The sequence below is a fragment of the Acinetobacter marinus genome, assembly GCF_900096915.1.
Lineage (GTDB): Bacteria > Pseudomonadota > Gammaproteobacteria > Pseudomonadales > Moraxellaceae > Acinetobacter > Acinetobacter marinus.
This window is the reverse complement of sequence record NZ_FMYK01000004.1, coordinates 1-115343: the sequence shown is the minus strand read 5'-3', so window position 1 is coordinate 115343 and position 115343 is coordinate 1. Positions and strand designations below refer to the sequence as shown.

The window sequence follows — 115343 nt, the reverse complement described above, 5'->3', positions numbered from 1 at the left end:
AACCAACCACTAATCGGGATAAAGACCGCCACCATCAACACATAGGCAATCACCACATTGTGCATCTGCAACGGATCAACATTTAGGCTATAAGCAATACTTGGCAATGCGGTATTGACAATGGTCGCATCCAGCGCCTGCATAAAAAATCCCAGCGCAGCCAACCACAAGATCACCCGATATTCGGGCGCAACTTGGTTTTCATGGACGGAGCTTGGACTAGCGCTGGGAATCGACATAGAGGCTTCAAATCAACGTGGATCGTGTTTTCTGCGTTGAGTTTAACCTGCAACACGCACAATCTCCATGCGCTGAATGTAGCGATCGGCAAATTCAGGTTAGTTGCGTCAGATTGTCATGATTTTGTCACCAAAAAGTCATGTATCTGCAACACGGCATTTTTAGCATGGTGTGGTTTTATTTTGATCATGCTAACATGGGGAATCATATGCCATTCAATTTCAACAAAAAAATGCTCTGTATCGCAATGGGACTCAGCGTATCACTCCTATTTACTGCGTGTAATGATGACGATGATTCATCCAACAACCAAAACGATAACACCGAAGAACACGCCGAAGTCACGCCTGAAACAATCGAACTCAGTTTGCTCAGTCGTTATAACACAAGTGTCTTTGCTGAAAGTGCCGCAGAAATCACTGCCTTTGATCCAACATCAAAACGCATTTTCACGGTCAATGCCAAGAAAGGCTTGGTCGATGTGCTGGATGGTACTGATATGACCAATTTGACCCATATCGGCGAACTTTCGGCACGTGATGTGCTGGCTGATTCCGAAGTGAATAGTGTGGCAGTGTATGATGGCGTGGTTGCGCTGGCGGTACAAGCACCGACCAAAACTGATTCGGGCTTGGTCGCATTTTATAAGGCATCGGACTTGAGCTTGATCAGCTCTGTCAATGTCGGCGCATTGCCTGATATGCTCATCTTTAGCCCTGATGGCAAAAGTGTCTTGGTAGCAAACGAAGGCGAACCCAATGCGGGTTATACCGTTGATCCTGAAGGCTCGATCAGCATCATTGATGTGACAGATATTCATAATCCAACTGTCCGTACAGCAGACTTTAAATCTTTCAATGCGCAGAAAGCCCAATTGATCGATGCAGGTGTGCGTATCTATGGACCAAATGCAACAGTTGCACAAGACTTAGAACCTGAATACATCACCATCTCAAGCGACAGCAAAACCGCATGGGTGACTTTGCAAGAAAACAATGCGCTTGCCAAAGTCGACATCAGCACAGCAACCGTTAGCGATGTATTGCCACTCGGTTTTAAAGATCATGGTGTGGATGGTCAGGGACTTGATGCCAGCGATGATGGCGTGATCAATATCAAACCGTGGACAGGCTTATACGGCGTGTATATGCCAGATGCAATCTCAAGCTACAATGTCGATGGTGCAACTTATTTGGTCACTGCCAATGAAGGCGATGCACGGGAATGGATCAGCGATGAAGATGCCTACTACAATGGCGATGCCAGCAAAGGCTTTATGGATGAGCTGCGCATGAAACATCTGGTGCATAAAGATGGTTTTGCACGTCGCCTTGGCGATGATATGCCTGCACAGCTCTATGCGCTTGCCAAAGGGGCGAAACTTGACCCATCGGTATTTGCCTACTGTGGCGATGACTGTCGTGCCGATGAAAATCTCGGTCGCTTAAATATCATCTGGAACATGGGCTATTTGAAAAATAGCGATGGATCGCCAATGCTTGATGACAATGGCTACATGACCTATAACAAACTCTATAGTTTCGGTGGGCGGTCATTCAGCATTTGGGATGAACATGGCACACAAGTGTGGGATTCTGGCGATCAAATCGAACAAACCATTGCCGAGCAACTACCTGCACTATTTAACTCCGACCATGAAAGCATTGCGCTCGATGACCGCAGTGACAACAAAGGTCCTGAGCCTGAAGGCTTAACCGTTGGTAAAATCGGTGAGAAAACCTTTGTCTTCGTGGGCTTGGAACGTGTTGGTGGAGTCATGGTGTATGATGTCAGTAACCCGAAAGCACCGACATTCGTCCAATATATCAACTCTCGTGAAGTCACTGCCACAGAAGAACAACATGAACATGGTGAAGCGGGTGATCTTGGTCCAGAAGGCTTAACATTTGTATCTGCTAAAAACTCACCAACTGGCGCACCACTTCTGATCGTCGGCAATGAAGTCAGTGGCAGTACCGCTGTCTATCAAGTCAACTTAAAATAACTGAGTTTAGCTGGCTGATGTTTTGGATAACTGATGTTTTAGATAAAAAATCTTGATGAAGTGACAAAAAACATTTTCATGTCAATCACTTAATCCACAACTCAGCAGCAAAAACGTGCATAGCAACCTTCGGGTTGCTATTTTTTTGCATAAAAGTAGAACATTTAGATGCTATTGTCATGAAACTTTCATAAAATAGCCATATTTTTGCAACACTTTCTATTTGCGATTTTTGCTTATGCTACGCCTACTGTCCTACAAGGGAATGTATTATGTCGATTGAAGTATTGATGGTCGTTGGATTTTGCCTCGCAGCATACTCTATCGTCGGTAATGATGTTCCGCAAACCCTAGGCACATTCATCTCCTCTAATGCGCATCGTCCGTGGTGGGTGCTGTGGATTTTCGCAAGCACCATTCTTGCCGTCGTGCTGTTATACGGCTGGTGGGCGTCGGGTATTGGTGATGCTGCCTATGGACGCTTGGAAACCATCCCCTTTCCTAAAGATGGCATGTCGTGGCTGTATATCGTGCCACCGATACTGCTGATTATTCTGACCAAATACGGCATTCCTGTCAGCACCACCTTTTTGGTACTCACCATTTTCTCACCGAGTAGCTTGAGTAGCATGCTGACCAAATCCGTGATGGGTTATGCGGTTGCCTTTGTGGTGGCGATCTTGGTGTATCGTTTTGTGATTCGTAAAGTGACGATTTACTTCGCTGAAACTAAACATGAGTCACCGACCAAGTTTTGGATTGTACTGCAATGGGGCGCTACCGCATTCCTCTGGAGTCAATGGCTGATTCAGGATTTGGCGAATATCTTCGTTTACGTGCCACGCCAAGTGCCACTTGAGTTTATGCTGTTTGCAGTGACGACATTTGTGGTGCTGATGGGAATTATTTTCTATCAACGTGGCGGTGCGATCCAAAACATTATTAACACCAAAACTGGTGTGGAAGACATTCGTGCAGCGACTATCATCGACTTTATGTATGCGTTGATTTTGCTGGTATTCAAGGAATGGAGCAATATTCCGATGAGCACCACATGGGTATTCCTCGGTCTACTTGCTGGGCGTGAATTTGCCATCTCGATGCATATGGTCTCCGTCGATAGCCGCTATACCGCACGCAATATCAGTAAAGATGCGATGAAGCTGTTGCTTGGTTTAGCGGTGAGTATTTTGTTGGCGGCGGGTTTACCTTGGCTCTACCAACACATCAATGCTTGGTTTGCTTAGATAGTTGGCTTAAATCGCACATTCTAGCGTCTTAAAATCTTGTGATTAAAAAAATGCCACCATCGTGATGGCATTTTTACTTATAATCCAAACAATTAGATCGCAAACTCACTCGGTGTATTTAAATTTTCCAACACCTCTAAAATCTGCTGAATATCATCACAGACCAAAATCTTGGCACGATGATGCAGTGGTAAGAAGCCTTCCTCTACCGCATGATCAAGCTGTGCAATTAAGGGATTGTAGAAGCCATTGACATTAAAAATCATCATTGGTTTTTGATGTTGATTAAGCTGTCCCCAAGTTGCGATTTCAAGAATTTCTTCAAAAGTCCCCAAGCCGCCTGGCAAGGCAATAAATGCACTGGCACGCTCTGCCATCATCGCTTTACGGGTGTGCATGGTATCGACCACGTGTAGCTCGGTGAGTTTTTGATTGGCGATCTCATAATCCAGCATAAACTCTGGAATCACACCAACCACATCAGCGCCATGCTCAATCACCGTATCGGCAATTTGTCCCATCAGCCCGATGCTTGCACCGCCATAGACTGCGCCAAAATCATTTTCTGCAAGGGTTTTGGCGAGGGCGATGGCAGATTGTTGGTAGATCGGCTTATTGCCCGCACGAGAGCCACAATACAGTGCGATTAAGGTTTGATTGGTCTGTTTACGGATATAGCTTTGATTATGCGGTGTGGATGTTGCAAATGTATTGCTAGATTTCGAATTGCTTTGGCTTTGATTAGCATTCACTGGGCTAGAATTCACTGGACTGGGCTTGATTGAATTAGATTGGATTGGATTAGATTGAATTGTATCTTGCATATGACTACTCATTTTCGTGTTCTCTTCACTCACTCGTCTGCTACTACTCAAGGCTTTTCTTTTCTAGTATAGCGAGCAACTCATCATGCTTATAGACGCTTTATGCAATTTTTATGACAACATATTACCCGAGCATGACTTTGCACAAAAAATCAACAATATTTCGCAACAAAAACCTCAATTTTTACTTTAATTTTTAATGAAATTGATCACAGACTTGCATATACTGAGCATTCCTTTGACCACTTAAATACCCCCTATGAAACCTCGATGTTGTCACGTACTTGGTGATAATGCTTTTATTTTGATCAAAAATAATATTTTAAATTTATGGGATGCATCAATGCACGCTCCTAATTCAAAGGAGAGTGCAGATGTTATTTGAATGGATGTCTGATCCATCCGCTTGGGTGGGACTCGCCACATTAGTCGTACTTGAAATCGTTTTGGGTATCGACAACCTTGTCTTTATTGCCATTTTGGCAGAAAAATTACCACCAGAACAACGTAACAAAGCCCGTCTAGTCGGTTTAGGCTTGGCGCTGATCATGCGTTTGATCTTGCTCGCCTCGATTTCATGGGTCATGACCTTGACCGATGATTTATTTACCGTATTTGGCTTTGGTTTTTCAGGACGTGACCTGATCTTGATTGTCGGTGGTTTATTCTTGCTGTTTAAAGCCACCATGGAAATCCATGAGCGTATCGCAGGGAAAGACGAAGCCAAAGAAGAACAAGTGGTACATGCCGCCTTCTGGATGGTCATCGCCCAAATCGTGGTGCTCGATGCGGTGTTCTCCTTAGACAGTGTGATTACCGCTGTCGGTATGGTGCCACATCTGACCGTTATGATGACGGCTGTGGTGATCGCTATGGCGGTGATGATCATTGCCTCTAAGCCATTGATGAACTTTGTCAATAAGCATCCAACCGTGGTGATTCTGTGTTTGGCATTCTTATTTATGATCGGTTTCTCTTTGGTGATCGAAGGCTTTGGCTTCCACATTCCAAAAGGTTACCTCTACGCGGCAATTGGCTTCTCGGTGATGATCGAAGCGATCAACCAAGCCACCAAACGTAGTCGTGAGAAGATGATCACCACCACTGATCTGCGCTCTCGTACCGCATCTGCTGTACTGCGCTTATTGGGTGGTCGTCATGTGGAACATCATGACAGTGAACATCTTTCAGAAACAGCGGATATTTTGGCGACACATTCCTCTGTGAACGATGTCTTTTCGGATGAAGAAAAAGGCATGATTCACGGCGTACTCACCCTGGCTGAACGTCCTGTGAAGTCGATCATGACACCTCGTCCTGATCTTGAGTGGCTTGATCTGGATGATCCCGACCTAAAAGAGAAGTTGCTCGCGATTGGACATTCACGCATTTTGATTGCACGAGATAATCTGGACAATCTTGCAGGTGTCGCCCTGACTCACAAAGTCATGAATGACTTGCTAGAAACAGGTGAAATCCGTATCGAAGACAATCTTCGTCAACCGCTGGTGGTGCATGAAAACTTAAAAGTGCTGACCTTGATGGAACAACTTCGTAATGCGCCAATGCAGATTGCGATTGTCCTCAATGAATATGGCTCAATCGAAGGAATTGCCACGCCGATCGACATCTTAGAAGCCATCGCAGGTGAATTCCCAGATGATGAAGATGAGATTTTACCTGATGCAGAAGTGCTCGAAGACGGCGTGTGGATGCTGGATGGATCGAGTGATATTCGTCATGTCTCGATTTTGATTGATAAAGACTTGGTCGATGACAATGAAGAATACTCTACCCTGTCAGGTTACTTGCTGTGGCACTTCGGTCGAGTACCGAGTGATGGTGAAAGCATCAAAGCCGATGGCTTCCTCTTCGATATTTTGACTATGGATGGACATAAGATCGATCGAGTGCGCATCAGCAAACTTGATCCTTATCAGTCGACTGCGGATTAATTTGTAACGATGATAAAAAAACTGCCTTCGTGGCAGTTTTTTTATGCGTCACAGATTCTCAATGATGGTTTATACAACGCTTGAAATCACAGCCGAAATCAACGTTTCACAGGCACTTTTTGCTTTTGCTGTTGGCGTACATATTTTTCGACTTTGTCACGAGCACGTTGACGTTTGAGTGGCGATAAATAGTCCACAAACAGTTTGCCATTTAAGTGATCCATCTCATGCTGGATGCACACCGCAAGCAATTCATCCGCTTCGATCTCAATTTTTTCACCGTCTAAGTTCAAAGCCTCGATTTTTACACGTGACGGACGCTCAACTTTATCGTATATTTGAGGGACTGAAAGACAGCCTTCTTCATAAGGTGCTGTTTGCTCAGTCAGCGGTGTGATTTTTGGGTTGATGAACACCATAGGCTGATCTTTATTTTCAGACAGATCCATCACGATCAACTGAATATGGCGATCAACTTGTGTCGCAGCCAAACCAATGCCAGGTGCGGCATACATGGTTTCAAACATATCTGCTGCGAGCTGACGAATCTCATCATTGACGTCTTCTACAGGCTTGGCAATGGTGCGTAAGCGTTGATCGGGGAAACTTAAAATAGGTAGCAGTGCCATATGGTCCTCACAGTTGCCATTGGTAAAGCAAATGCCTAAAATTAAACTATTTACTTCACTAGGGGGCGTTTGTATCGGCTGACATTATAGCTGAATTACAAACACAATATTAGGGATTATGATAATGACAAAAGTTTTGCATAACCAAGCAAACATCAAGACTATATTCAAACGGGGCGCTTTGGCAGTCGCATTGTGTATGGGCTTAGGTCTGGGGGTTGCGGTCGAAACGCAAGCGAAAAATCCAACACCACCGTCACTACGTGCAGATGCACCCAATGTCTATATTGTCAAAAAAGGCGATACATTGTGGGATATTTCTGGACGCTTCTTGGACAAACCGTGGCGCTGGCCTGAAATTTGGGCAAGTAACAAACATGTCCGCAACCCGCATTTGATCTACCCAGGCGATCGCTTATTGCTCTGTACAGTGGATGGTCGTCCACTTATCGGTCGTGATGAGGGTGATGGTTGTGAAGGTATTATCCGCCGTGCAGGTGGCAATACACAAGCACAGATCCGTGTTGAATCCTTACATAATGCCATTCCTGTGATTCCGCTCGATGAAATTCGTCACTGGCTTGAACGCAGTATCGTCATTTCTCCAAATACTTTAGAGAATGTCCCGTATGTCCTTGGTATGACTGAACAACATGTATTGGCGGCAGAAGGCGATCGTATTTATATCCGTGGTAATGGGGTGCAACTTGGTCAAGCCTATGCCATCTATCGTCAAGGCGACCCGTACAAATTCAAAGATGCTGAAGGCAAAGAATATGTCGCTGCACTGGAGTTAAGCCAAGTCGCTACAGGTATGGTGACACAAGTCGACAATGACATCAGCACCTATGAAATCAAGCAGACTTACAAAGGCGAAGTACGCAAAGGCGATTTGTTATTGCCGATCTATGATCCGATGCTACCGACCTTATTCTACCCTGTTCCTGTCGATCAAGTCAGCGATGGTGGTCAAGTGATTCGTGTACTTGGCTCGATTGGTACGGCAGGTAAGCACAGTGTGGTGGCGATTAATCGTGGTCTACAAGATGGTGCAACCGTTGGACAAGTCTTTGCGCTGGATCAACTTGGCGAAACTACTGTCGATCCGAAAACCAAAGAAAATGTCAAATTGCCAAATCAGCGCGTTGGTCATGCCTTGGTATTCCGTACCTTTGATCAGGTCAGCTATGCCTATATCTTAGATAGTAGCATGCCGATTAAAACAGGTGCGATCTTGGCAGCGCCTCTTTCAGAAGAATAAATCATCATCCATCGTAGATGGCATTTCCTTGTCGGCGCAGATATTTTGATCCATGCGTCGACAGGTGAAATTTAAAGATAAAGGAGTTTGCCATGAAGATGCAAACACTATCCCCGCCTGAGTTGGCAAAACTCAAACTGTGGTACGTGTTGCGTCATTCCGTGGCAAGCTACTTCAAGTTAATTGACTACTTTCAAGTCGCAGAACACGCCCTAGAACTCAAACACCTCAACACGTGGCAACAACTGCATCTGCATGCCAACCATCTGAAACGATTAGAAGAATTTCATAGCGACGCTGGACAACAGCAGTTTCAACAATGTATCGAACGTATTGATCAACATTGTGACTACCTTTTATTTGAAGGCATTGGTGATTATCCCAAACAACTGATGCCCTATGACGATCGCCCGCCAATCCTATTTGTCCGTGGTGATAAAAGCGTGTTACAACACACACAAATTGCCCTCGTCGGCAGTCGTAAACCGAGTCCACACGGTGCTCAAGTATCCTATGACTTTGCCGCCTATTTTGCCAGTCGCCACTATCCGATTTGTAGTGGTCTGGCTGTGGGCATCGATGCAGCAGCACATCAAGGGGCGATTGGACAAGGACAAACCGTAGCGGTGATTGGGACTGGGCTCGATCAATGCTATCCCGCTGAGCATCAGCAACTCTGCCAGCAAATTATCGATACAGGCGGTGCCATTGTCAGCGAATTTTTACCCAATACCCCACCTGCGAAACAAAATTTTCCACGACGTAACCGCATCATTAGCGGACTGAGTGAGGCGACCTTAGTGGTTGAAGCGGGTTTAAAAAGTGGCTCATTGATTACCGCCAAAACAGCGGCTGAGCAAGGTAAATCGGTTTTTGCTATTCCAGGACACATTTATAGCCAATATCATCAAGGTTGCCATCAGCTGATCCGTGAAGGCGCAACATTGATTGATCACCCTGAGCAGTTATTAGAAGACCTCAATGCCTTTCGACCGCACATCAATGTCCATCAAGCTGATGCAGATATTTCCATCGAAAAGCCACTGATCGAAAAAGCTCGGATAAAACCATCCAGTGAAAAGTCTCGAACACCAAAAACGACAAATCCTACTGCGGTGATCCCTGCACAAGTCGATATTCCCATGCATCTTTCACAGCTCTACGCAGAATTGGATTGGGTGGGTTTATCCCTAGATGAGCTAGCATCACGTGTACAGACTTCGACCAGCGAACTGAATGTGGCTTTGGTAGAATTAGAATTACTCGGTGTCTGTCGTCAGCATGCTGGACGTTATTTACGCTGTTAATTGCGATTTGTGCAGTTAATTCATTGTGCAATGTGAATGAGCACCTCGTCTGTTTCTCCAACCGAAAAGCAACTTGAATTCGAATCTCTTGAGTACCTTCATGAACCATGTCAATCTAGAACATGCCATTGCCACCTTACAACACGGTGAAGTGCTGGCTTATCCCACTGAAGCGGTTTGGGGCTTGGGCTGTGATCTACGTCAAGCAGCTGCATTTCAAAAAATTCTCAAACTCAAACAGCGCCCGATTGAAAAAGGGGTGATTTTACTCAGTGAAAGTATCGAACGGGTTGAGCCTTTGCTTGCTGATCTTGATCAAACCATACGGCAGCAAGTGATTGATTCATGGCTTAATGCCAAAAATAATCAACGGGCGCAAACATGGTTATTACCGATACATGCCGATATTCCGCAGTGGATTTATGGTGATCACGATCGGGTGGCGATTCGGGTCACGTCACATCCGCTGTGCCAACAGCTTTGCCGTGGGTTTGATAATTTTGTGGTATCAACCAGTGCTAATCCTGCGGGACTTGCCCCTGCTCGTACTGCTGAACAAGTGGTCGATTATTTTCATGATCAGGTTGCTATTTTATCAGGAGAATTAGGCGATAGTCCTGAACCGAGTCGCATCAATGATGCGGTGACTGGACAAATCATTCGTGCCTAGCTGACCCATCCTAGCACGCCATCACAGCGTGCCACCGCATTTTTTCAACATCCTGTTATTTTTTCTGTACCAACAAAATCCCAGCCAACACCATCGCACCGCCAATAGTGTGATACATCGTCCATTGTTCTTGCAAAAATACATAGGCAATAATCGCAGTGAAGATCGGCGCCAGATTGAGAAAGACACTGCTTCGATTTGCACCTAAAGACTGGATCGACATCATCCACACCATCGGCGCAATGATTGATGGAAAAATTGCTGCATAGACCACTGGCGAAATATTACTCATATTTAAATCATCCAGCCCAAAGTACATCAGTAATGGCACATGGAAAATTACGGCAAAACAGATTTGCACATACAACATCACCAGCAAAGGAAGCTGTAAACGCCAGCGCTGTAACAACACGCCATAGCCTGCATAGAGCACCACCGCAACGATCATCATTAGATCGCCGACGATATGTTGACCTTGTAATACCCGCTGAATATCGCCTTGTGCCACCACATATGCCAAACCAAAAATCGACAACATGGTGCCTAGAAGTGCGCTCAAACTAGGGCGAATCTGCAACACGATTGCGCTGAGCACGATCGAAAACACAGGGATAAAGGCATTGATAATGCCCATATTAGTCGCAGTGGTATATTGCGCTGCGGTATATGCCAAGCCTTGATAGCAGACCATGCCAAAGAAACCCAATACGGCTAATTTGAATAAATTTGCTCGAACTGCTGTCCAGTGCTGAATCACTTTTGCTAGCACAAATGGCGTCAACAATACTAAGGCAATCAGCCAGCGATAGAAACTGATACTAATCGGTGAAATCACATCCACTGCATAACGTGTCACCACAATATTGATCGCCCAAATCAAGACCGCACAAAGTGGCAATAAAAACACCCATCGTGCTATGGTCGTCGCAGATTGATCACTTGATGACATGGCAAATACCCCAAATTTTGAACTGAAATTATCAAGAGCATCGTCACTAAAGTAAATACAAAATTAACGTATTCACAGCAAAACGATGCAAATAATATTAGTGCTCTCGTTCTATCTTCATATATAGTAAGCCACGTAAATCACGTTTTGTATTTTCGACATCAATTCGCCGAGAAGTACAATACACTCATAGATCATGAACAAAATCGTTTGGAAAATATCATGAAAAAATTAGCATTAATCACTTTAATTGCCTCAGTGGCTGCGCTCACTGCGTGTTCAAAACCGACCACGGAAGTGAAACAAGGGGAAAGCACAGCAACTACAGCCCAAGCAGAAGCACCTAAACCAGTAGCGCTGAGCACAGATAATGTTGCAGATATTCAATCAGATATCGACAAACTACAAAGCTATGGCGCAGCGCAAGAGCAAAAATCACAAGAGCTTGGACAAAAAATGCAAGCCGCTGTCGAGAAAAAAGATAAAGCTGAAGTGGATAAACTCTTTAAAGACTTAAAAGCATTCGTTGAGAAAAGTAACAGCGAACTCAAAGCCTTTGATCTAAAAAGTAGCGAAGTCAATGAACTGCGTGAAAAAATGATCGAAAATAGCCTGATCAGCATTGAAATGAGCGAAATGGTGATCCAAGGTGATCCTGAAAAAATCGACGTGGAAAAAGTCAAACCACTTCAAGAAAAAGCCATGAAAGCACAGCAAGAGCTGATTGCACTGAGTGAACAAATCCATCAAAAACTCAATGCGGGTGCACAACCTGCGGATGCAGCAGCTGCAACGACAGCACCTGCTGAGCAAGCTGCCCCTGCTGCAAATGACACTGCGCCTGCCGCTGCTGCACAATAATTTTTTGCAGTGATGTCATCAGCTGATGCTCAAACACATGCTGGTGACATCGTTCATCAAAATGCAATAAAGGATTTAGGCAATGCACGAAATTCAAGAGATTGGTTTTAAGAAAATCGACGGTGCAACTGCGACACTTGCGGACTATCAAGGCAAAGTCGCATTGATAGTCAATGTGGCATCAAAATGTGGACTCACCCCACAATATGAAGCGTTGGAAAAACTCTATCGTTTAAAAAAAGCGGAAGGTTTAGAAATTTTAGGCTTTCCAGCCAATAACTTTCTAGAACAAGAACCTGGTAGTGATGCAGAGATTCAAGATTTCTGTTCCGTCACTTATGATGTGACTTTTCCAATCTTCTCGAAGATTTCTGTCGCTGGTGATGATAAACATCCGTTGTATCAAGAACTTATTAAAGCTCAACCTGAGCGCATCGGCGAAGGACCGTGGTGGGATGATCTGGTGGAATATGGTTTAACACCAAATCCAAAACCTGAAGTGCTGTGGAATTTTGAAAAATTCCTTGTCAATCGTCGTGGTGAAGTCATCGCACGTTTTGCACCTGACATCACCGCTGAAGACCCACGTCTGTTAGAAGCGATTGAAATTGCTTTGGCTGAATAATCTTAGCCTGTTATCCGACGAGTAGAAGTCATTTGATACATGGAAATGTCAGTCGCATTGTTCGAGGACAGGACATTATTGGTAAAGTGACGTTCTGCAAGGTGTCGGATTAATTTTTGGTATATGCCCGAGTTTGCGACTGACAAAATGGCTTTGCCTACTTTCCCCGAAAGGAAAGTAGGTCGAACCGAAGGTTAATCCCGACTTATGCTTATAAACAGCAAGAACTTGCTTAAAAGATTCTGCTTTTTTATCTGACACCTAGATTAACTTAAACTTCCAATCAAAAAAATCCGCATCACTTGATGCGGACTTTTTTCACTATTTAACCACTGATTTTCTTGTACTTGGCACGTGTTGGACGTGCTTCATCACCGAGTTTTTTCTTACGGTAGGCTTCATACTCCGTATAGTTACCATCGTAGAATTCTGGCTCATCATTTTCAAAAGACAGGATGTGTGTCGCAATACGATCAAGGAACCAGCGGTCATGCGAAACCACCATCACTGTACCTGGGAAGACTAAAATCGCATCTTCGAGTGCACGTAAAGTTTCCACGTCCAAGTCATTCGACGGCTCATCGAGTAAGATGACATTGGCACCTTGCTGTAGAATCTTCGCCAATTGCAAACGGTTACGCTCACCACCTGATAGCTCGCCAACACGTTTTTGCTGATCTTGACCTTTGAAGTTAAAGCGACCGATATAAGCACGTGACGCAATCTCATAATCGCCGACTTTCAGGATATCCAAACCGCCAGAAACTTCTTCCCACACGGTTTTGTTATTATCCAAGGTGTCACGAATCTGACCGACATACGCCACTTTAACGGATTCACCGAGCGTCACAGTCCCTGTATCAGGTTGTTGCTCTTCAGTCATCATACGGAATAGTGTGGTTTTACCCGCACCATTTGGACCGACGATACCAACGATCGCAGCAGGAGGTACGGTAAAACTCAAGTTTTCATACAACAAACGCCCATCAAAGGATTTGCTGATGTTATTCACTTCCACCACTTTGTTGCCTAGACGAGGACCCGGTGGAATGTAAATTTCAGAGGTTTCATTACGCTCTTGGAATTCTTTCGAGTTGAGTTCCTCAAAACGCTCCATACGCGCTTTATTCTTCTTCTGCTGACCTTTGGCATTCTGACGCACCCACTCCAATTCCTTTTTCAAGGCTTTGGCAAATGATTCTTCTTGCTTCTGTTCTTGCTCTAGGCGTGCATTTTTCTGCTCAAGCCAAGCGGTATAGTTGCCTTGATATGGAATACCATGCCCACGGTCAAGCTCAAGAATCCACTCTGCAACATTATCCAAGAAATAACGGTCATGGGTAATCGCCACGATGGTACCTTGGAAATCTTTCAAGAAGCGTTCAAGCCATGCAACAGATTCTGCGTCCAAATGGTTAGTTGGTTCGTCAAGAAGTAGCATATCAGGCTTCGACAAGAGCAGACGACAAAGTGCCACACGACGACGCTCACCACCCGATAGCAAACTCACATCCGCATCCCACGCAGGTAGGCGTAGCGCATCAGCGGCTTGTTCAAGTTGGTTATTCAGGTTATGTGCATCCCATGCTTGGATAATGCCTTCGAGCTTCTCTTGCTCTTTGGCAAGCGCATCAAAGTCTGCATCTTCTGCCGCATATTCAGCGAATACTTCATCCAAACGTGCCAACGCATCCAGTGGTTCACGCAAACCATCTTCGACATTGCCACGCACATCTTTGCTTGGGTCTAGCGGTGGCTCTTGCTCAAGATAGCCAATTTTAATGCCAGTTTGCGCACGTGCTTCACCAGAGAAATCTTTATCAACACCTGCCATGATACGAAGCAAAGTTGATTTACCCGCACCGTTGAGACCGAGTACACCGATCTTGGCACCTGGGAAAAATGACAGGGAAATATTTTTGAGGATTTCACGCTTTGGTGGAACCATCTTGGACACACGATTCATCGTGTAAATATATTGGGCCACGTAGGACTCCTAAAGTTGTTCAACTCATGCCGTATCGATGATTGATGTTTTATCTAAATGTGAAAAATTCCACCAATAAAACGGCGACACATAAATGCCGACCATTATAGGAGAAATCGCCGTGAAGTGAAAACAAAGTTCGTCATTGGGCGTAGATAATCCCGCAACAACATATTTCCGAAATGGATTTTTATAAGCGCTTTCTTAGTATGAACAAAATTCATAACAGCAATGTGAATTGAATCATTTTATTCATCATCATTTCAGGTTTATAGTGAATAAATCAGGACGATCAAAAGAGCGCAGCCATGCCACAGGAAGTGATACAACTTAATTTCCCCATCATCGACCCGCATATTCACCAATGGGATCCATACCATACACCTCATGCCGCACAGCATTTGGTCAAATACTTTGGCAACTATCCACGTGTCATGGATAAGATGATGCGATTGGTCAAACCCAAAGCGCTGATCGACACCTTAGGGCTCACCGATCATGCACTTGCGCCCTATCTGCCTCAAGACTATAAACAGGATCTCGGTCATTTTAATGTCGAAAGCATCGTTCATATCGAAGCCAATTGGCACGATCACAAAGGCACTGGTGTGGTCGGTGAGACTCGTTGGATTAATCAATTGCCTTTTAATAAACAAAACATCCAATTAGGTGCCATCGTTGCCACAGCCGACCCGAGGAAACGTGATTTTAAGAAAATATTACAACTGCACCGTGAAGCCAGTCCGCAGTTTCGTGGTATCCGAAAAATGGCGTCTTTTCATGAAGATAAAGGGATTTATCGGTGGTGTGATCAAGCAGGACTGTACCGTGATAAAAAATTCCTCAAAGGCTTTGAGCAGATCGTCCGTCAAAATTTCACCTTTGACGCATGGTGCTACTCGACGCAGCTGGATGACGTGACTGCCCTCGCCAAACGCTTTCCTGAAGCCAAAATCATGCTCGATCATCTTGGCACACCCGCTGGACTATTTGGTGCCATCGGCAAATCTACAGGACAAACTGTACAAGCACGTCAAACAATCTTCGAAGATTGGCAAACCAAACTGGCGACACTCGCCGAATGTCAAAACGTGCATGCCAAAATTTCAGGTTTACTGATGCCTGTACTTGGACATGATTTTCATATCAAAGGACAAAAAGCCACGAAAATGCAGATCATCGAACGGCTACAGCCGATGATTGAGCATGCTATACAGGTATTTGGAACAGATCGCATTGTCTTTGCTTCAAACTTTCCGATGGATAAACCTAGCGCAGATTTAACCGAAATTATTGCCGCATATCTCGAAATGATTCAGCCTTATGGCGAGGATGCGATGTTTAAAATCTTCCATCAAAATGCCAAGAATTTTTATCAAATTGCCTAAAGGACATTGAGCAGGCTTTGTCCAAAGATTTTTTACAAACAATTTTACAAATTTTGCATGCGCTTTGTTCAATTATGGAAAGAGATTAATTGACATTCACTCAAGGATTTAGCTAAATATTAGAGTAAGCACTCTAGCCAATTTAGAGTAATCGCTCTATATAAATTATTATTTTTCATACATTTAGAGTAGATCACCTAGAATAATTTGGCTATTATATCTACAAGAAATAAGTGATCATGCCCAATCAGGAGTCTGGTGCATGACCACACCGTAAAAATTGAACCATATTCACTGTAGGACGCATTATGAACACCAAGCTGCAAAAACAACTGATTAAAAAAGTCGAAGGTAAAAATATCGTCATCACTGGCGCATCCAGTGGTATTGGCTTGACTGCCGCCAAACAGCTTGCCAATGCTGGAGCGCACGTAATCCTGTTGGCACGTACCAAAGAAAAACTTGATGAAGTCAAAGCGGAAATCGAAGCGGAAGGAGGCAAAGCCTCTGTGTTCCCATGCGATTTGAATGACATGGACGAAATCGATCGTGTCTCTAAAGAGATTCAAGCCTCTGTCGATCATGTAGATATTTTGGTGAATAATGCGGGGCGCTCGATTCGCCGTGCGGTGCATGAGTCAGTCGATCGTTTCCATGACTTTGAACGTACCATGCAGCTCAACTACTTTGGTGCGGTGCGTTTGGTGCTAAATCTACTGCCAGATATGATGAACCGCAAACAAGGGCAAATTATCAATATCAGCTCAATCGGTGTATTGGCGAATGCAACTCGCTTCTCTGCTTATGTTGCCTCAAAAGCGGCACTGGATGCGTTTAGTCGTTGTTTGTCTGCCGAAGCCTTGGCGCACAAAATCGCACTGACGTCGATCTATATGCCACTTGTGCGCACGCCGATGATTGCACCAACCAAAATCTACAACTACGTGCCAACACTTTCTCCTGAGCAAGCGGCTGACTTGATTGCGTATGCGATCGTGAAACGTCCGAAGAAAATTGCCACGAACCTTGGACGTTTGGCGTCGATTACTTATGCCATCGCACCAGATATTAACAATGTCTTGATGTCGATCGGTTATAACTTATTCCCAAGCTCTACCGCATCTGTCGGCAAACAAGAAAAGTTAAACATCATGCAAAAAGCCTATGCTCGCTTATTCCCAGGTGAACATTGGTAATCTGATCGATTTTCATGACCAATTGATCTGCTCAAGCCATCTTCGGATGGCTTTTTTGTTGGCAATTCATTTTTTTCGATTGAATCACCTCTACACAGATTGATTGCGATGAATCATCAACCGCAGAAAGTCATATATTAAAACCCTCTACTAAAACCCTCTAGTAAAATCATGCTAAAAATGCCACATTTCAGATCAAAATTCGTTATGCTATGCGCAAATTTGAGGATAAGCGCATGGCATTAAAAGCGACCATTTATAAAGCAGATTTAAACATTGCTGATATGGACAACCACATCTATAGTGATTTTCAGCTGACTTTGGCACTGCATCCCTCTGAAACCATTGAGCGTTTGATGGTGCGAATTTTGGCATTTGCACGTTTTGCCGATGAAGCATTGGAATTTACCAAAGATTTATTTGAAACCAATGAGCCTGCGCTATGGCAAAAAGACCTGACAGGTCAATTGCAGAAATGGATTGAAGTCGGTAGCCCTGATGAAGATAAGGTAAAAAAAGCCAGTGCTCGCTGTGATCAAGTCGCAGTGATTACTTATGGCAGTGCTGTCGCAGAATGGTATAAACGCAGTGCAAAGCTGAAAACTTTGAAAAATGTCGAAGTGTGGCAACTCTCCGAAAACACTACAGCCGAAATTCAAAAACTCTGTGAACGCACCATGCAACTGCAACTCAACATCATGGATGGTGAATGGACATTAATGGGCGGTGATCATCAAGTTGTAGTTGAGTGGACACAGTTACAATGATCAGTTGAATAACTGCTCATAATTAACTGCTGATTTTGAAGTGACACGCTTTGCTTTATAATGTTTATTTGCAACGCCTTTCGGTTTTTCAGACCATATAAACTCGTCGTTAAACTTTAATCGCCAACCATCAAGGAAATCGCTATGAAATCTGAATTTCATCAAGGTCGCATCAAACAATACAATGCCGATCGTGGTTTTGGCTTTATTGATGGGCTTGAGCAGGATATTTTCTTTCATATTTCTGACTTTCCACTGGCAGATGGCGAGCCGAAGCGTAATGAACGGGTGAAATTTATCGTGATCGAAAATGAAGATAAATTGCGTGCGATCCGCATCGAAAGAGTACAAGATCAATCGGCAAAAGCCAAAAAAACCAGAGTGGTGAAAAATAATACCTCGATTACTTCGGCGTTGTTGTCGAATTTTAAGAAGTAGAGGATGCGATGAGTAAAAACACCTTAGAAAAAGTAGAGTTAATGATTGAAACCATTAATAAAATTCATGCTGACTTTTCTCAAGATTACTTTGATACTGGACGTATTGAAAAGGTCAATTTGTCCAAAACTATTGCTCGTGTTCCTTATCCACACATCACCAAATACCGTTTAAATTTGCATGAAAGTATCAACGACTATTTGATCAAGAATAAAACAGGTTTTTTACTGCAATATTATTATCGGGTTAAAACGCTGGAAAGCATTGACGATAAAATTTCTCGATTTTCAGAAAATACAGACCAATATCCAGTGAATAATTGGCTCAACGATATTTTTGGTGCGAGAATCATCGTCAACACTGCCGAAGTCGATGCCATCAGCGAGCAGTTAGATGAATGGCAAGAAAAGTATGGATTAAAGAATTGGTATTACCGTGATAAAGATGGCTATCGAGGACTACATATTTACTTTAAGAACAAATCAAATTTTTACTTCCCATGGGAGTTGCAAGTGTGGGATGAGAAGGATGAGCTCAGTAATATTGAAACCCATGAAAAATATAAGCGGACGTTTGTGTAATATCTCATTCTCGATTTGCAATGATTTTGGTTTGAATTTAAACAAAAAATCACAGTGACTTAAACAATGCAACCGTATAAAAAAACATTAAAGCAGGCTTCACGTGATTTACGCAAAAATATGACCGATGCAGAATCGTTGCTTTGGTCAAGATTGCGTCGAAAGCAAATTTTAGGTGTACATTTTATCGACAAAAACCGCTTTTGAATTTCATTGTAGATTTCTACTGCCCGATAGCCAATTTAGTCATCGAATGTGACGGTGGTCAGCACTACACAACTGAGGGGTTGGATGCGGATCAAAATCGAGATCATGCCTTAAATGAACTCGGGCTTATAATTCTTCGATTTAGCAATAGACAGATTTTGGCTGAAACGGATGCAGTAGTGCATGAAATTTACCGAATTGTTCAGCAGAGATTAGAATCCCACCCAACCTCCCTTTGAAAAAGGGAGGAGTTCTCCCAACTCATTTAATCACATGACAGCCCCCTCCTTTTATAAAGGAGGGTTGGGGAGGATTCTAAGAGTTAAAAAATCAAGAAACCGAATCATCCAAATTCGGACCTAACCACCGCTTCGCTTCATCCAACGTCCAACCTTTACGCTCGGCATAATCCTCTAGCTGATCTTGCGAAATTTTACCGACATTAAAGTATTCACTCTGCTTATGTGAGTAATAGAATCCACTCACACTCGACGGCGGAATCATGGCGAAGTGTTCGGTCAGTTGCGTGCCGATCTGATTCGTCGAATCTAACCAATCAAATAGCACCGCTTTTTCCGAATGTTCAGGGCATGCAGGATAGCCAGGCGCAGGACGAATGCCAACGTATTTTTCTTTGATCAAGGCCTCATTATCAAGATTTTCATCTGCTTGATAGCCCCAATACTCTTTACGAATCAATTCATGCAGATGCTCAGCAAAGGCTTCAGCAAAACGATCACCCAAAGACTGCGCTAGAATCGCCGAATAATCATCACCTTTGGCTTTGTATTCATTTGCCATCTCTTCCACACCGAAGACCGACACGGTAAAGCCACCCAAATGATCGGTTTGCTGATCAGAGGTGCTAATAAAATCCGCCAAAGACAAGTTCGGTTTACCAGTTACCTTATCCGACTGCTGACGCAGATGTTCAAAGCGGTGCGTAACATTGCCCGCTTCATCATAGACCGATACGGTATCTTTGCCAGTGCGTTTTGCAGGGTGAATGCCAAATACCGCACGTGCATCAAAGCGTTTATTCTCAATGATGTCTTTGAGCATGCTTTGCGCTTGATTGTACAAGTCAGTTGCTGCTTCACCAACCACTTCATCTTGTAGAATTTTCGGGAATTTCCCTGCAAGACTCCATGAAATAAAGAACGGTGTCCAATCGAAATACGGTACCAATTTTTCTAATGGATAATTAGTAATGATCTGCTGTCCAACGAAGTTTGGCTTCGGCGGTACATATGCATCCCATTCAACCTTCAAGCCATTGTCTACCGATTCTGCATAAGACAGTTTGGCAGCTTTCGGTTGTTTGTTGGCAAGGCGTTCACGGATTTTTGCATATTCTTGGCGTTGTTCCTCGATATATGCACCGCGCATTTCTTTAGAAAGTAATGTCGTTGCCACACCAACGGCACGAGAAGCATCCGCCACGTAAATCACTGCATCATTTTGATATTGTGGTTCAATCTTCACTGCGGTATGTGCTTTAGACGTGGTTGCACCACCGATCAATAATGGCAAATGAAAGTCTTTGCGTTGCATTTCTTTGGCAACGAAAACCATTTCATCCAAACTTGGCGTGATCAAGCCTGACAAGCCGATGATGTCACATTTCTCATCAATCGCCGTTTGTAGGATTTTCTCCGCAGGCACCATCACACCGAGGTCAACAATGTCATAGCCATTACAACCCAAGACCACGCCAACGATATTTTTACCAATATCGTGCACGTCACCTTTGACTGTCGCCATCAGCACTTTCCCTTTGGACTGCCCTTCTTCTTTTTCTGCTTCGATGTACGGATTCAGCCATGCCACTGCTTGTTTCATGACACGTGCCGATTTCACCACTTGCGGGAGGAACATTTTGCCCGAGCCGAAAAGATCGCCGACCACATTCATGCCGTCCATGAGTGGTCCTTCGATCACATCAAGTGGACGTTTAGATTTCAGGCGTGCCTCTTCGGTATCTTCATCAATAAAGCTGGTAATGCCTTTGACCAGTGCATATTCAAGGCGCTTTTCGACAGGTTGATTACGCCATTCCAGATTTTCTGCTTCTTTGGCGGCACCGCCCTGTCCACGATATTTTTCCGCCACTTCAAGCAGTTTTTCAGTCGCAGCTTGTCCCTGATTTTCATGTGAAGAGCCGCCCTGATTTTGGTTGAGAATGACATCTTCAACTGCATCTTTAAGCTCAGGGGAAATTTCATCATAGATTGCCATTTGACCAGCATTCACAATGCCCATGGTCATGCCTTGCTTGATGGCATAGTACAAGAACACCGAGTGAATCGCCTCACGCACAGGCTCATTACCACGGAATGAGAACGATACGTTCGACACACCGCCTGAGATCATCGCATTCGGTAGGTTTTGTTTAATCCAACCTGTGGCCTCGATAAAGTCCACGGCGTAATTATTGTGTTCTTCAATCCCTGTTGCGACTGCAAACACGTTCGGGTCAAAAATAATATCTTCCGATGGGAAGCCCACATCATTGACCAAGACCTCATAAGAACGCTGACAAATTTCTTTTTTACGCTGTGCCGTGTCTGCCTGACCATCTTCATCAAATGCCATGACAATGATTGCCGCACCATACTGACGGCATAGACGTGCCTTTTCCACAAACTCGTCATAGCCTTCTTTTAACGAGATCGAGTTGACGACGGCCTTGCCTTGTACGCACTTCAAACCTGCTTCGATGATTTCCCACTTCGAGGAGTCAATCATGATCGGTACACGTGAAATTTCAGGTTCTGAAGCAACCAAATTGAGAAAATGCACCATGGCATTTTCTGAATCGAGCATCCCCTCATCCATGTTGATGTCGATGATCTGTGCACCCGATTCGACTTGTTGCTGTGCCACTTCGAGTGCTTCAGCAAAGTTTTCCTCACGGATTAAACGTAAAAATTTCTTCGAGCCTGTAACGTTGGTTCGCTCACCGACATTGACGAATAATGAATCATCATAAATATTAAATGGCTCTAAACCACTCAAGCGACATGCAGGTTTGATGTCTGGGATTTTGCGAGGCGCAATGCCTTCAACCGCATTGGCAATCGCACGGATATGGTCAGGTGTCGTCCCGCAGCAACCGCCTGTGATATTGATCAAACCACTTTCGGCAAATTCTTTTAAGAATGCGGCGGTCTGCTCTGGCGTTTCATCATACTCACCAAAGGCATTCGGCAAGCCTGCATTCGGGTGCGCGGAGACAAACGTATCCGCCACATCTGCAATGGTCTTGATGTGTGGACGCATTGCATCTGCACCGAGCGCACAGTTAAAACCGATGGATAATAAGTTGCCATGACGCACCGAGTTCCAAAAGGCTTCCGCCGTTTGACCTGTCAAAGTACGTCCAGATGCATCGGTAATTGTCCCCGAAATCATCATCGGGAGCTCACGACCAATTTGCTTAAACACCTCTTTGACCGCAAAGATCGCCGCTTTACAGTTCAAGGTATCGAACACAGTTTCGATCAGGATAATATCCGCACCGCCTTCGATTAAAGCATGGGTCGCTTCGATATAGTTTTCTTTTAACTCATCAAAGGTGATATTACGAAATGCAGGATCATTGACGTTCGGCGAAATCGAACAGGTACGTGATGTCGGTCCAAGTACCCCAGCGACGAAACGAGGCTTATCAGGTGTGGAATATTTTTCACAGGCAGCTTTAGCAAGACGAGCCGCTTCACGGTTAATCTCAGGGACGAGGTCTTCCATGTGATAATCCGACATGGAAACTCGTGTACCGTTAAAGCTATTGGTTTCGATAATGTCTGCACCTGCATCGAGGTACGCTTCATGAATGCCCTGGATAATCTGCGGTTGGGTCAGGACTAATAAATCATTATTGCCTTTGAGGTCAGATGCCCAGTCTGCAAAACGCTCACCACGATAGTCTTCTTCTTCGAGCTTATGGCGCTGAATCATCGTCCCCATCGCACCGTCAATAATGAGAATACGCTTGGCAAGAAGTTCTTTTAAAATCGCAGTTTGAGGTGAAGCCTGTAGTGCAGGATTAGACATGCAAATCGCTCGCTAAAATTAACTGTAACAAACCGTTAAGTTTAACAGAAAATCACCCGCTTGCGCAGACTTGCAATTGACGGAACAGTCCTAAGTGCATCGTAAAATTGATGCAAACCATGATTTAAAAAATGGATAGTAATTTGAAAAAACAACTATAAAGACAACTTTTGGGAATCGCTTTTAAAAAAGTTTTTTGAATATAAAAGGAAATAAAGAAATGGTGCCGGCACACGGATTCGAACTGTGGACCTACTGATTACAAGTCAGTTGCTCTACCAACTGAGCTATGCCGGCATCGTGAACGATATGTTTAATATTTAAAACATATTCATTATTGTGCGGTGCATTTTAGCGATTTTGTGATTTCGGTCAAGTCGATTTTTAGAAAAATGAGCCAGACCAAAGCGCATCACTGAAACATACCAATCAATAGAAAACGCTGTGATCTATGCGACATATTTGATTCAGGTTGTGCATCATATCCGCTTCAGATTACACTGCATACAAAGCAAAATTGAAATGGAATCATCCCTATGAGTGCCGAAGCACACGCCTTTAGTTTAGTTTCACCCGTTGTGTTGCTGGCGGCTGCGGTGATCGCCGTACCGATCTTTAAGAAAATTGGGCTTGGCTCTGTATTGGGCTATTTGATTGCGGGGCTGATCATTGGTCCTTTTGGATTTGCATTTTTCTCTGACCCCGAAGCCATTATCCATGTCGCTGAGCTGGGTGTGGTGATGTATTTATTTATCATCGGCCTAGAAATGCAACCCTCACACCTGTGGAATTTACGCCGTGAGATTTTTGGCTTAGGCTCCTTGCAAATCTGTCTGGCGGCGTTCGGTTTGACAGGGGTCGGCTTGATGTTTGGCTTTAGTTGGCAAGTGTCTTTCATTGGCGGTGCGGGCTTTGTGCTGACCTCAACGGCGATTGTGATGCAATTGCTTGGCGACCGTGGTGACATTAGTCAACCTCGAGGGCAAAAAATCGTTGCGATTTTACTATTCGAAGACTTATTGATTGTGCCCTTGCTGGCACTCGTGGCCTTTATGTCACCGATCCAAGTCGTTGAAACAACAGCAGATCGCTTCAAAGACATTGGCACTGCGCTGGTCGCTGTGGCAGGTTTAATTGCTGCGGGCTATTGGTTACTTAATCCATTGTTTCGTTTGCTTGCGGCAGCCAAAGCCCGTGAGGTGATGACTGCAGCAGCGTTATTGGTGGTGCTTGGTGCGGCACTACTGATGCAAGTTAGCGGTTTGTCCATGGCAATGGGCGCTTTCTTGGCTGGGGTTTTATTGTCGGAGTCAACCTTCCGTCATCAGATCGAAGCGGATATTGAACCATTTCGTGGCATTTTGCTCGGTTTATTTTTCTTGGGCGTTGGTATGTCGCTCAACTTAGCCGTGGTACAACAAAACTGGCAACTGATCGTCAGTGGTGTAGTTGCGCTGATGTTGATGAAATCTTTAATGATTTATATCGTCGCGAGACTGACCAAATCTAACCATTATGATGCGCTGGATCGTGCCTTGATCATGGCGCAAGGCGGTGAGTTTGCTTTCGTACTGTTTGCTGCAGCTGCCAGCGCCAAAGTGATTGACGCCACTGTACAATCCAATATGACTGCCATCGTGGTCTTGTCGATGGTACTCACCCCGATCCTCAGCATTGCATTCAAGCGCTTTACCGTGAATAAAGATGAGCAATCTTTAGATGGGGTGACTGTTGCGGACGGATTATCGGGTAGTGTGTTGGTGATCGGCTTTGGGCGATTCGGTCAGGTCACCAGTCAACTGCTCTTGGCTCGTGGCGTGGATGTGACCATTATCGATACCGACATTAACATGATCCAAAGCGCAGAAAAATTTGGCTTTAAAATTTACTATGGTGATGGCACTCGGCTGGATATTTTGCATGCCTCAGGTGCAGAGACGGCTGAAGCGATTGTGGTCTGTGTTGATGATAAAGACGCCACCAATAAAATTGTCGATCTTGTCCAACATGAATTTCCATTGTCAAAATTACTGGTCCGCGCCTATGACCGTGAACATGGCTTACATCTGGTCAAGCAAAATGTCGATTTCATCATGCGGGAAACCTTTGAATCTGCAATGCGCTTTGGCGAAGCGGTACTCACGGAGCTTGGTGTCGATGAACGAGATGTCGCCGAAATTAGTGACAACATCCGTGAGCGTGATCGAGTCCGTTTTGAAACAGAAGTGGCTGCCGATGATGTCTATGCTGGGGTCGGCATGCAATATACCCAGCGCAAACCTCGCCCCACTGCGCCATTGGTACAACCGCAACAAGATGCCAAAATCCTCAATGACACATCAACGACAACGCAAAATGATTAGGGAACTTGGCAAGGGAGTGCCGATGAAATTATCTCACTTCGCCCTATTCACTGCCTTAGTCGCCCCCTTGCTGATCGGGCATGCCAACGCTGCTGAAACCGAATCTCAAAAAGAGCGCTTATTCAAACAGACGGTTTCACAGTTTATTCAACTAGCATCACAAGGCGATATTGCCGCAATCAATCGGCAAATGATTTATCCGCCGTATGGCATTATTGATGTATATCGCATCGGTGTACCCAACACCTTCACGATCGTGCCTCAGATCTCAGAAGAAAAACTGAAAGAGTGGTCAATTACGCAAACTATTCTGAGTGTTCAAGCCACGACACGCCCCTTACAAGAAGGTTATGTAGAGTACGACTGTGACAACATCGCTTGGTCTGATCATGGATTATTTATGAGCAAACAACTGCATTATCCATTGCCCTCAGACATTCAGGATTTCTACATGCATAATGAAGGTGCATCTTATCCCCCTGAGTCTCAATCACAAATCAATAATATCGAAGCCAATAGTATCCGCCTTGTACAAACGCAATCTGATTTTATTGGTTATTTTACTTGGATCAATCAGCGCTGGTATCTCACCCTAGTTGATCGAGTCACCACAGATTGTAGCGCTTAAGTACTTCTTAGCACTACCATAGAAAATTGCCATAGAAAGAGAGCACCTATGACATCTCACCAAAAACATCCGATCCCGTTCAAACTGAGTCTACTCTGCTTGAGTACGGCACTGCTTGGCAGTGCGTGCCAAAGCACGATACATGAGACAGCCAACATCAAGACCTCATCGCCACAGTCCAGCCAACAATCATCAAAAAGCACCGATGTGCTACGTTTTGACTCAAGCAAATATACCACTCAAACGCTTGAAGTTGATGGGAAAAATATCCAAGTGCGTGCCTATGAAAATATTTCCTATGTGCGCAAGCCTGTCGAACCTGATTATCAAGTCATGAATATCTATATTCCTAAAGCCTATTTCCAAGGGCAAAGTATCAATGGCTTTAATGCTCAAACAGCACCAATATTTTTCCCCAATCAAGTCGGCGGTTATATGCCTGCTAAGCCAGCAACCGCAAAACCGAGTGAGCAAGGTCCTGATGCAGGCAAAGCCTCAACCGTCGCACAAGCCTTGGCACATGGTTTTATCGTCGCCTCTGCGGGCGCACGTGGTCGCACTCTACAAAGCAACGGTCAATACACAGGCAAAGCCCCTGCTGCGATTGTCGACTTAAAAGCCGCAGTACGTTATTTACGTTTTAATGATGATGTGATGCTTGGTAATGGTTGGCAAGTGATCTCCAATGGTACCAGTGCAGGTGGCGCACTGTCCGCATTACTTGGCGCCAGTGGCGATAGCAAAGATTATGCACCTTATCTGGAAGCACTTGGCGCAGCGAAAGGCAGTGACCGTATTTTTGCTGTCTCCGCCTACTGTCCGATTACCATTTTGGAACATGCCGATGCGGCGTATGAATGGCAGTTTAATGGTATCAATGCCTATAAAAAGATGTCGATCAACATGCTCGATTACAAGGTAGAGCGCAAACTCACCCCAGGCACTCTAAGCACTGCTGAACAACAGGTTTCCAATGACCTCAAAGCACAGTTTCCTGACTATTTAAATCAGCTCAAATTACATACCACATTTAAGCAACCGTTGATCCTTGGGCAAGATGGTCAAGGCACATTTTTAAAACTAGTACAGTCTTATGTGCAACAATCCGCACAAAAGGCATATCAGCAAGGCGCCAACATCACCACCGATATGGGCTTTGAAAAAAGTGGCTCAACGGTCGTGCTCAAGGATTACCAAAAATATCTAAGCAACTATATGGGACGGCAAAAAACGCCACCTGCCTTTGATGCCCTCGATTTATCCAGCGGTGAAAATCAACTCTTTGGCACAGCTTCGATTGATCAACGTCACTTTACCGTCTACGCAATGCAACATAATCAAAAAAGTGATGCACAGATGGCAGATGCACAAACCATTCAGCTCATGAATCCAATGGCGTATATCGACCAGCCTGATGCACAGACTGCTGTGCACTGGCGCATTCGACAAGGCGCAAAAGATGCCGATACCTCGCTGGCGATCCCTGTGATTTTGGCAACGAAACTAGAGAACTCAGGAAAATCGGTGGATTTTGAAGTGCCGTGGGCGCAAGGTCATGGTGGCGATTATGATTTAGAGGAGCTTTTTGCTTGGATGAAACGTGTCAGCACAATCACAGCGCATCATCAGCAATAAATTCAGCCCAACCGCCTCATCGTCATGACCTAAATCAAACGAAAATGCGACCAAGACGGTCGCATTTTCATATAGTCAAACTCATTACAGGATGGATGACCGATTAAAATCATCCTTTAAAATTCATTTAAAAATCATTTTTCAGCACCACACGATAGCGTGCCTTGCCCTCACGTACATGCTGAATCGCCGCATTAATGTCTGACATGGCAAATTCCTCAACAATCGGTGAAATCTCTTTTCGGGCAGCAAACTCCATCATGGTACGAAGCTGTACAGGCGAGCCAGTCGGTGAACCTGATACACCCTTTTCCCCAGAAATCAACGCAAAGGCTTGAATATCCAAAGGTTTGAGCACCGCACCGACCACATGCAATTTGCCTTGTGGCTTGAGTAAGCCCAGATAAGCATTCCAATCCAATGGCACATTCACGGTAGACACGATCAAATCCAAACTGCTTTTTGCATTTTTAAAGGCTTTGGGATCGGTTGAGTCCAAAATCTGATGCGCACCCATCTCTTTAATCGCCTCATATTTATCAGGATTTGAGCTAAATGCCGTCACTTCACAGCCCCACGCATTAAAAAAACTGAGTGCCATATGCCCCAAACCACCGACACCAATTACCCCGACTTTATGTGATGCATTGATACCATGTTGCAGTAGCGGTTGAAATACGGTAATCCCGCCACACAGTAATGGGCCTGCTTTGGCTAGATCCACACCTTCAGGCATCGGGATCACCCATTGCCACTGCGCACGGACTTTGTCAGCAAATCCGCCCATATGCCCTGCAATGGTTGCTTTGGCTTGTTCGCAGACATTGGCATGACCGCCGATACATGGATTGCAGTGTTGACACGATTCTGCTGTCCAGCCCACTCCGACCATTTGACCGATACTCAAACCCTTACAATCTTCACCAAGCGCAACGATTTCACCGATGATCTCATGTCCTGCAACCACAGGATATTTACTAAAACCCCACTCATTATCAATGACGGACAAATCCGAATGGCAGATGCCACAGTAATGAACTTTGACTTCAACCTCATCATTTTTTAATGCACCCGCATCAAAATCATAGCGTTCAAGTGCTTCGCCCGCCTGTTGTGCCGCATAGGCACGGATGGTATTTGACATTGAGAAACTCCTTTGCAATTTATAAGCAATTTTTTTAAGCATTTTTAATTGATGCTTCTGAATACATCATCCATATTAACAATGCTTTAGAAAAAGTTGCGATGAAATTGTTGTGATCATGAAAAATATTTGACAATCAACCGCTGAACTAAAATCATGATCCATCATGATTTACAACGATCTGCCACAAAAAAAGCCACCATCAGGTGACTTTTTGAGTAATACATTTTAAACAGTATTTTAAAAACAGTCTTCTCTACACATTTATGCCAATGCCGATACGACTGCTTCGCCCATAGCTTTGGTGCCGATTTTTTGCATACCGTCTGACATGATGTCTGCAGTACGCAAGCCTTGATCGAGCACTTTGCCCACTGCATCTTCAATGGCTTTTGCAGCCGTTTCTTCACGGAAGGTATAACGGAGCATCATCGCCACAGACAGGATTGTTGCCAATGGATTTGCCAGATTTTGACCCGCAATATCAGGTGCAGAACCGTGACATGGCTCGTACATACCCTTACCATTTTCATCGAGTGACGCAGATGGCAACATACCGATTGAACCCGTCAGCATCGCCGCTTCATCAGACAGAATGTCGCCGAATAAGTTGCCCGTAACCATTACATCAAACTGTTTTGGCGCTTTGACCAATTGCATCGCCGCATTATCAACATACATGTGTGATAGTTGAATATTTGGATAATCTGCTTGTTGCATATCGGTCACGGTTTGCTTCCACAGCTCTGTGACTTCAAGCACATTGGCTTTATCGACTGAACAGACTTTACCACCACGCAGTCCAGCCATTTCAAAGGCAACTTTGGCAATGCGTTTGATTTCTGACTCTGCGTAAACATCCGTGTTGTAGCCTTGTTTTTCGCCATTTTCCAGTTCACGAATGCCACGAGGCTGACCAAAATAAATGCCACCAGTCAACTCACGCACAATGAGTATATCCAAGCCAGCAACGATTTCAGGCTTAAGACTTGAAGCATCAGCAAGTTGTGGATACAAAATCGCAGGACGCAAATTGGCGAATAAATTCAATTCGCTACGGATTTTGAGTAAGCCACGTTCAGGACGAATCGAACGCTCAATGCTATCCCACTTTGGACCACCGACCGCACCGAGTAGAATCGCATCCGCTTTTTTCGCTTGTTCGCTAGTGACTGCTGGGTAGGGTTCGCCATGTGCATCAATCGCAGCACCGCCAAGCAAACCATGCTCCCAAGTCAGCCCGAGATTGAATTTTTGATTGACAGCAGTTAACACCTGCTCTGCTGACGCAACGATCTCTGGACCGATACCATCACCAGCCAAAATTAATATATGTTTAGACATGTCTTCGTCCACAATGGTGAAATATATAAAATTAAATACTAAAAGAATGAATTAGATGGATTGCTCAACAAAATCATTCAAGCCCTTACCAATCTCCGAGCTTCGGCAAAAACGGCGCAATGGAATATCATCCTGCAATAAATCAATACACAGTTTACTCGGCGCGGCAACGGCAAGTAAAGATTGATCTTGCTGATCACGCTGACGATACATATGCAATTGATATTGATGGTTTGGCTCAAACTTGTGAATCAAATGAAAGCGCTCCGCACGCTCCACAGACACAGGATAAAACCGTACAGCAATCTCGTGATCCCCTACTGGCAAAGACACCGCATATTCGTGTTGCCAAGAAAAAACCGAGCCTTCGATCCGCACCAAGCCTTGTTCAATGGCTTCATTGCTCGGCCGCTTGGTTTTTTCATCAATGACCAATACATTATCGATGCGTTCAAAATCACAACCTTGCTTGGCTTGGCATGCCAAATACACCGTGGCAGTGTCAGGCATACTGTTTTGCAGAATCTTGTAACCATCCATAACTTGGTGCGTCGTTTGCTGGCACCCGACTAAACCGAGCCCCATCACTGCAAACGCTGCAAACCGAAACGCACCTGTCATTGTAAATTACCCATCTATAACTTGAACAAAGTGATCATATTTGTCACATACTAACAAGTTGTGACAAATATAGCTACGTTGTTTCAAGATCGCTTTGTAACGCCTACCAAGTCACGTTAATACTTTACAGTTCTTTAAAGATCCACGGGCGTGTTTGCTTGATCTGATTTTCAAAGGCATGAATGTCATCTGAGGCTTGCAAGGTCAAACCGATGTCATCCAAACCATTGAGCAAACAATGTTTACGGAATGAATCGACTTCAAATTTAAATGCCTGACCCGATGGTGTACGCACTTCTTGCGCATCTAAGTCCACCGTCAACTGATAACCTTCATTGGCTTCGCATTCTTTAAACAATTGATCAACTTCTTGCTCTGTCAAAATCACAGGCAACATGCCATTTTTAAAACTATTGTTAAAGAAAATATCGGCAAAACTTGGCGCAATCACGGTACGAAAACCATATTCGCTGAGTGCCCACGGCGCATGCTCACGACTCGAACCACAACCAAAATTGGTACGTGCCAATAGAATGGTTGAGCCTTGATAACGTGGCTGATTCAAGACAAAATCAGGATTTTTCGGGCGCTTGCTAATGTCTTGCCCGAGATAACCTTCGTCCATATAACGCAATTCATCAAATAAATTATCACCAAAACCAGTACGTTTGATCGACTTCAAAAATTGCTTTGGAATAATCAAATCGGTATCGACATTGGCACGATCTAAAGGTGTTACGACACCTTGTTCAACTGTATATTTTTGCATGGCTTAACCCTAAAGAATTTATTCACTTTAAATCTCCCCTAGCCCCTCTTTATTAAAGAGGGGAACTTCCCCCTTTTACAAAGGTGAGCAGTGCTGCTGCGCAAGAGGGGGATTTTAGAAAGTTCTCACATCAACGAAATGACCTGCAATCGCCGCCGCCGCCGCCATCGCTGGGCTGACGAGATGCGTACGCCCACCATTGCCTTGACGACCTTCGAAGTTACGGTTTGACGTTGATGCACAATGCTCACCCGATTGCAATTTGTCGGCATTCATCGCCAAGCACATTGAGCAACCTGGTTCACGCCATTCAAAGCCTGCTTCAACAAAGATTTTATCCAAACCTTCTGCTTCTGCTTGCTTTTTCACGATACCTGAACCTGGCACGATCATCGCTTGCTTCAAAGTTGGCGAGACTTTACGCCCTTTGATCACTTCAGCCGCTTCACGCATGTCTTCAATACGAGAGTTGGTACATGAGCCGATAAAAACACGATCTAACTGAATATCCGCAAGCGCCTGACCTTCGGTTAATCCCATATATTGATAAGCACGTGTCCAGTCTTTGCGCTGTACATCATCTTTGGCTTGTTGCAACGTCGGCACATTTTGCGTCACAGGAATCACCATCTCTGGCGAGGTTCCCCAAGACACTTGTGGCTCAATATCTTCACCTTGCAATTCGATCACGGTATCGAATACCGCATCATCATCAGAGTGCAAATTGCCCCAATATTCAACCGCCTGATCCCACTGCTCGCCTTGCGGTGCATATGGACGATCTTGGACATAATCAATGGTTTCTTGATCGACAGCGACCAATCCGACACGTGCGCCCGCTTCGATCGCCATATTGCAGACCGTCATACGCCCTTCGATCGTCATATCACGGAATACTTGACCGCCAAACTCCATGGCATGACCTGTACCACCAGCAGTACCGATCTTGGCAATAATCGCTAACACCACATCTTTTGGCGTGACGCCTTTACCCAACTTACCATCCACACGGATCAGCATGTTTTTCATTTTCTTCTGCACTAAGCATTGTGTCGCAAGCACATGCTCAACTTCAGAAGTCCCAATACCATGCGCCAAACAGCCCAATGCACCATGCGTTGCTGTATGCGAGTCACCACACACCACCGTCATCCCTGGTAACACCAAACCTTGCTCAGGACCGATCACATGCACGATACCTTGACGTTCATCATTGATTTTAAATTCAACAATATTAAAGGTCGCACAGTTATCATCCAAAGTCTGTACTTGGATCCGTGAGGTATCATCTTTGATCCCTGCAATCCCTTCGGCACGTTCTTTTTGCGAGGTCGGGACATTGTGATCAGGGGTGGCAATATTGGCACTTAATCGCCACGGCTTGCGACCCGCAAGTTGTAAGCCTTCGAATGCCTGCGGTGAAGTCACTTCATGCAAAAGATGACGATCGATATAGATCAAACTTGAGCCGTCATCACGTTGTTTAACCAAGTGATCATCCCACAATTTGTCATACAAGGTTTTACCTTGTGCTTGATTGTTTGGGGTTTTGCCTGCCATTTTGAAGCCTCCAACTGCGCCACGATTTGGTCTGGGTAGAATGAAAAGAAATAAATCTATGATTGAATTATACTGCGAAATTAAACATAAAACTAATTTATGATTTTTATTAATTTAAAAACTTTTTGGAATGTGTTTTTTAAGTATTAAGTGAATTCGCCTTGATGACAACTCACTCCTCAAGTGGATTCATGTCCAGATGCTTTAATTCTGCAAAGTTTGTCGTATTTGACGGGAAAGTATAGGCTTGATGAATATACAAATTTATCAACTTGTCTCGTGATCCGATTGAACGCTGATAGTAACTTGAATTGAGCAGTAAACATGCGCCAAAAGTCAGTGACCATACATAAGACGTATAATCCCGAATTGAAATTTCATAATTCATGGATTTAAGATACTTTTCGATCATGTCTCGAATCGCCATAATGCGTTCTTGACGAATCTGATAAAGCTCATCAAAGGTCGCATTGGAATGCAGCACTGACATGGTCAGTTGCTCTTCGATCTGATGCAAAATGATGGCTTTCTTGGGGTCACGCAGATGATAGAGCATATAACGAGGAATATGCTCGTAGATATCGTGATTATATTTTTTTGAAATCTCGAGCACGTTATTTTCGTTCTCGATGATCAGATGCATCAACAGTTCATTTTTACTGGCAAAATGCTTATACAACGTGCCTTTGGCAAGATCAAGCTCTTTGGCGATTTCATCAAGTGTAAAATTTTGATTTTCCAACAACAAACTTTCCGCAACACGTAATATCTGCTGCTCACGCTCTTTGTACATGGCTTGACGCTGTAACTTCATCACAATCCAAAACTTGCTCTACACCCGATCTAATATACCTTTTTTTGCGTCTGAGTTGTAGCGCAAATCGACCGATTGTCCAGCGATCAATGGTGCACTTTCGTCCTATTGCATCTCATATATCGCAACCTTGCGCGCTTAGCCCTTACACTGAAATCCCTTTGCCTAGCCCCCACACTAAATCCTTGCGCTTAACCCTCACGCTGAATCAATAAGCGCTTCGGTTTTAAGCGCCCAACCGCACTCACCTCAGCAAGCCCCAAACATTGCCCATTGGAAAAGACCAACACATCATCTGTCTCAGGGAAATCTACGCTACTTTCTTGACCGTTGTTAAAATACTTTACCCGCTCGATTGGCAATTCAAGCTTTGGCAAACCTTCAACCGCTGCATAGCTCGGTAATAATAATTGCTCACGCCCCACTTCATCCAAACTTTCCAAATAATCAATGGTCAGACTTTCATCCAGTTGAAAATGTCCTGTTTGAATGCGATGCAACTTGGTCAGATGACCGACTGTGCCCATCGCCTTGGCAATGTCTTCACCAAGCACCCGAATATAAGTGCCTTTTGAACAAGTCACATCAAGAGAAATACTCTGTTCGGTAAAATCCAACAGCTCCATCTTTGAAATGATAATTGGGCGTGCAGGACGTTCGATGTTGATACCCTGCCTCGCAAGCTCATACAGCGGACGACCGTCTTTTTTTAGCGCCGAATACATTGGTGGAATTTGATCACTCTTTCCTTCAAACTGTTTTAATATTTTCGAAATCGAATCTACAGTCAATAACGGAATCTCGGCTGAAGCAATCACCTCTCCCTCCACATCGCCTGTCGACGTCGCCTGTCCGAGTTGAATCGTAGTCTGATAACGCTTGTCCGCATCGAGCAGATAATGTGAAAATTTCGTCGCTTCACCCAAACAAATTGGCAGTAATCCCGTCGCCAAAGGATCGAGCGCCCCTGTATGCCCAGCCTTATGCGCACGATAGAGCCAGCGTACCTTTTGCAAGGCAGCATTCGAACTGATATTTAAAGGTTTATTCAACAAAAATACACCATCAATATGACGGCGCTGAATTTTGCTCATGGCATGATCGCAGGCTGTAAAATTGTGCCTAGTGTAGCAAAATTAATACCGCCTATCGGCTTTTCATGTTGAAAAAAGACAGCCGTATATTTTTATGCTAATTTTTATGTTCGAAACCGCACGACAAGGATTAGGTGTGCTCAATGAGTTTTCGCAAGGATTCGCTTTTTATAATTTTACCTATTATTTTCGTATTGCTCATCGGAGGCACGCTGTTTTGGCTCAAGTCTGGTGATCCCCAAAGTCAAGCCACAGCGCATAGCACATCAGATCAATCAGAAAATACGTTGTCATCGACTGATACCACTTCAGCGCATGCACCTAACCTACAAAATGCAAAATATAGTAGCCAAAGCCAGCAAGATATCGACATTGACTGTAAGATGAACTTGGATGCTGGTCAGCGCCTTATCGTCAATGAACAAACCAAAAATTGTTTTGAATATTTCATCACCCAATACGGCGAAAAAAGCATCGATCAAATCAAGACGGATTTTGAAAAGTATATCCGAGCTAATTATCAAGAACCTGCATTGTCGCAAATCCTTGATCTATGGACGCGTTACATGGATTACCGTGAGCAACTTGGTAAATTACAACCACCTACCAGCAATTCAAATACAGCGAAATATTACCGAGAAATTTACGAGAAACAGCAAAATTTGCGCAAAACCTACTTTTCTCGTGAAGAAATTCAAGGCTTATTTGGCGAGGAAAATCTGTACCACGAATACACCCTGCAACGCTTGGAAATCCTAGAAGATAAGTCGCTCAGTGAAGCCGAAAAAGGCAAGCGCCTAAAAGAACTGTTTGAGCAACTCCCCGCAGACTGGAAAGAAAATCTCGAGCAAATGAACAAACTCGAAGATTTACGCACCCTGACGGCTGATCTCAAAGCACGCAATGCCAGTGCTCAAGAGATTCGTCAGATGCGTTTAAATCTCGTCGGTGCTGAAGCGACTGGTCGACTAGAAACGCTTGATACCCAGCGCAGTCAGTGGCAACAGCAAGTCAATAGCTACCTTGCACAGCGAGATTCGATCTTACAAAGTGGTATGAGCGAAAGCGCCAAAACCGCAGCCATTAATGATTTAAAACAACAACAATTTAACTCGGCGCAAGATCGTATGCGTCTGAATACCTTTGAAACAGTACACGATCAAGGAGGAAAATTACCGTTTAGTTAACCCTAACAAATAAATCGACCATATTCACTTTGGCTTTGAACTGATTGCTCGACTCAATCAGCAAAGTAGCTCCTTTGATGAATGGAGTGTAATACGACAATTCGCTAGCGCTTGATGACAATGATGCCATCTCAGCGAGTTGGAAAAGGATTCGTAAGAAATTTTCAAGGACACATATTTAAGGACTAAATATGAAAAAGTTAAATGCAAAAATGCTCAATGTAAAACAGATTGCAAGTATCGCCACACTCTCTTTAGGCATTGCGATGTCGAGTACAGGTCACAGTGCGGTCAGCTCACCCAATGTCACTATTAAGGGGACATATGCCAAAACCCAATATCCGATTTTATTTGTACATGGCATGTTTGGTTTTGATACCTTAGGTACAGATACTTTTGGTATGGACTATTTTTATCAAGTCTTGCCTGATCTCGCCCGTAATGGCGCAACCACTTATGCCGCACAAGTCTCACCGCTTGAGTCAACGGAAGTACGTGGCGAACAACTACTCACTCAAGTGGAAGAAGTCATGGCAATCACAGGGGCGACGAAACTCAACCTAATTGGACACTCGCATGGTGGGCCAACTATTCGCTATATCGAAGCAGTTAAACCTCAATATGTTGCGTCTCTTACAGGGGTAGGTGGAACATTCCGTGGTTCCAAAGTTGCCGATCTGGTACTTAGCAACAATGCCAGCACCGCACTGGTCTCTGCGATCAGCGACTATCTCTTAGGACCAGTAATTACGTTAGCTTCTAGCAATCCATCACTACCGATTAGCACCGAACGCTCATTGCAATCGATTAGCGTTGCAGGTTCAAGCACATTCAACACTACCTACCCAACTCCAGCACTGGCATCTTCATGTACTGCAAACGGTGCAACTTCGAATAATGGCGTGTACTACTACTCTTGGACTGGCACATCACAGTTGACCAATGTCTTTGATTTACTTGATGTTGGCGTGTCTACCCTTGCACCACTGGCATATGGCAGCTTAGATAATGATGGCTTGGTGCCACGCTGTAGCGCCCGCTTCGGCAAAGTGATTCGTGACAATTACAGCCTCACCCACCTCGATGAAGTCAACTTGGTACTCGGCATGCGTGGTTTATTTGCACCCGATCCAGTTACCCTCTATCGCCAACATGCGAATCGCTTAAAACTGCAAGGCTTATAAATAACGCTCACCCACAAATCATCAAGTGCCACTGCGAAATGGAACGCTTGGCACTTGATGCACATCTCAACTCGCCCCTTGGGCAAAAGCATAATATACAAAATGCGAATAAATTTTCAATTTAGCGCTCAATAGGCAAAAAATACCAGACAAGTTTGAATTATAGATATTTAAAAATACACATAATATACTGTTAACATTAACTATTTAAATTAAAAATCACCCACATTATGTCACTCATCCAATTTAAATAATGCGAATTGATTAGCAAAAAATGACATGCTACATTGTCAAGATAAAATAATAATCAATCACAATTCCTAAGGTCTGCCGTTTCGTTGCGAAATGCGTCGGTAGACCCTAAGTATTGTTTTAGGGAAAGTCAAAATAATAGAGGATTTTTAACAATGAAATATGGACTGTTATGTGCAGGGATTATCTCTGCGATGGCAACTTCGATGACAGGGGCATCCAGCACCCATCCTATGCAGATCACCGCTGATAAAGTCAAATCAAGCTATGCACAAACCAAATACCCTATGGTCTTTGCACACGGTTGGCTTGGTTGGCAGCGTATTGGTAATGATAGTTTTAATGTCGATTATTGGTATCAAATCTTACCTGATCTGGCACGTAATGGCGGTACGGTATTTGCCGCACAAATGTCGCCAGCCAATACCACTGCATTTCGAGGTGAACAATTAATTTCACAAGTTGAAGAAGTGATGGCGATCACTGGATCGGATAAAGTGAATTTGATTGGTCACTCACACGGCGGACCAACTGTGCAATATGTCGCTGCCGTCAAACCTGATTATATTGCTTCTGTGACTGGTGTGGCTGGTACCTATCGTGGTTCACGAGTTGCAGATAAAATACAAAGCAATGACATCTCTCGCACTGCCTTTAACATTCTCGGTGACTACATCGTTGCCCCTCTACTCACTTGGGCACAAGGCAATCCAGACATTCCTGTCGATTTTGATGCATCAATGAAATCTTTAACTGAAGTTGAATCCGCTCGCTTCAATCAACAATATCCAACCACCGCACTCGCTTCGAGCTGTAACGAAAGTGGCGCTAAAGTCGATCGTGGCATTTATTATTATTCTTGGACAGGTGTTGCCCAAACCACCAATATTTTTGATATTGATACCATTCTGATGCAACTTGGGCCGATGGCATATGGCAATAAAGACAATGACGGCATGGTCGCACGTTGCAGCACGCATCTTGGGTATGTGATTCGTGACAACTACAAACTCAATCATACCGATCTTGCCAATCTCATGTTTGGCTTGACGGGTTTATTTGCGCCAGATCCAGTCGGCTTATATCGTCAACACGCCAACCGTTTAAAACTACAAGGTTTGTAATCCATCCAATTTTTTCAGACATAAAAAATGCGCCAATCATGGCGCATTTTTTAATTTTAAAGCAATTCGCTCTAAAACAGCGATTATGCTTCTGTTTTACGAGCTGGTAATTTTTCACGAATACGTGCAGCTTTACCAGTAAGACCACGTAGGTAGTAAAGTTTCGCACGACGAACGTCACCACGACGTTTCACTTCGATTTTTGCAACGATTGGTGAATGTGTTTGGAAAACACGTTCAACACCAACACCGCTAGAAATCTTACGCACTGTGAAAGCAGAGTTCAGACCACGATTTTTCTTCGCAATCACCACACCTTCATATGCCTGAAGACGTTCACGGTTACCCTCTTTTACTTTTACAGAGACAACAACTGTATCACCTGGTGCAAACGCAGGGATATCAGATTTCAATTGCGCATTTTCAACTGCTTGAACTAAAGGATGTTTGCCACTCATTGTGGGAATCTCCAATATGCGAACGCAATATTTTCATGTTTAAAATAAATATTGTTTCGCTGGGGACAGAGGCTAGACGCGTATCAACCCGTTTATCTAAACTTCAAAGTCTGGCTTTAATGTTAACCAAAACTCAAAGCGCACATTTATGATTCCGAGGAATTCAAATTTCTAAGCCATTTTTCCTGCTGCTTCGTCAGTTTCGCTTGTTCGACCAATTCTGGACGACGCTCAAGTGTACGCTGATAACGCTGCAAAAACCGCCATTTCTCAATATTGCCATGATGACCAGACTTGAGTACCGCTGGCACATCTAAGCCTTCGAAATGATCAGGCTTGGTATATTGTGGGCAATCGAGTAGACCATCCACAAAAGAATCTTGCAAAGCTGATTGTTCATCCGACATCACATTCGGTAATCGCCGAATTACACTGTCGAGTAATACCATCGCAGGAAGCTCACCACCTGATAAGACATAATCTCCAATCGACCATTCTTGATCGACATAACGCTGGATCAAACGCTCATCCACCCCTTCATAGCGTCCGCAAAGCACAATCAAACCATCATAATTGACGAATTGCTGCACTGCGACCTCATTCAGAGTCTGTCCTTGCGGTGACATATACACCACGGGGACATTGGCACATCCTGCTTGCTGCGCAAGCTGTTTGGCATGATTAATCGCTTTTGCCAAAGGCTCAGCCATCATCACCATACCAGGACCACCACCAAATGGACGTTCATCCACTCGCTTATAGTTGCCCTCTGCAAAATCTCGTGGGTTAATACAAGTGACTTGTACTTGCTCACGTTTTGCTGCACGCCCGCTAATACCAAAGGCGGTGATCGCTTCAAACATCTCGGGAAATAATGTAATCACTGCAAACCACATCAGAGATTCCTCATTTCCAGTTTAAAATTAATATTTTTAAAATATTAATAATCTACGCCCCAATTGACGTAAATTCGACCTGCTTCAATATCAACCCGTTGAACCACATCTTTGTGCCACGGAATCATCCGTTCCTCAGCGTCAATGCTATCAGGTGTTGCGTGAACCACCATGACATCATTTGCGCCAGTTTCAAACAGCTCATGAATCTTGCCTAGATTGACTTCATTTTCAGAATCATCTAAGCCAAGCACTGTCAGACCCTTGAGGTCATTCCAGTAATATTCATCCATACCTGCTTGAGGCAATTGTGATTTGGACACCCAAATCTCGGCACCGATTATCTGCTCCGCTGCTGTGCGATCACTCACACCTTTGAGCGCAACCACTAAACCTTTGCCCTGTGTTTTCCAACGTTTTACATTGACTGTCTGCCAACCCGTCTTGGTTTGAATATACCAAGGAAGATAGTCAAACATATTGCTTATTGGATCAGTCTTGGAAAAGACCCAAAGCCAACCATTCAATCCATACGGGGTGCGTAACTGTCCAATCTGGATACGATCTTCAGGCACGTCCTGCACGGTAGTTTGACTCATCAATTAAGCAGTCGCTTGCGCTTGTTTTGCAATCGAAGCAACACGCTCAGAAGGTTGTGCACCTTGAGCGACCCAGTGTGCATAACGGTCTGCATCCAAACGGATTTTTTCTGCTTGACCTTGTGCAGTTGGGTTAAAGAAGCCAATACGCTCGATAAAACGACCATCACGTGCATTGCGACTATCAGTCACAATTACTTGATAGAACGGGCGTTTTTTAGCGCCACCACGGGCTAAACGAATTACGACCATGTCATACTCTCTACTAAAAAGTGTTCTTAAAAAAGAAGCCTTTTGATACACGAGGCATCAAAAGGCGGATATTTTAAGCGATAACGCAAATTTTATAAAGGGTTTTTGTCAGATTTTCTCTTTCTATCTGATTTTACCCAAATCGATTAACGACCGTCCCAGTTTGTCGTCGCACTTGGTACGCAGGCAGTCCCGCTATTATCTGTCCCCTCTGTCCAACAACGCCAACCTCGATGATTGAGCACGATATGCCCATCACCCTTCTGACGTGCTGAAGCTATCGGCGTCGCAGTAAGCGTCCATGTCCCTGCTTGAACATTCGTGAGTTGTAAATTATACAGCGCAGTCCCTGTGGTCGGAAATACGGTTGGTGTATTAATCGTTGCCAAAGTGATTGGTGTACCATTCGGCGTAAAGGTAAAATTGGCAATTCGATATTTTTGCAACTGCTGTGCGATCGCCATCATCCCAGCTTGCGCATCCGTACGATTGGTTCGGATCACATAGCGATCATAAGATGGCAATGCAATCGCAGCCAAAATACCAATGATCAACACAACGATCATCATCTCGACCAAAGTAAAACCCATTTGATTCGATCGCATTACCAATTCTCCGCACCATTTGCTTGCGTACCACAGCCCGTAAAGGTCACACTATTGGTCAATTTATTCCTACAGCGTATTCCTGTACTGGTCATGAGGAATGTAAAATTTCGACCACTGGTATTCACTGCGCGAATCGCCCAACTCCGCCCATCAACGCCTGTAGTGGTCAACACGCTTGCTGTATTGGCACCATCACGCACTTGAAAAGTATAATCCTGTACCGTATTTGGTGTGATATTAAAACCACCATAATTAAAATTACGTGTCTTCCAGCGCTCTAGCTCCGTTGATAAGCGTTGAACCTCTTGCTGCGCCTGAGCCGCTTGGGCTCGGCGCACATACTCTTGATAGAGCGGGATGGCGAATGCGGCGAATATCGCAATAATTACCACCACCACCATCAGCTCGATCAAAGTAAAGCCACGTTGAGGTGCTTTCATGGTATGCATAACACCTCCTAGCTCGTTGTCCGACTGAGTTTTTCAAACCAACGTAATGGAATCAAACATGATCGGGTATCATCGCCACCGTTAAGAGGCCCTGTTAATGCCGTCGGCACACGAGTCCCAGTATCGATACAATAATTCTCTGCGCTGGTTTTAGGTTTTTCATCTTCGTCATCATCCTCAATAATAGGACAAGTACCATCATCGCTACAATTACTGGTAATCACAGGCTCTTGAATACCAATTCCTATTGGCACATCCTCTGGAGGATCTCTGATTATGATATTGCCATCATCATCCAGAACTTTTTCACACTGTCCGTATGGCATACAGAAGGATGCAGCGAAGCTCTCACCTTTTACCCCTGCTCCGCAATCTCCAGAAATCCCTGGCTTACTACTATCAAAGGTTGGTACATACATGCGGTAGTTGGTCACGATTGGCGTACCGTAGACTTTTTCACTTTGCACCTTATAGTCGCTACATTTGGTATCACCATTAATCCCTGTTTTACAGGTCTTAAATTGATAATACCAGCCACCAGTAGTCGCAAATGGTGCCACCAAGCTGGTATCGTCACCACGGTTATTATTCGTAATCAAGCCCAAATTCGACAAGGTCATGTCTTTGGTATTATAAGTTGAGGTTGAGTACAGGTCGGTACGTGCTACATCCTTATCGTAAATCGTATAAACAGCATCATAATCTACACCACTAGTACCTGCAGTATAGCTGAGTAGCGGTGTACTACGGTTACCACTACCTATCGAGATCGCAGCAAATGTTGTGCCGTTACTTCGATACAGCGAGAAAGCGGGCTTATCATAGAAGCGTGGCTGTGTGCCTTTACTTGCATTCGCAGTCAGATTTAATAAACGCACAGTCGCTTTGGCAAAGGAGCCAATAGCCGTTGCTTTATTATTTAAATCGACACGGAATACTTGACCACCAAGGTCACCAAAGTAAAGGTGATCGACGAGATCATCACCATTTCGATCTTCGGCACGAATTTCACTGACCACACTATATTTCATGTCACTGTTACCAGTACCAATAGTGCCAGAGGTGGTACCTGCTGAACTGGTACTCGCATTGGCACTTGCCCACCAGAGCAGATCACCCGCATCCGAGCCATCGGCACTAAACATATACACGCCAGCGCCTTTTTTGTTGGTTTGCACATAGTTAGATTTTTCGTATTCTGGATCATATCCACCACCAACGAACATCACCAACTTCTTCTTACCACCCCAGTTGACGTAAGCCAAGGTCGGCTTAGACCAACTCTGCCCCATATGGCTAAGTGGTCCAGAAGTCACACCATCTGGATTGATATGGAACTTCAAACTTGGGGAATCAATGTCTGCAAGATCGAGCGCATAATAGCTCCGTCCGCCCATACGCAAACCACCATAAGCAATTTGCTTCCCTTTTTGATTTGTGCCTTTTCCTGAGCCCACCACCAAGTTGCCTGACGAGTCGAGCACATATTCAGTATGAAGCACCCATGGGCCATCGATACCGTAGAACATACTCTCCACACCACCAGAGGTCTTGGTATAGTCAACAAAGGCTTCTTTTTGCTTTTCAACCATTTCATTTGGTACAAAAGCAAATTTCTCAGCACCTGTTTTCGCATCAACTACATGCAACAAACCTTGAGTCGTACCAAATAGGATGTAGTCCTCACGGTTGGTCGACGTCACAACTTTGGTCGTCTTGTTATAAGCTACTTTACCTTTATTGGTCACCAAAATCGGTAGAGAATGCATCACTGCGCCGAATTGACGCAACTCACCATTACTCGCTAAAGTCGTTGCGGTAATATCTTCTGGCTTCGATGCATCATCAACAGCATAGCCGAGTAGGCTCACCAAATAACCTCGATTTGCATCGTATTTATAGGTTGAATCAGTCAAGTCATCCAAGGTAAATCGGCGTAAAGATGAGCCATTACCAAAGGTTGCATTCGATCCCGAACCTGTAGCTTTACGGTTGGTAAGTAATTTACGCTGAACATTACCTGCATCATTGAGACGCAACTTTAACTGTGACCATGCACCACCTTTAGCAGCAAACTTTCTACTACCAATGACATCAATATCACTATCTGCAACCGCACTGTTAACATCAGCTGACCAATAATCATATACTGCTGTAAGCAAACGTCCCGTTGAATCATCATAGGTCGGTTCAATCAAAGTGCCATCATCATCGATCACATCTTCGTTATTTTCGCCTTTTAATATCCCCGAAGAATCCAATTTATACTTTTTCAGGTTACCCACCCAAAGCTGATAGGACTTCTCAGGTGTCGGCTGGAATTGTTGATAATAAGCATCATTTAACAATGTGGTTGGATTTAATGCATCTGTCGGCACAGTCGGAGAGCCCGTAGTTACCGCAGGAATATCCGTACCCAAACTATCAATAAATGCATTCACACTATCCACAACGTCTTGCGAGCTACTGCCAGAGTACCAGCCGCCCTCACCGATAATCCCCCAATAGGCTGCACGCTTCACATTGGTATCGATTGTGCCAAGTGCCTCAATATTCTGTTCTTGAGTCTTAGTGCGGTCATAGGAGGTCACGCCATTAAAATCAGAACCGAAACCCACCACTGCGGTTTTTACTTTTAAGCCGATTGGGTTACTTGCTGGCGTTAATAGTGTCGTTGCCATCTTATGAATGCAATCCCAACTACCACTATCATCACAAGTAAAACTCATTCCTTTCAATCCAAGTGCACCCTGCATCAATGGTAAAGAGCCTGAATCTTGTGTCGGCTCCCCATCAGTTAAAACATAGACACCTTGACCACTACACTGTTTAATATCATCTGTCTGAGATAGGGACGATGGCATTTCATAAACTTCATTCGCTGGAGCCAGCTTCGTGGTATCTAATGAGTAAGAAAACCCGCTATTACTATTGGCTGCTTGGATGACACCTGTGTAGTAATAGCAAATATTGTTGCTATAGTTACTAAAATTACATCGATATCCAGCATAAGCATCCCCAGTCGGTACAGATATAGAAGTAGAGGCATTACTCCATCTTGAACATGAAGAAAAACCTGAATTCCATGATGTACATTGCTGCACATAGGTATCGCCATAATACACAAAGCTTCGATAGTAAGGCATATCTGTGACATTATAATAACGAGATGCTGTGGTTTGTCCCATGATATAAGCAATGGTTTCTGCATAAGAACGTGCAGTTGGTGTATTTGTAGATGCACTCAAATCTTTCACATAACTTAATAAAATATCACGTTGAGTTTGCCCACCATAGGTCGCATTCAGTTTACGTGCAGGCACTAAAACTCGACCTGTATTATGATATGAGTTACCAGTATAAACACCTAATGTCGATAAACCGATGATTTTATCACCATCAAGCTTGGTAATTCCCTTAGCGGTATTTCCAGCAAGCAAATCGAATACACCATCCTTCAATCTGGAAATTCGATCATAACAACGATACGTTGAGCCCACCAAAGTACAGCCAGTCTTGGTATTTTTCACTTTGGTACTTGTTGTATTTGATGCAACAGCACAATAACTTCTTGAATACCCTCCAGGCGCTGTATCAGTCGTAAAGTTACAGTTTGAGGAAGTTCCATAGTCATTCCGAATAGAACGTGTATCCATACTTCCCGAGATATCCAGCATCAACATCAAAGTAATATCACCAGATTTCGCTTCTTGATAGATTTCGATATCACTTGCCTGTGTGACTCCTGTCGCCACCACCAAGGTAAATAATGCGGTGACAAATGAAGTCAATAGCTTGGAAGCCAAGCCATTAAAAAATTCTATTACTCTGTTCATCATCATACTCCGCATTAGTCTTTAAAGTCTTGCGAGACTAGGTAATGTTGTTCAAATGAGGTAAAAGGAATGTTGCGACTAGTTAAGCAATCGGTGACATTCTGTCGACTCACTGCATTAGCTGGCACAGTTGTCCCATCAGGAATGGTGACTTCATTCATTCTTGAATTCAGACATTCATCAATATTGGCATTGGTATCACTGGATAGCGTTGGCATCAGTGATACCGCATAGACACTCATTGGCTTGCTGGTTTCCAGTTTCGACTCATCCTCATCAGTCCCCGTGATCTTGCCAAAAAAAGGATCATTTTCTGAGGTACTGGTAAACTTCACCGCAATCTGTGTCATCACCGCACGGCGACCACTGGTAAAAAAGTTTCCTGAGGTTGCACTTGTTGAGCAATATCCATCTGTGCCTAGGGTATTGTTAGTTGGTGCAGTCTTACCCTCTTCCCAAACCATTAGACTCGCCAGTGTGCTGTCATAAAAATTTTCTTCACTACCTCGAAAGCAAAACACCAACTCTTTATCTTTATCTAAGGCACCACTGATATATTTAAACATACCGCTTTGCATCAAACCTTGCGCAATATTGTCACCGCTCTCGATATTAAAAAAAGCCGCATCAGAGTTTTGCATCATGAGCTGTTGTGCTTGGCTATTGGTTGCCACGCCCAAGGTAACCATGCTTTGGCGTACCGCCAGAGTCCCGATAATGGTAATCGCCACCAACATGATCAACACCACGATAAGCGTTGCACCTTTTTGTTTAAACTGAATATTCATGAGTCACCTCGATTACCAAATCCATTGCGTACGGCCACTGTTTGACTGACGACTTGACGCACATAACGTGGTGCATTGGCAGGCGCAGATTTTAAAGAAACCACTTGATCCAAAACTCGATAGGTTTGATCATCATTAATCACGCCATCTGGGCTAACTTGTTGCATCGAACGAGATAAAAGCCCTAACTGAAATGACATGATACGTGGCTTCGGATTGGCAAGTGCCATGTAGTCAGCAATCGAAATATAACGCAACTGACTTGATGCATTTTCAACACCAAGCAAAACATGGAAATGATCGATACGACTCATCACGATTTGCCCCGCACTCGCACCAAAAGTACTGGTATTCAGAGCCTCTGAAGGCGCACCACCTTGTATTCGAGTTCGAGCTAGCGACGGCATCGTTGTGAGATCGACGGAGTAATAACCCGCTTCACATGCCAAAGCTAAGGCAGCATTCGGTTCGTTAGTTGCAGCATTTGCATCCGCACGCAAAAAGTAGCGTTGCACTACAACTTGCCGACCAAATGGCATACTGCTACCGGGATTTTCAACACGAAAGTTCAGCGCATTGCCTTCACAGTCAAAGCCACCCACCCAGACATCATCTGCCGTAGTGGCTGTCCCTTGATCATTTAAAACATATTGTGGAATATATTGGATGGTGAGCTGATCACTGAGAATATCGGTTTGAGTAGAATTCCCATCAGCATCTGTACCCACTAACTGCACATTAGATGCGCCAGTCCATGCTGGTGCTGTCCCTGCCGTTTGACCTTGGCTTCTCGACAACAGGTTGACACCAACACCTGTCGTTAAGGTGTGAAAGATATTGCTTTGTGGGATACCACTTGCATCTTTGGTAGCATTAACAGAAGAGGTCAGCACCAAGCCTGTACCTGACGACATGTCTGTCATCGCTGCACCAGACGCATTCAAGTTTAAAAGGCGAACATCTTTAACGATATAATTTAGACCAAAATTGGCATTATCTTGTAATTCTGACAAACCTTTTTGAAATGCAACACTTCTTTGTGCTGTTAAAAATAGCATGATCGCCGCAGCAGAAATAACTAAGCCCAGCGCCAATGCGATCATGAGTTCGATTAATGTGAAGCCCGTTTGTTGTTTGAACATTAGTAGACCTCCATGATAATACAGGTCGAATTAGGGTCATAGGCAGTCGCCGTTGTACAGTTCCCTTCACCATCAACCGTTCCATTCGTCGCAGCTGTATCCCCCCAAGCAATATAGACGCACTCTCGCCCATTATTAGTGCCCTGACATGGCATCAAATTGAAGGTCATCCCTGCATCGCTAATTTTTTCTCGCATCTGCGCAACATCGTAATCTGCGAATTGAGCTATCGTACAAAACTGTGATGCGCAATTCTGTGCAGAAGTTGCTTGATTTGCTGCAGTACTTATTTGTGTGCGATAGGTTGGGTAGGCATAACGATTGACTCGAATTCGCTCCGCCAGATCACGAGCAAAGTTAATTGCTTGAACACGGTTGGCACTTTCTGCCGTAGCCTCGACTGCACGATACTGCAACGCCACAAAGCCCAATACACCGATTGCAAGTATTAACAATGCAACCAGAACTTCAACCATCCCGACACCAGCTTGATTCGTCATCGACTTCATTAGCATGTCCCCTCAATGACCCGCTGAACAACACCCATTCTAGACACTGTAAACTCCCTAGAATTTCCACCTGCAATCGCACATACCTCAAAAGTTGTATCTGCTGCGACACCACCGTTTAATAAAAAAGCAATCGTGGTTGCTGATGTTCCTGATAGCACCGCCGTTCCTTGAGGCATCCAATTCAGTTGCGTCGGTGTATCCGCAGCGGCTGAGTTAAGTGCCACTGTAACTGTGGTACGCTCCATCACTGCTTTCATTCGTGCTTCTTGTATTTTACCAATCAGCTCCGAAGTACTTCGATTTAGGTTTTGGGCACGTGTTAAATTAGCAAAGGCAGGCACTGCCATCGACGCAATAATCGCTAGCACTGCGATCGTCACCAGCATCTCAATTAACGTAAAACCTCGATTGCGTCTCATTTTCATATCTTTTTAGCCATTACCCCAATACAAAGATAATACAATAACGCCGTCAAGAAATACATTTCTTGATTAACGATTGCATTTTAAAGATAAGTGGTAACACAGAGAAAGTTTGATTGCTTTTCTTACAATCCAAGAATGATTTAAAGGGAGCACATGCTCCCTTAGTTATTATTCAGAACGCACTTAACGTGCAAAATATTATTCTGTAACTTCGGTGGTTTGGATGCGTAATTCTTTAGGCAAACTAAAAGTAATATGTTCTTCCTGACCAGCCAACTCTTCAGGATAGCTTGCGCCCCATGCTTGCAGACGTTCAAGCACTTGTTTAATTAAAATTTCAGGTGCTGATGCGCCAGCCGTCACGCCAATTTTACTTTGAGAACCAAACCAGTCTTGATGCATTTCATCTGCATTATCAATGAGAAAGGCTTTTTTCCCCATACGCTCTGCAAGCTCACGTAAACGGTTTGAGTTCGATGAATTTGGCGAACCGACCACCAGCACCACATCGCAACGCTCTGCCAAATCACGCACGGCATCTTGCCGATTTTGTGTGGCGTAGCAAATATCATCTTTACGAGGCCCTTGAATTTTAGGGAATTTTTCACGCAAGGCTTCGATCACTTTGGATGTATCATCGATAGACAATGTGGTTTGAGTGACAAATGCCAATCGATCTGGGTGACTCACTTGTAAGTCAGCCACATCTTGCTCATCTTCCACCAAATAGATTTGACCACCATATTTGGTATCATATTGCCCCATCGTCCCTTCGACTTCAGGATGTCCATGATGACCAATCAAAATCGCATCCGTCCCCTCTCGAGAATATTTCGTCACTTCGAAATGCACTTTAGTCACCAGCGGACAAGTTGCATCAAAGACTTTGAGTTGGCGTTGTTCAGCCTCTTGCTGTACAGCTTTGGACACACCATGCGCACTAAAGATCACAATCGCATCATCAGGCACTTGATCGAGCTCATCGACAAAGATCGCACCACGTTGCTTGAGATCATCGACCACAAACTTATTATGCACCACTTCATGACGCACATAGATCGGCGCACCAAAACATTCTAGCGCACGATTCACAATGGCGATGGCACGGTCTACGCCTGCACAAAAGCCTCGAGGATTCGCCAAAAGTATTTGCATGATTCACCTAGTCGTTTTGCAATGGTTTGATCAAATGATCGGTGTTTTGGGTTTTGTTTTGAAAGACATTCTACTACAATCTACAACAAATACGATGATACAGGAAATTTACACATGTCAGGTCTACTTTTTGTGGTGGCTGCCGCATCTGGTACAGGCAAAACCTCGTTGGTCAAAGCCTTATTGGATCGCTCCAGCAATCTGCATGTGTCCGTTTCACACACGACTCGCCCGAAGCGCAATGGTGAGTTGGATGGCATTCATTATCACTTTACCGACAAAGAGAGCTTTACAAGCCAAATTGAGCAAGGTGGTTTCATTGAATATGCCGAAGTTTTTGGCAACTATTATGGGACGTCGCAGCGCACAGTCGAAGAACAACTGAAACAAGGGCATGACGTTTTATTAGAGATCGACTGGCAAGGCGCAGCGCAAGTACGTCGTTTATTCCCAAAATCCATTCAAATATTCATCCTACCACCAAGCCAATTTGATCTGCGTCAGCGCCTGTCGAATCGTGGCACAGACAGCGTCGAAGTCATCGAACATCGCCTAAGCTGTGCTGTCTCTGATATGCAACAATATGTCAATTTTGACTATATCATCATCAATGACTTTTTTGATCGTGCATTGCATGAGCTTGAGTCAGTGATTATCGCCAATCGCCTCACCCTTGCTCAGCAAGCCAACCGTCACGGTGATTTGATTCAGAATCTACTTAGCCCCAAAGGCAAATAATTACTGATTCTTGATTAAAATTTTCAGCTTGAGTCAGATCAGCAATTTGGCTATAATTTGCGACTATTTTAATTTCAGAGAATACAGGGCAGATCATGGCACGCGTAACTGTTGAAGATTGCTTGGAAAATGTAGACAACCGTTTTGAGTTGGTACTGGTTGCGAGCAAACGTGCCCGTCAAATCGCACGTCAAGGCGTAGAACCAACTGTAGAATGGGACAATGACAAACCCTCTGTAGTGGCACTGCGTGAAATTGCTGAAGGTCATGTGAATAAAGACATCTTAAAGCAACGTGATCAAGATCTTGATCACAATCAGTTTGATCTTGCTTTATCAAGCGATGCAATCAATCTCGATAACTTTAGTTTCTAATTTAAAGCGCTTGAATTGCTCGCTGTGGCGTTTCATCTTTTTCAAAAATGATGCTTTAAATCAAAAAACACCAATGTATTTCGCATTGGTGTTTTTTATTTTTTGCTTCCCTGTTTGAATAAATACATCTTGGCTCACCTGCTAAGCCAAACTCTCATCAAACGATTTCAATATTTGTTGTACATTTCGCTTAAATCTTAGGCGTTTCTATAGAAAACATTTGACAAAAAGGTCAATTTGTTTTTCATTATAAGATTCATTTTATTTTTGCGACATTCAGTTTTTAGGATCCATCTTCTATGCCAGGTGATGCCGTCAGCCATGCCAAGCAACAACTCCAATCCATCATTACGCCTTACTTAGCACCTGAAAAAGTAAAGCTGGTGATGGAGGCTAGCGACTTCGCCGATGAAGCGCATGCAGGAGTGACGCGTAAAAGTGGCGAACCCTATATTCTCCATCCAATTGCGGTGGCGTGCTTACTTGCGCACATGCGAATGGATGCAGACACTTTGGCAGCAGCATTACTGCATGACGTGATTGAAGATACTGAGGTCAGCAAAGAGCAAATCACCGAGCGCTTTAATGCCACAGTTGCGCATTTGGTTGATGGCGTGACTAAGCTCACCAGCTCCAGTGACAAGCAATACAACAAAGCGGCGTCGTTCCGTAAATTTTTGCAGGCGACTTTACAAGATCCACGTGTCATTATTATTAAACTCTCCGACCGCTATCATAATATGACCACGCTCGATGCGCTTCGCCCCGATAAGCGTGAACGCATTGCCCGTGAAACCTTTGAAATTTATGTTCCAATGGCACGACTGGTCGGTATGAATGAGATGGGAGATTGGCTAGAAGATCTGTGTTATCAAAATCTTGACATCGATATGTATGCCAGTATTCAGCAAGCACTCTCAGAAACAAAGCTGAAGCGTGAAGAATATCAGAATATTTGGGATCAGCGACTGCACCAAATCCTCACTGAAAACAATATCGAAGGTCGCATTAAAAAGAAAAATAACAATACCAACTTACTCCGCCATTTTATTAAAAACAAACTTGATCTCAATCAACTCACCAACAGCCATGCCTTTGATATTATTTTACAGCGGGTACAAGACTGTGACGATTTGTTCAAACACCTCACCGAACAATTCACCACGATCAGCTACACCGATCATATTCGCAAGCCGATGCCTGGCGGTAATCAAGCCTTATTATTAGAGTTACAAGGCGATAAGACCTTTTTAACGCTGAACATTCAAACCGAGCTGATGCGCAAAACCGCGCGTTTTGGCATGGTACTCGGCGATGCTGCCCCGCAAGCCTGTCGCTCTGCGATCCAAGCCTCCTTACAGAGTCTCAATGATCTGATTGACGAAAGCTGTGCCAAGACCACTTTTAACGACTTACTCGATTATCTGCATCAAGAAAAAATCATCGCCTACACACCACAAGGGCATATCCATGAGTTGCCTCGTGGCGCAACTGCGGTCGATTTTGCTTATGCTGCCAGTTTATTTTTAGGCAATCATGCAGTTGGGTGTAAAATCAACGGTGTGCAAAAACCACTTTCCACGCCAATTCTGAATGGTCAAGTGGTGGAAATTATTACTGATGTGCTCGCCACGCCAAATCCAGATTGGCTCAGCTTTATCAACACACAAAAAGCACGTCGTGCCATCCAAAATATTTTACGTGAGCAAGATGTGGATGAGCAGATCTTGATTGGTCAGCAAGCCTTAAATCGTGCCTTAAAAATGTTTAATGATTCGATTGATCAGCTTTCCGATAAAGATTGGCAGTGTTTATTAGAATGGCGACATGTGGAAACAAAAGATGCGTTATTTGAGCAAATTGCCGTAGGTGACCTCTTACCACAGTTGGTGGCAAATAGACTACATCATCAGCAATCCACACAAACTGACAATACGCTGGTGCTGATCCAAGGCACTGAAGGTGTCGAAGTCAAATATGGACATTGCTGTAATCCTGTCTTTGGTGATCCGATCATGGGACACCTCACGCGTCGTGGACTGATCGTACATCGCACCCAATGCAATAACTTACAGCAAGAGCAACATAAGCATCCCGAAAACATCATGCCGCTTTCATGGTATGATCAAAACCCTGAAGGTGCTCGCTTCCATGCCTATCTTGCCATTGATGAACTGCTCGATGATGAACAAACCTCTGAGGCGATTTACCATGCACGTAAAGCCAATGCAGGGGTCGAAGCGGTTCAACATGAAAATGAAACCACCTATTTTAATATTGTGGTCAATGATCGACGTCATCTTGCAAGTATCATTCGAGAATTACGCATGACCCTGCATTTTCCAAAAATTACACGACTCTTTATGCCTTTTGCAAACCATCAATCTGCAAAAGTAAGCTAAACAACACATTCATCGATAAACACAACAGGAGAAACTCTCCCATGACACGTCAAGTGATCCACACAGAACATGCACCCGCTGCGATTGGCACATATTCACAAGCGATTTTGGTAGACAACACCTTATATCTTTCAGGTCAGATTGGTCTTGACCCATATAGCATGGAGCTTGTCGATGGGATTGAGGCACAAATTCGACGTGTATTCGACAATATCAAAGCAGTCTGTGCTGCCGCAGATGCTAGTCTCGCTGATTTTGCAAAACTCAATATCTTCCTAACCGACCTCTCTCATTTTCAATTGGTCAACCAAATCATGGGCGAATATTTTGCCCAACCCTACCCCGCTCGCGCAGCACTTGGCGTTTCAAGCCTCCCAAAAGGGGCTTTGGTCGAGATGGATGGAATAGTGTGTATCAATAATTAAATTTTTCAATATAAACAGTATCTTAAATATAGTCCTTAAAAACAAGGTCACAAGTTATCGATCAAAATTTAACTTGTGATCTTTTTTTCCAATCGTGATTAACATAAAAAACAATGAAATTGATTGACAAACGATAACAATTATCAATAATATTACTTATCCAATTCACACTCAGGTCTAATCTGATGTACATTTGTTTATGCCGTGGAATTACCGATCAAGACATCAAAGATGCCATGCAAAATGGCGCACAGAGCTATCGTGAAGTGCGTGAAATGCTGGATCTTGGTACCTGTTGTGGTAAATGTGCACCTGAAGCAAAAGCGCTCATTTCAGATGAACTGGCGCAAATTGCAGCACGAATTTCTGTTGCAGCATAAGTGAATCATTCAAACTACAACAATAAACAAAGATAAGCGCAAACTACTCCTCCCCCACCTCGACTCAAGATGGGTTTATTTTTATTATTTTCAGTGTTTTAAGTGAAGTTTAATTGATCCATATTTTTTAGAATTCAATCCCATCATAGACCTCTGCAACTGACAGCTTTAAGCCGACCGACTGTAGAATCAATTCATCGCCCATTTCATAATATTGCGCTTGCCAATCATCTAAGCGACTACGCAACTCAACCCACTGACGCTCTTGATCGACCATCAGATATTCTTGAAGCGTTGGAATGCGCTGATACTCTTGTAATTTAAATGTTTTATCATAGCTTTTGGTTGATGCAGACAGCACCTCAACGATCAAAATTGGCGTTTCGACAAAATACATATTGGGCGACAATTTTGAACAATCCACCATGACATCAGGATAATAAAAATTGTCGGCAATACGCACCTTCATATCATTCATAAATGGACGACATGGCTTGCCTTTTAAGTGAAGATTCAATGTGGTAAATATATTTCCTGAAATCACATTATGGATTGCACTAGCACCGACCATGGCAAAAACCTCACCATTGATGAATTCATGTTTGATGGTGCTATTTAATTCACCTTGGATATATTGTTGTGCATCGATCCGATGTTTGTTCGCAAAGCTCATATCCCACCTGCGTGGCATTGTTCATTGATCAATCACTATAGCATAGCCGCCTCAAAGGATATATTTCAGATACACGATAATTTTTTGTTCACAGCCATATTCATTTTTATTCTCATTTGCCGTTCTAAAAAGTCCTCGCACATCCACCATGAAACGCTTAGACTATTTATAAATTAAGTGATTTGAATTTTTTTATATTTTTGGAGTGCGATCATGCAAGGTAGTAAACAAGTCATTCAACAGCTCAATCAAGTGCTTTTTCATGAGTTGACGGCGATCAATCAGTATTTTTTGCACTCTCGCATGTTTAACGACTGGGGCATCGAAGGTCTTGGCGAAGCGGAATATAAAGAATCGATCCGTCAGATGAAACATGCGGATAAAGTCATTGAGCGTATTCTATTTTTAGAAGGTCTGCCAAACCTACAACATCTAGGCAAGCTGTATATTGGTCAGCATACCGAAGAAGTGCTGAAATGTGATGTACGCAAGGTCAAAGAAAATATCGAAGCGTTACAATCTGCGATCGTGATGGCTGAACAAGAGATGGACTATGTGACGCGCGACTTGCTTCGTAGCATCTTAGAGAAAGATGAAGATTATCTCGACTGGGCGGATACACAGCTTGATCTGATCGGTAAAGTCGGTATTGAAAACTTTATTCAGAAGAATATGGAAGAGGAATAATCTTTTCTTTTTCTTAAAAAATCCCGCTGTGTGCGGGATTTTTTCTGTGCTAATTTCAATGTTATTTCCACGGTCGAAGATCGACGATTTTAACCACTTCGCCTTTTTCTTTATTAATAAGTACAGTCATATCTATTGCATTGGCTTTCAATGGCACGAATGCCGTTGCAGAAGGGTTTTTCTCAATAACCTTCCATACAAGCTCTGGATCATTATACTTGTTAAGTAAACTTAATTCCTGTGCTTTTTCATTTATCATCTTTGAGACTTGCGTAAATGGCACATATCTAGCTGGCTTTTGTGCAATTGAAATGCCATTAAAAATTTCATCGAACATATCATCTGACTTTATCTTCTGATCTGTAGAAAATTGAACACCTACATATTTAGGTTTAAACCATGTCGCTTGAAATAATGTTGTTCCTTTTTCTTTTGAATTAATCACCAATTCATTATTACGAATCAACTCAAATTGATCAACATTATAAGCAATCCAAACTGGTCGACCTGCAGCGATAAAGTTCATTCCATAAATCAACGCAATCAATTGAAGAAAGATAATTGCCCCTAAGTCAAACTTTAATGATTTTTTAGATTCATTGTAGACCACAAAGCACAGTAATGGTCCCATGATAATATCCACAAATATCAATATTAAAAATATATGTGTTACCCCTGTAGCTTTAGCTAAAGGATAAGGATACCAAATAAAAAATACAATTAAGATTACAACAAGCGCAAATAAAAACGAAATGAATAAATGACTCGCTAAAAATCTCACACGATTAGACTTCACTCGACACCAGGCACCAACATAAAATGTAAGTCTATGATACTCAATACAGTTTGTACATCAAATTAATACTTGTCATTTTGTTGCGATATTTGTCAGTTGTCGGCATTTTGCTCCATGCTATTTTAACAGCGCAAACCCAATACATTGTTTATAAAACTTTTTTTATTGGCACTATTATTGCAAAATATTTTATAAAATAGGGGTATTTCAAAATGCAAAGAGGTTTTACCTTAATAGAGCTCATGATCGTGGTAGCAATTATTGGTATTTTAGCTGCGATTGCCATTCCAGCATATCAAGACTATATTGCTCGATCTCAGGTTTCGGAAGCACTCATGTTTGCAAGTGGCTATAAAAATCAAGTCAGTGATATTTATTGGCAAACAGCAAGCTGCCCTACTTTAACCGAGCTTGGACTTTCCAGTAATACAATTTCTAGTCGGTATATTTCAACTATTGATTTAACCACGTTGACAGGTTATCAATGTTCAGTTTCATTGACTTTTAAAAATTCAGACGTATCAAAAGGTCTTCAAGCGAAGACGCTGAGCTTCTCAATGCTCACTGATACAGCCAACCCAGCAACAAGTATTTGGAAGTGTACATCTACAGATATTCCTCAGAAATATCTACCTAAATCGTGTACTGGTATCTGATAATTTTCTGCTTGACTCCTTTAATATATATCGAGGTCGTTGCTTTACCTCGGTATATACGCGTCCCAAATATTCACCTAATACGCCAATACCGATTAATTGCACACCACCCAAGAATAAAATAGAAACTAACAAGGAAGGATACCCCTTAACAGGATTCCCCCAAATTAGCGTTTGCAATATCATCCAAGCACCGTATAGAAATGCAAATAATGCAATAAAAAAACCAATATATGACCAAACACGTAGTGGCAAAGTTGAGAAATTCGTCACACCTTCGATCGCCAAATTCCATAATTTCCATCCATTGAACTTTGTATGACCTGCGACGCGTGCTGTTCGAACATATTCTAATACCACCGTCTTACCACCTACCCATGAAAATATTCCTTTCATAAACAAATTGCGTTCCGCAAGCAGCAAAATTTGCTGGACAACTGTGCGATCAAGTAATCTAAAATCACCAACATTCTCTACAAGTGCTGGAGAGCTTATTTTGTTATGTAGTTTATAAAACCAATATGCTGTAGACCTTTTTAACAGTGAGTCACTGTCTCTGTTGATGCGTTTTGCAAGGACAATTTCTGCACCATTATTCCAAGCCTCGATCATCTGAGGGATTAGCTCCACAGGATCTTGAAGGTCAACATCTATCGGAATCACCACATCACCTGTTGCATATTCCAATCCAGCCATCAGTGCAGGCTCTTTACCGAAATTGCGCACAAAATGAAGGGGTACAATAAGTTCATCCGTACTCGCAAGCGTATGAATAATTTGCTCGGTAAAATCTGTACTACCGTCATTGACAAAAACAATTTCAACTTCGTATGATAAAAAGTAACGATTAGATCGAATAGTTGAATAAAAAATATCAATGGTTTCTTGTTCGTTAAATACAGGTACAACGAGTGAGATTTTCATTCATTCTCCAAATACCATTTTTTTTGATAGAAAAAAACCAAAAAAGAAGCTAATAGCTGATGTTATAACCAATGTCAGAAGTGGCGTCAACTCCACTCGATCAGCAAAAAAACCGACCAAAAGGCTTATTGTCCCTAGCATAAAATAAAAGATGATAAATTTTTTAAACCTCATCTTGGCTTTAAAATTGAATATTGAATTCAAGACATATGAAAAAAAACAAGCAACACTAAATCCCATAAAATTACAAAATGCTTGACTTGACATAAAGCAATAAAAAGCAAAAAAAACAAGCCAATGTATCAATGTATTTAAAACCCCAATTAGAAAATATCTTATAAAAAATATCATCAACCTACTCTTTCTCTAAAGGCTTAAAATATATCAACAAGTTATTATTTGAATCTGATGCTATATAATAAAATAACCGATCATCCACAATTTCAAATTTTTTATTTTTTTCCAAATAGTATTCAAATTTCTCCTTATCGCCACGAAATTTAATATATTTAAGCTGATATGGGAAAAAATTTTGAATTTTATAAGTGTAATAAGACCCATTAGCAATAATATTTTTTATCACAGGATATTTATAGACTATTTGTTGCACAGTGTAAGGCGTAGATTCTCCATAAAAAATTATTGTAGTATTCTTATTTATTGATTTATTATTATGAATAGTTTCAAGAAGATCAAAAATCACCATATCATCAAAATTTTCTTTATATTTTTGTGCATTAGATACATTAAGTGAAATTGATAAAAAATAAAAGTTCACAAAGAAAAGTAGAAAACAATTACACTTATAAAGCCTGTAATACAAAATAATTTTGTAAGCAGATAGCAATAAAAAACTGGTATAAAATCCATAAAAAATAAATGTCCGATATTCAAATCGAGGAACATCTAAAAATAAATTTACTCCAGCAGCAGTACAAACAAAAGAAAAATGAACTATTAAGAAAGCAATTAACCCTAGATAAGAAAATAGCTTAAAAAAATAAATTACATTTAACAGTAATAGGTATATAAAAATTACCAAATAAATATATCCACTATCACCTTGAAATAATATAGATATTTCTCTTATGGCTACAGTTAAATTTGGCACAGCATTTGCGATAGACATTTGTGAGTGTGTCGTTGAATACCAATTAAAATCTGTTGTAAACTTCATAATAGTGAAATAATACAAAACAAGTGAAACTGCAAAAATCACAAAATATAACAATGACTGTCTAAACCATAGCTGAAATGATTTATAGGAATTATTAGAATTTAACTTGTAAATAACAAATAGTGCCGTACAGACATACGCCACTATCGCTGGCTGATAAAGACCTAATGTAAAATACAATAAACAAGTTGCAAATATATACCTCTTTTGATTAACAAAATGTATTGCTAGCACAGAGAATAGTACAGCAAGCATCATAAAAAGTGAGTCGTATCTAAAGTATAAATTTGATAGTAAGAATGGGCTTAAAAAAATCGGTGAAAATACCAACCATCCTTCAAAATTTTTCCAAGTATCAAAAAAGTTATTCACATAGTGGGAAACTATCAAATATAAAAATAATAAAGATATGATTTGAGGTAATGGCGTTAAATCAGTAAAGCGCCTACCTAATCCGAGCAAATAATACAACCAATCTGCAAAAGGTCGAAAATCCCCACCCCAATTATAATAGCCGCCTGCTGCACGATAATTATCGTCAAAATAATAAATGCTTGGGCTTAGAAGTGCCCAAATCCACAAAAGATTAAATCCTATAAAAATAGGATACTTATATTTTTTAATAATCGATAAATCAAACATTCCCATACTCATAAATAAAATAAGCCCTCTAAATTAGAGAGCTTATTAATGAAATCAATAACGAATTAAGAACCAGTACATGATTTTGGAAGATATTTTTGTAATGCATTAGATGTACATGCCCAGGTTACAGAACCAGTAGCATCAGTAGGAGTAAGTGTCAAAGTTGAGCCCTGAATTCCTTTAGATACACCAGAAGATTCCATTGTTGCAGTAATTACACCATCATCTACAGCTACATTATCTACATATGAACCTTTGATGTCTGCAGAAGCAGGAATACCATTTGAACCAGAGTCAATACCTGTGAATGTACCGATTTGACCATAAGTTTCTGTTACATTAGTTTTTAGACCACTAGATAGTGACATTGCTTCTGTCATTTGTGAACGAGCGATATAATCTTGATATGCAGGAATCGCAATTGCTGCCAAGATACCGATGATCGCTACAACGATCATGAGTTCGATGAGTGTAAAACCTTTTTGAGCGTTCATAGAGTTCTCCCTAGAGAATAAGTTGTTTGTTCGCTTTATTAGCGACTATTTCGCTATGTTGTATTTATTGCATAAGTTGTGCCAACTTTATGCAGGTTTGATTTTATATTATAAAACAGCAGGTTACGCAACATATTTTTTAAAAATATTTTTTAGTGTGATTTTTATCACATTTTTAGCGTTAGCTACTGACGTTTTTTGTCAGTATTTACCCTTTTCAAAAAACAATCATTTATCTTCACAAGTGCTTTTTATCTTTCTACAACAATTTCGGCATATCAGACAATTCATTCCCCTGCGGATCAGGCTGTTGTGCCAAATCCTTACTTTCATGTTGCTGATAAAACTGATTCAGTGTTTCACCCAACTGTGCGACAGCATGACAGATACCATCCGCAAATTGTTTTTCTTTGAAGAACGGTAACATCGACTGACAAACAGTTTGCCAATATTCAGCCGTGACCGCTTGGTGAATGCCACGGTCTGCGACAATCTCCACATCATGCTCACACAGATTGAGATAAATCAACACCCCACTATTATATTCGGTGTCCCAGACTCGGTATTCGGCAAAGAGTTGTTCGGCACGTTGCTGGCAGTTGTGTTCAAAGGCGACTGCATTCGGCAGACTGCCCTCGATGATCACTTGGATTTCACCACGATGACCCTGCTCAGCATCACGGATAGCATCGGCAATTTGCTGTGCTTGGCTAGGATTAATGACGCTTTTACTGGATTTAAAATAAAACAGATGTTTGAACCAGCGTTTTAAACTGGGTTGTGTTTGGTCGTGATGGCGTTTTGTCGCAATTACCGTTTCACCATCGGTCTGATGCGTTGCTTGATCTACCATGAGCCTGATGCACCTCCACCGCCAAAGCTACCGCCACCACCACTGTAGCCTCCGCCACCGCCGAAGCCTCCACCACCACTACTTCCGCCACCACCTCGACCTGAACCGCCACCGCTGAGAAATGCTTGGAATAAAATCTGCGCCAGTGAGCTAATGACCAAGAAAAACATGCCAAAACCGAGCGCAAGACTCATGACTAAACCAATCCCATTAAACATACCAAGTGCCGTACCTGCGATACCCGCACCCAACGCTGTCAGTTTACGACCGAAAAATGCCGATGCAAGCACCGAAAATATCAAGATAAATAATGATAATCCGAGTGTACTTTCTTGCGCTTGCTGTTGTTGATGGGCTTGGGCTTGACGTTGCTTCAACTCTTCAGCCGCTTGTTGTGCAACTTCGGGGTCTTGGCTCAAGACACGATCAATTTCCGTCAGTGCATCATTTAAACCTTGTGCATATTGCTGTTGTTTAAATTGCGGTTTGATTTGGTTTTCTATGATTTGATGGTTGATAATATCAGGTAGCACACCTTCCAAGCCATAACCTGTCAGGATTTGGATACGGCGGTCATTCAGCGCCACCACGATGAGCAGACCATTATCACGCTCTGCCGAACCCAATTTCCATTCTTCGGCAACACGCATGCCATACTGAAAAATATCTTCTTGCCCTGTGCTTGGCACGATGACAATACCAATCTGCGCCTTACCCTCTTGGTAAATCTTTTGAATTTTTTGGCTTAGTTCAGCATTTTGCGCCGCACTCAGCACATTGGCTTGATCAATAATTGGCGCATTGAGCTGTGCGGGCAATTCACGCTGTACAATACTTTCATCTGGCGATGCACTATCTGTAGCAGTTGCTGTGGTTGACGTGCTTGTTGATTGATTCTGGTTGTTTGTTTGCTGATTTGAACTCTGGGTTGATGTTGCGTTTTGATTCGTTTGCTGACTATTAATCTGTGGAATTGCTTGATGATCTTGTAAGACTTTTCCAGCGACGATGATGTCTTCTACATCGTTATCGACCGCAACGGCTTGTTCGGCGTAGCTCGCTGTGCTCAGAAAAAGACTGACACACAGTGCAAGCCACACAAAAATAATTCGTATGGCTTGATTCATCGGCTGAACTCGCTTGATTTCACTCATCATCGCTCTGAAAAGCATTCCATCAATTATTCAAAGCTGACTTTTGGCGCTGTCGCTGCACCCGCTTCAGCTTTGAAGTTAGGCTTGGTATCCATGCCGATCACTTTTGCCGTCATCACTTGCGGGAACTGGCGAGCATAGCTGTTGAAGTCTTGCACCGTGCTGATATAGCGATTACGTGCGACTGCGATACGGTTTTCTGTGCCTTCGAGTTGGACTTGTAAGGCTTGGAATTGCTCATTGGCTTTGAGGTCTGGATAGTTTTCTGATACAGCGATCAAACGTGACAACGCCCCTGTGAGCTGCGCTTGTGCCTGTTGATATTTCTCAAAAAGTGCAGGATCGTTCAGCACTTCCGCATCAACTTTGAGCCCTGCAACATTGGAGCGAGCTTGCGTCACTTCGGTGAGGACTTGCTCTTCATGTGCCGCATAGCCTTTCACCACATTGACCAAATTTGGCACCAGATCGGCACGACGTTGATATTGGTTCTCCACCTCTGACCACGATGCGGTCACGGCTTCGTCTTTGACTTGGAGCGTATTATAGCCACACCCCGTTAAGCTCAAACTCGCCACCAAAGCAGTTGCTGTCATCATTTTTTTTAATGCATTCATTCGATCACCCATGCGTTGTTCACGCTTACTTAATTTTCTTGAGTTATCTCATTGTATCAATTCAAAATGATCTTTCTATTTCAATTTGTATATCACTTCACAAAATGCGATGCACCGCATCAAATCCTTGCATGGCATATTCTTTAGCCAGTTTTTCTTTCCAAAATGTCAACTCTTGATCGTAATTGATCTGCTCAGGATTAAAATCATCTCGATAATAAGACAAATACTCAGGTAATAATTGAATCAACATTTTTGCGATCAGATACACGCCAAAGACATTACCGCCAATTTTCGGCAGACTTTTCCATTTATCCTGCCAAAACAATCGACTGGCAGAATAAAAAGTCAAACTCGCAAAGCCCGAGGTTACTGTACGCATCACTTTGCGACGCATGGCATGATCAGCATAAATCGCTTGATAGGTGTTATATGCCACCGCGCGATGCTCTACTTCTTCGATCGCATGCCAAATCCATAGCTTGACCGCATCCTCATCGAGGCTACTCAAAATCTCAGGATGACGTAAAATGAATCCGCCAAGCAATGCTGTAAAATGCTCAAATGCACAGGTAATGGCAAGCTGTGTTTTCTTGGGTAATGCTTTGACTTTATCATCTTGTCTTGCAAGCCAATTTTGAAAATGATCCAACTGATAGTCATCTCGGCGCCAAGCATCATTAAACTCAGTATGTGCTTTAGAATGCATCGCCTCTTGCCCAATAAACGCAGAAATTTCGGCTTGAAGTGTCTGATCTTGGACACGATCACGCACATTGCGTACACTATGCACAAAGAATTGCTCACCAATCGGAAAGGTTGAAGATAGCGCAGTCAATAAATGTGACATGATAGGTGAGTTGGCAAAATAATGCCTCGAAATCGCATTGGCATTAAACTGCGGGCGACGTACAGAAATGCCTTTGGCTTGTGGACGTTGTCGATAGTTTTTTGTTGTCGTTTCTAACATTGTTGTCATTGCATTGCCTCTCGCAAATCAATTTAGACAATGATTATTGTCGAGTTAATAAGTTGTGGCTATGGCGATAATCGACTGTAAATTGGCAAGAGTGTTCAACACTGGATGATTTTCTAGATTATTTTTTCAGGATCAATGGTAAATTTCCAAGCATAAAAAAGCCCACGATGGTGAGCTTTCTTAGAAAAGATTTAAAATCAGCGGTTAAACGTCTAAATAATCCAAGATACCTTCTGCAGCTTGACGCCCTTCCCAGATCGCAGTCACTACAAGGTCTGAACCACGCACCATATCGCCACCAGCAAAGATTTTAGGATTCGAGGTTTGGAATTTGAACTCTTGCTCTTCCGCTGCAAGTACACGTCCAGAACCATCTAAGTCGATTTTCTGATCTGCAAACCAATCCGCAGGACTAGGACGGAAACCAAATGCAAGCAGTACCGCATCCGCAGGTAAGATTTCCTCTGAATTTGGCACAGGCTCAGGACTACGACGACCACGGCTATCAGGTTCGCCAAGTTGCGTGGTGACCACTTTCACGCCAGTGACTTTGCCATTTTCACCCACGATTTCGATCGGTTGGCGGTTAAATAAGAAGTTCACACCCTCTTCACGGGCATTTTTTACTTCACGTACCGAACCTGGCATATTGGCTTCATCACGACGGTATGCACAGCTTACAGATGCGGCATTTTGACGGATTGAAGTACGGTTACAGTCCATCGCAGTATCACCACCGCCAAGTACGATGACCTTTTTGCCTTCGACACTGACATATTCGCTTGGATCAGTTTCCCAGCCTTGGCAACGATTGACATTGGCAATCAAGAAATCGAGTGCATCATACACGCCATTCAAGTCTTCGCCTGGGAATCCACCTTTCATATAGGTATATGTGCCCATGCCCATGAATACCGCATCGTATTCTGCGAGCAACTGCTCAATGGTCACATCTTTACCGATTTCAGTATTCAAACGGAATTCCATGCCCATGCCAGTGAAAATCTCACGGCGACGCTTCATCACGTCTTTTTCCATCTTGAATTCTGGAATACCAAAAGTCAGTAGACCACCGATTTCAGGACGTTTATCAAATAATACTGGCTTCACACCATTGCGCACCAAAATATCCGCACAGCCCAGACCCGCAGGACCTGCACCGATAATGGCAACTTTTTTATCTGTCCATTTCACTTGTGACATATCTGGACGCCAGCCAAGTGCAAATGCGGTGTCATTGATGTATTTTTCCGCATTACCAATTGTCACTGCACCAAAGCCGTCATTCAAAGTACACGCACCTTCACACAGACGATCTTGTGGACAAACCCGACCACAAACCTCAGGCAAGGTATTGGTTTGATGACACAACTCTGCCGCTTGGAAAATACGACCTTCAGCAATCAGCTTCAACCAGTTTGGAATGTAGTTGTGTACTGGACATTTCCATTCGCAATATGGGTTACCACATTCCAAACAACGATGCGTCTGATTGGCAGCAACATCCGCCGTGTATGGTTTATAAATTTCCACAAACTCTGCTTTGCGGACAGTAATATCCTTTTTATCTGGATCTTGACGAGGAACATCCAAAAATTGAAAGCTATTATTTAGGCGCTCTGCCATGTTTCTCTCCGTGGGTAGATGCGAACGTCAGTCGTATATTGGGTTCGAGTGACGTCGTATCTGCCTATTCAATGCAGGGTTATTGTGGATCAGCTTGTGTGGTTTTCAGCAAGGTCAACAAGTTGGCGGCTTTCGGTTTAACCAGCCAGAATTTACGGCTGTAATAGTCAAACTCGTTGCGAATCTTGTATGCCCACGCACTACCTGTTTCTTGGATATGCTCATCAAGAATCTTCATCAAGAACTGTTGATGTTCTTCCATCGACTCTGTTGAGATACGGGTTAAATCGATCAACTCATGGTTGTAGTAATCGACAAAATCATTATCCAAGTCAAGCACATAAGCAAAACCACCTGTCATCCCTGCACCGAAGTTGTGACCCACTTTACCGAGTACAGTGACGATACCACCTGTCATATATTCACAGCAATGGTCGCCTGCACCTTCGATCACCGCAAATGCACCTGAGTTACGCACGCCGAAACGCTCACCTGCAGTCCCTGCGGCAAAAATCTTACCACCTGTGGCACCGTACAAGCAGGTGTTACCAATGATTGCGGTATTTTGGCTTTGGAAAGGTGAACCTTTTGGTGGAGAAATCGAAATTCGACCACCCGCCATACCTTTACCGACATAGTCATTGGCATCGCCTTCGAGTTTGATATGCAGACCGCCTGCATTCCACACACCCAAAGACTGTCCTGCTGTTCCTTGCAACTTCAAGGTCACAGGTGCATTACTCATACCCAAATTGCCGTGACGTTTGGCAATTTCACCTGACAAACGGGCACCGATCGAACGGTCACAGTTACACACGGTATAGTAGAACTCGCCACCTTGACATTTTTCAATTGCAGGCAACATGTCTTTGACCATTTCTTCAGCCAACAAGCCTTTGTCATGCGGCGCATTGCCTTGTACTTCACAGTACTGCGCTTTACCGTCGGCACTTGGATGTGACTCAAGCAATGGTTTTAAGTTCAAATGTTGCTGACGATCTGTTTCACCTGGCAAGATTTCCAAGAGATCAACTCGACCAATCAAATCTTTCAATGAACGCACACCAAGCGCTGCAAGCAATTCACGGGTTTCTTCAGCGATAAAGCGGAAGAAGTTAATCAACATCTCAGGTTCACCAATATAGTGCTCCTGACGCAAGTGATCTTGCTGTGTTGCAACACCCGTTGCGCAGTTATTTAAGTGGCAAATACGCAAGTATTTACAACCGAGTGCAATCATTGGTGTAGAACCAAAACCAAAACTTTCCGCACCGAGAATTGCCGCTTTAATTACGTCAACACCCGTTTTCAAACCACCATCAGTCTGTACACGGACTTTGCCACGCAAATCATTGACACGTAATGCTTGATGCGCCTCAGAAAGACCCAATTCCCACGGCGAACCCGCATGGTGAATTGATGAAATCGGTGATGCTGCTGTACCGCCGTCATAACCAGAAATAGTAATGAAATCGGCATAGGCTTTCGCTACACCTGCGGCAATCGTTCCCACACCTGGTTCAGAAACCAATTTCACAGAAACCATCGCACTTGGGTTGACTTGTTTTAAGTCAAAAATCAACTGTGATAAATCTTCGATCGAATAAATATCATGATGCGGTGGCGGTGAAATCAAAGTCACACCCGGTACAGAATAACGCAAACGGGCAATCAAGCCATTCACTTTACCACCTGGGAGCTGACCGCCTTCACCTGGTTTTGCACCTTGTGCCACTTTGATCTGCAATACTTCAGCAGAGGTTAAGTAGGCAGGTGTCACACCGAAACGACCCGATGCAATTTGCTTAATTTTCGAGTTACGAATCGTGCCATAACGTGCAGGATCTTCACCGCCCTCACCTGAGTTTGAACGACCACCAATGGTGTTCATGGCAATGGCAATCGCTTCATGCGCTTCAGGGGACAATGCACCCAAAGACATGCCTGCAGAGTCAAAGCGTGGCAAGATCTCTTCTACCGCCTCAACTTCATCAATCGAAATTGAATTGTCGGTTTTCAGTTTAAATAAATCACGAATCGTTGCCACTGGACGAGTATTGACCAAATTGGCATATTCTTTAAAGTCTTCGTATTTGCCCGAACGCACTGATTTATGCAATGCATTGATCACGTCTGGGTTAAAGGCATGATATTCCTTACCAAATACGAACTTGAGTAAACCGCCTTGATCGATTGGCTTACGTGCTTTCCACGCCAACTCTGCCAATTTTTTCTGATCATTTTCAAGGTCGCCAAAGGTTGCGCCTTCGATACGACTTGGCACACCGATAAAGCAGGTGTCCACCACTTCTTTAGACAAACCAACTGCTTCAAACAGTTGACCGCCACGATATGATGCAACGGTTGAAATACCCATTTTTGACAGGACTTTCATCAAGCCTTTATCGATACCTTTACGGAAATTCGCTTGGGCTTGGATTGGATCACCGAGTAGCTCACCTTTGGCAATCAAATCATTGATCACATCATGTGCAAGATATGGATAGACCGCAGTCGCACCAAAACCGAGTAGCACCGCAAACTGATGCGGACCACGTGCCACACCTGTTTCGACCACAATGTTTGAATCGGTACGCAAACCTTGCTGAATCAAATGGTGATGCACCGCACCTGTTACCAATACCGCATTGGCTGGTAAATAGCCCTCACGAATATTTTTATCCGACAAAATCAAGATCGACTTGCCATCACGGATCGCTTGCGCAGATTCTTCACAGATACGTTTGACTGCCGCACCCAATCCTTCTGACTCTGGATAGTTCAAATCAATTTCAATCTGACCATAACCCTCACGCTCAAGGGTACGAATCAAGTGCATTTTTGAATTTGACAGCACTGGACTTGAAATAATCAAGCGATCAGCATGATCAGGACCTTGTTCAAAGACGTTCTGTTCACGACCAAGACAAGTCTCAAGTGACATCACGATCGACTCACGCAGTGGATCGATTGGCGGGTTGGTCACCTGTGCAAACTGTTGACGGAAATAGTCAGACACATGGCGCACTTGACGTGACAATACCGCCATTGGCGTATCATCACCCATTGAGCCAACCGCTTCTTGACCACTTTCTGCGATCGGGCGAAGCAATTGATCACGCTCTTCAAAAGTGACCATAAACATTTTTTGTGCGGCTTTGAGGGCATCACCTGTCAAACCTTGATCAACTAACTTTTCTTCGAGCTGTACGTCACCTTGCAACTTCATTGAACGATCACGCAACCACTCACGGTACGGACGCATTTTTTTCAAGTGGTTGCTGACTTCTTGGGTATCGAGAATGTTGCCCGTTTTGGTATCAATCGCCAAAATCTGACCTGGACCAACACGACCTTTAGAAATCACGTCTTCAGGCGCATAATCCCAAACACCGATTTCTGAAGCCAATGTGATGTAGCCGTTTTTGGTGATGACCCAACGTGCAGGACGCAAACCGTTACGATCGAGCATACAGATCGCATGACGACCATCTTGAATCACCAGACCCGCAGGACCATCCCATGCTTCCATATGTTTTGAGTTGAACTCATAGAAAGCACGCAGATCGGCATCCAAAGTTTCCACGTTTTGCCATGCTGGTGGCACGAGCATACGCAGCGCACGGAACAAGTCCATACCGCCACCGACCAAAATCTCGAGCATATTATCAAGGCTCGATGAATCCGAACCAGTACGGTTGACCAATGGGGTCAACTCAAGCAAGCCTGGTAAAAGTGGATTTTCAAATTTCGGGGTACGTGCAAATGCCCAGTTACGGTTGGCAGTAATGGTATTAATCTCACCATTGTGCGCCAAATAACGGAACGGCTGTGCCAATGGCCAGCGTGGCAAAGTATTGGTCGAGAAGCGCTGATGGAATACGCAGATATGCGACTCCAGACGAGCATCCGCCAAATCGGTATAAAAATCCGCAATCGCCTCAGGCATCATCAAGCCTTTATAGCTGATCACGGTCGACGCCAAGGTCGTAATATAAAATAATGAATCGTTTTCTAATTTTTTCTCAGCACGGCGACGAGCCAAAAACAGCTTACGGTTAAACTCATCTTCCGCCAAACCTTGCGGATTATTCACCAAGATTTGCTCAAATGCAGGTAAAGAGCGTAGTGCAATTTCACCCAAAACATCTAAGTTAATTGGGACTTTACGCCAAGTCGCCACAGTCAAACCTGCTGCTTCAATTTCCGCATTGACGATTTTTTTTGCATGCTCAGCAAGCGCAGGATCAAGGTTTAAAAAGACCGTACCTGCCGCAAAAATTTCTGTTAACTCTGAACCGAGTTTCTGCGCTTCTTCACGAAAGAATTGTTTTGGCATCGCAAGCAACAAACCACAACCGTCACCCGTCTTACCATCCGCTGCAATCCCGCCACGGTGGGTCATACAGCTCAAACTATGAATGGCCGTTTCCACCAAGTGATGGCTTTGTTTGCCTTGCATATGTGCAATCAAACCAAAACCACAGTTGTCTTTAAATTCATGCGGCTGATACAAACCTTTGGCTTGATCAGTGGGAGCTACAGTATTGAGCGATGGCATGTGCATAGCGTACCCTTCTTAATGAAGATGACTCAGCAACTGAGTCAAGAAACCGAAAAAACCAAAGCATTATCGTTACTAATGTTTGATCGCAACCCTAAGCGACTAAACACCTTAGACAAGACTGGCAACAAAACGAAAATCAGAGGAAACCGTACTGTTAGAAAGCATGCTGTGAAATGTTTAGCGACGTATTTTCTCATTGAACAACCAACCAATGCAAATCCCGATTTGCAAGCTGATGTGTTTGATGAACAGGAGTGTAACTATAGAATAAAAGTATTCTGCAACAATCGATTTTATGTCGATTTAAGGAATTAATAAAGCAATAAATATGCCATATAAATTAAATAAATACTATTTCACAAACAATGAGTTACAAAAGCACAATAAATCACTTGCTCCAAATTTGCGCACAAACAAGCACCAATATACAGCACAAATGCTTTTTCTTTGTTGCTAGCTCACTTTTGCTTTATTTTGGTGCATTAAAATGGATCAATAATTTGCGTTGGTGCTTGCTGAGCAGGTGTTGTTGATGGTTGTGTTGATTCTGATGGTGCATTTGTTGAATTATTTCGAGGTTTGACCTGAGAATGCTCCGTATTTGTGCTTTGCACCGTTCCCGCATCGTCTTTGCGCTGTATCGTGGTGGTAGTTCCACCCGTATTACTGGTCGATGATGATGCAGAAGTTGACGGTGTGACTTGTGGTACAACAGGCACTCGTGGTAATGCTGTGCGAGTTAATAGTACCGAACGCAATTCTGTCGATGATTTATTTTCATCACTGCCAAGATCATTGACTAGACTGGCATAGCTATTGAGTTTCTCAGGCAACACCTTCACAGTTTTCGGTAAGCCAAAATTCAGTTTTTGCGCTTGATCAATCGCCGCTTTGGTATTTTTAAACAAACCATAGGTCAACACATATTCCACTTTATTTTTCTTTTGGTCATCTAAACGGAAATAATAAAATTGACTGCGATCTTCTCGACCATTCAAGTAAGAGCGGATGACATCTTCTTCGGCAACTTTTAACAGTTGCAAAGTCCATGCATTTTTGTTTTCAGCGATAAAACTCGAACCACGAAATTCTGGTTCATGGTCGCCCGCCAAAGCATTCCGTTTTAGTAGATCAATTGGTGGCACTTCATCTTGGAAAGTGCCTATTTTCTTTTCCATTAACACAGACTGCTGCTGAATCGCACTGTTTTCTGCGACATCTTGCACTTCGACGGGTACAACCTCTTTGGTCTTATTAGATTTTGCTTGCATCGCCCAAAAGATCAATACAATCACTAAGCAAGTGATCGCCAAGCTGAGCCACAGTGCTTGTTTGACGTTTTGCCACAATTTTGCCGTATTGACCATCTGAATTACCTACTCTGCAAGCAAATTGTCTTGAATGGATTGAATGAGTTGTGATTGCTCAAAGTCTTTGCTCATCACCGCTTGACCCAATCCTTTGAGAAGAACCAAACGCAGCTGACCATTCAGCACTTTTTTATCGTGCGCCATATACGCCAAAAATTCATCTACAGGAATCCGTGGGCTTGCAATTGGCAAATTGGCTTGGCTCAAAATTTCCTTAACACGCACCACATCTTTACTATCAATCCAACCGAGCTGTGCAGACAAACTCGCCGCCATGACCATTCCCGCAGCAACCGCCTCACCATGTAGCCATGTGCCATAGCCCATATACGACTCAATCGCATGCCCGTAAGTATGCCCAAGATTCAATAAGGCACGATCACCTTTTTCCATCTCATCGGCAGCCACGATGTGAGCTTTATGCGCACAGCAACGATAGACCGCTTCCGCCAAGGCTTCACGATCACGATCGAGCAATTTTGCCATATTCAGCTCAAGCCAAGTCAGAAACTCCAAGTCGCCAAGCAACGCATATTTAATGACTTCAGCCAAGCCTGCAGACAGCTCACGATCAGGCAAAGTATCCAGCACCGCCATATCCGCGAGCACCGCTTCGGGTTGCTTAAATGCGCCGATCATATTTTTGCCAAGCGGATGATTAATGCCCGTTTTGCCACCAACACTCGAATCCACTTGCGACAACAATGTGGTTGGAATCTGTACAAACTTCACGCCACGCTGAAAAGATGCTGCCGCATAGCCTGCCATATCACCAATAACGCCACCACCCAAGGCAATCACCGTACAATCCCGATTAAAACCCGCCTCAAGCAAGGCATCAAAAATCAAATGCAAATGCTGAAAATCTTTATATTTTTCACCATCAGGCAAAATACACGTGGCGATAGTTTTACCCATCGCTTGGAATTGCTGTAGATAATGATCCAAATATAAATCGGCAACCGTGGTATTGCTGACAATCATCACCTGTTGTGATGAGATATATTGATTTAATAGTTTTGAACCGTCGAGCTGATGCCCAATGAAGATTGGATAGCGACGTTCGCCTAATTCGACAAATAAAGTTTGCATGGAAAATACATTAAAATGAAAAGATTTAAACGATGGCTTATGTTAACGGATTTTCAACAATTAATTGTAAAATCTTTTGCGCCAAATCACGTGCAGAACCTTGATGCGTCTCTACCACAAAATGCGCCACCTCACGATACAACGGATCACGCTCCTCCAGTAGACTTTGCAAGCGCTGTTCAGGATGCTCGACTTGTAGTAATGGACGGTTTTTGTCTCGATAAGTACGCATCAGTTGAATATCAACTGAAGTCAGCAAATACACTGTAATACCACGACGATGTAAATGCAGACGATTTTCAGGCTGAGTCACGGCACCACCACCTGTGGCAAGCACTAAATTTTTCTTATTGGTCAGATCTGCGATCACGTTTTTTTCACGCAAACGAAAGCCAGGCTCGCCTTCCTTTTCAAAAATCCACGGAATATTGGCACCTGTACGTGCCTCGATTTCATGGTCACTATCCATAAACTCTCGACCAAGCAACTCTGCAAGGTGTCGACCAATGGTGGTTTTTCCTGCACCCATTGGACCTACCAAATAGATATTTGGCAGATCCTTTGTTTTAACATGGTTGTTCAATGAACACCTTCAAACTATATCGCTATTCCTGATAGTTTAACGATTTGCTGTGCTATTGTCATTGACGATTCGAGGCGTAACGAAAATCAATAGCTCATTACGATTATCGACTTTGGATGTGGTTTTAAATAAATTCCCCACCCACGGTAAATCACCAAAGAACGGCACTTTAGTCACACTATTTGAGTTTTCAGTCTCAAACACACCACCCAGTACAATGGTTTCACCATTATTCACCAACACATTGGTATCGATCTGATTGGTTGAAATCAACGCTTCGCCATTTTCCGCATAACCTGCCAACGCATCTTTAGCAATATTGAGCTTCATACTGACTTTGCCATCAGGGGTAATGCTTGGCGTGACATCCAAGAGTAAGACCGCATCTTTAAACTCAATCTGCGTGGTTGCACCCGTACCCGTACCCGAAGTGGTTTGATATGGAATTTGCACACCAGATTTAATCGATGCTTTTTGCTTATCTGCGGTTAAGACTTTTGGTGTCGATACGATTTCGGTCAAGCCATCTGCCTCAGAAGCAGATAACTCCAAATCCAGCATAAAGTCAGATAAACTGATTAAACCAAAAGCGATTTTCCCTGCTGCATTTTCCACACCAAGATCGACATTGAGATTATCAGGTGTTTCAATATCGTAACTATAGCCACCCGTCACATCATCTTCTTCAGGATCACGTAAATCCCATAAAGTCTGATTGCTACCACCGACAAGCAAGTCATTATTATTGGTAATACCTTGAGACAATACACCCCACTTCACACCGAATGCCTTACTAAAGTCATTTGATGCTCGTACAATACGTGCCTCAATCATCACTTGCTTGACTGGCACATCGATCAGCTCGATCATCTTGCGAATTTCATCGATCTTTTGTGCTGTATCATTGACGATCAAGGTATTGGTACGAATGTCGCTCGATACCGATCCACGAGGACTGAGCAGATTGCCTGCCAGTTCATCATTATTTGCTGTATTTTGTGTATTTCCTGTTGTGGTCGCATTCTTACGCTCGGTAATCAACTTCTCGACATCAGCGACTTTGGCATAATTCAACTGAATATAATCGGTTTGAATCGGCGCCAACTTCACACTTTGTGCAATCGCTTTCGCTTCATCTTCTTCCGCTTTAATGAGCTCTGATACAGGCGCAATCCAGATCACATTACCATTACGACGCTTATCTAGATTTTTACTTTTTAGGATAATATCCAGCGCTTGATCCCAAGGCACATCTTTTAGGCGAATCGAAATTTGCCCTTGTACTGAATCTGCAGCCACCATATTGACATCGGTGAATTCAGCCAATAATTGTAAGACTTGACGCACTGGAATGTCTTGAAAATCGAGTGAAATTTTCTTACCTGAATAGGTCTGCGGTGCACGCGTTGAGGCAACTGAGTTATCAACAGGACGCTTCACACTAATAGTGAGCTTATCCTCCGCCTGATATGCCATATATTCATAGCTACCACTCGGTTGAATAACTACAACACCATTACTACCTTCATTATAGGCATCAACTGTCGTCACTGGCGTATTAAAGTCACCCACATTTAAACGGCGAGCCAAATGCGCTGGAATCTTTGTCCCAAGCATACGCACCACAATTTTACTACCTTGTTGTTGTACATCGACAGGTGCATGTGCATTACCCAATTGAATATTGACCAAACCTTCGCCTTGCGAACCACGCTCAAAGCCAATATTACTCAGCCCCATATTCTGCTGATAAGTCGGCTGCATGACATTACTCGGCAAAGCAACTGACTGTCCGAGCTCAGGCGCAACTTTCAATACAAATGTGTTACCTTCGGTACGTGTGGTAAATGCACCATGTTCTTTTAGGTGCACCGTCAAGCGTGAACGCTCAGCATCCTGCAATACGTCGACATTAGCAATTTCAGAAGTATTGACCGCCACACTCGACGCCACCGTATTTGCTGCGCCTTCAAAGTCAAGGATTAAGCGGGCTGGTGATTGCAATTCATACGCCTTTGGCTGAACTGGCAAGCCATTAAACATGATGCGTAGTTCTGTGCCTTGATCCGCTGTCGTCATCGGTACAACTTGCGTAATCGACACTTGTGCACTCACAACCTGTACAACCCCAAAAGCCACCGCTGTTAATGCAAATCTTTTCATGGTGCGTTGCATACTCATCACGACCCCCATTTCACCCATTAATTTCGTTTTATTCATTTCTATAATCTTCCTTTATCAAGCGTCACCGTGCAAAATCAAAGTACGAGGACGTTCGATAAAACCATCCTGCCCGTCTGGCACTATTTCCAATAGTGAGATTTGATTTGGATTAATTGAGACAATTCGACCATGGTTTTTACCCATATAACTACCAATTTGCACCTGCTCAAGCTGATTATCTGGCGACTGGATTAATGCCACGATACGACCAGAAGCACTTTTCATGGTGCCTTTCATCAATAGCTCTTCCAAAGTGTAGTCTTCAAGCGGCTGTTTTGGTCGAGCAAAGTTTGGATAGACCCGTTTACCCGCCATAATTTGCAACTCACGTGCAATACTGGTCGGCACAAATGGACTTTTTGCACTAAAGCTCGAATATGAATAACTCGGCACAGGGGTAAACACAGGTGGCGGTTCAATCGGCAAAGGTTGTGCATTACGAATTTCATTCATTTTGGTTTGCACATTCTCGACACGAGACTCACAGCCCACCATCAATAACACTGTTGATGCAACAAGAGTCACTTTTAAGAGCGATTTTTGATTTCTCATTTCTTCGGCTCCTCTTTTAATGCAGCGTTCTTCTCATCAGCAATTTCAAGTTCAGACATGTAGCGATAAGTTTTCGCTTTGACATCCATCTTCAAATGTGGCACTTCACTACCTTCACCTTTTTCTGTTTCTAATTTGAAATCATGTAGGGTGACGATACGAGGTAACGCTGCAACTGCGCTGACAAAAGCCCCCATGCTGTGATAGTTGCCTTTGACCGACATATCAATCGGCTGCTCAATAAAGACTTCTTGTTTCACTTCAGGCTGTAGCTTGATATTTTTAAACTCAAGCCCAGAAGACACGCCAGCCATATTGATATCTTCAACGAGACCTGGAATTTCAGTTTCTTTAGGCAATTGTTCTAGCTGTTGATTAAACTGCACTTCCATCAACTGCACTTGTTGTTGATACATTTGCAGATTGCGAAGTTCAGAGTCTTTTTTACGAAAATCATTGAGTAAATTCGCCTCTTGCGCTTCCGCATTGGCAATATCCTCTCGCACCCCTTTAATCATCAAAAAGTAAGCTGCCGCCAGAATAATCAACAAGATAAAGACATACATGGTGACTTTGACCGAGGTTGGCCAAGCACCAATATTATCCATATCCATTTGTTGCAATTGCTGCACATAACGCTCAAAGGAAAAGCCTTTTTTCTTTGCTGGCTCAAATTCGTCGATTTGATCGACATTATTATCTAGACTCATGGCGCCACCTTCTCTTCAGCAGGTAGTACATCTGTGGCGACTGTACTATATTCATCCAAATCCACAGTCACATCAAAAATACCGTAAGCATCTTCTTCACGAGGTGAAACCGCACCTTGTTGCACAGGTTTAACTTCTGCCGCTTCAAACGAGTTCATAAATGCATTACGGAACCAAGGTGAAGCGTCCAAGTTACGCAAGAAGTCTGACACGACATTTGGATCCTGCGCCTTACCTTTCAAGGTAAATTTATCACCTTTACGTGAAAATTCAGTGATGTACATATTGGTTGGGGTCATTTTAGCCAATTCATCAAAGACGTGTACGATCACAGGACGCACACCCTGCAAATCCTGAATCAGCTTCATGCGCTCGACAATTTGCTCTTTACGCTCTTGCAAACCATCAAGCTCTTTAAGCTGACGGTCTAACTGTTGATTCGCAGTAACCACCGTTTGATTGGCATCATTTTGGTCTTGTAATTGTTGATTAAAGTACATCCAGATCAAACCAGATAACACAATCCCCAATACCGCAACCGCACCACTAATAATGAAAAATTCTTTTTTACGCTGCTCTCGAAGCTCTTCACGCCAAGGCAGCAGGTTAATTTTAGCCATTAATCAAAACTCCTTAACGCCAAGCCACAAGCCACCAACAAAGCGGATGCATCACGTTCTACTTTTTTTGCATCCACTTGTGGTGCGTAGCTCATTCTTAAAAATGGATTGGCGAGCGTGACACGATAGCCCAAGTTATCTTGCAACATTTTCGACAAGCCTGGAATTTGCGCACTACCACCTGCCAACAAGAGATGGTCAATTTCTGAAAATTGCGAGGAGGAAAAGAAAAACTGTAAGGAACGTGCCGCTTGTTGTGCCAATGCATCCATAAACGGATAAAGCACTTCGGTCTCATAATCATCTGGCAAATTACGCTCTTCTTTGGCGTAGCTTGCTTCTTCCAAACCCAGTCCATAACGCTGTTGAATCTCTTGGGTGAGCTGCTTGCCACCAAAGCTCTGCTCACGGCTATAGATCACTTCACCTTGATTGAGTACAGTCAGCGTGGTGTGGGTATGACCGACATCCAATACACCCACCAACTTGGTTCCGATCGGCAAACTGTCTGCCAGCAATGCATATGCACGTTCTAAGGCATAAGAATCGACATCCATGATTTTTGGCTTGAGTCCAGCCAGCTCAATCACTTCGGCACGATGCTCGACATTTTCGCTACGTGTTGCCACCAGCAAAACATCGACACGGTTTGGATTTTTTTCATTGACACGAATAATCTCAAAATCCAAGCTCACTTCATCGAGTGGATATGGAATATATTGCTCTGCATCCATACGGATCTGAACTTCACGCTCATCCATCCCCATGTCCGCATCCATTTCGATCACTTTGGTAATGACCGCAACAGTCGGCACTGCAGCAGCAATCTCTTTACTGCTTGGATTGGCGAGGTTATAGATCCGTTCTAGGATCTCGCCTACGTTTTCAGCCTGCATGATGTTTTTATCAAGCACATCATTTTCAGCTAATGGTAGCGCCCCATAGGCTTCGACGTGGTATTTACCTTCTTTCTGCCCCAGTTGAATGAGCTTAACAGAAGTAGAACCAATATCTACACCTACAACACCCCTTGATGATTTAGAATTAAGTTTTAACACCATTCTATTCCCTATTGTTTTTTATCCCCATGTTCGATTATGCACTATTTTTTTTACAGTGAGTAGCATTTTGTTACTAACATTATCGATTGTGTACCGCTATACTTAGCCTTTCCGACACACCCCGTAGCCAATAAAACTCAGTTATGACCAAAATGCGATCTTCTCAGGGCAGGATTCATCCTTTTTTTGCAATCTTGATCTTAATCTTGCTTACTGTCCCGATGGCATTCTACGGCATGTATCTTTATATTGCGCCATCATTACCAAATATGAGTAGCTTGCAAAAGGCCCCGTTAGAAAAGCCATTGCAAATCTATACTAAAGATGAAGTATTGATTGCCGAATTTGGCAACAAGCTCTCTATCCCTGTGAAATATAATGATATTCCACAAGATATGATTTATGCATTTTTGGCAGCGGAAGACTCTGCCTTCTTTGAACATAGTGGCGTCAGCTTTAAAGGCTTGGGACGTGCTGTCAGTGAAACCATCAGCGGTTCAGCACAAACAGGTGGCTCAACCATCACCATGCAGGTCGCCAAGAACTATTACCTTTCTCCAGAGCGCACACTGCGCCGTAAGCTCACCGAAATTTTCCTTGCTCGAAAAATAGAACAAAACCTCAGCAAGCAAGATATTATGACCCTATATGTGAATAAGATCTTTCTCGGGAAAAATGCCTATGGGATTCAGGCAGCAGCAAAGGTGTATTACAACAAAAACTTAAAGCAACTGACACTTGCTGAAAAAGCCATGATCGCAGGCTTACCTAAAGCACCGTCCAAATATAACCCTGTCGCCAATCCAGAGCGTGCTTTAGAACGTCGCAACTGGATTCTTGGGCGCATGTTGCAACTGGGCTATATCAAGCAACAACAATATGAAACAGCGATTGCTGAACCAATCAATCTCAAACTCTACAACCACAAAGTACAGACTAAATTCCCCTATCTAGCTGAAATGACCCGTCAAGAACTGGTGGATCGCTTTGGCAAACAAGTGGTGAATTCAGGTTTTAAAGTCTACACCACCGTTACTAGCCATCGCCAAGAACTCGCAGAGCAAGCGGTGCGTGATGGCTTAGAGGCTTATGATCGCCGCCACGGCTGGCGAGGTGTTGAAGCACATGATAAGCCATTAAAAGATTTCTTTATCGTTGGCGACATGTACCCCGCCAAAGTCATTAAGGTCGGCAATAGTAGTTTTGAAGCAGAATTCAAAGACGGCAAAACAGTAACAATTCCGTGGTCAGGCATGAATTGGGTACGCTTATATCGCAGTGCCAACAATCCAGGCCCTGCTGCAGGACGTCCATCGCAAATCGTTAAAGTTAACGATATCGTTCGCTTGCGCCCGAATGCAGACAAATCCGCTTGGCGACTCACCCAGATTCCGAAAGTACAAGGTCAATTGGTTGCGATTAACCCAAACAATGGTGCGCTTGAAGCTGTGGTTGGTGGTTATAATTTTTATTATTCCAAGTTTAACCGTGCCACCCAAGGCTGGCGTCAACCTGGCTCAACCATCAAGCCTTTTGTCTATGCGCTGGCTTTAGAGCAAGGCATGACACCGTACACTATGGTGGATGACAACCCAATTCGGATCGGCAAATGGTCGCCACGCAACTCCGATGGTCGTTATCTCGGACGAATTGCTTTACGCCGTGCTTTATACCTTTCCCGAAATACAGTCTCCGTTCGCCTACTGCAAAATGTCGGCATCGAGCGCACACGTCAATTTTTGATGGATATTGGTCTACACGATGATCAAATTCCTCGTAACTACACCATTGCACTCGGCACCCCACAAGTGCTTCCTTTGCAGATGGCAACAGGTTATGCCGCATTTGCCAACGGGGGTTATCGTGTACAGCCATACTTCATTGAACGCATTGAAGATGGTTATGGTGATACAATTTTCCAAGCCGATCCAGCTTATGCCTGCATTAGTTGTGTGGTTAATAGCAACCAAAGCACCACCTCTGACGAAGCTAGTCCGCTTAGCACAGATTCAGAAGCCAATGCGGTGACTGAAATCACCAATGATGCGCAAGGTCAAATTAACAATAGTTCAGCGAGCGAAACCGCTCAGGCGAATACATCTTCCAATAATCAAGTTGCAGGACAATATCGCCAAGCCGATCGCATTCTCAAATCGAGCTCCGCTTTTGACATGGCAAACATTTTGCGTGATGTCATCCAACACGGTACTGGTCGTGCTGCACTTCGCATTGGTCGTAGTGACCTCGGTGGCAAAACAGGGACGACCAACGACGCCAAAGATGCATGGTTTGCTGGATTTAATGGCAATCTCGTTACCGTCACATGGGTCGGTTTTGATGCACCAAGTACACTCGGTCGCCGTGAATATGGTGGTGTTGCTGCTTTGCCGATTTGGATCAACTTTATGGCTGGCGCACTCAAAAATGAACCTTTAGCATGGGTAAAACTCGATAAAAATGCAGGCGACACCGTCAGTGAACAACTCGACAATAGCGGCGTTGAAGTGGCTGAAGCTCGTCGTCAGCAACGTGAAACACCACCAGTTGCACGACCACTGTATCGCCCTGCGCCAGTGCAAACGCTGGATTCACTCATTCAGATGCATCGCAACGACTTCAATGATAATGTCGCCGAGCGCCCATTAACCACCGAGCGTACAGCACCTCCTGCGCTAAACACACCAAATCAGACACCGATCCAAGTCCCGAGTCAAACCCCTCAGCAAAACTCTGGCAATGGTTCAAATAACAATACGCCGACTGCGCCAGCGCAAAATAACAGCAACAATCAGGTGACGCCAAATAGTATTTTCTAAATACTACTGACTGAGCTGTAATCAAAAAAATCCCATTCCGATTGGAATGGGATTTTTTATTGCAGTAGAAAGCAGTAAAAAATACTTGCAGTAAACGCTTATTTACCTGCTTCTGCATCTGGCTTAAAGCTGGCAATGGCTTTATCGATGTTTCCACCACTTTGTTGCACATTGGCTTTAAACTGATCACGGAAGGTCAGTGCCATATCAATACCGCTGACATTGATATTACGGATTTTCCATTGATTATTCTTATCAATCAACTGAAAACTCACTGGAATTTTATTACCATTATTGGCTTTAAAATCCATCGTGACCACAGGATATTTCGCACCTGTATTACGATATGGACGCAAGGTATAGCCTTCATTATTGTACTGCGCCAAACCTTTGGCATAGGTTTTAATCACGCTATCACGGAAGTTTTTGGTAAAACGACCACGCTGTGCGGCAGTACTATATTGATTGGAATAATATTGCCCCATTACCAGACGTGAAAATCCTTGCACATCAACATATGGCTCAATGTTTTGCGCTACGATCTTATTGATCACACTGGCATTGTTCAAGCTGGCTTTATTTTGTTTCAGCTCAACGATCAATTTATCAGAGATGCGTTTCACAAAATCAGGTGGGGTTTCAGATGGCGCTGCAAAAGCCAATGAACTGACCATCATTCCCGCCAAAGACAGACCCAATGTCGTCTTTTTAATTGTCGCTGTTTTCAGTAAAGTCATGTTGATTTCACTCCTAACTATTCATGCATGATCATTCATCGATAAACGATGGTTCATCTTGACTTGGGGTTGTAGATGCAGGTGTTGCATTTTGTGCAGGCGCTGCTTCTGTGGTTGTAGCTGTCGAAGCAGGTACTTGCTCGGCATCTACGCTTTCTGTTGTCGCACTTTCTGTTGTCGCTGATTTAGATTGCGATGAACCCGTAATAAACTTATTCACCAAATCTTCAATTTCAACGGTGCCTTGACTTTGTGTTTCAGGGAAACTGCCACCTTGAGGAATATACGTAAATGCGCCACCTGGCTCAATTTTCAGATACTTCTCACCAATGATACCGTTGGTTGCTACCTTTATATAAGCATCCTGATCGATGGTAGTGATGTTCTTCATGTTGTCGATAAGTTGCTTTTGCATAGCCTTTTGTTGCTCAGGTGATGCTTCTGTATAGTCATAACTATACTTTAGGTCTTCCATCGCATTGGCTTCGACTTGCTTAAGTTGCTCAGGATTAAATGTGGTCAGTGACTTATCCATGGCAATGGTCACTACGGCACGATGCGAGATTGGATCAAGTTCAATTTTACTCACCTGACCGACTTTGACCCCACTAATGGTGACTTTGGCACGTTCTTTTAGCCCACTAATATTGTCAATCTTGGCACTGAGATTGTAGCTTTCACCCATGGTACTGCCCGCCAAACCACTGACACGCATCGCCAATAAAAATAAAGCTGCCGCAAATAAAATTACAAAAATCCCAACGGCCAGTTCTACTGTACGTGTTTTCATCCCAAACCTCCGAACATGACCGCAGTCAACACAAAATCAAATCCTAAAACGCAGAGCGACGAGTAAACCACAGTACGTGTCATCGCCGTAGCAATACCCTCTGGGGTCGGCACCGCAGCATAACCTTGATATACCGCAATCCACGTACATACAATTGCAAAGACGATACTTTTAATGATGGTGCCATTAAATACATCTTTCCAAAACACCACTGAGGCTTGCATACTATTCCAAAATGAACCTTCGTCAGAGCCTAGAAAATCCACCCCGACAAATTTACCCCCCAAAATACCGACCGCAGCAAAAATCACCGTCAGCATCGGCAAACTAAAAATACCCGCCCAAAGCCGAGGGGAAACAATTTGCTTTAACGGATCAACACCGATCATTTCCATACTGGCAAGTTGTTCTGTTTGCTTCATCGAACCGATTTCAGCAGTCAGCGCCGAACCTGCACGACCTGCGAATAATAATGCCGCAACCACAGGTGCAAGCTCACGAAGTAAGGTCAAAGCCACCGCAGTACCCAGCATCGCCTCACTACCAAACGTCACCAAGATGCTATACATCTGCAAGCCAAGTACAGCACCGATAAACAAACCTGAAACGGTAATAATCAGCAATGACAGCACACCCACACGGTACATTTGGTAAATGAACAGCTTCACGCCTTTCCATGTCGGCATCGACAGCAACACTTGGACGAGCATGATCGCCGCATAGCCAATTCCTTGAATCCGACCGATCAAACGACGACCTAAAGTCGCAACTGCATTCATTGCGCACCTCCGAGTTTGATCCCATCTGGCATTCGACTAAACTGATAATCCACGGGACCTTCTACCGAACCTGTTAAGAACTGCTGTACAAAAGGCGATGGATGTTGACGCAGTTGCTCAGGCGTACCCTCACCTTGCACCTTACCTTCGGCGACCACATAAATATAATCAGCAATCGACAAAGTTTCATCGACATCATGCGACACGATAATGGTGGTTAAATCCAAGGCTTCACGCAGTGAACGAATCAATCGTGTGAGTACCCCCATCACAATCGGATCTTGCCCAGCGAATGGTTCATCGTACATAATTAACTCTGGATCGAGTGCAATCGCTCTCGCCAACGCAACACGACGATTCATCCCGCCAGATAGCTCTGACGGCATCATATTTTCTGCACCACGTAGACCTACCGATTCAAGTTTTTGCGAGACACGCTCTTGCAACGCTTGCTCAGACATTTGACGATGCGCACGGATCGGAAATGCCACATTTTCAAACACGCTCATATCGGTAAATAGTGCGCCACTTTGAAACAACATCCCCATACGCGCACGCGCATTAAACAATTCTTTACGAGACATTTTGCCAATGTCTTGACCATCTAACAAAATCTGCCCTTGATCAGGCTTGAGTTGTCCACCAATCAATCGCAATAGTGTGGTTTTACCTGTACCCGATGGCCCCATAATGGCGGTAATCTTGCCACGTGCAATACGCATATCGATATCGTCATAGATCACACGATCACCACGCTGAAAGCTCAGGTTTTTAACTTCGATCAATGCCTCATCTTGAATAGGCAGCGCGGGATTCATATTTTTATCCTTAAGGAAAAGTGCGATTTTACGCAAAAAGACAGGGTGAAGCGTTATAGTTTTGCTAAAAATCTTGTTTTTTTTCAGATGAACGGTTTTGCTCGATGTGTTGGGCGTGCACTTGCGCAGCCGACTTTTCAGTCGACTTTTGATAAACTTGTGCGCCCAAAAACAGCGCATTCAGCATCACCAAGAACACAAATAGATATGGCACGCAACCCATCCTGCAGTAAAGGTTAAGTAAATCACATTTTATTTAAATAGAGTGAATAATATACACCATATTACAATCCACTTCAATGCAAAAAGCACCTCCGTAGAGATGCTTTATTTAGCTTTAAAACAATGTGTTATGCGAGATAAACTTATTTAGCCCACTTGCGAATGCTGTCCGAACCAAAACCTGATCCATTGCCTTTGTAACGACGTTCACGACCTTCTTGCGAAAAACGCTTTTCAGTGTTGTCATGTTGACCAAAACGACGACCTTCTGAACGCTCGCCATCTTGACGACGTGGCCGATCATTTGAGAATTCACGGCGCTCGCCACGGTTGTCATCACGACCTGATTCACGGTTAAAATCACGTTTTGGACGGTCATTATAACTTGGGCGGTCACCACCAAAGTCACGCTTTGGACGATCGCCAAAATCACGTTTCGGACGGTCATTATAATTGCGTTCGCCACGCTCTGAACGGTCGCCAAACTTACGCTCGCCATCAAAACGACGACCTTCTGAACGTTCTGGACGATCACCAAAATCACGTTTTGGACGATCATTGTAGCTTGGGCGATCACCACCAAAATCACGCTTTGGACGATCAGAAAACTTACGCTCGCCATCAAAACGACGACCTTCGCCACGGTTGTCACCACCACGTCCGCCACGATCAGAGAAACGCTTTTCTGAACGAGGTTGGTAATCTTTGCGGTTACCACGGTTATCATCTTCATGCGACTTGAATTCTGAACGAGGACGCTCTGAACGTGGCTTGCCAGCAAAGTCAGCATTCGCTACGACATCATTGATATAGTCATTGTGCGATTTACGTGAACCTGAACGCTCTTCACGTTTGAAATGACCTTCGCCTTCGATACGACGCTTGCCACCACCGCCAAAACCACGATCACGATCACCGCCAAAGCTACGACCACCACGATCGCCACCAAAACCACGATCGCCACGTCCGCCGCCACGACGACCGTCAGATTTTCCACCTTTACGGCTTGGGCGTGCTGGTGGTGGAGATGGCTCTAAACCTTCGATTTCAGACACATTCAAACGAGTTTCCAAGTACTCTTCGAGTGCACGAATTTTGCCACGCTCACGATACGTCGCCAAAGTCACCGCTTGACCTGTACGACCTGCACGACCTGTACGACCTACACGGTGTACATAGTCTTCATTTTTCATTGGTAAACCAAAGTTAATCACGTGTGAAATGGTTGGGACGTCCAAACCACGTGCTGCAACATCAGTCGCCACCAAGATACGTGCTTTACCTTCACGAATACTACGCAAACGACGGTTACGCACAGATTGAGGCATTGCACCATGTAGCGCAACCACAGAAAGACCTGACTCTGCCAACTCTTCAGCCAACATATCGGTGTCTTCTTGCGTTGAAGCAAACACGACCGCTTGATCAAGCGTTTCATCACTTAACCAATGCGTAAGTAATTTTTTCTTGTGCTCAAAGCCATCTGTCCAATGCAATGTTTGTGTTACATCAGTATTGGTCGTATGACCAGTTTCGATTGCAATACGCTCAGGCGAATTCATCATACGCTCAGCAAGTGAAATAATACGATCCGCAAAAGTCGCAGAGAACATCAAAGTTTGTTCACGGTTGCCTGCAAGATCACTAATTGCTTCTAAGTCTTCAGAGAAGCCAAGATCCAACATTCGATCTGCTTCGTCAACGATCAACGCATTCACTTTATCAAGTTTGATTTGACGACGATTCACCAAGTCCAAAAGACGACCTGGAGTCGCAACAACCACTTGCGCACCTTTTAGCTGTTGAATTTGTTTTGCAAATGGCATACCACCCATGATTGCAGCAACACGAACACCTTTCATTTTGCGTACAAATGCAATCGCATCTTGGCTCACTTGTTGCGCCAACTCACGTGTTGGGCAAAGTACCAAAATCGCTGGTGTAGTCACCGCACGCATACGTTCTTTGAAAGGAACAAAAGTATCTTGATCAGCCAACGCATTCAATGTAGGTAAAAGGAATGCAGCTGTTTTACCCGAACCAGTTTGGCTCGATACCAATAAATCTTTACCTTCTAACGCCGCAGGAATAGATTGTTCTTGTACAGGCGTCGGCGTCGTAAAACCTAAGTCTTGTAGTGCAAGTTGTAATGACTCTGCGAGAGGAAATTCAGCAAAAGTTTTGCTCATAGAGATTTCACCGAGTAATCGGCGCTCCAATTCTAAAATATTTAATTCAATACATCGGCATAAAGGCGACAAAACAGCATCAACAATCAAGCAAATAAAAATGCTTCATTGGCTGTGACAAGTTCCGATTTGAGACGATGTGGTCTATAAACGCACACATGTTTACGAGCGCAACCTGAATAATCGCAGTATGCGATTCGGCGCGAAGGGACGTCCTCTCTTTGGACAAAACGCGCAGACTAGGTAAATATAGATAAATGTTCAGGTAATGAACGGAAGATTCGTGCGTGGAGCGCATTCTACCAACATTTATTTAAAAAAGATAGGTTTATTTTAAGCAAGTCATTTTAGCGACTACCCCTTCGATCTTACACTATGATTTTTAACGTAAAATTTTCGCCTTATTCGTGTGACAAATCAATGTGTATTTTCATTATTTTTGGGGAGAATCATGCAGATGTTTTGCAACAGAAACTTCAAAACGAGCAAGCACAGTGATCACCGAGATTTCTGCCAAGACATATATCCATCCCAGACAGGTGATTTGACTTCGATGATAAATCGCTACCGCCAAGCTCAGACAGCAGTAGAATAGATTCATTGTCGCAATAATATACAATTGATCGTGCAAATGATGATGTCGCACGTAATAGCAATAAAAATCATAAGTAGCGAAAATACAAGGAAATAAAGCAAGAAGGTAGAGTGTCGATTTTGGGATTCCAACCAATACCTGCAATTCGACCAAAACAACTCCGATCATGCATACAGAAATAATCGCTCCCAAGCCATCAATCCAGAATAGCTTTTGTGGGTGACGTCGCCCCCAAGCCAAAATGCGCTTAATATCCACCTTCATTCGCATATCATTTATTTCAATCGATTTTTTTATAACCACTGTCTCAGTCGAGACTAAGCCTTTGATAAATTCTGATACAACACCGCAATCATATCCGAACGGCTAATAATTCCGAGAATTTTGCGATCTTCGCCGACCACAGGTAAATAATTAAAAGACTTTTCTACAAAATACGGAATCAAATCTGCAATATTCTGCTCTGGTTTGACCATCACCACCTGACGATGCATGATGTGTTTGACCTGATCTTGCCACGGACTGCGAATCTCTGTAGTACTTCGAAACCACTCCACCACATCCGACAATGCCAGCGTGCCAACCAATTGCTGTGCCTCATTTAACACTGGCAAACTCATGATATTCATCTGTTTAAAGCGATCTAAAGCATGCAAAATATCGTCATTTTCATCTAAAAACGCCACATCTTTGGTCATGATGTCTGCGCATTTCCCTGACAAAGACAAGCGATGATTGGCATGTTGTTGGGCTTCTAAAATCAAACTTTGCAAATCATATTGGCTGATGTCGAGCAACTCTGTGTGTTGCTCCAACGCATACTCAATATCTTTGGGTTGAATGGTCACTCTTTGCGTTGGTGTCGGATCACTGGAGCGCTGGTTGACTTGTGAAGGTTGCGGATATTGTCGACCAATCATGCGATTAAAAAATAAAGCAAAGGCAATCAATAAGGTCGAATTAAGCAGTACAGGATACAGCACAAAATAATAGCCAAGCTGATGTACCGCATCGCCGCCAAGCACCGCTGTAATCGCCACAGCACCGCTCGGCGGATGAAGTGAATCCGTGGTCATCATCAAAAATATTGACAAGCCCACAGCAATACTAAATGAAAACGTCGGATCAGCAATCCATAGACCGCAACTGACGCCAATAATCGCTGCAATCAGATTCCCAACAATCATATTCCACGGCTGTGCCAACGGACTACTCGATACCGCAAAAAGTAAGACCGACGAGGCACCCATCGGGGCGATATACCACGCATTGATCCCGTCTAGCGCATACCAACTGATCAGTGATGAAATCGCCAAACCAATCAGCGCACCAATACCGCTCAAGCCTCGTTCTTTAAGAGAGAGGACTTTAAAATTGGGTTTAAGCGTTTCAATCCATGTGATGGGTATCATAAGTACAGCAAAGCCTTAGCGAGCAAAATTACCCGCCAAGTATAATCAAAATCAGCATAAATATGTATTTGACTTATATCTTAAGTGCTTCCCTTAAAGATACTTGTCTATTAATCCTTGCTAATAATGCTTTTTTAATTTAGTAAGCCATCCATAGCCAGCCCTATTTAATGACGAAGATTATTTTTTCACATACTTCGAGCGCAATCCTTTACCAAAGCCATAAACTGCGGCAAATGGTAATGCTGTACGTGCCAAGTACGGGACATTCCAGAGTCCGCCATGATTGGCATTTTCCATGAGCAGTTGGAGCGGATGTGCAAGCTGATTTTCTGGATTGGATGGACTTTGCGGGGCATTCAGATCATAGATCCAAAGTGCCGCCATGATGGCATTGGTGGTTTCAGGGGCAAAGGCTTCCACATCAAATAACCCTGCGCCTTCAAACGCTGCTTTTAACAACGGATTTTTCACTACCGATTGGGTCGTGGTCGATGGTGCAATATTAATGGACACATGCTTGCCTTGCGCTCGAGCAGATAAGGCATACCATTGCTGTAAGCGCTTTGCCAATGCATAGTTCGGCCCCTGCTCGATCACCATACAATCGGCAATCGCATATTCTGCCCCCGTATCTGCCTGATAGACCGTTTCATCATTTGGCTCAAAAAAATGCCTTTGACTCAGCCGATAGCTTAATCCAGATACTGTTTTATTGAAGGCTTTACGGGCTTGCTTGCGGGTGCGAATCACCTCAACCACCCGTTTTGGAATGGCGTAAATATCTGTCGGTGTCAACATAAACATGATGCTACTATCGGCTTTGATCTGACTGACTTTTTTCATGATAGAAATCATTGCCATAGATACACGCACGTGTTTTTCACCGTCCAAATAGGCGATACCCGCCAAGTCCAGTTTGGCTTTAAAGCTATTGAGCCAATTGGCGATTTCCGCATTTTGAGTCAATAAATCTGCACCCAAAACCTTTTCACCTTTGGCATCTGGTTGCATCGGCGCAATCAAAGTGGCATTGCCTGCTTCAATAATGCTTTGAATTTTTTGCCAAATTTTTTCATTCGGTAAATCTATCGCCACAATATTGGCTTTCCACTTCGATAGCCATGTTAATGGTCCTGCCTCTGATGCCGCCCCAAACAACACCACCGTACGATCAGACAAATCAAACCATTCAGGATGTTGCGCTGCTTCACGCAGTGCATTGGCATGCGTGACATCGATAATGCCTTGGGTTTCCCAAGTCCAAATCTGATCCAATAATGCCTGACCTGTCAGTAGCTCACCATGATAGGGAATGCCCCACGGTGCAAGCTGTGGATTGTCCTGCCCTTTGATGATGTATTTATCAAAAATAAGCGCTTGATTAGATTGCATTTCTTCTGCAAGTGAATGCGTTTGCTGATCCCGACATACCACAAACTCCTGCTCGGCAAATGCCAAGGCTTGCTCAGCCGCATCAACCGCCCCTTGCGCAGACTGAATGCTATGGCGCACCATCGCATGGAAATAACGAGGATAGTGCTTACGCCATTTGCGCTCTACCATCACATCGATCGACTCAGGTGCAGAAAGCGCCTGTAAGGCACGATGTAAGATTTGCTTGGCAAGTGCAGAGGTGCTCGGTTTACTTTGTTCTGGGGACTGCGGAAACTGAATGCCCTGCCGATTTTGCTTTGATGGGATTGATTTTGAAGTGGCTGATTTTAATATCGAGGGCTTTGTTTTAAACATAATGAACTCGCACGGAAAGTCGTTGCAATATCTTGATAAAATACAAGTGTATAATAATTTTAACTTGGATAAATGGCTTTATTGTATCGAATTATAAAACCATACTCATCTTTCAAGTTGCTCTTTATCACCCTTGAGAAACGACTCAGACAACGACCATTTATAGCGATTTTTCATTGAGATAACGCCAATAACGCTTTGGCACGCACTGCACATGGAGCTTGATATTTTGCCGTTCTTTGATGTTAATGCTCTGAAAATAATCCTTCCACAACTGATCATACAGCGCCTCTTGATCATCAAGATCAATCAAAAACTGCTGACTACCGCCAATCTCTTTTTGTGCATCAATGCTCTGTGCGGATAAATCCACTTCCTGAATCTGCTGTAAATCATAATACACCCCGAAGTGTCGTTTTTCATCATAAATCAACCAGCGCTGATCTTGATAACGATTGCGAAAATGGCGCTGTATTAACGGCAACACATTAAAATCAGGCGCAATCAAACTCAAAAACACCCCTTCACTGCTTTTCTTAAAGCGGATAAAGGCTTCCATACGATGCTTTTCTCGTCCAACTTTTTTCGCCCACTGTGCAATCGCAAGCACACTGGGATGGGTATAGTTTTTCTCAAGTGAATGAATCTGTTGGCACTGTGCATGTCGAAAAATATAAATGCAGTAATTAAAAATATGCTGATAGGCATCGGTATTTTCAGCCAAAAACGCATAATACAACTGTCGAAGCGCATTGTTTGAGAGCTTTTGTTTTAACGCATTCCATACACGCTGCGCCTGTGTATCTTGACTTGCCACCTCGATCGACACGTTAAATAAATTGTCCTGCAAAGATTGGCGAGCAGATGCGTTTTGATGTGCGTCAAAAGCATGAATCTCAACCTGATATTCTCGAAATTGAAATGCTCGAAACACACAGCACAGCAATCCTGTCAATGTGCCATCAAAGCAATAAATCGGTCGTTCACTTGCCATTTGCAACCTCCAAAAACATCTTCATGTCAAAACCCAAGACTGAGTTGTGGCGTGAGCTGTTTGACGTATTTGGAGTTGCCTTTTTCCACGATTTGCTGACGAATCTGCTGTGGTTGTAATTCTTTTTGAAAGCTCGGACTGTCTTCACAGCGGATAAAATATTGCGCTCGGCTGTATGCCACGCCAAGTTTTTTCAGCAAATCACAGTGAATTTTGCCAAAGCGCCGTGCTTGGACGATTTTCTTGGCAGACTTCACACCAATCCCTGGAACACGTAAAATCATCCGACAATCAGCACGATTCAAATCCACTGGAAAAGACTCAGGATGACGTAACGCCCAACTGAGCTTTGGATCAATATCCAAATCCAAATGCGGATGCTTTTCATCGACGATTTCATTGGCGTCAAAACCATAAAACCGCATCAACCAATCACTTTGATAAAGTCGATTTTCACGCAATAACGGCGGTGCTGAACCGACCGCTGGCAAGGTATTATTTTCCTGATTGATCGGAATATAACCTGAGTAATAAACCCGTTTCAGCTGAAAGGTTTTGTAGTGATGATCCGCCATCAACAATACATCTTGATCAGTTTCTTGATGTGCGCCAACCACCATCTGCGTGGTCTGTCCCGCAGGCACATATTTCGGTACATGCTTGATGATTTGCCGTTCGTCTTTGAGTTGAATCAGGCGATCTCGCACTAAACCCAAATCTTTCTGCACCTCTTGATGTGACTTTTCAGGGGCGAATTGTTTTAAGCCAATTTCTGTCGGCATTTCTAGGTTGATGCTCATACGATCGGCATACAATCCTGCTTCATGAATCAGCTCGGGTGAAGCACCAGGGATGGTTTTTAGATGAATATAGCCGTTGAAATTTTCCTCCAAGCGCAACTTTTTCACCACTTGCATCATGCGCTCCATGGTGTAATCCGCTGATTTAAAAATCCCTGAACTCAGAAACAAGCCTTCGATATAATTACGACGATAAAAATTAATGGTCAGATCAACCACTTCTTGCACAGTGAAGGCTGCTCGTTTGACATCGTTCGAGCGTCGTGACACACAGTAGGCGCAGTCATAAATACAGACATTGCTAAACAGGATTTTCAGTAAAGAAACACAGCGCCCATCTTCAGTGAAGGTATGGCAAATGCCTGATTGGCTGGCATCGCCTAAGCCTTTATTTTGATTTTTACGTTGACTACCACTGGATGAACACGACACATCATACTTTGCCGCATCAGCGAGGATTTGCAGTTTTTCACGGATTCGATCAGACATCGCATCACGCTCCTTATCCACCTTAAACATTGAAATTAAGGTAGCATGCGCATCCAGATCAGTTAATATAGTCACTGATGCAATGCGACATACTGCGACGCATCAATTTTCATTGCTCAATCGATACACTATAGCCAAGGATAATCATGCATAAAACGGAACTGCTTCTCCTCGTTTTAAGTGCACTGGCTGCTTTACTGCACGGCATTAGCGGTTTTGGTTTTCCGATGATGAGCACCGCAGCATTAGCAATGTTTTATCCGCTCAAGTACGCCATCGCTTTGGTGGCGATTCCGTGCATTATTCTCAATATCAGCCTGCTTCGAGCGGGTGCTAGCCATCCTTTTTCATATTATTTAAAACGCTATGCTGGGCTGATTATCAGTAGTTTGGTGGGGAGCTTTATTGGCGTGAGTTTGTTGCTCTATGTCAGTGAAGCCTATTTGAAATTACTCATGGGTACGGTGATTTTGCTCTATATTGCCGATCAATTTCGAGCCACACCGATTCAACTGTCGCATTCAATGCGCAATATGACGCTATTTGGCGGTTTGGCTGGCATCATTGGCGGTGCGACCAATGCCATGGCGCCTTTCCTGATGATGTATCTCCTCAGCACTAAACACCAAAAAAATGATGTGGTGATCATCAGCAATATGAGCTTTCTCGCCAGCAAACTGGTGCAACTGACCATGCTTGCACCGATTATTCTGACTTTTAAAACCACACAAATTTATCTATTGATCTGCATCACCATTTCTGCGCTGATCTTCGTCTATTTGGGCAGCAAGATTCGCAATAAAATGTCGCAATCGGCTTTTAATGCGGTGATTTTCACTGCGCTTGGCTTACTCGGTATCAATGCGATTTGGCAAGGCTTTCATTTGCTCTAAATGTTTTGCGCTAATTCTTGTGCGCTAGATCCAAGTGCGCTGTATCAATCTTTTATCCAATAGTATTATTTACCTATCACTTTGTACGCTCTATGCTTTTTTTAAAAACCGAACTGGAAGTTCTATGAATGTCCCTAATCTAGAAACCACCACCAATGCCTTGCCCAAAAATGTCCTGCGTGGCTGGATCATTATTGTCATTGCAATGATTGTCTCCTTTGGCTTGTACGAAATCCTGCCCTATGATGACAATGCCAATAAAGGCTTGAGTTTATTACTCTTTATTGCGACTCTCTGGCTCACTGAAGCATTGCATATCACCATTACCGCCCTGCTCATCCCCGTGCTGGCAGTAGCGATTGGGATGCCCAGTGATACAGGAGGCGAAATTGCACCGCTGACCACATCTACCGCACTGAGCACTTTTGCCGATCCTGTGATTTTCTTATTCTTTGGTGGTTTTGCGCTAGCAACTGCACTGCATGTGCAAAAGCTCGATCGTAAAATCGCCATGTGGATCATCTCTATGTCGGGGGGCAATCTCGGTATTGCGGTGCTGGCGATCTGTGCAGTGACGGCACTGCTTTCTATGTGGATTTCCAACACGGCAACAGCTGCCATGATGTTGCCATTGGCGTTGGGTCTGTTATCGCACTTTGATGCCGACAAAGAACGTAAAACCTTCGTGTTTATTCTCTTGGCGATTGCCTACTCTGCCAGTATCGGCGGTCTCGGCACATTAGTTGGTTCACCGCCGAATGCCATCGCTGCTAAGGCTTTGGACTATGACTTTGCCGATTGGATGAAAGTCGGTCTGCCAATGATGCTGCTGATCTTGCCTGCGATGTTGGTCAGCTTGTACATTATCTTGCGTCCAAATCTAAACCGCCGTGTCGAGTTTAATTCTGAAATCATTCCGTGGAATCGTGAGCGTGTCTTGACCATGGTGTTGTTCGTGATTACAGCGATTTCGTGGATCATGGGTAAAAAAGTCAGCGAAACTTTTGGCATCAGCCAGCCTGACAGTTGGATTGCGGTATTCGCTGCATGTATGGTGGTGATTTTAGGTATCGCCACATGGAAAAATATTGCCGATAACACCGACTGGGGCGTACTCATGCTGTTCGGTGGCGGTCTTACACTAAGCGCCATCTTGAAAGATTCAGGATCTTCTTTAGTGCTCGGGCAAACCCTCGCTGATGTGCTCGGCGGTGCGTCGCCATTCTTGGTGATTGTGATCGTTGCAGCCTTTATCGTCTTTCTTACCGAATTTACCAGTAATACCGCATCGGCAGCATTACTCGTGCCTGTATTTGCCGTGATTGCCGATCAAATGGGCATGCCAAAAGAGATTCTAGTGATCGTGATTGGTATCGGTGCATCGTGTGCATTTATGCTGCCTGTTGCTACCCCGCCAAATGCCATCGTGTTCGGTACAGGACACATTAAGCAAAGTGAAATGATGCGTGTTGGCTTTGTGCTGAATATCTTCTGTATCGCCATCGTGTCGATGTTTATTTATTGGTTCTTTATCTAATCCGCCTAAAAGCAGGTTAAACCTTGTGGTTGTGAAAAAGCGCTTCGGCGCTTTTTCTTTTTTTGATATCGTGGAATCCTTTGCCACGCCCCTTGAAAATCCTTATACTTAAGCACAATTTTTTCCTATATTTTTAATGGATGCCACATGAGTCGCGCCATCTCGCATATTGATACCTTTCAAGGGCTGATCTTAGCTCTACAAAACTACTGGGCAGAACAAGGCTGTGTCGTCCTGCAACCCTACGATTTAGAAATGGGCGCAGGCACATTCCACACTGCAACCTTCTTGCGTGCACTCGGTCCTGAAACATGGAATGCTGCTTATGTACAGCCATCACGCCGTCCGAAAGACGGGCGTTATGGCGAAAACCCAAACCGATTACAGCATTATTATCAGTTCCAAGTAGTCTTGAAGCCGAACCCAAGTAATATCCAACAACTGTATTTGGACTCACTCAAAGCCATCGGTATCGATACCTTAACGCATGATGTGCGTTTTGTTGAAGACAACTGGGAATCTCCAACGCTAGGCGCATGGGGCTTAGGTTGGGAAGTGTGGCTCAACGGCATGGAAGTGACGCAGTTCACCTATTTCCAACAAGTCGGTGGTGTCGAGTGCTACCCTGTGACTGGCGAAATCACTTATGGTCTTGAGCGTCTTGCGATGTACTTACAAGGGGTTGATTCAGTTTATGATTTGGTATGGACCAAAGGTCAATTTGGTACGGTAACTTACGGCGATGTATTCCATCAAAATGAAGTCGAACAATCGACTTATAACTTTGAATATGCACCAGTCGATAAATTATTCGAATTGTTTGATTTTCATGAATCTGAATCGAATCGTTTGATGCAAGCTGAGTTGCCACTACCTGCCTATGAGCAAGTGGTCAAAGCATCCCATACCTTTAACTTGCTCGATGCTCGTGGCGCAATCTCGGTCACAGAACGTCAGCGTTATATTCTCCGTGTTCGTGCATTGGCACGTGCCATTGCACAAAGCTATGTACAATCTCGTGCAAAATTGGGCTTCCCAATGGCTGAACCACATTTACGTGATGAAGTCTTGGCGCAGTTAAAAGCACAAGCGGAAGCTGAGTCAAACAGCTAAGTGCTCGGTAAATTGTAAATTATTTACAGAAAAGGAATCTCAAATGCCAAGTGTGATCATTGAAGTCCGTCGAGAATACACACCTGAACAAGAGGTGGCGATCATGGATGCTGTACATCATGCACTGGTTGAGCATTTTAAGATTCCTGAAAAAGACAAACATATCCGTTTGATCGCCCATTTACCGCATCGTTTTGCTTGTCCGCCACAATTAGAACAAGCTGAATATCAGACACAAATTACGATTAGTGCTTTTTCAGGTCGTTCGATAGATGCCAAACGAAATCTCTATCAAGGTATTGTGCAAAATCTTGAAATACTGAGTATTCCTAAACAATGTATTTCGATTCTTTTGCAAGAAATTCCTTTAGAAAATTGGGGAATCCGAGGTGGTCAAGCGGCTTGCGATGTAAATTTAGGTTTTAAGGTTGATGTTTAAGTCATCACTTTTCAATAGATAAACGATTTATAGAAGATATTTGAACATGACACACACTGTATTATTTGAATTAGGCTGTGAAGAACTGCCGCCAAAGAGCTTAAAAACGCTACGTGATGCCCTAAAAAGTGAAGTCGAAAAAGGCTTAACCGATGCAGGACTTGGTTTTGACAGCATCGATGCCTATGCTGCGCCACGTCGTTTAGCATTGAAAATCAACCAAATCGAAGCACAGCAAGCCGATAGCCAAAAACGCTTTGATGGGCCTGCGGTACAAGCAGCCTATGATGCCGAAGGCAAACCAACCAAAGCCCTTGAAGGATTCTTACGTGGTCAAGGAATCACTGCCGACCAAGTATCAACCTTCAATGCAGGCAAAGTCGAAAAGGTTTGTTATTTCAAAGACATCAAAGGTCAAAGTCTTGATGCCTTATTGCCAAACATTTTGCAAACAGCGCTCGATAATCTCCCGATCGCCAAGCGTATGCGCTCTGCGGCAAGTCGTACCGAATTTGTTCGTCCTGTGCAATGGGTGGTGTTGCTCAAAGATGCACAAATTATCGAAGCAACTATTCAAGACATCCAAGCCAGCAATCAAACTTTCGGACATCGTTTCCATGCACCGGAGGCGATTACACTTGCTCATGCCAATGATTATCTCGATTCACTACGCAATGCCAAAGTGATCGCAGACTTTGAAGAACGTCAAGCGATGATCGACAGCCAAGTCAAAGCCCTTGCCGATGAAGTCGGTGCGATTGCCATCGTCCCTGCGGATTTGCGTGATGAAGTGACAGCATTGGTTGAATTACCTGTTGCACTTCGTGCCAGCTTTGAAGCGCGTTATTTGGCTGTCCCACAAGAAGCCTTGATCACCACCATGCAGGACAATCAAAAATATTTCTGCTTGGTCGATGGTCATAACAAACTGCAACCGTACTTCATTACCGTATCGAATATTGAATCGAAAGATCCAACCCAGATCATCGAGGGTAATGAAAAAGTAGTCCGCCCACGTTTGTCTGATGCAGAATTCTTTTTCCTACAAGATCAAAAGCAACCCTTAGCAAGTCGTAAAGACAAGCTGAAAAATATGGTGTTCCAAGCACAGCTCGGGACATTGTGGGAAAAAACTGAACGTGTGGCAAAACTGTCTGTAGCACTGTGTCAATTTACAGGTGCATCGCCACTCGATGCGGAAAAAGCAGCATTTCTTTCAAAATGCGACCTCACCTCTGAATTGGTCGGCGAATTCCCAGAACTGCAAGGCATCGCAGGCACCTATTATGCTCGCCTTGAAGGTGAAAATGATGAGGTCGCTGATGCACTGGGTGAGCAATATTTACCGAAGTTTGCAGGTGATGCACTTCCACAAAACAAAACAGGCACGACCCTCGCCCTTGCCGATCGCATGGTGACTTTGGTCGGTATTTTTGGTATCGGTCAAGCGCCGACAGGTTCAAAAGATCCATTTGCACTGCGTCGTTCTGCGATTGGTATCTTACGTTTAATCATTGAAAATGAACTCGATATTAGCCTAGAAAACTTGGTTAATCTTGCGCTTGCAGGCTATGGCGATGTGATCAAAGATCATGACAAAACCCGTGCCGATGCAGTGGCATTTCTAGAAGGTCGCTACCGTGCCAAGTACGAAGATCAAGGCGTCGATGTTGATGTGATCCAAGCGGTACAAGCACTTTCACCGAAGTCACCGCTTGATTTTGATCAACGTATCAAAGCGGTGAACCATTTCCGCACTTTAGATGAAGCAAGTGCATTGGCAGCGGCGAATAAACGTGTGGCAAATATCTTGGCAAAAGAAACGGTTACTGAAAATACAGTGAATGAAGCCACGTTAGTTGAGTCTGCAGAAAAAGACCTTTATCAAACGCTGAAAACTTTGACTGCTGAAGTTCAACCATTACTCAATAATCGCAACTACACTGAAGCCTTATCAAAGCTCGCTGCACTTCGCACGCCGATCGACGCATTCTTTGATAATGTGATGGTGATGGCGGATGATCCTGCGCTCAAAGCCAATCGTTTGGCGCTATTAGCTCAACTTCGTGGATTATTCTTGAGTGTGGCAGATATTTCGGTGCTTCAATCGTAATTGATCTTGATCATCTATTCTTAGATGTGCCAAAGCAGACATTCGTGTCTGCTTTTTTTATGACTTGGACGATTGCGACACAGCATAAAGTGATTGCCAAAAACCCTCAAAACACATACTTTCCCCACAAAGGCACTGATATTGTTGAACAGTTTTACCTTAACCAACGCTTGATTACTATTCAGAAACATAGCACACACATTATTTGGGCTTTTAAGTCTTAAAGTAGCCACATCGAAATACAAACCTATGAGTGTTTATCATGTCTAAGTTAAAATTAATTGTTGCCCTTTCTTCTTTATTGGCGTTTGGTAGTGCCTATGCAGAAACATCGAAGCACAGTGTAGATGCTTCAGTAAAAACACCGCACGTGACTGCAACGACGAAAACATCAGTGAAAACACCAAGCGTGACCCAAAAAGTCACTCAAGCGACCAAGTCCACTGCATCAAAAGCAAGTACCGCAACTCAAAAGACAGTAAAGAAAGCAAGCAATACTACGAAAAGTGCAGCACATAGCACAAAAAAAGCGGTAACGAACACAGCGTCTAAAGCCAAAGACAAAACCACGCACGCAGCAAAATCAACTGCTAATGGCGCAAAATCAGTTGCCACTAAAACTACCAAAGCAGCATCGACGACTGCGCACAATGTCAAAGACAAAGCGCACGCTGTAGTCAAAAGCAACTAATTTGATTGATGCGGATACAGCATCTTTTAATCAAAAGAAGCTGTCTCAAAATCCAGTTTTCAACCCCACCTAACCTCCCCTTAAAAAGGGGAGGAATTTCAACCATTTGATTTTATTGAGTGGTCTTCCCCCTGTGAAGGGGGATGAGGAGTACACTCCGCAAGGGGGTTTTATAGTTTTGAGACAGCTTCTTTTTTATGCGATGACGTTCAGTTGTTACTTACGCATATTCGGTAAATCCAGCACTGAGCAAATTGCGCTGAGTAGTGCCAAGGCAAAACCAAACGCACAGGTCAAGCTCCAACCGCCAAGGTTCCACGCAAATATCCCCAAAGATGAACCTGATGCCGCCCCTGCAAAATAACTGGTCATATAGATCGAATTCAGTCGAGATTTGGCTTCATCATGCAATTGATAAATAATATTCAGATTGGTGACATGTAGGGTCGAATTCGCCAGATTGATCATACAAAAGCCCAGCAAATAAGCGATCAAATACCACTGCGCGGTATACAACACACTCCAACTCAACAACGCCAACACCATCCCGACCAATGTGAGCTGTCGTGCATAGCCACGATCGACCAACTTGCCCGTGAACTGCGCAAATACTGCACCAACAATGCCCGAAAGCCCAATTAAACCAATCTGAAAATCACTGAGTAAAAATGGCTCTCGTGCCAAAAGCAAAGACATCGTGGAAAATAACGTACTCATCGAGGCAAAGGTCAGCGCACCGACACCTGCACGAAGTACCAAACGGCGCTCGGTGGCGATCAAATGCCCCATGGTTTTAAACATGGCAAAATAATTCAGTTTGACTGGAGTCAGCTTTGGCAAGCGTGGCTGTAATAACAGCATCAGAATCACCAGCAAAATCGCACTGAGCCAGTACACAGTATTCCATGCAAACAAATTCGATAATAAGCCCGCCACCGTGGTCGAGAACAAAATCCCGATCAGCAAGCCACTCATCAAAAAGCCAACCACCGCACCGATGCGCTTCGGCTCGACCAAGGCAGTAGACAGCGGAATCAGCACCTGTGAACTGACACTAAACAAACCCGTCAGCACCGTGCCCAACCACAGCATATAAATATTCTGTGCAAATGCGCTAAACAACAGCCCTGCCGCAGTCAGACACATAAGAATTGGAATAAATAAATGGCGCTTGACCAAATCCCCAAGTGGCACCAATAACAACAAGCCCACCGCATACGATATCTGCGCCAAAGTCACAGTCAACTGCGCTTGGGCTTCTTCAATGGCAAAATGGGTTTGAATGGAATGCACCAGTGGCTGACTAAAATAGTTTGCGCCTGCGCAAATCCCGCAGACCATCGCCATCAACCATAGGGTCGAGTTGGCAAGTTGTGGTTTGCTAGGTGCGGTTTGGGAGGATGATTGATCGGACATAAATACACACGCCAATAAAATTCAAAGCATAGATAGAACTAAATTCATCTGATAATACGGAAAAATCAGGAGTACAACATTTAATTGCCCATTGTACAGTTTCAGCGTCTATAATACTCGCCATTCTGATTTTTTAAGCATTGCAATGTTCTGATCAAGGAACGCACTGCTTTATCACGCTCTTAATAGCAAAGGAAAATACGATGTCGAACTGGTTAGATGAAGTCAAATTTGATCAAAATGGATTAATTCCTGCGATTGCACAACATCATCAAACTGGTCGTATCCTCATGGTGGCGTGGATGAACCGTGAATCTTTAGCATTGACTGCTGAGAAAAATCAAGCGGTGTACTACTCTCGCTCACGGCAAAAACTATGGCACAAAGGCGAAGAATCTGGACACTTCCAAACCGTGCATGAAATCCGCCTCGACTGCGATGCCGATGTGATCACCCTGCAAGTGGAACAGCATGGCGGGATTGCCTGCCACACAGGTCGTGAATCATGTTTCTACCGCAAGCTCACGTCAAATGGTTGGGAAATCGTTGATGCACAGCTTAAAGACCCAAATGAAATTTACAATCAGAATGGCGCAACCAAAGCAGATGCAAGCCAAACCAATCAAAGCCATGAATTTGAACTCGCAACATATGGTGAGCAAAGCGATGTCCTCGCCTATCTCGGTGCGTTGATGCGTGAGCGCAAATCCGCCAATGCCGATCGTTCTTATGTCGCCAATCTCTATGAAAAAGGTATCAATAAAATCTTGGAAAAAGTCGGTGAAGAAAGTGTCGAAACCATCATCGCCGCCAAAGATTATGACGCCAGTGCAACCGAAGAAAATAAAAATGACTTGATCTATGAAACTGCTGATTTGTGGTTTCATAGTATCGTCATGCTTGGCTATTTTGATATTGATCCAAATATCATTATTGAAGAATTGGCACGTCGTCAGGGCTTATCGGGATTGGTGGAAAAAGCCAACCGTACACAGTCTTAAACACTGTCTTTTCTGATAGCAATCAATGTACGCCACCAAAGAACAAGCCCTTGCCATCGATACCGCACGCGTCGGTGATTCGTTTAAGATCATCGCCTACGCAGGTACGGGTAAAACCACCACGCTAGAGATGATCAGCCAAGCCATGCCTGAACGTCGTGGCTTGTACTTGGCATTTAACAAAGCCATTGCCACCCATGCTCAGCAGAAGTTTCAGCAGAATGTTGATTGTCGGACTTTTCACTCTTTGGCGTATCGTAGCGTGCCTCGCAACATCACCGACAAATTACGCTTACCTCGTTTAAGCCCAAGTTATCTTGCCAAAGAATATCAACTGCAACCGATCAATGTACGTCGTCTGATGGGCAGTCGTTATGAGCCATATCTGATGATGCCCAACCGCTTGGCTAATTTGGTGGCGAATGGTGTCAGTGGCTTCTGCTCAACCAATGCACAATATCCTGCGCCACGGCATATTCCTGTGCCTGAATGGTTGCATCCTGATGATGCGGAGAATCTACAAAACTCGCTCTACCCTGCACTGGAACGGCGTTGGCTCGATTCGATTCACCCACAGCATCAAGCAGGTATCGGGCATGATGTGTATTTGAAATTGTGGGCGTTGTCTGAGCCGAATATTCCCAGTGACTATATTCTGTTTGATGAGGCGCAAGATGCCGATCCGTTGATGCTCGGGATTTTACTCAAACAAAAAAATGCCCAAGTGATCTACGTCGGAGATGCCCATCAACAAATCTACGCATGGCGTGGTGCAGTCAATGCCATGCAACAGTTACCCTTACCTGAAAATCGGCTGACCACCTCATTCCGTTTCGGTGAAGAGATTGCCGAAGTGGCGAATTACTTATTGCATGCACTGAAAGAAACCGTGCCTTTACATGGTTTTTCTGAGATTTCATCAAAAGTGGTAAACAAACCACATACCAAAATGCGTGATGCGATCCTATGTCGTACCAACGCCCGAGCGATGGAATTGTTACTCAGCGGATTGCTCAAAGGCGACAAAGTCAGCTTGCAAGCCGATCATGCCCGACTGTCACGATTTATTGATGCGGCGACGGCGCTCAAACAAGGCAAGCGTGTCACTGATGTGCCAGAACTGGCATGGTTTAACTCTTGGCATGATGTGCATGAATACTGCGAAACCAATGACGGCAGTGACATTAAGCCTTTGGTGAAATTGGTCGATGAACACGGTACTTCTCCGCTAAAAAATGCCCTTGCCAAAATCACCCCGATCGAGCAAGCGGACTATGTGATTTCCACCGCACACAAAGCCAAAGGCTTGGAGTGGAATCGTGTCCATCTCGAAGATGATTATCAATTTAAACTCAGTCAACTGGACTACAAAATCACCCCTGAAGAATTGCGTCTGCTGTACGTTGCTTGCACTCGTGCTAAACTGAGCTTAAATGTTCACCATATTTATGATTTATTACAGCAATTAAAGCGCAATTATGAACTGAAAAAATCAGCCTAATTTCTCAAAACTTGCTTTTAAAATCATAAAAATTGAGGGTTAAGCTATGCGTCTGATCGCTGTGCAGTTGCAACACATCAATCAATTTGATCATCTTGCGGTGCGCCTGCAATCTGGACAATCCAAACTGCCGATCAGCCTATTTCTCGCCAATCAAAATGCAGGCAAAAGCAATTTACTGAAACAAATTTTTCACGGGCTCAGCTGGCTTCCTGCACGTTACAAAGATTTGCGCAGTGCAGGCGCAATCATGCCTGATAGCGATATTCAAAACGATGCGCTGCAAGCACAGATTCAAATCACTATTGAATATCCTGCTGAGCTGTTATCGAAAGCGGATGATTCGCAGGTTCAGCAAGACAATTCACAAGACAAACAATCTGAACAGCCACTTGAAAAGCCATCTGAAACGTCAATTGAAAAGCCCACTGAACAATCGTCTGCAAAAGCACCGTCAATACGACCGCAATGTCATTGGACGATTAAAAAAATCCGAAGTACGCCGAGCAGTATTGCCTTAAGTCGAGCGGATACCAACGGCTTAGATGCGCTGATTCCGCAATATCAAAAGTTGATGGAAAACGATCCTTATTTCACTTTGCCGTGTCTCGCCTATTATCCCAGTGAACGCTTTGTGCATGAGGTCAATCTCAATATTAAAAATACCCAGTCTACCCTCACACCTATTCACCAAGCCTATGATCAAGTCAGTCTGAGCTTTACCACTTTTAATAAATTTTTTGAGTGGTTACGTGAAGTGCATGATTTGGAAAATGCACAGTCCGCACAATTGCTTCGGCAATATCTCGATCCGCAGACACGGCTCGCCGATCAAGCGCAATTTGATGAATTATTTTCTCAGCTCGAACATGCTTATCGTCTTACGCCACAGCGTTGTCTGAATAGTTTGCGCAGTGCGATCCATACCGTGATGCCTGAGATTGACGATATTTTCATTGAATATCAGCCGAAGCTGCGTTTGATGGTGAAATATCAAGGTGAATTCACGCCTTTTCTACAGCTGTCACAGACCGAGAAAACCTGTTGTGCGCTGGTCGGTGATATTGTTCGTCGTTTATGTATTTTGAATCCGAACAGTCTGTTTCCTTGTCTTGAGGGTGATGGCATTGTCTTGATTGACGATGTTGATGCGCATCTTGATCTGACCCATCGTCAGCAGATTTTACAGCGTTTACATCGTGCTTTTCCTCGGATTCAGTTTATTGCCACGGCGACGCATTCGGATATGGTCGAGTTTCAGTCTGATGTGGAATGTTTTGAGCTGAAATATGCGCAAGCGCATCGTTTAGATTTGTCGGCGCATCAACAGCGTTTGGCACAGGTTTATCAATCGCTCCAAGCGCAGAATTTAGAAGCTGATAATGAAAATAATGCGCTTGCTGAAAAATTACCGAATGAAAATGAGGCAGAAGTAGAGGAATCTCAAAGTATCGAACAGCTTGATTTTGCACAGTTAATGGCGTTGATTCAAAATTTAGAGCCAAGTTTGCAACAGCAACTCTTGCAAAGCCTACAAGATCAATCTATAAATCCTGACACTTAACTTTTTTGAGAATACATGACCGAAACTAAAAATTATCAGAACTAACACAATTGAAAAATTAGACTTGAAGATGACAAACTCAGATTGAAATTATGGATAGTTTTATCACGTTGCTCTTGCTACTTGAATTTGCCAGTGATAAAAATCCACAAAGCGTAAATCGTTATTAATATTTCCACAAGAAATGACCAATGAAGGATAAAATTAAGCCACCAAGGCTGATATTTCGCTGTCACTTCAAAGAAAACATATGGCTTATCAATAAAAGGAGCAAATAGCCATATATCACCAACAAACGTATCTAAAATAATGTGTAATATCGCAGCTCCACAAAATAAGCAAACAGCAAGAGCGATCTTAGATTGGCGCTTAAAAATAGCCAGCCAAAGAAAGGATGACAAAAATATGGGAATCCAAAAAGAAAACCAATGTAAAAAATACTTGTGATGATGAACCGACCGATCATCTACAAAATAAAAATAAAATAAATCTATATCAGGAAAAACAGCTCCAACCATTACAATGGCAAAAAGGGCTTTTGTACTTATTTGAGTTTGCTTTAATTTTTTAGTCAAAATCTTAGCTAAGATGTACCCCGAAGGGAGATGCGCTATAAACATATCTACATAGGTGTGTAAGCAATAACGACTATATTTATCACAGTTATAACCTTTCTTCAGTATTTAACATGAAATTCATTATCAATTGACCTTGAATATGCATAGATTACCTGAATTAAAAACTTAGACATATAGACATCCCCCTAAAAAATCCGTATAAGCACCTTTGAATTTTTACGATGTGCAATCAAACAAAGAGTAGCGAACGATGAGTAGCCAGCGGTGAAATTGGTACTTGCCCCGATGGAAGGTCTGACCGATCCATTAATGCGCCAGATCCTGACCCAAGTCGGTCAATATGATTGGTGTGTGACCGAGTTTATTCGTGTCACCGATAGCGTCCTGCCCGATCATATTTATTACCAATATTGCCCCGAACTACAAAACAACGGCAACACCATTCACGGTACACCAGTGCATGTGCAGTTTTTGGGCAACAACATCGAAATGCTCGCCGCCAACGCAGAAAAAGCCGTGGCACTTGGCGCACCTGTCATCGACCTGAATTTTGGCTGTCCCGCAAAAACCGTCAACCGTCATCGTGGCGGTGCGGTATTGCTCGATGAAACCGATACGCTGTTTGATATTGTCAAAGCGGTGCGTGACGCTGTGCCGAAGCATATTCCTGTATCGGCAAAGATGCGTCTTGGCTATCTCGATGAAGCACATAGTTTGGATAATGCACTTGCCATTCAAGATGCAGGGGCAAGCTGGCTGACCATTCACGCTCGCACCAAAGCCGATGGTTATACGCCACCTGCGTATTGGGAAAAGATTGCGCCGATTCAAGACGCCGTAGATATGCCGATCATCGCCAATGGTGAAATTTGGACAGTTGACGATGCCAAAGCCTGCCAAGCACAGTCCCAATGCCAAGATTTGATGATCGGTCGAGGTGCAGTGACCACACCAGATTTGGTCAATTGTGTACGTCTGTCCGATGATTCACAGCGCATGACGTGGCAAGATTTACTCACCTTGCAAGTCGCCTTTCTCAATGGACATTACAAAACTGAAATCGGCTTGATCGGTCGCTACAAACAATGGCTGGGCATGATGAGCAAAGCCTATCCTGAAGCCAGCGAGCTGTGGCAACAGATCAAACGTATCAAAAACATGGAACAGCTTTTACAGGTACTGACCCAGCAAAACTAAGCAGTCAAAACCACCCAAAAAATCAGGCGAGCGCAACACATTTCCTCACCAAAAAGGATTGATAGTGTTTCTGTTATCAAGCCTTGTGACACAATTCATGCTATTATAAAATGATGTTTTTCATGCATATTGTGAAAATAATGCGCACTATCCGCCCATTGTTTTTCACAACTTTAAGATTGCGCAATACAATCTTTTTTTATGCCTTGCTATTGTTTTTAGGCTATTTTTTCGTGCTTGTACTTGCTGTGCTGGTGTAAGTGGATCTATACAACACTGTGAATGGGATGCGATTGTGCTGTTTTTGATTATTCTTTTGCCCTTATTACTCGGCACAACCATGGTCTGGGGCTTGGATAAGCTGTCTCGTCTTGCGACAGTGATCGGTGCCAGTGCGCTTAGCATCCTGTGTTTTGCCCTGTTGGCGCAGTATCTACCTGATGTTCAAAATGGTGGCGATGTCCGCTATGTCTTGGATTGGCTCCCAAGTGCAGGGATTAATATCGACCTGCGACTAGATGCGCTGAGTCTGATGTTTAGCATGCTGATCACGGGGATCGGCACGCTGATTTTGATCTACGCCTATTATTATCTCAGTGCAAAAAACTCGCTTGCTAAGCTGTATAGCCTACTCATGCTATTTATGGCGGCGATGCTCGGTATTTCCCTGTCTAATAATTTAATCATTCTACTGGTGTTTTGGGAACTGACCAGTATTTCATCCTTCCTCTTGGTGGGTTATTGGCAACGCTATGAGGCGGCTCAGCGTGGGGCACGTATGGCGCTCACCATCACGGGCATGGGCGGTCTGTGTATGCTGGGGGGCTTTGTCCTGATTGGTCAGGTTGCAGGGACATATCAGATTGATCAGTTGTTTGAACGAGCTGATATTATTCAAAATAGCCCGTATTTCTTGCCGATTTTGTTCTTGGTGCTGATGGGCGCATTTACCAAAAGTGCGCAATTTCCCTTTCATTTTTGGTTACCCAATGCCATGGCGGCGCCGACACCAGTTTCAGCCTATCTACACTCGGCAACGATGGTCAAGGCGGGAATTTTCTTATTAGCACGATTATCACCGATCTTTGTTGGAGCAAGTGTATATCACGGTATTGTCACCGCTGTTGGTCTACTCACGCTCTGTATTGGCGCATTTTTAGCGATTTTTAAAGAAGATTTAAAAGGTTTACTTGCCTATTCGACCATTAGTCATTTGGGGTTGATTGTCTGCCTACTCGGTATCGGCTCACCGCTTGCGATTGCTGCGGCAATTTTCCACATCATCAACCATGCCACATTCAAAGCAGCACTGTTTATGATCGCTGGCATTATCGACCATGAAACAGGTACACGTGATTTACGCAAGCTCAGCGGGGTGTGGCAATTTCTGCCAATCACAGGCACCTTGGCAATGGTCGCCTGTGCTGCGATGGCAGGTGTGCCCTTGACCAATGGTTTCTTGTCCAAAGAAATGTTCTTTACCGAACTGGTGGCGAGTCATTCTGGTTTTTGGTTGATGGTGATGACGGTCTTAGCAACGCTGGCGGGTATCTTTGCGGTGGCGTATTCGGTGCGCTTTGTGCATGGCGTGTTTTTCGATGCGCAATATGGCAAGCCCCTGCCCTCCCCAGAAATTCATGAACCCGCCAAAGGTATGCTGGCACCTGTTGCCTTACTCGCCAGCCTATGTATTGTGGTGGGGATTTTCCCTGCGCTGACCGTGCAAGGCATTATCAATCAAGTGACTACGGCGACTGTACAGCATCATGATTTTGAGCATGTGCACTTGGCGTTGTGGCATGGTTTTAATGTGCCGTTGGTGATGAGTCTGATTGCGACCATCGGTGGCTTAGCGCTGTATTTTGCTTTGGCGAAAAATGGACGATTGCGTCAGATCGACCTTGATCCGCCATTGGGCAAATTCCGAGGCATTTATTTATTTGACGCTTTCTTGAAGAAATTATTGCTATTTAGCCGTTATATCAAAAAGAATACTGAAACTGGCGCCTTACAAAAATATCTGTTTGTGATCCTGTGCTTTAGCATGTTGATGGTGGCGATTCCACTGTTTGGCTATGATTTGTCGCAAGGCACACGTGAACTCAATCATGCACCAATTGCTGCTATTGCGATGTGGTTGTTACTCATCACCGCATGTTTGATGATGCTCTGGTTCCATCATGAACGTATCAAAGCGGTGCTGATCAGTGGTGGTATTGGGCTCGTGGTCAGTGTGACCTTTGTGACCTTGTCTGCGCCTGACTTGGCGTTGACTCAGATCACGGTTGATATTGTCACTACTGTGCTGTTGCTGATGAGTTTGTCGCTATTACCACAGCTCACCCCTTATGAATCAACACGTAGCCAACGCTGGCGTGATGCCATTTTGGCGATTGTTGGCGGTTTGGGCTTAGGCTGGCTGACTTGGCTGGTATTAACCCGTGATCATCAATCGATTTCGTGGTTCTTCCAGCAACAGTCTATCCCACTCGGTGGTGGCTCGAACGTGGTCAACGTCATTTTAGTCGATTTCCGTGGATTTGATACCTTCGGTGAAATTACCGTGCTTGGCATTGCTGCGATTGGTGCGCTTTGCTTGATGGATGGGATGCGTGCCCATGGCACAACGATGACAGAAGGTCTAACCTATCGCTTTAACCCCTCCCCGCTGATGATGCGCATGGCGATGTCTTGGGTTATGCCTTTGGCACTTGTGGTGAGCTTGTATATTTTCTTACGTGGACACAATTTGCCAGGTGGTGGCTTTATCGCTGGATTAATTACCTCGATCGCTCTAGTCATCCAATATATGGCGTATGGGCAAGATCGCACCGAGCATATCCTCAAAGTCAACTCTGGGCGCCGCTATGAAAAATGGATCGGCATCGGGCTGTGTATCGCTGGCGCAACGGGGATTGCAGCATGGGCGTGGGGTCGACCATTCCTGACCAGTGCACACATCTATGTTAGCCCACCACTGATCGGTAAATTACATTTGGCTTCAGCAGCCGCCTTTGATGTGGGGGTTTATATCACTGTGGTTGGCGCAACGATGTTGCTGATTTCAGTGCTTGGTGACTCACGTCATTCGACCATGTCAGGGCCGATGCCTTCAGGAGATCAATCATGATTAGTATGGAATTTTTAGTTGCCTCTGGTGTTGGCTTAGTCACTGCAACAGGGATTTATTTACTGCTTCGACGCCGTACCTTTCCTGTGGTACTGGGTTTGGCAATGATTGGTTATGCGGTCAATATTTTTCTATTTAGCATGGGACGACTTGAGTTTAATGCGCCTGCGATTCTCACTGAAGCGGTGAAAATGACCGATCCACTGCCACAAGCATTGGTACTGACCGCCATCGTGATTGGCTTTGCGACCACAGCCTTTGTGGTGCAATTGGCATTACGCAGTCGTTATGAATCAGGCAATGACCATGTCGATTCCAAGGATGTTGCCGAAATCACTTACGATCCACGAGAGGATGAGCCTTGATGAGTTTTTTTGTGGATTTTTGGCAGCAACATTTTCCTGTTTTATCGATACTTTTACCTGCATTTACAGGGTTTGCACTGATTCTATTGGGTAACCCAGGTTCAGGCTCGCTCAAGTCTGACCCGAGACAACCGCTTCGTCACGCCATCAGTATTGGTTCAGCGATTGTTGGACTAATTTTAGCAATTTGCATGGTGGACTTTGCCAATACAGGGCAAATCAAAGCCTATTTCTTGAGTGAGTGGTCGGCACCGTTTGGCATTGCCTTAGTGGTCGATCGGCTTTCAGCCATGATGGTGTTGCTCACATATGTGGTTGCGCTCCCTGTATTATGGTTTGCCAGTGCAGAATGGGATCAACGTGGTCGTTATTTCCATGCCATGTTCCATTTCTTGTTGATGGGTTTATGTGGCGCATTTTTGACAGGCGATTTGTTTAACCTCTTTGTGTTCTTTGAGGTACTTCTGCTGGCTTCTTATGTGTTGCTCTTGCACCATCATAATAAAGCCCGCTTTAAACTCGGTTTGCATTACGTCATCATTAACCTTCTCGCTTCTGCGATGTTCTTGATCGGGCTGGGACTGATTTATGGCAGTGTTGGCAGTCTGAATATGGCGGACGTGGCGAGATTATTACCTCGCTTGCCAGATGATCAACATCAGTTGGCAATGGCTGGTGCGATGCTGTTATTTGTGGTGTTCGGCATCAAAGCGGCGATGCTTCCTGTCGGCTTTTGGCTACCGAAAACCTATGCTGTCGCAGCCACCCCTGTCGCAGCGATTTTTGCATTAATGACTAAAGTGGGTATTTACGCCATTTTGCGAGTCAATGGCACAGTATTTAGTGACGCACAAGGACAATATTTACTGGAAAATTGGTTACTGATTATCGGTGTTTTGACCAGTTTATATGGTGTATTTGGTGCCATCGCAGCAGAACGCTTACGCCGATTTATCGGTTTTATGATTTTGTCGTCGATTGGCACGATCTTAATTGCGGTGTCGTTGTTTAGCCTACAAGCATGGGCAGCGGGACTATATTATATGGTGCACAGTACCATTATCGCAGCGACATTTTATCTACTTGGCGAATGGATCAGCCTGCAACGTGGCGAGTTTAAAGATCATTTAAAAACTGCGCCAGAAATGAAACAGCATACTTTGCTGAGCCTACTGTTCCTCGTGGTCGGATTAATGATGGCAGGACTCCCGCCATTTAGTGGCTTTATTGGCAAAGTCTTCTTGTTACAAGGTACGCTCTATCATGAGCACAAGGTCTGGATTATTCTCGTCATTCTTGCGGTGAGTTTATTGAGTATTCTTGCCTTTGTCCGTGCAGGTTACGTGATTTTTTGGCGAGCAACTACGCCCGATGACAACGATGATCATGAAGCCTGTCAGACATATAAAAAACTCCCTGACCGAGCGAGTCCTCGTTTAGATTATGTGGTGTATGCTTTGCTGATCGGCTTAACTGGCTATGCGCTATTAGCTCAGCCTGTCTATCGCTACACCTATGCAGCTGCCGAACAGTTGCAAAATAAGCAACTCTATCAGGCGATGTTGCTGAAAAATACCGATCGTGGCGATGTCATTAGCGTACAACCGTTTAATCCGTATTATTTACCGCATTTAAAATACCGTGAAGAAACCGTTGAAGATCCATATCAAAAGTATATTCCTTACGTGATTTCTTCGAAAACCTTGGCAGGTGAACATGTGCCTGCTGAATTGACCCAGCCAACGGACACATCATCTGCAACGCCAGCATTGCCTGACGATGATGCCAAACTGGTTCCTGCGGAGTAACATCATGTCTGATCAATTCCAACCAAACACGCAGCACGATCACAGCATCTCATCCGATCCAGTGCAAACGGATGCGATGAATAGTGGCATGTTCCCGCACCCTTTGGTGTCATTTTTGGTGTTTATTTCATGGCTGATGCTGCAACACAGCGTCAGTTTGGGCAATCTGTTACTGGCATTGATCTTGGCATGGATGATTCCAAAAATCATGCAAGCCTTTATCACACGGACACCACAACTCGACTGGTTGACGGCATGTAAGCTATTTTTTGTGGTGCTATACGATATTATCATCAGTAATTTTCGTGTGGCAAAATTGGTGCTTGGTCCATCCCATCAGCTCCATCCTGCATGGTATCGTGTGCCTTTAGATAGCGATCATGATCATGTCAATACACTTCTAGCGATGATCATCACCACCACACCAGGAACAGTTTCCGCAGGCATCGACTTACAACGTGGCGATATTCTAGTGCATAGTCTGAGCTGCGTAGATCCAGATGCTGATATTGCAGAGATCAAAACCCGTTATGAACAGCCCTTGATTCAGATTTTTCACGCACAACCTCGGGAGCAAGACGCATGATATTTCTGCCTTATGTGTTGATGTTTAGCATTATTGCCATCACCATTTCCGTATTGCTCTGCGTGGTGCGATTGATTATAGGCCCATCTGTGGTCGACCGATTATTAGCCTTAGATACTTTGTTTTTGAATGCCACTTGCTTGATCGTTGTGCTGGGGATCTATTGGACAACCACGGATTTATTTGAATCAGCATTACTTGTTGCGATGTTTGGTTTTGTCTCTACCGCCGCTTTAGCACGTTATTTCACCACTGGTCATGTGATTGATTAAGGAGTTCTGTCGATGTTGATCATGGAAATTTTGATTTCAATCTTTTTGATCATTGGTTCATTTTTCGTCTTGGTGGGCGGGATTGGTATGGTACGTCTGCCCGATCTCTTTATGCGCTTACACGCCCCGACCAAAGCCAGCACGTTAGGACTTGGTAGCTTCCTCATTGCGGGCATGATTTATGCCGCATTTCATCATCATTTTGGCTTTCCAGAAATTTTATTGACGTTGTTTGCTTTCGTCACTGCACCCGTTTCTGCCAACCTTTTGGCACAAGCAGCGATTCATCTCAACTTACGCTCTCGCAGTGGTGATGTGCCTGAAGCAATTAACCGTCCACTACCGTGGCAACGTCAGCGTTCATCACAGTTTCGAGCGGAACATCGCAAAGAAGAAAAATAAAAGTCGGTTGATTCGATGGATCATTCAAGGGATCAATTCATTGAATCAACGCATTGGCTCGATGCAAACATTTAAAATTAAACGCATTTCTACAATAGAAAATCACAATACCAACCTGCTGATTCAGGGCAATTCTTCTCTCTAACTATTCCGTGACTCATCACTCAAAAAATCAAAATAAATCTGTCGATTCATCATTAAAACTCACCCTCTTCCATTTTAAGGGCATATACTTAAATTAAAGAATAGATTTCATCACACATTATAGATGTCGATTTTTCAAAATTAGGAGCTATCTCCATGCCGTTTAAACCCATCCCCGCTATTATTTCGATCGTCATCGGCTTACTGATTTGGTTTGTCATTCCTGTCCCTGAAGGCGTTAATCCAGATGCGTGGCATTTACTTGCATTATTCATCGCAACGATCGTCGCAATCATTGGGAAAGTCTTGCCGATCGGTGCATTAGCGCTGATCGCCATTACATTAGTTGCGTTAACTGGCGTCACCAGTGACAAACCATCGCAAGCCATCTCCGATGCACTGTCCAGTTTTTCCAGTCCGTTAATTTGGTTGATTGGTGTTGCGGTCATGATTTCCAGAGGTTTGATTAAAACAGGACTAGGCAAACGTATTGCCTACTACTTCATTTCTATTTTTGGCAAGAAAACCATCGGCGTGGCATATTCATTGGTTACCGCAGAGCTGATCATTGCACCGATTCCCCCATCCAATACAGCGCGTGGCGGTGGGATTATCCATCCCATCATGAAATCCATTGCAGAAAGTTTTCACTCCACGCCTGAAGAAGGCACAGAAAAGAAAATTGGACGCTATCTCGCCATGGTCAACTACCATGCCAATCCCATCACCTCAGGGATGTTCATTACCGCAACTGCACCAAACCCATTAGTCGTGGATTTAGTCAATAAAGCCACAGGCAGTGAAATACAACTGTCATGGACAACTTGGGCAGTCGCCATGTTTCTACCTGGAATTTTATGTCTGCTGATCATGCCCTTAGTCATCTATTGGGTCTATCCACCTGAGCTTAAAGTCACGCCTGATGCCAAAGGCTTTGCCAAAGACAATCTGAAAAAAATGGGCAAAATTCACCTGCCTGAGAAAATCATGATGGGAGTTTTCCTGCTTATGCTATTACTCTGGGCAAATATTCCTGCCATGCTTTTTGGTGAAGCATTCACACTAGATGCCACCACCACCGCATTTCTTGGATTAAGCGTATTAATTCTGACTGGTGTCTTAACGTGGGACGATATTATTAAGGAAAAATCCGCATGGGATACCATCGTTTGGTTTAGCGCACTGATTATGATGGCGAGTTTTTTAAACAAACTTGGCTTAATTGGCTGGTTCTCTGACAATATCGAACATCAAATTAGTAATATGGGCTTAGGCTGGGTGGGCGCAGTCAGCATATTGACATTAATCTATCTCTATATTCATTATTTCTTCGCCAGCACCACCGCACATGTCACCGCAATGTTTGCTGCATTCTACGCAGTCGGACTCAGCTTAGGTGCACCGCCAATGCTCTATGCACTGATACTCGCTGCAGCGGGGAATATCATGATGACACTGACTCATTATGCTACGGGTACAGCCCCTGTGATCTATAACTCAGGCTATACCACAATGGGTGAATGGTGGATTATTGGAGCGATTATGAGTGTGGTCAATTTGATGATTTGGATCGGATCAGGACTGATTTGGTGGAAAGTTTTAGGTTATTACTAAGCTTCCCCCAGATTTCCCACCGATCATTTTCTTATGTCCAACAAAAAAGCCCCCACCTTTTAGGTGAGGGCTTTGGAATTAAAAGCTGGCGATGACTTACTCTCACATGGGTAACCCCACACTACCATCAGCGCTAAGTGGTTTCACTTCTGAGTTCGGGAAGGGATCAGGTG

The 115343-nt window shown here is 43.8% G+C and carries 102 protein-coding genes, 1 tRNA gene, 1 rRNA gene and 1 pseudogene (1 of these 105 running past the window's edge); 45 read left to right on the top strand and 60 right to left on the bottom strand.

Translation table 11 applies throughout. From position 1 onward, the window contains the following. A protein-coding gene (gene mdtD, locus BLQ60_RS08835) for a multidrug transporter subunit MdtD (protein ID WP_092619045.1) crosses the window boundary here: on the bottom strand, nt 1–239 show its 5' portion. It extends 1192 nt beyond the left edge of the window; 239 of the gene's 1431 nt are visible here — the first part of the coding sequence; it begins with the start codon at nt 237–239; its stop codon lies beyond the left edge, outside the window. Between the two features lie 209 nt (nt 240–448). On the opposite strand from mdtD, the gene BLQ60_RS08830 reads away from it, so the two are divergent. Continuing rightward, nucleotides 449–2245 (top strand): choice-of-anchor I family protein, encoded by a 1797-nt coding sequence (locus BLQ60_RS08830; protein WP_244516009.1) that lies wholly within the window; start codon nt 449–451, stop codon nt 2243–2245. 272 nt (nt 2246–2517) lie between these two features. Next, nucleotides 2518–3492, top strand: coding sequence for a hypothetical protein (locus BLQ60_RS08825; protein ID WP_092619042.1), 975 nt, complete (start codon nt 2518–2520; stop codon nt 3490–3492). Between the two features lie 95 nt (nt 3493–3587). Here the strand turns inward: BLQ60_RS08825 and BLQ60_RS08820 are convergent, their stop codons facing one another. Next, nucleotides 3588–4319 carry an LOG family protein gene (locus BLQ60_RS08820; RefSeq protein WP_092619039.1) on the bottom strand — a complete coding sequence of 244 codons (732 nt, stop codon included), beginning with the start codon at nt 4317–4319 and terminating at the stop codon, nt 3588–3590. 374 nt (nt 4320–4693) lie between these two features. On the opposite strand from BLQ60_RS08820, the gene BLQ60_RS08815 reads away from it, so the two are divergent. Then, nucleotides 4694–6274, top strand: coding sequence for a TerC family protein (locus BLQ60_RS08815; protein ID WP_092619036.1), 1581 nt, complete (start codon nt 4694–4696; stop codon nt 6272–6274). Nucleotides 6275–6372: 98 nt separating this feature from the next. Here the strand turns inward: BLQ60_RS08815 and def are convergent, their stop codons facing one another. Then, the gene (gene def, locus BLQ60_RS08810; protein WP_092619033.1) at nt 6373–6903 is read right to left on the bottom strand and encodes a peptide deformylase; all 531 of its coding nucleotides are present in this window, start codon (nt 6901–6903) and stop codon (nt 6373–6375) included. Between the two features lie 124 nt (nt 6904–7027). On the opposite strand from def, the gene BLQ60_RS08805 reads away from it, so the two are divergent. From BLQ60_RS08805 to tsaC, 3 genes are all read left to right on the top strand, one after another. After that, nucleotides 7028–8164, top strand: a complete 1137-nt coding sequence (locus BLQ60_RS08805; RefSeq protein WP_092619030.1) for a LysM peptidoglycan-binding domain-containing protein — start codon at nt 7028–7030, stop codon at nt 8162–8164. 92 nt (nt 8165–8256) lie between these two features. Then, nucleotides 8257–9471, top strand: coding sequence for a DNA-processing protein DprA (gene dprA, locus BLQ60_RS08800; RefSeq protein ID WP_425283412.1), 1215 nt, complete (start codon nt 8257–8259; stop codon nt 9469–9471). A 100-nt stretch (nt 9472–9571) separates the two neighbouring features. Further along, nucleotides 9572–10141 carry an L-threonylcarbamoyladenylate synthase type 1 TsaC gene (gene tsaC / locus BLQ60_RS08795; RefSeq protein WP_092619027.1) on the top strand — a complete coding sequence of 190 codons (570 nt, stop codon included), beginning with the start codon at nt 9572–9574 and terminating at the stop codon, nt 10139–10141. A gap of 55 nt (nt 10142–10196) precedes the next feature. On the opposite strand, the gene BLQ60_RS08790 is transcribed toward tsaC, so the two are convergent. Then, the gene (locus BLQ60_RS08790) at nt 10197–11090 is read right to left on the bottom strand and encodes a DMT family transporter (protein ID WP_092619024.1); all 894 of its coding nucleotides are present in this window, start codon (nt 11088–11090) and stop codon (nt 10197–10199) included. 222 nt (nt 11091–11312) lie between these two features. Here BLQ60_RS08790 and BLQ60_RS08785 point away from each other — a divergent pair, with 222 nt between their 5' ends. Continuing rightward, nucleotides 11313–11951: a hypothetical protein gene (locus tag BLQ60_RS08785; RefSeq protein ID WP_092619021.1), complete on the top strand. Its 639-nt coding sequence runs from the start codon at nt 11313–11315 to the stop codon at nt 11949–11951. An 82-nt stretch (nt 11952–12033) separates the two neighbouring features. Then, nucleotides 12034–12576, top strand: a complete 543-nt coding sequence (locus tag BLQ60_RS08780) for a glutathione peroxidase (protein ID WP_092619018.1) — start codon at nt 12034–12036, stop codon at nt 12574–12576. Nucleotides 12577–12901: 325 nt separating this feature from the next. Here BLQ60_RS08780 and ettA read toward each other — a convergent pair whose 3' ends face one another. After that, nucleotides 12902–14563 carry an energy-dependent translational throttle protein EttA gene (gene ettA, locus BLQ60_RS08775; protein ID WP_092619015.1) on the bottom strand — a complete coding sequence of 554 codons (1662 nt, stop codon included), beginning with the start codon at nt 14561–14563 and terminating at the stop codon, nt 12902–12904. Between the two features lie 320 nt (nt 14564–14883). On the opposite strand from ettA, the gene BLQ60_RS08770 reads away from it, so the two are divergent. From BLQ60_RS08770 to BLQ60_RS08745, 6 genes and pseudogenes are all read left to right on the top strand, one after another. Further along, nucleotides 14884–15951, top strand: a complete 1068-nt coding sequence (locus BLQ60_RS08770; protein WP_092619553.1) for an amidohydrolase family protein — start codon at nt 14884–14886, stop codon at nt 15949–15951. 308 nt (nt 15952–16259) lie between these two features. Continuing rightward, entirely contained in the window at nt 16260–17147 is an 888-nt protein-coding gene (locus tag BLQ60_RS08765) for an SDR family NAD(P)-dependent oxidoreductase (protein ID WP_092619012.1), read from the top strand. Nucleotides 17148–17383: 236 nt separating this feature from the next. Then, nucleotides 17384–17914, top strand: coding sequence for a YaeQ family protein (locus tag BLQ60_RS08760; RefSeq protein WP_092619009.1), 531 nt, complete (start codon nt 17384–17386; stop codon nt 17912–17914). Nucleotides 17915–18058: 144 nt separating this feature from the next. Beyond that, a complete protein-coding gene (locus BLQ60_RS08755) occupies nt 18059–18352 on the top strand; it encodes a cold-shock protein (RefSeq protein ID WP_092619006.1) in 294 nt (97 codons plus the stop codon). A gap of 8 nt (nt 18353–18360) precedes the next feature. Then, nucleotides 18361–18933, top strand: a complete 573-nt coding sequence (locus BLQ60_RS08750) for a nucleotidyltransferase family protein (RefSeq protein WP_092619003.1) — start codon at nt 18361–18363, stop codon at nt 18931–18933. A gap of 66 nt (nt 18934–18999) precedes the next feature. Continuing rightward, nucleotides 19000–19379: pseudogene (locus BLQ60_RS08745) on the top strand (endonuclease domain-containing protein). 91 nt (nt 19380–19470) lie between these two features. Here BLQ60_RS08745 and metH read toward each other — a convergent pair. Next, nucleotides 19471–23196, bottom strand: a complete 3726-nt coding sequence (gene metH / locus BLQ60_RS08740; protein ID WP_092619000.1) for a methionine synthase — start codon at nt 23194–23196, stop codon at nt 19471–19473. A 221-nt stretch (nt 23197–23417) separates the two neighbouring features. Beyond that, a tRNA-Thr gene (locus BLQ60_RS08735) sits at nt 23418–23493 on the bottom strand. Between the two features lie 239 nt (nt 23494–23732). Here BLQ60_RS08735 and BLQ60_RS08730 point away from each other — a divergent pair. From BLQ60_RS08730 to BLQ60_RS08720, 3 genes are read left to right on the top strand one after another with little or no spacing between them, the layout of a single operon-like run. Further along, nucleotides 23733–25559, top strand: a complete 1827-nt coding sequence (locus tag BLQ60_RS08730) for a monovalent cation:proton antiporter-2 (CPA2) family protein (protein WP_092618997.1) — start codon at nt 23733–23735, stop codon at nt 25557–25559. A gap of 22 nt (nt 25560–25581) precedes the next feature. Further along, nucleotides 25582–26187 (top strand): hypothetical protein, encoded by a 606-nt coding sequence (locus BLQ60_RS08725; RefSeq protein ID WP_092618994.1) that lies wholly within the window; start codon nt 25582–25584, stop codon nt 26185–26187. Between the two features lie 48 nt (nt 26188–26235). Next, a complete protein-coding gene (locus BLQ60_RS08720) occupies nt 26236–27822 on the top strand; it encodes a subtype B tannase (protein ID WP_092618991.1) in 1587 nt (528 codons plus the stop codon). A 127-nt stretch (nt 27823–27949) separates the two neighbouring features. Here the strand turns inward: BLQ60_RS08720 and ahr are convergent, their stop codons facing one another. The 7 genes from ahr to truB all read right to left on the bottom strand — a co-directional run bounded on the left by ahr (nt 27950) and on the right by truB (nt 35168). After that, nucleotides 27950–28966 (bottom strand): NADPH-dependent aldehyde reductase Ahr, encoded by a 1017-nt coding sequence (ahr, locus tag BLQ60_RS08715; RefSeq protein WP_092618988.1) that lies wholly within the window; start codon nt 28964–28966, stop codon nt 27950–27952. 264 nt (nt 28967–29230) lie between these two features. After that, nucleotides 29231–30310, bottom strand: a complete 1080-nt coding sequence (gene leuB / locus BLQ60_RS08710; RefSeq protein WP_092618985.1) for a 3-isopropylmalate dehydrogenase — start codon at nt 30308–30310, stop codon at nt 29231–29233. Between the two features lie 51 nt (nt 30311–30361). Next, nucleotides 30362–30931: a hypothetical protein gene (locus BLQ60_RS08705; protein WP_092618982.1), complete on the bottom strand. Its 570-nt coding sequence runs from the start codon at nt 30929–30931 to the stop codon at nt 30362–30364. 124 nt (nt 30932–31055) lie between these two features. Further along, nucleotides 31056–31700, bottom strand: coding sequence for a 3-isopropylmalate dehydratase small subunit (gene leuD, locus BLQ60_RS08700; protein ID WP_092618979.1), 645 nt, complete (start codon nt 31698–31700; stop codon nt 31056–31058). A gap of 114 nt (nt 31701–31814) precedes the next feature. Then, nucleotides 31815–33260: a 3-isopropylmalate dehydratase large subunit gene (leuC, locus tag BLQ60_RS08695; RefSeq protein WP_092618976.1), complete on the bottom strand. Its 1446-nt coding sequence runs from the start codon at nt 33258–33260 to the stop codon at nt 31815–31817. A gap of 172 nt (nt 33261–33432) precedes the next feature. Further along, nucleotides 33433–34074 (bottom strand): TetR/AcrR family transcriptional regulator, encoded by a 642-nt coding sequence (locus BLQ60_RS08690; protein WP_092618973.1) that lies wholly within the window; start codon nt 34072–34074, stop codon nt 33433–33435. A gap of 191 nt (nt 34075–34265) precedes the next feature. Continuing rightward, a complete protein-coding gene (truB, locus tag BLQ60_RS08685; RefSeq protein ID WP_092618970.1) occupies nt 34266–35168 on the bottom strand; it encodes a tRNA pseudouridine(55) synthase TruB in 903 nt (300 codons plus the stop codon). Nucleotides 35169–35311: 143 nt separating this feature from the next. Here truB and BLQ60_RS08680 point away from each other — a divergent pair, with 143 nt between their 5' ends. From BLQ60_RS08680 to BLQ60_RS08670, 3 genes are all read left to right on the top strand, one after another. Continuing rightward, complete coding sequence (locus BLQ60_RS08680) at nt 35312–36355, top strand: lipase secretion chaperone (RefSeq protein ID WP_092618967.1); 1044 nt, start codon at nt 35312–35314, stop codon at nt 36353–36355. 191 nt (nt 36356–36546) lie between these two features. Next, nucleotides 36547–37539 carry an esterase/lipase family protein gene (locus BLQ60_RS08675; RefSeq protein WP_244516008.1) on the top strand — a complete coding sequence of 331 codons (993 nt, stop codon included), beginning with the start codon at nt 36547–36549 and terminating at the stop codon, nt 37537–37539. Between the two features lie 407 nt (nt 37540–37946). Beyond that, nucleotides 37947–38915 carry an esterase/lipase family protein gene (locus BLQ60_RS08670; protein WP_092618964.1) on the top strand — a complete coding sequence of 323 codons (969 nt, stop codon included), beginning with the start codon at nt 37947–37949 and terminating at the stop codon, nt 38913–38915. A gap of 83 nt (nt 38916–38998) precedes the next feature. On the opposite strand, the gene rplS is transcribed toward BLQ60_RS08670, so the two are convergent. The 12 genes from rplS to ispH all read right to left on the bottom strand — a co-directional run bounded on the left by rplS (nt 38999) and on the right by ispH (nt 50035). Further along, on the bottom strand, nt 38999–39373 hold the full coding sequence (rplS, locus tag BLQ60_RS08665; protein WP_092618961.1) for a 50S ribosomal protein L19: 375 nt from the start codon (nt 39371–39373) through the stop codon (nt 38999–39001). A 146-nt stretch (nt 39374–39519) separates the two neighbouring features. Continuing rightward, entirely contained in the window at nt 39520–40269 is a 750-nt protein-coding gene (trmD, locus tag BLQ60_RS08660) for a tRNA (guanosine(37)-N1)-methyltransferase TrmD (RefSeq protein WP_092618958.1), read from the bottom strand. A 44-nt stretch (nt 40270–40313) separates the two neighbouring features. Then, nucleotides 40314–40868: a ribosome maturation factor RimM gene (gene rimM / locus BLQ60_RS08655; protein ID WP_092618955.1), complete on the bottom strand. Its 555-nt coding sequence runs from the start codon at nt 40866–40868 to the stop codon at nt 40314–40316. A gap of 3 nt (nt 40869–40871) precedes the next feature. Continuing rightward, complete coding sequence (rpsP, locus tag BLQ60_RS08650; protein ID WP_092618952.1) at nt 40872–41120, bottom strand: 30S ribosomal protein S16; 249 nt, start codon at nt 41118–41120, stop codon at nt 40872–40874. A gap of 146 nt (nt 41121–41266) precedes the next feature. Then, nucleotides 41267–41725, bottom strand: coding sequence for a type IV pilin protein (locus BLQ60_RS08645; RefSeq protein ID WP_092618949.1), 459 nt, complete (start codon nt 41723–41725; stop codon nt 41267–41269). Beyond that, a complete protein-coding gene (locus BLQ60_RS08640; protein WP_092618946.1) occupies nt 41725–42177 on the bottom strand; it encodes a type IV pilin protein in 453 nt (150 codons plus the stop codon). Before BLQ60_RS08640 ends, BLQ60_RS08645 begins: the two co-directional genes overlap by 1 nt. Before the next feature lie 8 nt (nt 42178–42185). Next, nucleotides 42186–46013 (bottom strand): pilus assembly protein, encoded by a 3828-nt coding sequence (locus BLQ60_RS08635; RefSeq protein WP_244516007.1) that lies wholly within the window; start codon nt 46011–46013, stop codon nt 42186–42188. A gap of 14 nt (nt 46014–46027) precedes the next feature. After that, a complete protein-coding gene (locus BLQ60_RS08630; RefSeq protein ID WP_171259091.1) occupies nt 46028–46795 on the bottom strand; it encodes a pilus assembly PilX family protein in 768 nt (255 codons plus the stop codon). 2 nt (nt 46796–46797) lie between these two features. Next, nucleotides 46798–47943: a PilW family protein gene (locus BLQ60_RS08625; RefSeq protein ID WP_092618936.1), complete on the bottom strand. Its 1146-nt coding sequence runs from the start codon at nt 47941–47943 to the stop codon at nt 46798–46800. Further along, on the bottom strand, nt 47943–48452 hold the full coding sequence (gene pilV, locus BLQ60_RS08620; RefSeq protein ID WP_092618933.1) for a type IV pilus modification protein PilV: 510 nt from the start codon (nt 48450–48452) through the stop codon (nt 47943–47945). The genes BLQ60_RS08625 and pilV overlap by 1 nt, the downstream gene beginning before the upstream one ends. After that, the gene (locus tag BLQ60_RS08615) at nt 48452–48874 is read right to left on the bottom strand and encodes a GspH/FimT family pseudopilin (RefSeq protein ID WP_092619548.1); all 423 of its coding nucleotides are present in this window, start codon (nt 48872–48874) and stop codon (nt 48452–48454) included. Before BLQ60_RS08615 ends, pilV begins: the two co-directional genes overlap by 1 nt. A gap of 204 nt (nt 48875–49078) precedes the next feature. Next, on the bottom strand, nt 49079–50035 hold the full coding sequence (gene ispH / locus BLQ60_RS08610) for a 4-hydroxy-3-methylbut-2-enyl diphosphate reductase (protein ID WP_092618931.1): 957 nt from the start codon (nt 50033–50035) through the stop codon (nt 49079–49081). Nucleotides 50036–50149: 114 nt separating this feature from the next. On the opposite strand from ispH, the gene gmk reads away from it, so the two are divergent. The 5 genes from gmk to BLQ60_RS08585 all read left to right on the top strand — a co-directional run bounded on the left by gmk (nt 50150) and on the right by BLQ60_RS08585 (nt 54354). Further along, nucleotides 50150–50773 (top strand): guanylate kinase, encoded by a 624-nt coding sequence (gmk, locus tag BLQ60_RS08605; RefSeq protein WP_092618928.1) that lies wholly within the window; start codon nt 50150–50152, stop codon nt 50771–50773. 95 nt (nt 50774–50868) lie between these two features. Continuing rightward, nucleotides 50869–51147, top strand: a complete 279-nt coding sequence (gene rpoZ, locus BLQ60_RS08600) for a DNA-directed RNA polymerase subunit omega (protein ID WP_092618925.1) — start codon at nt 50869–50871, stop codon at nt 51145–51147. Nucleotides 51148–51446: 299 nt separating this feature from the next. Beyond that, nucleotides 51447–53549, top strand: coding sequence for a RelA/SpoT family protein (locus BLQ60_RS08595; RefSeq protein WP_092618922.1), 2103 nt, complete (start codon nt 51447–51449; stop codon nt 53547–53549). Between the two features lie 41 nt (nt 53550–53590). Beyond that, nucleotides 53591–53974: a RidA family protein gene (locus BLQ60_RS08590; RefSeq protein WP_092618919.1), complete on the top strand. Its 384-nt coding sequence runs from the start codon at nt 53591–53593 to the stop codon at nt 53972–53974. A gap of 185 nt (nt 53975–54159) precedes the next feature. Next, nucleotides 54160–54354 carry a bacterioferritin-associated ferredoxin gene (locus tag BLQ60_RS08585; RefSeq protein ID WP_092618916.1) on the top strand — a complete coding sequence of 65 codons (195 nt, stop codon included), beginning with the start codon at nt 54160–54162 and terminating at the stop codon, nt 54352–54354. 127 nt (nt 54355–54481) lie between these two features. Here the strand turns inward: BLQ60_RS08585 and BLQ60_RS08580 are convergent, their stop codons facing one another. Next, nucleotides 54482–55027 (bottom strand): Uma2 family endonuclease, encoded by a 546-nt coding sequence (locus BLQ60_RS08580; RefSeq protein ID WP_092618913.1) that lies wholly within the window; start codon nt 55025–55027, stop codon nt 54482–54484. 213 nt (nt 55028–55240) lie between these two features. Between BLQ60_RS08580 and bfr the strand changes: the two genes are divergently transcribed. Next, nucleotides 55241–55714 (top strand): heteropolymeric bacterioferritin subunit Bfr, encoded by a 474-nt coding sequence (gene bfr, locus BLQ60_RS08575; RefSeq protein ID WP_092618910.1) that lies wholly within the window; start codon nt 55241–55243, stop codon nt 55712–55714. Nucleotides 55715–55775: 61 nt separating this feature from the next. Here the strand turns inward: bfr and tfpZ are convergent, their stop codons facing one another. Next, nucleotides 55776–56495, bottom strand: coding sequence for a TfpX/TfpZ family type IV pilin accessory protein (tfpZ, locus tag BLQ60_RS08570; RefSeq protein WP_342028145.1), 720 nt, complete (start codon nt 56493–56495; stop codon nt 55776–55778). Nucleotides 56496–56722: 227 nt separating this feature from the next. Between tfpZ and BLQ60_RS08565 the strand changes: the two genes are divergently transcribed. Next, a complete protein-coding gene (locus tag BLQ60_RS08565) occupies nt 56723–57166 on the top strand; it encodes a pilin (RefSeq protein WP_092618905.1) in 444 nt (147 codons plus the stop codon). On the opposite strand, the gene BLQ60_RS08560 is transcribed toward BLQ60_RS08565, so the two are convergent. The 18 genes from BLQ60_RS08560 to BLQ60_RS08470 all read right to left on the bottom strand — a co-directional run bounded on the left by BLQ60_RS08560 (nt 57140) and on the right by BLQ60_RS08470 (nt 78410). Continuing rightward, entirely contained in the window at nt 57140–58090 is a 951-nt protein-coding gene (locus BLQ60_RS08560; RefSeq protein ID WP_092618902.1) for a glycosyltransferase family 2 protein, read from the bottom strand. The two genes, BLQ60_RS08565 and BLQ60_RS08560, sit on opposite strands and share 27 nt — an antisense overlap. Next, complete coding sequence (locus BLQ60_RS14270) at nt 58091–58441, bottom strand: GtrA family protein (RefSeq protein ID WP_092618899.1); 351 nt, start codon at nt 58439–58441, stop codon at nt 58091–58093. A gap of 4 nt (nt 58442–58445) precedes the next feature. Beyond that, on the bottom strand, nt 58446–59909 hold the full coding sequence (locus BLQ60_RS08550) for a glucosyltransferase domain-containing protein (protein ID WP_171259086.1): 1464 nt from the start codon (nt 59907–59909) through the stop codon (nt 58446–58448). Nucleotides 59910–59974: 65 nt separating this feature from the next. Further along, nucleotides 59975–60406, bottom strand: coding sequence for a pilin (locus BLQ60_RS08545; protein WP_092618893.1), 432 nt, complete (start codon nt 60404–60406; stop codon nt 59975–59977). Nucleotides 60407–60665: 259 nt separating this feature from the next. Next, nucleotides 60666–61259, bottom strand: coding sequence for a TPM domain-containing protein (locus tag BLQ60_RS08540; protein WP_092618890.1), 594 nt, complete (start codon nt 61257–61259; stop codon nt 60666–60668). Continuing rightward, nucleotides 61253–62413 carry a TPM domain-containing protein gene (locus BLQ60_RS08535; protein ID WP_092618887.1) on the bottom strand — a complete coding sequence of 387 codons (1161 nt, stop codon included), beginning with the start codon at nt 62411–62413 and terminating at the stop codon, nt 61253–61255. Before BLQ60_RS08535 ends, BLQ60_RS08540 begins: the two co-directional genes overlap by 7 nt. A 26-nt stretch (nt 62414–62439) precedes the next feature. Then, the gene (locus BLQ60_RS08530) at nt 62440–63030 is read right to left on the bottom strand and encodes a LemA family protein (protein ID WP_092619545.1); all 591 of its coding nucleotides are present in this window, start codon (nt 63028–63030) and stop codon (nt 62440–62442) included. A 97-nt stretch (nt 63031–63127) separates the two neighbouring features. Next, nucleotides 63128–64009: a metal-dependent hydrolase gene (locus BLQ60_RS08525; RefSeq protein WP_092618884.1), complete on the bottom strand. Its 882-nt coding sequence runs from the start codon at nt 64007–64009 to the stop codon at nt 63128–63130. Nucleotides 64010–64213: 204 nt separating this feature from the next. Then, complete coding sequence (locus tag BLQ60_RS08520) at nt 64214–65635, bottom strand: FAD-dependent oxidoreductase (RefSeq protein WP_092618881.1); 1422 nt, start codon at nt 65633–65635, stop codon at nt 64214–64216. 79 nt (nt 65636–65714) lie between these two features. Beyond that, nucleotides 65715–70196, bottom strand: coding sequence for a glutamate synthase large subunit (gene gltB, locus BLQ60_RS08515; RefSeq protein ID WP_171259090.1), 4482 nt, complete (start codon nt 70194–70196; stop codon nt 65715–65717). A 488-nt stretch (nt 70197–70684) separates the two neighbouring features. Further along, nucleotides 70685–71569 (bottom strand): hypothetical protein, encoded by an 885-nt coding sequence (locus tag BLQ60_RS08505; RefSeq protein WP_092618872.1) that lies wholly within the window; start codon nt 71567–71569, stop codon nt 70685–70687. Between the two features lie 9 nt (nt 71570–71578). After that, on the bottom strand, nt 71579–72664 hold the full coding sequence (gene aroB, locus BLQ60_RS08500) for a 3-dehydroquinate synthase (protein WP_092618869.1): 1086 nt from the start codon (nt 72662–72664) through the stop codon (nt 71579–71581). A gap of 37 nt (nt 72665–72701) precedes the next feature. Continuing rightward, nucleotides 72702–73247, bottom strand: a complete 546-nt coding sequence (gene aroK / locus BLQ60_RS08495; protein WP_280137877.1) for a shikimate kinase AroK — start codon at nt 73245–73247, stop codon at nt 72702–72704. Nucleotides 73248–73283: 36 nt separating this feature from the next. Next, nucleotides 73284–75422, bottom strand: coding sequence for a type IV pilus secretin PilQ (locus BLQ60_RS08490; RefSeq protein ID WP_092619542.1), 2139 nt, complete (start codon nt 75420–75422; stop codon nt 73284–73286). A 63-nt stretch (nt 75423–75485) separates the two neighbouring features. Beyond that, nucleotides 75486–76022 (bottom strand): pilus assembly protein PilP, encoded by a 537-nt coding sequence (locus BLQ60_RS08485; protein WP_092618863.1) that lies wholly within the window; start codon nt 76020–76022, stop codon nt 75486–75488. After that, a complete protein-coding gene (locus BLQ60_RS08480) occupies nt 76019–76732 on the bottom strand; it encodes a type IV pilus inner membrane component PilO (RefSeq protein WP_092618859.1) in 714 nt (237 codons plus the stop codon). Before BLQ60_RS08480 ends, BLQ60_RS08485 begins: the two co-directional genes overlap by 4 nt. Further along, a complete protein-coding gene (locus tag BLQ60_RS08475) occupies nt 76729–77352 on the bottom strand; it encodes a PilN domain-containing protein (protein ID WP_092618856.1) in 624 nt (207 codons plus the stop codon). Before BLQ60_RS08475 ends, BLQ60_RS08480 begins: the two co-directional genes overlap by 4 nt. Beyond that, on the bottom strand, nt 77352–78410 hold the full coding sequence (locus tag BLQ60_RS08470; RefSeq protein WP_213030470.1) for a pilus assembly protein PilM: 1059 nt from the start codon (nt 78408–78410) through the stop codon (nt 77352–77354). Before BLQ60_RS08470 ends, BLQ60_RS08475 begins: the two co-directional genes overlap by 1 nt. Nucleotides 78411–78556: 146 nt before the next feature. On the opposite strand from BLQ60_RS08470, the gene BLQ60_RS08465 reads away from it, so the two are divergent. After that, a complete protein-coding gene (locus tag BLQ60_RS08465; protein WP_378235215.1) occupies nt 78557–81229 on the top strand; it encodes a penicillin-binding protein 1A in 2673 nt (890 codons plus the stop codon). Between the two features lie 98 nt (nt 81230–81327). Here BLQ60_RS08465 and BLQ60_RS08460 read toward each other — a convergent pair whose 3' ends face one another. The 11 genes from BLQ60_RS08460 to BLQ60_RS08415 all read right to left on the bottom strand — a co-directional run bounded on the left by BLQ60_RS08460 (nt 81328) and on the right by BLQ60_RS08415 (nt 92806). Further along, complete coding sequence (locus tag BLQ60_RS08460; RefSeq protein ID WP_092618847.1) at nt 81328–81966, bottom strand: MlaC/ttg2D family ABC transporter substrate-binding protein; 639 nt, start codon at nt 81964–81966, stop codon at nt 81328–81330. A gap of 31 nt (nt 81967–81997) precedes the next feature. Further along, nucleotides 81998–82756 (bottom strand): MlaD family protein, encoded by a 759-nt coding sequence (locus BLQ60_RS08455; protein ID WP_092618844.1) that lies wholly within the window; start codon nt 82754–82756, stop codon nt 81998–82000. Then, a complete protein-coding gene (mlaE, locus tag BLQ60_RS08450) occupies nt 82753–83535 on the bottom strand; it encodes a lipid asymmetry maintenance ABC transporter permease subunit MlaE (protein WP_092618841.1) in 783 nt (260 codons plus the stop codon). Before mlaE ends, BLQ60_RS08455 begins: the two co-directional genes overlap by 4 nt. Beyond that, nucleotides 83532–84353, bottom strand: coding sequence for an ABC transporter ATP-binding protein (locus BLQ60_RS08445; RefSeq protein WP_092618838.1), 822 nt, complete (start codon nt 84351–84353; stop codon nt 83532–83534). Before BLQ60_RS08445 ends, mlaE begins: the two co-directional genes overlap by 4 nt. Nucleotides 84354–84417: 64 nt before the next feature. Beyond that, the gene (locus BLQ60_RS14060; RefSeq protein ID WP_171259085.1) at nt 84418–84567 is read right to left on the bottom strand and encodes a hypothetical protein; all 150 of its coding nucleotides are present in this window, start codon (nt 84565–84567) and stop codon (nt 84418–84420) included. A gap of 151 nt (nt 84568–84718) precedes the next feature. After that, a complete protein-coding gene (locus BLQ60_RS08440) occupies nt 84719–86764 on the bottom strand; it encodes a DEAD/DEAH box helicase (RefSeq protein WP_092618835.1) in 2046 nt (681 codons plus the stop codon). Nucleotides 86765–87197: 433 nt separating this feature from the next. Further along, on the bottom strand, nt 87198–87623 hold the full coding sequence (locus tag BLQ60_RS08435; RefSeq protein ID WP_092618832.1) for a hypothetical protein: 426 nt from the start codon (nt 87621–87623) through the stop codon (nt 87198–87200). Between the two features lie 53 nt (nt 87624–87676). After that, entirely contained in the window at nt 87677–88771 is a 1095-nt protein-coding gene (locus BLQ60_RS08430) for an HPP family protein (protein ID WP_092618829.1), read from the bottom strand. Nucleotides 88772–88951: 180 nt separating this feature from the next. Continuing rightward, nucleotides 88952–90523 carry a hypothetical protein gene (locus tag BLQ60_RS08425; protein ID WP_092618826.1) on the bottom strand — a complete coding sequence of 524 codons (1572 nt, stop codon included), beginning with the start codon at nt 90521–90523 and terminating at the stop codon, nt 88952–88954. A gap of 160 nt (nt 90524–90683) precedes the next feature. Beyond that, nucleotides 90684–91517, bottom strand: a complete 834-nt coding sequence (locus BLQ60_RS08420; RefSeq protein ID WP_092618823.1) for a TIGR03915 family putative DNA repair protein — start codon at nt 91515–91517, stop codon at nt 90684–90686. Nucleotides 91518–91543: 26 nt separating this feature from the next. Continuing rightward, nucleotides 91544–92806: a putative DNA modification/repair radical SAM protein gene (locus BLQ60_RS08415; RefSeq protein WP_092619539.1), complete on the bottom strand. Its 1263-nt coding sequence runs from the start codon at nt 92804–92806 to the stop codon at nt 91544–91546. Nucleotides 92807–92952: 146 nt separating this feature from the next. Between BLQ60_RS08415 and BLQ60_RS08410 the strand changes: the two genes are divergently transcribed. The 6 genes from BLQ60_RS08410 (at nt 92953) to BLQ60_RS08380 (ending at nt 99592) form a co-directional block, all read left to right on the top strand. Continuing rightward, nucleotides 92953–93699 (top strand): sulfite exporter TauE/SafE family protein, encoded by a 747-nt coding sequence (locus BLQ60_RS08410; protein WP_092618820.1) that lies wholly within the window; start codon nt 92953–92955, stop codon nt 93697–93699. 124 nt (nt 93700–93823) lie between these two features. After that, entirely contained in the window at nt 93824–95236 is a 1413-nt protein-coding gene (locus BLQ60_RS08405; RefSeq protein WP_092618817.1) for an SLC13 family permease, read from the top strand. A 147-nt stretch (nt 95237–95383) separates the two neighbouring features. Further along, nucleotides 95384–96349 (top strand): glycine--tRNA ligase subunit alpha, encoded by a 966-nt coding sequence (gene glyQ / locus BLQ60_RS08400; protein WP_092618814.1) that lies wholly within the window; start codon nt 95384–95386, stop codon nt 96347–96349. A 43-nt stretch (nt 96350–96392) separates the two neighbouring features. After that, nucleotides 96393–96788 (top strand): tautomerase family protein, encoded by a 396-nt coding sequence (locus BLQ60_RS08395; protein WP_092618811.1) that lies wholly within the window; start codon nt 96393–96395, stop codon nt 96786–96788. A gap of 46 nt (nt 96789–96834) precedes the next feature. Beyond that, nucleotides 96835–98901: a glycine--tRNA ligase subunit beta gene (gene glyS / locus BLQ60_RS08390; RefSeq protein ID WP_092618808.1), complete on the top strand. Its 2067-nt coding sequence runs from the start codon at nt 96835–96837 to the stop codon at nt 98899–98901. Nucleotides 98902–99163: 262 nt separating this feature from the next. Next, on the top strand, nt 99164–99592 hold the full coding sequence (locus BLQ60_RS08380; protein WP_092618801.1) for a hypothetical protein: 429 nt from the start codon (nt 99164–99166) through the stop codon (nt 99590–99592). Between the two features lie 216 nt (nt 99593–99808). Here BLQ60_RS08380 and BLQ60_RS08375 read toward each other — a convergent pair whose 3' ends face one another. After that, complete coding sequence (locus tag BLQ60_RS08375) at nt 99809–101008, bottom strand: MFS transporter (RefSeq protein ID WP_092618799.1); 1200 nt, start codon at nt 101006–101008, stop codon at nt 99809–99811. Nucleotides 101009–101211: 203 nt separating this feature from the next. On the opposite strand from BLQ60_RS08375, the gene hisIE reads away from it, so the two are divergent. Genes hisIE through BLQ60_RS08360 form a run of 3 tightly spaced genes read left to right on the top strand, consistent with a single transcriptional unit; the run spans nt 101212 to nt 105074 of the window. After that, nucleotides 101212–102009: a bifunctional phosphoribosyl-AMP cyclohydrolase/phosphoribosyl-ATP diphosphatase HisIE gene (gene hisIE, locus BLQ60_RS08370; RefSeq protein ID WP_092618796.1), complete on the top strand. Its 798-nt coding sequence runs from the start codon at nt 101212–101214 to the stop codon at nt 102007–102009. Nucleotides 102010–102034: 25 nt separating this feature from the next. After that, the gene (locus tag BLQ60_RS08365) at nt 102035–103510 is read left to right on the top strand and encodes a UvrD-helicase domain-containing protein (RefSeq protein ID WP_092618793.1); all 1476 of its coding nucleotides are present in this window, start codon (nt 102035–102037) and stop codon (nt 103508–103510) included. A 46-nt stretch (nt 103511–103556) separates the two neighbouring features. Continuing rightward, a complete protein-coding gene (locus tag BLQ60_RS08360; RefSeq protein WP_092618790.1) occupies nt 103557–105074 on the top strand; it encodes an AAA family ATPase in 1518 nt (505 codons plus the stop codon). Between the two features lie 119 nt (nt 105075–105193). Here the strand turns inward: BLQ60_RS08360 and BLQ60_RS08355 are convergent, their stop codons facing one another. After that, nucleotides 105194–105694, bottom strand: coding sequence for a metal-dependent hydrolase (locus BLQ60_RS08355; RefSeq protein ID WP_092618787.1), 501 nt, complete (start codon nt 105692–105694; stop codon nt 105194–105196). A 222-nt stretch (nt 105695–105916) separates the two neighbouring features. On the opposite strand from BLQ60_RS08355, the gene BLQ60_RS08350 reads away from it, so the two are divergent. The 8 genes from BLQ60_RS08350 to BLQ60_RS08315 all read left to right on the top strand — a co-directional run bounded on the left by BLQ60_RS08350 (nt 105917) and on the right by BLQ60_RS08315 (nt 115170). Next, nucleotides 105917–106849: a tRNA dihydrouridine synthase gene (locus BLQ60_RS08350; protein ID WP_092618784.1), complete on the top strand. Its 933-nt coding sequence runs from the start codon at nt 105917–105919 to the stop codon at nt 106847–106849. Nucleotides 106850–107144: 295 nt separating this feature from the next. Beyond that, nucleotides 107145–109979 (top strand): monovalent cation/H+ antiporter subunit A, encoded by a 2835-nt coding sequence (locus BLQ60_RS08345; protein WP_092618781.1) that lies wholly within the window; start codon nt 107145–107147, stop codon nt 109977–109979. After that, complete coding sequence (locus BLQ60_RS08340; RefSeq protein ID WP_092618778.1) at nt 109976–110344, top strand: Na+/H+ antiporter subunit C; 369 nt, start codon at nt 109976–109978, stop codon at nt 110342–110344. The genes BLQ60_RS08345 and BLQ60_RS08340 overlap by 4 nt, the downstream gene beginning before the upstream one ends. Next, nucleotides 110344–112152: a monovalent cation/H+ antiporter subunit D gene (locus BLQ60_RS08335; protein ID WP_092618775.1), complete on the top strand. Its 1809-nt coding sequence runs from the start codon at nt 110344–110346 to the stop codon at nt 112150–112152. Before BLQ60_RS08340 ends, BLQ60_RS08335 begins: the two co-directional genes overlap by 1 nt. A 61-nt stretch (nt 112153–112213) precedes the next feature. Next, the gene (locus BLQ60_RS08330) at nt 112214–112738 is read left to right on the top strand and encodes a Na+/H+ antiporter subunit E (RefSeq protein WP_378235218.1); all 525 of its coding nucleotides are present in this window, start codon (nt 112214–112216) and stop codon (nt 112736–112738) included. Continuing rightward, a complete protein-coding gene (locus tag BLQ60_RS08325; protein WP_092618772.1) occupies nt 112735–113010 on the top strand; it encodes a monovalent cation/H+ antiporter subunit F in 276 nt (91 codons plus the stop codon). Before BLQ60_RS08330 ends, BLQ60_RS08325 begins: the two co-directional genes overlap by 4 nt. 12 nt (nt 113011–113022) lie before the next feature. Continuing rightward, the gene (locus tag BLQ60_RS08320) at nt 113023–113412 is read left to right on the top strand and encodes a Na+/H+ antiporter subunit G (RefSeq protein WP_092618769.1); all 390 of its coding nucleotides are present in this window, start codon (nt 113023–113025) and stop codon (nt 113410–113412) included. Nucleotides 113413–113712: 300 nt separating this feature from the next. Continuing rightward, a complete protein-coding gene (locus BLQ60_RS08315) occupies nt 113713–115170 on the top strand; it encodes an anion permease (protein WP_092618766.1) in 1458 nt (485 codons plus the stop codon). Between the two features lie 83 nt (nt 115171–115253). Here BLQ60_RS08315 and rrf read toward each other — a convergent pair. Further along, nucleotides 115254–115343: ribosomal RNA gene (rrf, locus tag BLQ60_RS08310) — 5S ribosomal RNA — on the bottom strand; the annotation flags it as partial.

Excerpts from the sequence above, each read along its gene's own strand:
- ahr (WP_092618988.1), bottom strand. The coding sequence starts at position 28,966 with ATGTCAAATACCATCCGTGCCTATGCGGCACAACAGGCGGGCGAAGCA.
- BLQ60_RS08490 (WP_092619542.1), bottom strand. The coding sequence starts at position 75,422 with ATGCAACGCACCATGAAAAGATTTGCATTAACAGCGGTGGCTTTTGGG.
- BLQ60_RS08625 (WP_092618936.1), bottom strand. The coding sequence starts at position 47,943 with ATGTTCAAACAACAAACGGGCTTCACATTAATCGAACTCATGATCGCA.
- BLQ60_RS08765 (WP_092619012.1), top strand. The coding sequence starts at position 16,260 with ATGAACACCAAGCTGCAAAAACAACTGATTAAAAAAGTCGAAGGTAAA.
- BLQ60_RS08560 (WP_092618902.1), bottom strand. The coding sequence starts at position 58,090 with ATGAAAATCTCACTCGTTGTACCTGTATTTAACGAACAAGAAACCATT.
- gltB (WP_171259090.1), bottom strand. The coding sequence starts at position 70,196 with ATGCCATCGCTCAATACTGTAGCTCCCACTGATCAAGCCAAAGGTTTG.
- BLQ60_RS08590 (WP_092618919.1), top strand. The coding sequence starts at position 53,591 with ATGACACGTCAAGTGATCCACACAGAACATGCACCCGCTGCGATTGGC.
- truB (WP_092618970.1), bottom strand. The coding sequence starts at position 35,168 with ATGAGCAAAATTCAGCGCCGTCATATTGATGGTGTATTTTTGTTGAAT.
- BLQ60_RS08360 (WP_092618790.1), top strand. The coding sequence starts at position 103,557 with ATGCGTCTGATCGCTGTGCAGTTGCAACACATCAATCAATTTGATCAT.
- BLQ60_RS08520 (WP_092618881.1), bottom strand. The coding sequence starts at position 65,635 with ATGGCAGAGCGCCTAAATAATAGCTTTCAATTTTTGGATGTTCCTCGT.
- BLQ60_RS08440 (WP_092618835.1), bottom strand. The coding sequence starts at position 86,764 with ATGAGCAAAACTTTTGCTGAATTTCCTCTCGCAGAGTCATTACAACTT.
- BLQ60_RS08435 (WP_092618832.1), bottom strand. The coding sequence starts at position 87,623 with ATGAAGGTGGATATTAAGCGCATTTTGGCTTGGGGGCGACGTCACCCA.
- BLQ60_RS08635 (WP_244516007.1), bottom strand. The coding sequence starts at position 46,013 with ATGAACAGAGTAATAGAATTTTTTAATGGCTTGGCTTCCAAGCTATTG.
- BLQ60_RS08675 (WP_244516008.1), top strand. The coding sequence starts at position 36,547 with ATGAAAAAGTTAAATGCAAAAATGCTCAATGTAAAACAGATTGCAAGT.
- BLQ60_RS08320 (WP_092618769.1), top strand. The coding sequence starts at position 113,023 with ATGTTGATCATGGAAATTTTGATTTCAATCTTTTTGATCATTGGTTCA.
- metH (WP_092619000.1), bottom strand. The coding sequence starts at position 23,196 with ATGTCTAATCCTGCACTACAGGCTTCACCTCAAACTGCGATTTTAAAA.
- BLQ60_RS08340 (WP_092618778.1), top strand. The coding sequence starts at position 109,976 with ATGATTAGTATGGAATTTTTAGTTGCCTCTGGTGTTGGCTTAGTCACT.
- BLQ60_RS08335 (WP_092618775.1), top strand. The coding sequence starts at position 110,344 with ATGAGTTTTTTTGTGGATTTTTGGCAGCAACATTTTCCTGTTTTATCG.
- leuB (WP_092618985.1), bottom strand. The coding sequence starts at position 30,310 with ATGTCTAAACATATATTAATTTTGGCTGGTGATGGTATCGGTCCAGAG.
- BLQ60_RS08425 (WP_092618826.1), bottom strand. The coding sequence starts at position 90,523 with ATGTTTAAAACAAAGCCCTCGATATTAAAATCAGCCACTTCAAAATCA.
- hisIE (WP_092618796.1), top strand. The coding sequence starts at position 101,212 with ATGTCGAACTGGTTAGATGAAGTCAAATTTGATCAAAATGGATTAATT.
- tsaC (WP_092619027.1), top strand. The coding sequence starts at position 9,572 with ATGAACCATGTCAATCTAGAACATGCCATTGCCACCTTACAACACGGT.
- BLQ60_RS08645 (WP_092618949.1), bottom strand. The coding sequence starts at position 41,725 with ATGCGATCGAATCAAATGGGTTTTACTTTGGTCGAGATGATGATCGTT.
- BLQ60_RS08380 (WP_092618801.1), top strand. The coding sequence starts at position 99,164 with ATGTCTAAGTTAAAATTAATTGTTGCCCTTTCTTCTTTATTGGCGTTT.
- BLQ60_RS08595 (WP_092618922.1), top strand. The coding sequence starts at position 51,447 with ATGCCAGGTGATGCCGTCAGCCATGCCAAGCAACAACTCCAATCCATC.
- BLQ60_RS08750 (WP_092619003.1), top strand. The coding sequence starts at position 18,361 with ATGAGTAAAAACACCTTAGAAAAAGTAGAGTTAATGATTGAAACCATT.
- bfr (WP_092618910.1), top strand. The coding sequence starts at position 55,241 with ATGCAAGGTAGTAAACAAGTCATTCAACAGCTCAATCAAGTGCTTTTT.
- BLQ60_RS08825 (WP_092619042.1), top strand. The coding sequence starts at position 2,518 with ATGTCGATTGAAGTATTGATGGTCGTTGGATTTTGCCTCGCAGCATAC.
- BLQ60_RS08585 (WP_092618916.1), top strand. The coding sequence starts at position 54,160 with ATGTACATTTGTTTATGCCGTGGAATTACCGATCAAGACATCAAAGAT.
- BLQ60_RS08405 (WP_092618817.1), top strand. The coding sequence starts at position 93,824 with ATGAATGTCCCTAATCTAGAAACCACCACCAATGCCTTGCCCAAAAAT.
- BLQ60_RS08690 (WP_092618973.1), bottom strand. The coding sequence starts at position 34,074 with ATGAAGTTACAGCGTCAAGCCATGTACAAAGAGCGTGAGCAGCAGATA.
- BLQ60_RS08420 (WP_092618823.1), bottom strand. The coding sequence starts at position 91,517 with ATGGCAAGTGAACGACCGATTTATTGCTTTGATGGCACATTGACAGGA.
- BLQ60_RS08395 (WP_092618811.1), top strand. The coding sequence starts at position 96,393 with ATGCCAAGTGTGATCATTGAAGTCCGTCGAGAATACACACCTGAACAA.
- dprA (WP_425283412.1), top strand. The coding sequence starts at position 8,257 with ATGAAGATGCAAACACTATCCCCGCCTGAGTTGGCAAAACTCAAACTG.
- BLQ60_RS08375 (WP_092618799.1), bottom strand. The coding sequence starts at position 101,008 with ATGTCCGATCAATCATCCTCCCAAACCGCACCTAGCAAACCACAACTT.
- rimM (WP_092618955.1), bottom strand. The coding sequence starts at position 40,868 with ATGAGTCAAACTACCGTGCAGGACGTGCCTGAAGATCGTATCCAGATT.
- BLQ60_RS08465 (WP_378235215.1), top strand. The coding sequence starts at position 78,557 with ATGACCAAAATGCGATCTTCTCAGGGCAGGATTCATCCTTTTTTTGCA.
- leuC (WP_092618976.1), bottom strand. The coding sequence starts at position 33,260 with ATGGCAGGCAAAACCCCAAACAATCAAGCACAAGGTAAAACCTTGTAT.
- BLQ60_RS08525 (WP_092618884.1), bottom strand. The coding sequence starts at position 64,009 with ATGACAACAATGTTAGAAACGACAACAAAAAACTATCGACAACGTCCA.
- BLQ60_RS08540 (WP_092618890.1), bottom strand. The coding sequence starts at position 61,259 with ATGGTAGATCAAGCAACGCATCAGACCGATGGTGAAACGGTAATTGCG.
- BLQ60_RS08640 (WP_092618946.1), bottom strand. The coding sequence starts at position 42,177 with ATGCATACCATGAAAGCACCTCAACGTGGCTTTACTTTGATCGAGCTG.
- BLQ60_RS08475 (WP_092618856.1), bottom strand. The coding sequence starts at position 77,352 with ATGGCTAAAATTAACCTGCTGCCTTGGCGTGAAGAGCTTCGAGAGCAG.
- BLQ60_RS08805 (WP_092619030.1), top strand. The coding sequence starts at position 7,028 with ATGACAAAAGTTTTGCATAACCAAGCAAACATCAAGACTATATTCAAA.
- BLQ60_RS08755 (WP_092619006.1), top strand. The coding sequence starts at position 18,059 with ATGAAATCTGAATTTCATCAAGGTCGCATCAAACAATACAATGCCGAT.
- BLQ60_RS08545 (WP_092618893.1), bottom strand. The coding sequence starts at position 60,406 with ATGAACGCTCAAAAAGGTTTTACACTCATCGAACTCATGATCGTTGTA.
- BLQ60_RS08480 (WP_092618859.1), bottom strand. The coding sequence starts at position 76,732 with ATGAGTCTAGATAATAATGTCGATCAAATCGACGAATTTGAGCCAGCA.
- trmD (WP_092618958.1), bottom strand. The coding sequence starts at position 40,269 with ATGTGGTTTGCAGTGATTACATTATTTCCCGAGATGTTTGAAGCGATC.
- rpsP (WP_092618952.1), bottom strand. The coding sequence starts at position 41,120 with ATGGTCGTAATTCGTTTAGCCCGTGGTGGCGCTAAAAAACGCCCGTTC.
- ispH (WP_092618931.1), bottom strand. The coding sequence starts at position 50,035 with ATGCAAATACTTTTGGCGAATCCTCGAGGCTTTTGTGCAGGCGTAGAC.
- BLQ60_RS08725 (WP_092618994.1), top strand. The coding sequence starts at position 25,582 with ATGAAATTATCTCACTTCGCCCTATTCACTGCCTTAGTCGCCCCCTTG.
- BLQ60_RS14270 (WP_092618899.1), bottom strand. The coding sequence starts at position 58,441 with ATGATATTTTTTATAAGATATTTTCTAATTGGGGTTTTAAATACATTG.
- BLQ60_RS08705 (WP_092618982.1), bottom strand. The coding sequence starts at position 30,931 with ATGACAGGTGCGTTTCGGTTTGCAGCGTTTGCAGTGATGGGGCTCGGT.
- BLQ60_RS08455 (WP_092618844.1), bottom strand. The coding sequence starts at position 82,756 with ATGAAAACACGTACAGTAGAACTGGCCGTTGGGATTTTTGTAATTTTA.
- BLQ60_RS08365 (WP_092618793.1), top strand. The coding sequence starts at position 102,035 with ATGTACGCCACCAAAGAACAAGCCCTTGCCATCGATACCGCACGCGTC.
- BLQ60_RS08780 (WP_092619018.1), top strand. The coding sequence starts at position 12,034 with ATGCACGAAATTCAAGAGATTGGTTTTAAGAAAATCGACGGTGCAACT.
- BLQ60_RS08415 (WP_092619539.1), bottom strand. The coding sequence starts at position 92,806 with ATGTCTGATCGAATCCGTGAAAAACTGCAAATCCTCGCTGATGCGGCA.
- BLQ60_RS08730 (WP_092618997.1), top strand. The coding sequence starts at position 23,733 with ATGAGTGCCGAAGCACACGCCTTTAGTTTAGTTTCACCCGTTGTGTTG.
- BLQ60_RS08535 (WP_092618887.1), bottom strand. The coding sequence starts at position 62,413 with ATGAGTGAAATCAAGCGAGTTCAGCCGATGAATCAAGCCATACGAATT.
- BLQ60_RS08720 (WP_092618991.1), top strand. The coding sequence starts at position 26,236 with ATGACATCTCACCAAAAACATCCGATCCCGTTCAAACTGAGTCTACTC.
- BLQ60_RS08355 (WP_092618787.1), bottom strand. The coding sequence starts at position 105,694 with ATGTTTATAGCGCATCTCCCTTCGGGGTACATCTTAGCTAAGATTTTG.
- rplS (WP_092618961.1), bottom strand. The coding sequence starts at position 39,373 with ATGAGTGGCAAACATCCTTTAGTTCAAGCAGTTGAAAATGCGCAATTG.
- rpoZ (WP_092618925.1), top strand. The coding sequence starts at position 50,869 with ATGGCACGCGTAACTGTTGAAGATTGCTTGGAAAATGTAGACAACCGT.
- BLQ60_RS08460 (WP_092618847.1), bottom strand. The coding sequence starts at position 81,966 with ATGACTTTACTGAAAACAGCGACAATTAAAAAGACGACATTGGGTCTG.
- aroB (WP_092618869.1), bottom strand. The coding sequence starts at position 72,664 with ATGCAAACTTTATTTGTCGAATTAGGCGAACGTCGCTATCCAATCTTC.
- BLQ60_RS08315 (WP_092618766.1), top strand. The coding sequence starts at position 113,713 with ATGCCGTTTAAACCCATCCCCGCTATTATTTCGATCGTCATCGGCTTA.
- glyQ (WP_092618814.1), top strand. The coding sequence starts at position 95,384 with ATGAGTCGCGCCATCTCGCATATTGATACCTTTCAAGGGCTGATCTTA.
- BLQ60_RS08760 (WP_092619009.1), top strand. The coding sequence starts at position 17,384 with ATGGCATTAAAAGCGACCATTTATAAAGCAGATTTAAACATTGCTGAT.
- BLQ60_RS08820 (WP_092619039.1), bottom strand. The coding sequence starts at position 4,319 with ATGCAAGATACAATTCAATCTAATCCAATCCAATCTAATTCAATCAAG.
- BLQ60_RS08670 (WP_092618964.1), top strand. The coding sequence starts at position 37,947 with ATGAAATATGGACTGTTATGTGCAGGGATTATCTCTGCGATGGCAACT.
- BLQ60_RS08830 (WP_244516009.1), top strand. The coding sequence starts at position 449 with ATGCCATTCAATTTCAACAAAAAAATGCTCTGTATCGCAATGGGACTC.
- BLQ60_RS08815 (WP_092619036.1), top strand. The coding sequence starts at position 4,694 with ATGTTATTTGAATGGATGTCTGATCCATCCGCTTGGGTGGGACTCGCC.
- BLQ60_RS08325 (WP_092618772.1), top strand. The coding sequence starts at position 112,735 with ATGATATTTCTGCCTTATGTGTTGATGTTTAGCATTATTGCCATCACC.
- BLQ60_RS08680 (WP_092618967.1), top strand. The coding sequence starts at position 35,312 with ATGAGTTTTCGCAAGGATTCGCTTTTTATAATTTTACCTATTATTTTC.
- glyS (WP_092618808.1), top strand. The coding sequence starts at position 96,835 with ATGACACACACTGTATTATTTGAATTAGGCTGTGAAGAACTGCCGCCA.
- BLQ60_RS08445 (WP_092618838.1), bottom strand. The coding sequence starts at position 84,353 with ATGAATCCCGCGCTGCCTATTCAAGATGAGGCATTGATCGAAGTTAAA.
- mlaE (WP_092618841.1), bottom strand. The coding sequence starts at position 83,535 with ATGAATGCAGTTGCGACTTTAGGTCGTCGTTTGATCGGTCGGATTCAA.
- BLQ60_RS08790 (WP_092619024.1), bottom strand. The coding sequence starts at position 11,090 with ATGTCATCAAGTGATCAATCTGCGACGACCATAGCACGATGGGTGTTT.
- BLQ60_RS08485 (WP_092618863.1), bottom strand. The coding sequence starts at position 76,022 with ATGAGAAATCAAAAATCGCTCTTAAAAGTGACTCTTGTTGCATCAACA.
- BLQ60_RS08530 (WP_092619545.1), bottom strand. The coding sequence starts at position 63,030 with ATGAATGCATTAAAAAAAATGATGACAGCAACTGCTTTGGTGGCGAGT.
- gmk (WP_092618928.1), top strand. The coding sequence starts at position 50,150 with ATGTCAGGTCTACTTTTTGTGGTGGCTGCCGCATCTGGTACAGGCAAA.
- BLQ60_RS08615 (WP_092619548.1), bottom strand. The coding sequence starts at position 48,874 with ATGAGACGCAATCGAGGTTTTACGTTAATTGAGATGCTGGTGACGATC.
- def (WP_092619033.1), bottom strand. The coding sequence starts at position 6,903 with ATGGCACTGCTACCTATTTTAAGTTTCCCCGATCAACGCTTACGCACC.
- pilV (WP_092618933.1), bottom strand. The coding sequence starts at position 48,452 with ATGAAGTCGATGACGAATCAAGCTGGTGTCGGGATGGTTGAAGTTCTG.
- BLQ60_RS08505 (WP_092618872.1), bottom strand. The coding sequence starts at position 71,569 with ATGGTCAATACGGCAAAATTGTGGCAAAACGTCAAACAAGCACTGTGG.
- BLQ60_RS08430 (WP_092618829.1), bottom strand. The coding sequence starts at position 88,771 with ATGATACCCATCACATGGATTGAAACGCTTAAACCCAATTTTAAAGTC.
- BLQ60_RS08785 (WP_092619021.1), top strand. The coding sequence starts at position 11,313 with ATGAAAAAATTAGCATTAATCACTTTAATTGCCTCAGTGGCTGCGCTC.
- BLQ60_RS08580 (WP_092618913.1), bottom strand. The coding sequence starts at position 55,027 with ATGAGCTTTGCGAACAAACATCGGATCGATGCACAACAATATATCCAA.
- BLQ60_RS08565 (WP_092618905.1), top strand. The coding sequence starts at position 56,723 with ATGCAAAGAGGTTTTACCTTAATAGAGCTCATGATCGTGGTAGCAATT.
- leuD (WP_092618979.1), bottom strand. The coding sequence starts at position 31,700 with ATGCAAAAATATACAGTTGAACAAGGTGTCGTAACACCTTTAGATCGT.
- BLQ60_RS08410 (WP_092618820.1), top strand. The coding sequence starts at position 92,953 with ATGCATAAAACGGAACTGCTTCTCCTCGTTTTAAGTGCACTGGCTGCT.
- BLQ60_RS08550 (WP_171259086.1), bottom strand. The coding sequence starts at position 59,909 with ATGTTTGATTTATCGATTATTAAAAAATATAAGTATCCTATTTTTATA.